This is a genomic window from Novosphingobium sp. MD-1, assembly GCF_001014975.1.
In the GTDB taxonomy this organism is placed as follows: domain Bacteria; phylum Pseudomonadota; class Alphaproteobacteria; order Sphingomonadales; family Sphingomonadaceae; genus Novosphingobium.
In genome coordinates this window covers 75,172-188,945 of record NZ_BBXA01000030.1, presented here as the reverse complement: position 1 = coordinate 188,945, position 113,774 = coordinate 75,172, and the positions used below count along the sequence as shown (strand labels likewise).

Here is a 113,774-nt window from a genome sequence, read left to right as displayed (position 1 = left end):
GTCATGCCCCGACCGACGATCGCGACCGGCCGCCCGGCCGGCACCAGCCCCGTGCTGTCGACATTGAAGGCGGCCACCACCTTGTCGAGCGGCAGCGGCGGGTTCTCGGCAAACGCCATCGCACCCAGCAGACCCAGCTCCTCGCCCGTGGTAGCGACGAAATAGACATCGCGGTCCATCGGCTTGGCGCCGCGCGCCTGCCCGCGCACCAGGCTGCGCGCGACTTCGGTGATCACCGCAACGCCCGACGCATTGTCGACCGCGCCGGGGCAAAGCCTGGGCGGCGTGCCGCACTGGCCGAAGTGATCCCAGTGCGCCATCACCAGTACCGCGCCGGCGGCGGGATTGCGCCCCTCGATCTTGCCGATCAGGTTGTGCGTCCGCACGCGCGTTTCCGTGCTGGTCGCTTCCAGCGATCCTTCCACGCCCAGCAGGCGCGGAACAAAGCCAGCCGCGGCCGCCTCGTGCCGCAGGGCGACCACATCGCGCGCGGCGCCACCCGCCAGCATCTGCCCGGCAAAGGCCGGAGTCACGAAAGCCTCGATGTCCCCGCCCAATTGCCCGCCCGCCAGCGCATAGCCCGCGCGCCGACGGCGGGCCGTCACTTCGTCGATGCGCCGATCGCCGTCCAGCACCACGATCACCGCCGATGCGCCGGCATCGAGCAGACGCCCCGGCCGGTCCTCGGTCGCGGCGGAGGCTGTCCCCGGCGGCAGGCTGTCGAGCATCAGCGCGATCCGACCCGCCAGTTCCGCGCGCGGCGGCACCGGCCCGGTGCCGTGCCCCACGAACAGCACCGGCGCATTCTCCACCAGGCTGCGCAGGCCGGACGTGACGACGAAAGCCCCGTCCTGCGAAACCGCCAGCCGCTGTTTCCCGCGGCGGAACGCCACGCGCGAGGCAGCCGGCACGCGCTCCACCAGTTCCACGGGGGCGAACCACGCACTGCCGGGATTGTTCGTGCCCGATTCCAGCCCGATGTCGAACCATTGCCGGGCAAGATAGCGCAACGTCTTCGTCTCGCCGTCGGTGCCCGGCTCGCGGCCGCCGAATTCCTCGCTGGATAGCGTGACCACATGACTGCGCAGCGCGGCTTCCAGCGGCGTGTCCCGCCGCGACACGGGCGAAGCGGCGTTGAGCAGCGACAGCCCGGCCACGGCCACCGCCGTCGCCCGAACCAGCCGAAGCCTGCCAACACGACTCATCGACGCCCCCAAACGCTTCAACGCAGACCCGTGCTGGCAAATGCCCGAAGCCGGCGCAAGTTCCTCCTTTGGGTTCAAAAGATGAACCACAGCTGGGCAGGTTCGTTCGCGGTATTGGCCAGATCAGGCCTTTCTGTGCCATAGCGGCAGCCGGGACCGGAAAGGACAGGCAGACAAGACGATGCGGCTCGACGACTTCGACGATTCGATCAACGTGGAGGATCAGCGCGGCGGCGGAGGTCGCGGCTTTCCCGTCATCGGCGGCGCGGGCGGGCGGCTCGGCTGCGGCACTATCGTGATCGCGCTGATCGCGGTCTTCGTGTTCGGTGCCGATCCGGCCCAGATGCTCGGCTCGCTCCAGCAGCAGACCCAGGAGCAGCAGAGCCTTCCCGCCGGCCCGGCGCAGGCGGGCGGCGGTTCCAGCGTGCAGGAAATCTGCTCCGTGAACCCCTTCAGCCGCGAAAGCTGCAACGCGCTATCCTCGCTCAACAAGACGTGGAAGCCGCGCTTCGACAAGGCCGGGATCGCGTTTCGCGCACCGAAGCTGGTGTTCTATTCGCAGCAGGGCCAATCAGGCTGCGGCGCGGCGCAAAGCGCGATGGGGCCGTTCTACTGCCCGCCGGACCAGGGCATCTACATCGACACCGATTTCTACACCGAGATGGACAAGCAGATGGACGCGGGCGGCGATTTCGCGCGCGATTACGTGATGGCGCACGAATATGGCCATCACATCCAGAACCTGCTGGGCCTGTCGGATCAGGTCCACAGCCTGCAACAGCGCAATCCTTCCCGCGCCAACGAACTCTCGGTACGGCTGGAATTGCAGGCCGATTGCTATGCCGGCGTCTGGGCCGGGCTCAACAAGGACCGGATCGAGCCGGGCGACATCGAGGAAGGGCTGAAGGCCGCGCACCAGATCGGCGACGATACGCTGATGAAGGCGGCCGGGCGTCGTCCGGTGGAAGCCGCCTTCACCCATGGCAGCGCCGCACAGCGCATGACCTGGCTGCGCAAGGGCATCGAAACCGCCGACGAGGACCAGTGCGACACCTTCTCCGACCTTCGGCAATGAGGCCCTAAGGAACCCGAAGCGGCAATGGGCGTATTCTCTCCAAACCGGGGAGTTTACCGATGACGAAACAAAGCCTCGTTTCCCTCGCGGCCCTTTGCGCCACGCTCACCGTCGGCCTGATCCCGGCCGGCGGTTCGGCACAGACGGCGGTCGCCCCCAAGGACGTGACCGCCGGCGACGTGGTGACCAAGCCACTGTCGGACATGAACCTCAAGAAGGAGGATATTCCGCCCATCCTTCTGAACGCCCGCGACAAGCCCTATGATCTGACCGGCCTGCGCCGGTGCAGCGATCTGCAGGGCGAAGTGCGCCGGCTCGACGCCGTGCTGGGCGACGACATCGACGTGGTCGAGGAAAAGACTGCGGGCGAAAAACGCGGTAACACCGTGGGATCGCTAGCCAAGTCGGTGGTGGGATCGCTAATCCCGTTCGGCGGCATCATCCGCGAGATTTCGGGCGCCAACGAGAACCAGCGCCAATGGCAGGTCGCGCTCTATGCCGGTTCCGTCCGTCGCGCCTTCATCAAGGGCGTGGGGCAGCAGCGCGGCTGCCGCTATCCGGCCCATGCCGCCAGCGCCGCCGATGTCGCCCGGCTGACCGCCACGCGCGAGGCCGAGGACCGCAACAGCAAGGCGGAAAGCCGCGACACGAAGGAGAGCAAGGACGGCACCCGCTACGAATCGCGCGCGGTCGTCCAGCCCACGCCGCGGCGGCGATAGAAATGAAAGACGATCATGTCACTTGCAAACTCTTGCCTTAAGCGATCGTCATTGCGAGCGTAGCGAAGCAATCCAGAGCGGCTTGAGCGTGACTCTGGATTGCTTCGTCGACTGCGTCTCCTCGCAATGACGATGGTGCGTGTCCAAAAATCATAAACGCCAAATGAAAAGACCCCCGGATCGCTCCGGGGGTCTTTTGCTGTTCGCGTGTCCGCGAAGATCGATCAGTACACGCGGGCCTTGGGCTTGATGTACTCGACATCGTCGGTCAGCGTGTATTCGTGGACCGGGCGGTAATCCAGCTTCACGCCGCCGCCCTGGCCGCCCCAGCCGTCGAACCAGGCGACAGTGTGCTTCATCCAGTTCTTGTCGTCGCGGTTCGGGAAGTCCTCGTGCGCGTGGGCGCCGCGGCTTTCCTTGCGGTTGTAGGCGCCGTGCATGGTGACCGACGCCTGCGCGATCAGGTTGTCGAGTTCCAGCGTCTCGATCAGGTCCGAGTTCCAGATCAGCGAACGGTCGGACACGTTAACGTCCTGCATACGCTGGTAGGTTTCGCCCAGCTTCACCTTGCCTTCGGCCATCAGTTCGTCGGTGCGGAACACCGCTGCGTGGCCCGACATCGTGCGCTGCATCTCCACGCGGATTTCCGCGGTCGGCGAACCACCCTTGGCGTTGCGGAAGTGGTCGAGGCGGCCGAGCGCGAGGTCCGCGCTGTCCTTGGGCAGCGAGTTGTGCGCGGTACCGGGCTTGACCAGTTCCTTCAGGCGCAGGCCGGTGGCGCGGCCGAACACCACGAGGTCGATCAGCGAGTTCGAGCCGAGGCGGTTAGCGCCATGGACCGAAACGCAGGCCGCCTCACCCACCGCGAACAGGCCGGGGACGACCGTTTCGGGGTTGCCGTCGGCGCCGATCGTCACGACTTCGCCGTGGTAGTTCGTCGGGATGCCGCCCATGTTGTAGTGGACCGTGGGAACGACCGGCAGCGGCTGGCGCGTCAGGTCCACGCCGGCGAAGATCTTGCCGCTTTCGGTAATGCCCGGCAGGCGTTCCGCCAGCACCTTCTGATCGATGTGATCGAGGTGCAGGTAGATGTGGTCCTTGTGCGGGCCAACGCCACGGCCTTCGCGGATTTCCATGGCCATCGAGCGCGAAACGACGTCGCGGCTGGCGAGGTCCTTCGCCGAAGGGGCATAGCGCTCCATGAAGCGCTCGCCTTCGGAATTGGTGAGGTAGCCGCCCTCGCCGCGCGCGCCTTCGGTGATGAGCACGCCCGCGCCGTAAATGCCGGTGGGGTGGAACTGCACGAATTCCATGTCCTGCAGCGGCAGGCCGGCGCGCAGCACCATGCCACCGCCGTCGCCGGTGCAGGTATGGGCCGAGGTGGCGGTGAAGTAGCAACGGCCGTAGCCGCCCGTCGCCAGCACGACCGCGTGGCTGCGGAAGCGGTGGATCGAGCCGTCATCGAGGCACATCGCGATCACGCCACGGCATTCGCCGTTTTCCATGATCAGGTCGATCGCGAAGTATTCGATGAAGAAGTCCGCGTCGTACTTCAGCGATTGCTGGTACAGCGCGTGGAGCATGGCGTGGCCGGTGCGGTCCGCCGCCGCGCAGGTGCGCTGCACCGGCGGGCCTTCGCCCATGTTCTGCATGTGGCCGCCGAACGGACGCTGGTAGATCGTGCCGTCCTTGTTGCGGCTGAACGGCACGCCCGCGTGCTCCAGCTCGTACACCGCCGCTGGCGCCTCGCGCACCATGTATTCGATCGCGTCCTGGTCGCCCAGCCAGTCCGATCCCTTGACGGTATCGTACATATGCCAGGTCCAGTGATCCGGCGTGTTGTTCTGGAGCGAGGCGGCGATGCCGCCCTGCGCCGCCACGGTGTGCGAGCGCGTGGGGAAGACCTTGGTGATGCAGGCCGTGCGCAGGCCCGCCTGGGCGCTGCCCATCGTGGCGCGCAGGCCGGAACCGCCCGCGCCGACCACGACCGTGTCATAGGTATGGTCGATGATCTTGTAGGCGGGCTGGGTGGAAGCAGAAGAAGCCATGGATCAGGCGCCCCCGAGAGCGATGCGGAGAACCGAAAGGATGCCGAAAGCGGCACCGGCGAAAGGCACGAGGTTGACGAGCAGCCAGGCGGTGAACTTGCCGGCATCCTCGTGCAGGTAGTCCTCGAGCATCACCTGCACGCCAAGGCGCGCGTGATAGAACGTGTTGATCATGATAAGGATCAGCGCCGTGGACGAGAGCGGACGCGCCGCCCAGGCATGGACCGTCGCATAATCGTAGGCCGGCAGCAGCGCCAGGCTGGCCAGCAGGAACGGTATGAGAACGATGTTGCCGACCGCGGTCAGACGCGAGAGCAGCCAGTGATGCGCGCCCTGGTGGCTGGAGCCCAGCCCGCGGACGCGTCCGATTGAGGTTCCGTTACCCATGGTATCCCCGACGTTTGAATGGACCCTGCCGGCGCTTAGCGCAGCAGCAGGAAAGCCCAGAAAAGGATGGTGGAAGCGATCGAGAAGATCAGCGTGACAACCGACCAGCGCGCATTGGCGTGCAGTTCGTAACCGGCGCCGATATCGAGGATCAGGTGGCGCACGCCGCTGGCGAGGTGCTGGAAGAACGCCCAGGTCAGGCCCACGAACACGATCTTGCCCAGAATGGCGGTGACGAACTGGAGCGCGCCGCCGGTGCCGGTCCAGACCCAGCCCAGGAAGCTTGCATAGGCTTCGGGACCGCTGGCGATCGCGCCGACCCACCACAGGAGCAGGCCAAGACCGGCAAAAGCCAGGCCATTGCCGGTAACGCGGTGAAGGATCGAAACCAGCATGGCCGGCCCCCAACGCCAGATCTGGAGATGCGGCGAAATCGGCCGGTTGCTGCGCGCCTGCGCCATGTGAACCCCCTAAAATGGTTGGCGATCGCGTTTTGGGCCGCGATCGGGAAGCGATTCGGTATTAGTCGAAATGCCGACCTGTGCAAGCGGACCAAAGTACAATTCGCCCCGCTCGGCGCCGACGCGGTTGCACCGCAACGAAACCGACTGCAAGAGGAACTTCATGACCTTCCCCCACGTCCTCGTCACCGGATCGTCGCGCGGCATCGGCGCAGCCATCGCCAAGAGCCTGGATGCGCGCGGAGCCCACGCCATCCGGCATGGCAACACACCCCGCGCCGGAACGCTGGCCGCCGACTTGTCCGCCCCTTCCGCGCCGCAACAGCTGTGGCAGGCCGCCCTGGCCCAGGCGGGCGGCACGATCGATGTGCTGGTCAACAATGCCGGCCTGTTCGAGGCGAACCCGCTCGACCGGTCCGACATCGCCTGGCTCGACGGGTGGGAGGACACGCTGCGGATCAACCTGACCTCCGCCGCGCAGCTATCGCGCTTCGCCGTGCGGCACTGGCTGGAGCGCGGCGTGGCAGGGCGCATCGTTCATATCGCCAGCCGCGCCGGCTATCGGGGAGACTCGCCGGAGCACTGGCACTATGCCGCCGCAAAGGGCGGGATGCTGGCGCTGCACAAGACCATCGCGCGCGGCTATGCGGCGAAGGGCATCCTCAGTTACGCGATCACGCCGGGCTTCACCGATACGGCCATGGCGGGCGATTATCTCGCAACCCGGGGCGGCCCCGGCCTGCTGGCGGACATTCCGCTGGGCCGCGTCGCCACGCCCGACGAAATCGCCGCCATCGCGGTATTCTGCGCGCTCGACGCGCCTCCCAGCATGACCGGCGCGGTGATCGACGCCAACGGAGCCAGCTATGTCCGCTAAAGCGCTTGCCCTTGCCGCCCTTTTGCTGGCCGGCGCTCCCCCCGCCCATGCCGCCACCGCGCCGGCGCCCGCCGATCCCGTGGCGGCGCGGGCGATCCTGTCCGCCTGCGAGGGCAAGGACAGCTTTTCCGATCCCGCGCCCGCCGCGCGCATCTATGGCAACGTGTGGTACGTCGGCACCTGCACTGTCAGCGCGATCCTGCTCACATCGCCACAGGGCAATGTGCTGATCGATGCCGTGACCGAACAGGCCGCGCCTTCGATCCTTGCCAACATCCGCGCCGCCGGCGTCGATCCGCGCACGATCCGCTGGATCGTGACCAGCCACGAGCATTTCGACCATGTCGGCGGCCTGGCCACGCTGCAACGCGCCACCGGCGCGAAGATCGCGGCGCTGCGCGCGGGGCTGCCGGCGTTGACCAGCGGCAAGACCAGCCCCGCCGATCCGCAGGCCGGCCACATCGATCCCTTCGCGCCGGTCCGCGTCGATCGCGTGCTGCGCGATGGCGAAGTGTTGCGCGTGGGGCCGCTGGCGCTGACCGCGCTGGCAACGCCCGGCCATACCGAAGGTTCGACCAGCTGGCGGTGGACCAGTTGCGGCGGCAACGCCGGCTGCCAGCGCTTCACCTATGTCGACAGCCTGACCGCTCTGCCGCTGGGCAGCTACCGCTTCGCGGATCACCCTGACCGCGTGGCCATGTTCCGCCGCACTTTCGCCCGCGTGCGTGCGTGGGATTGCGGCATCCTGCTCACCCCGCACCCGTCGGCCAGCGATTTGATCGAACGGATGGCCGGGCAAGCGCCACTGCGCGATCCCGGCGCCTGCCGTGTGCTCGTCGATGGGGCGCAGGATCGGTTGAACAAGGCCCTGAAGGACACGACGCCACGACCATGAGCTGGAAAATCACCGTTTACGCGCCGCGTCCCGTCATCCAGGCCGCGCTCACCGCGCACGAGGACGTGTTCGACTGGGATGCCGACATTGTCATCGCCGGCAGCGAGATCGCCGAGGACAAGCCGGAGGACTGGCAGCTCGAAGCGTGGCTTCCGCGCAAGCCGGGGCGCGCGGACAAGGCGGCGATCACCGCGCTGTTCGCGGATGCCGAACCCGATCTGCTGATCGAGAAACTGCCGGACGAGGACTGGGTCACGCTGAGCCAGGCCGGGGTCGAGCCGATCGACGAAGGCCCGTTCCACGTCCATACGCCCGAATATCCGCCGCGCGCGGAGCCGGGCATCCGCAACTTCGTGATTCCCGCCAGCCAGGCCTTCGGCACCGGCCAGCACGCCACCACCGCCGGCTGCCTCGCCATGCTGGCGCACATGAAGGCGCAAGGGACGATCGTGCGCAATCTGGCCGACATCGGCACCGGCACTGGCCTGCTCGCTTTCGCCGCGATGCACCTTTGGCCGTCCGCACGCGCCATCGCCAGCGACATCGATGCGGTCTGCGCGCCGGTGGTGCTCGAGAACGCGCAAGGCAACGGCGTGGCGATTGGCGATGGTTCCGGCGCGCTGACCATGGTCGTCGCCGCCGGGATGGATCACCCGCTGCTCGCCGCCAGCGCGCCTTATGACCTGCTCATCGCCAATATCCTGGCGGGGCCATTGACCGAACTTGCCCCCGCCTTCGCCGGCGCGGTCGCCCCCGGCGGCTCGGTGCTGCTGGCCGGTCTGCTCGAAACGCAGGAACCAGCGGTGCGCGCCGCCTATCGCCGTGCCGGTCTGCGCCTTGCCGCGCGCCTGGTGCGGGGCGACTGGTCGATCCTGTGGCTGCGCCGCCGGCAGGGTGGCGCGGTGCGCAAAAGTCGCGTAGGCGCGCTGCCCGAATGGTCGAAGCGCTGGTAGCTCAGCGCGCCGCCAGCGTATCGTGCAGCAGCATCAGTCCCGCGCGGGCGAAAGCAGTCATGTTGGCCAGCCGCTCCTCGCTGCCGGTCGAAACCATCGCGGACGCCGAAACGCCCGGCCCGACCACCGCCACGGCGCTGGTGCCGGAAGGCACGCCCAGCGGGTGCGTGCCCGGCCCCGCCGCACCGGTTTCGGCCAGCCCCCAGTCCGCGCCATAGCGCTTGCGGATCAGGTCCGCCTGCGCCAGCGCGTAGCTTTCCGTGGCCGAGGTCAGCCCGCGCAGCGATCCCGGCTCGTGCCCCAGCACGATCCGCCGGCCCTTCAGCGTATAGACCACGCCGCTGCCCAGGAAGAACGCCGACGCGCCCGGCATGGCCAGTAGCCCGGCCGACATCAAGCCACCCGTCGCGCCATCGACCACGGCCAGTGTCTCGCCCCGCGCCTTCAGCAGGGCCCCTGCTTCGGCGCCGATCGCGGCAAGTTCCTCGATCGTCACGCGCGCGATCCCACCAGCGCCAACCCGAAGGCCACGAAGATGCTGCCCGTCAGGCGGTTGAACGCCTTCTTCAGTCCCGGCCGCGTCAGGAACCCGGCAATGCCCCGGCCGCCCAGCGCATAGACGAAGTACCACGAAATCTCGATCACCGAGAACGTCAGCACCATCACGCCGAACTGCGGCAACTTGGGCTGCGTGGCATCGATGAACTGCGGCAGGAAGGCCGCCGCAAACAGCAGCGCTTTGGGATTGCTGATCCCGATGACGAAAGCGGTGCGGAACACGCGCCAGGTCGAGAGGCCGCGATCGACCTCGCCCTCGCCGATATCGATGGCGGCATCATCGGCCGTCCACGACCGGTAGCCGAGGTACACGAGATAGGCCGCGCCGGCATAGCGCAGCACGGTGAACAGGCCGGGAATCGCCAGCAGCAACGCGCTCAACCCCAATGCCGACGCCGTCAGCAGGCCGAACACCGCGATGAAGCACCCCGCCATCGCCGCGAACGACCGCGCCAGCCCCAGTTCGACGCTGCGCGCCATGACGTGCAGCATGTTCGGCCCCGGCGTGGCCGACACGAAGAAAACGGTGACCGCATAGAGCCACCAGGTATGCCAGGCCATGATCCTTATCCCGCGTTCCGGACGATGTCGGCCCAGGCCGCCTCGTCGATGACTTCTATGCCGAGTTCGGCCGCCTTCTTCAGCTTGCTGCCCGCGCCCGGCCCGGCCACGATCAGGTCGGTCTTGGCAGACACAGACCCCGCCGCCCGCGCGCCCAGCGCCTCGGCCTGCGCCTTGGCCTCGTCGCGGCTCATCGTTTCCAGCTTGCCGGTGAAGACCACGGTTTTGCCGGCGACCGCGCTGTCCTTCGTTTCCACGACATAGTCCGGCGGCGAGACTTCGGACAGGAGATCGTCCCACACCGCCACGTTATGCGGCTCATGGAAAAAGTCCCCCAGCGCCTCGACCACCACCGGCCCCACGCCGTCGATCGACAGCAACTCGGCCCTCGCTTCGAGCACGTCCGGCGAAAGGGCATCGGGTGCTTCCGCGTCCGGCTGCGCCGGCGCGAAGGGCGAATGTGCCCGCTCCACCACCGCCCGCAGCTTCGGCAGCGTCACGAACCGCTTCAGCAGGTCGCGCGCGGTCACCGCGCCCACGTGGCGGATACCCAGGCCGAACAGCAGGCGCGCGGCGTCGGGCTGGCGCGTGGCCTCGATCGCCATCAACAGGTTATCGACAGACTTGTCCTTCCAGCCCTCGCGCCCCACGATCTCGTCACGCCGCTGGCGCAGGCGATAGATATCGGCCGGGCTTTCCAGCCAGCCGAGCGCGAAGAACTCCGCGATCGTCTTCTCGCCCAGCCCCTCGATATCCAGCGCGGCGCGGCTGACGAAGTGCCGGAGCCGTTCGGTGCGCTGCGCCGGGCAGATCAGCCCCCCGGTGCAGCGGACATCGACCTCGCCTTCCTCCGCAACCGCTTCCGAACCGCATTCGGGGCAGTGATCGGGAAAGTGATAGGGATCGCGCGGTTCGTCGCGCGTCAGGTTCTCGACCACTTGCGGAATCACGTCGCCCGCGCGCTGCAGCACCACGCGATCGCCCACGCGCACGCCCAGCCGGCCGATCTCGTCGCGGTTATGCAGGGTGACGTTGGTGACGGTGACGCCGCCGACCAGCACGGGCTTCAGCCGCCCCACCGGAGTCAGCTTGCCGGTGCGGCCTACCTGGATGTCGATCGCTTCCAGCGTGGTCTCGGCGCGTTCGGCCGGGAACTTGTGCGCCATGCCCCAGCGCGGGGCCTTGGCGACGAAGCCCAGCCGCTGCTGCCAGTCCAGCCGGTCGACCTTGTAGACCACGCCATCGATGTCATAGGACAGATCCGCGCGGGCCTGCTGGATAGCGCGATAATGCGCCAGCATCTCCGCCGTGCTGCCGCAACGGACCAGTAGCGGCGAAACCGGCACGCCCCAGCGCTCGATCCGCTTCATCATCGCGAACTGCGTCTGTTCCGGCACCGCGCTCGCCGCGCCCCAGCCGTGGGCCAGGAAACGCAGGGGCCGGCTGGCGGTGACGCTCGCATCCTTCTGGCGCAGCGAGCCGGCGGCAGCGTTGCGCGGATTGGCGAAGATCTTCTCGTCCTTTTCCGCCTGTGCGGCATTGAGCGCGAGGAAATCGGCCTTGGCCATATAGACCTCGCCCCGGATCTCGAACACGGCGGGGATGTCGAACAGGCCATCGCCCTTCAGGTCCTGCGGAATGTCGCGGATATGCGCGACGTTGGCGGTCACGTCCTCGCCCACCTGCCCGTCGCCGCGCGTGGCGGCGCGGACGAGATGCCCGTTCTCGTAGCGCAGCGAACACGATAGCCCGTCGATCTTGTCCTCGGCGGTCATCACGACTTCCGCGTCCTCCGGCAGCGCCAGGAAGCGCCGCACGCGCGCGACGAATTCCCCGACTTCCTCGTCGGAGAACGCGTTGTCGAGGCTCATCATGCGAACCTCGTGCGCCACCTTGGACAGGGGCGAGGCGCTGACCTCGTGCCCAACCGCGTTGGTGGGGCTGTCGGCGCGGACCAGGTGCGGGAACGCCGCTTCCAGTTCGGCATTGCGGCGCACCAGTGCATCGTATTCCGCATCGGGAATCTCGGGCGCGTCCTCCGCGTGATACAGCTTGTTGGCGCGATTGATGGCGCGCGCCAGCCGCATCAGTTCGTTGGCGACATCGGCCTCGCTCATGCCTTCCACGCTCATGCGGCCTTCCCCAGCACCGTCACCACCAGTTCACGCCGCGCCCGATAACCAAGCGTTTCATAGAGCGCGATCGCTCCCGCATTGACCGCATAAGTGTGCAGGAACGGCGTTTCGCCCCGCGCCGCAAAGCCCGCCATGACGCGCAGGATCAGCCGGCGCGCCAGTCCCTGTCCGCGAAATTCGGGATACGTGCAGACCCCGCTCAGTTCGGCGAAGCCATCGGCGGGCTTCAAGCGTTCGCCGGCCATGGCGATCAGCCGCCCTTCCCGCCGGATTCCGTAAAAGGTGCCATAGCGGTGCGTCAGCGTGCCCCATGGCCCCGGCGCGGTGGCGGTAGCGATGGCCGCCATGTCAGCAGCATCGTTCTCCCCCAGCACCGTGATCCCGTCATCGTGCCCGGCCTCAGGCAGGGGACTATCGGCCACCATCTGGAGCAGGGGCGCGGTGCGCACGACCACCATTCCCGCTGGGGGTTCGACCAGTTCAGGTTCCACCAGCCAGATTTCCTCTCCGGCCTCCCCCAGCACCCCGGCAAGCGCATCGTTCCGCCCCGGAGCGCAAGCCGCGAACGGACCATATCGCGGATCGATCCGGACCACGGCGTCATCCCCGGACGCAAGCGCGGACAGACGGCCGCGCAGCGAGTTCCACACCGGCCGGTCAAGCGGATGCGCCGTCATTCCGGCGCCGCTCCGCCAACGGGCGACACTTCGGCACGCGCGCCAAAACCAGCAATGATCGGCCGCGCCTTGCGGATGGCTTCCTGCACTTGCGGCAGTTGCAGGCTCGCCTTGTGCGAAGCTTCGTCCTTCCACACTTCGGTTATCCAGATCGCGTCCGCGTCCGCGCGGTCCTTCCACACCCGATAGCCGAGATTGCCCGGCATGGCCGCGCTTCCCTCGACCAGATAGCCGATCAGTTCGTCACGGCGGCCGGGCGCGGCCTTCATCTGCCCGATCAGGCCATAGACCTGCGATTCATCGATTTCTTCCATGGTATGCGCTTCCATTCCCCACGCCCGGCCAGCCAGCAACATGGCGGCGGCGGCACCGCCGATCATCGTGCGCCGGCTGACGAACATCACGCCTGCTCCAGCAACCGGTCGGCCTGCGCCCGCGCTTCGGCGGTGATCTCCGCGCCGGACAGCATCCGCGCGATTTCCTCCTGCCGGCCGGCGGCGTCCAGCAGCACCACGGACGTTCGCGTCACGACGCCCTGGCTGGACTTGGCGATCAGGTAATGCGCGTTGCCGCGCGCGGCGACCTGCGGGCTGTGCGTGACCGCCAGAAGCTGTCCGCCGCCCCGGCCGTTATTGTGCGCCAGCCGTGCCAGACGTTCGCCGATCGCGCTGGCAACCGCGCCGCCCACGCCCCGGTCGATCTCGTCGAAGATCACCGTCGCCGCGCCGCCTTCCTCCGCCAGCGCCACCTTGAGCGCCAGGATAAAGCGCGAAAGCTCGCCGCCGCTGGCGATCTTGCCCAGCGGCGCGAAATCCGCGCCGGGGTTGGTCGCGATCAGGAATTCCACCGCGTCAATACCACCCGGCCCCCAGCGGTCCTCGGGCAGGCGGAGAACGGCGGTATGGAACCGGGCGGCGTCCAGCTTCAGCGGCACCAGTTCGGCGGCCACCGCCTTGTCCAGCCGGCGCGCGGCATCGGCGCGGGTGACGGACAACGCTTCGGCCTTGGCGCGATAGTCCAGCCCCGCCTCCTGCGCCGCGCGCTGCAACGCGCCGATCTGCGCTTCGCCGCCTTCGATGGCATCGAGCGCCAGACGCATCTCGTGCATCCGGTGGGGCAGTTCATCGGGCGTGCAGCCATGCTTGCGCGCCGCGCCGCGCAGGTCGAACAGCCGCGTCTCGATCCGGTCGAGCGCCTGCGGATCATGCGCCAGCGCTTCCGCCGCCGCCGAGAGCTTGTCCTCCGCCTCGCTCGCCTCGATCACCGCGCGGTCCAGCGCCTCGAGCGCTTCAGCCAGCAGCGGATGCTCCGCCGCGATGCGATCGAGCCGCCGCGCCGCCGCGCGCAACGAAGCCAGCGCGGAATCGGACCCGGCCCACAAATGCTGTAATTCGGCGAGATCGCCGGACAGCCGCTCGCCCTTCTGCATCGCCGCACGCTGCAGCGCGAGGTCTTCCTCCTCGCCGATCACCGGCGCCAGCGTGGTCAGTTCCGCAAGATGGGCGAGCAACAGATCCTGCTCCGCCATCGCCGCTTCCACCCGCGCCCTGGCGGTCGCTAGCGCGGTTTCGGCAGCGCGCCACTTGTCCCAGGCGGCTGCCACGGCGCCGGTATCGGCGCGGGCATAGCGATCGAGCAACATGCGGTGCCCGCGCGCGTTCACCAACCCCCGGTCGTCATGCTGCCCATGCAGTTCGACCAGCGCCGGCGCGATTTCGCGCAGCAGCGCCACGCCCACCGGCTGGTCGTTGATAAAGGCCTTGCTGCCCCCGCCAGTTCCGGTCCCGGCATCGCCGCTCGCCGCGCGCAGCCGCCGGCGCACGATCAGCGGTTCGCCCGGTTCGATCTCCACGTCCGCTTCGGCCAGCGCATGGCGGATCGGATCGGGCAGGCGATCGAACTCGAACGTGGCGGTCACGCTTGCCTGATCCTCGCCCGCGCGCACAAGGCCGGCATCGGCCCGATCGCCCAGCACAAGCCCCAGCGCATCGAGCAGGATCGACTTGCCCGCGCCGGTCTCGCCGGTGAGCACACCGAGTCCGCCTGGAAACGCAAGGTCCAGTGCCTCGATCAGCACGATGTTGCGGATGGATAGTCCGGTCAGCATGGGCGAGTGTTCTTAGCCGTTCGGAAACGCGCCGTCACCATCCGTTCACGGCTTGTTTCAGCCCTGTGACACCGCGCCACACACCCGCAACCTGATTGGGGCAAGGGATTCGCTGAAAACAACCGCAAAGGAGGCACGGCCATGCCCAAGCAACGCCAAGCCAAGCCAGCGTTCCGGTCCACGTTCCAGACGGTCACCGAACTAGCCACTTCCGTTCCGGCGTGGCTCGACCTGCCCGAACCACGCGGCTTCCGGCCCAAGCGCAAGGTCCGGACGGTATGGATTTCCGACATCCACCTGGGCACGCGCGGCTGCAACGCGGCGATGCTGCTGGATTTCCTGGCCTCCATCGAATGCGAAACGCTCTACCTGGTCGGCGACATTGTCGATGGCTGGCGGCTGAAAAAGGGTTGGTACTGGCCGGATGCCCACAACGAGGTGATCCGCCGCGTGCTCAAGATGGCGCACCGGGGCACGCGCGTGGTGCTGATCGCGGGCAACCATGACGAGATGCTGCGCCCTTACGCCGGTATGAGCTTCGGCGGCGTGGAACTGGCGCTGGAGGCGATCCACACCACCGCCGACGGGCGTCGCCTGCTCGTTACCCATGGCGACGGCTTTGACGGCGTGGTGCTCTATGCCCGCTGGCTCGCGTTCCTGGGCGACAAGGCCTACGAGTTCCTGCTGCGCGCGAACCGCTGGTTCAACCTGCTGCGCCGCCAGTTCAAGCTGCCTTACTGGTCGCTTTCGGCCTACCTCAAGAAGCGCGTGAAGAACGCGGTCCAGTTCGTTTGCGACTTCGAGGAAGCCGTGGCCCACGCGGCGCGCGAACAGGGCGTGGACGGCGTGGTCTGCGGCCACATCCACTGCGCCGAGATCCGCCAGATCGGCGATGTGACCTACTACAACGATGGCGACTGGGTCGAAAGCTGCACCGCGCTGGTCGAGGATCATCAGGGCGCGATCGCTATCGTCGACTGGGCAGCGGAAACGCGCGAGGCGGAGATGAAGCACGGCAAGCACTCCGCCCCGTCCACCGCGCGCGAGGAGGAACCGGCATGAGAATCGCGATCTGCACCGATGCCTGGCACCCGCAGGTCAACGGCGTCGTCCGCACCCTGTCCACCACGGTGGATCGCCTGAATGCGCGCGGGCACGAGGTCGAGCTTATAACGCCCAGCCAGTTCCGCACGCTGCCCCTGCCCGGCTACAGCGAGATCCGGCTGGCGATGGCCCCGCGCTTCGGCACGCGGCGCACGTTGAAGGACTTCGCGCCCGATGTTGTCCACATCGCCACCGAAGGCCCGATCGGCTGGAGCGCGCGGGGCTGGTGCAAGAGCACCGGCACGCCCTTCACCACCGCGTTCCACACCCGCTTCCCGGACTATGCGGCGGTGCGTACCGGGCTGGACGCCTCGCACTTCTGGCCGGTGATGCGCCGGTTCCACAACCATTCGCGCGCCGTGCTGGTGTCCACGCCCACGCTGGCGGGCGAACTGGCGGCGCAGGGCATCGGCCGTGCGCGCCTGTGGTCGCGCGGAATCGACCGTTCGCTGTTCCATCCGCAGCACGATCCGCTGCCCGAAATGGCCGCGCTTCCCGGCCCGGTGATGCTCTACGTCGGGCGCGTGGCAATCGAGAAGAACCTGGAAGCCTTCCTCACCAGCACGGTTCCCGGCAGCAAGGTCGTGGTCGGCGACGGACCCGATCTCGTCCGCCTGCGCGAAGCCTTCCCCGAAACGACCTTCCTGGGCGCGCTGGCGGGCGAGCAGCTGGCGCGGGCCTATTGCTCGGCGCACGTCTTCGTGTTCCCCAGCCGTACCGATACCTTCGGCCTCGTCATGATCGAAGCGCTGGCATGCGGCCTGCCGGTGGCGGCCTTCCCCGTGCCGGGTCCGCTCGACATCGTGGGAGTGGACGGCCACGGCCCCGGCGGCGACCTTCCCATGCGAGTGGGCGCTCTGCGCGACAATCTGGACCACGCCATCGCCGACGCCCTGCGCTGTGACCGGCTGGGTGCCGCTGTCCATGGCGCAAGCTACAGCTGGGACCGGGCCACCGACCAGTTCCAGACGGCACTGACCGAGGCGCACCAGCAACAGGTTCCCGCCTTCGCCTGACGCATCCCCAGGAAGGGGGGGCGCTCTAAAGACGCGCTCCCCCCTCTTCCATGATGCCCGCCCCTTCCTCTACGCTTCACCGCAGAGAGGATTCGAATTCATGGCGGAACACTACAACACCATCACTGTCGAAAGCCGTGGGCCGGTCGACTGGCTCACGCTGAACCGGCCCGAGGCCATGAACGCCATCTCGCTGGAGATGGTGCGCGAACTCAACGCCTATTTCGGAGGGCTGTACAACAATGGCTCCGTGCGGATCGTGGTGATGCGCGGAGCTGGCCGGGCGTTCTGCGCCGGGCTGGACATCAAGGAGCGCAGCGAGGACGAACGCGCCGCCATTCCCTTTGGCGGCGGCTTCGGCTTCCAGGGCTATCTGGCGGATGTCTACGTCAAGATGCGGCGCTGTCCGCAGCCGATCATCGCGCTGGTCCAGGGCGCGGCCTGTGGCGGCGGTTTCGCCTTCGCGCTGGCGTCCGACATCCGCATTGCCGGCGAAAGCGCCCGCATGAACGCCGCCTTCATCCGGCTGGGCCTCTCCTCGTGCGACATGGGCGTCAGCTATTTCCTGCCGCGCCTCGTCGGCGTTTCCGTGGCGTCCGAACTCATGCTGACCGGCCGCTTCATCCACGCGCCACGCGCGCTGGCGACCGGGCTGGTTTCGGAAGTGGTGCCGGACGAACGGCTGGCCGATGCGGCACAGAGCTATGTCGATGAAATGCTGATGGCTTCGCCGAAGGGCCTGCGCATGACCAAGGAAGGGCTCAACCTCGCGGTCGATGCCCCCAGCCTCGAAGCGGCGATGGCGATCGAGAATCGCAACCAGATCATGACATCGAGCAGCCCGAACTTCGCAGAAGGGATGCGCGCCTTCCTCGAAAAGCGCAAACCGGTCTACGTTCCGGATTGAGCAAGGCTCCGGGGCGGGCTCACCCGCTCCGGATCGCGATCAGGCCGCGTTAGCGCCGGGGGCCTTGCTGTTCATCAGGCGATAGGCCTTCTGATACCATTCGCTGCCGGGATAGTTGTTGCCCAGCACCGCCGCCGCCTTCTGCGCTTCTTCCGGCACGCCGAGGGCCAGATAGCTTTCGACCAGGCGATAGAGCGCTTCGGGCGTGTGGCTGGTCTGCTGATACTTGTCGACCACCACGCGGAACCGCAGGGTGCCCGCCAGCCACTTGCCGCTGCGCTGGTAGAAGCGGCCGATCTCCATTTCCTTGCCGGCAAGGTGATCGTTCACCAGGTCCATCTTCAGCCGCGCATCGGTGGCATAATCGGTATTCGGGAAACGGCGCATCACTTCGTTGAGCGCGGTCTGCGCCTGCAAGGTGATCTTCTGATCGCGCGTCACGTCGCTGATCTGTTCGTAATAGCACAGCGCGATCAGGTAATAGGCGTAGGGCGCGTCCTTGTTGCCGGGGTGAATCGACAGGAAGCGCTGAGCCGATTGCGTCGCCTTGGCGTAATCGCGCGCGGCGTAGTAGCTGAACGCGCTCATCAGCTGCGCGCGGCGCGCCCAGGGCGAATAGGGATGCTGGCGCTCCACTTCGTCGAACAGCGCCGCCGCCTGCTTGGCGTTGCCCTGATCCAGCCGTTCCTTCGCCGCCATGTAGAGCGTATCGACGTCCCGCGCGACATAGGCCACGTCCTTCTTGGAACGCGCGCCGCCGGCGCAACCGGCGGTCAGCCCAAGGGCGGCGGTGGCGGCGGCGAGAACGGCAATCCGCAGCGGGGTGCGGCCATGGGCGATAAACGTCATGGCAGCCCTATAGCCAGCGCCCCCATGAACGCCAAGTGAAGTTGTGCATGCATCGATTTCAGGATGTGACGGCGCACGCGAAGATCACGCGTCCTCGAACGGCGGGATCACCGGAATCGGATCGGCCAGCGTGATCCGGTCCAGCATCGCCGCCATTTCATCGCGCAACTGAAGCATCAGGCCGCGCAGCCGGCATTCCGCCTCCGGCAGGCAGTTCGTGCAGGTTTCGTGCGCGTTGCGGCTGGCGCAGGGCACCAGCGCAAGACTGCCGCGCGTCAGGCGGATGATGTCGCCATAGCGGATATCCACCGGCGGCAGGGCCAGTTCGTATCCCCCTTCGCGCCCGCGCTGCGAAACGACGATTCCCTCGCGCGCCATTTCCGACAGAATCACGGTCAGGAACTTGCGCGGAATGTTCTGCGCATCGGCAATCGCATCCAGCCGCACCGGCCCCTGTCCGAAGGTATCGGCAAGATGCTGCAAGGCCCTGATGGTGTAACGCGTCTTCTGCGAGAGCATGGAGACACAAAACCGTCTCGCACGCGAAAGTCAATCGCAGCGGTAGAAAACCTTGCCTAATCCACGACAACTTCGTCCGGCGGACTGTAACCGCCACCACCCGGCGTTTCGATCACGAACACGTCGCCTCGTTCCATCGCGGCAGACGCGGTGGCGGGCAGGTGTTCGACACGCCCATCCGCCCGCTCGATCCGGTTGCCCCCGGGTTGCCCGTCCGCGCCGCCATGCAGGCCGAATGGCGGCACGATCCGGCGGTTGGACAGGATGCCCGCCTCCATCGCTTCGAGAAACCGGACTCTCCGCACCGCGCCATCGCCACCGCGATGATGGCCGGCCCCGCCCGAGCCGCGTCGGATGGAAAACTCCTCCAGCAGCACCGGGAAGCGGGTTTCCAGCACTTCGGGATCGGTCAGGCGGCTGTTGGTCATGTGCGTCTGCACCACCGCCGTTCCGTCGAAATCCGGCCCGGCGCCCGATCCGCCGGCGATCGTCTCGTAATATTGGTGGCGCGCATTGCCGAAGGTGAAGTTGTTCATCGTTCCCTGCGCCCCCGCCATCGCCCCCAGCGCGCCGAACAGCGCGTCGGTCACCACCTGGCTGGTCTCGACATTCCCGGCCACCACGGCGGCGGGCGCTTGCGGGCGGAGCATCGACCCTTCGGGCACCACCACGGTCAGCGGGCGCAGGCATCCCTCGTTCATCGGCACCGCATCGTCGATCAGCGTGCGCACCACATAAAGCACGGCGGCGCGCACGACCGGCAGCGGCGCGTTGAAATTGTCGCCCAGTTGCGGGCTGGAGCCGGTGAAATCGATCGTGGCATGGCGGGCCGCGCGATCGATCGCCACGCTGACAGAGACCTGCGCGCCGTTGTCCATCGCATAGGTGAAGCGCCCGTCGGCCAGCCGGTCGAGCAGCGCGCGCACGGCGGCCTCGGCGTGATCCTGCACGTGGCCCATATAGGCATCGACCACCGCCCTGCCCTGCTCCGCGGCGATTCGCCGCAGCTCCGAGGCTCCCCGCGCGCAGGACGCGACCTGCGCCTTCAGGTCCGCGATGTTCTGGTCCACGTTGCGCGAAGGCCAGCGCCCGGACGATAGGCGCGCGCGCAGATCCGCCTCGCGCAACTGCCCTTCGTCCACCAGCAGCACGTTGTCGAGCAGCACGCCCTCCTCGTCCAGCGTGCGGCTGCCCGGTGGCATCGATCCGGGCGCGATCCCGCCGATGTCCGCGTGATGGCCGCGCGCGGCAACGAACCAGGCCGGCGCCGCATCGCTCTCTTCGGCAAACACCGGCATCACCACCGTCACGTCGGGCAGATGGGTGCCGCCATCATACGGCGCGTTGAGGACATAGGCATCGCCGGAGCGCAGCCCGCGCCCGTCCCGCCCCTGCCCGCGCCGGGCCAGCACGGTGCGCACGCTTTCGCCCATCGATCCCAGATGCACCGGCATGTGCGGCGCGTTGGCGATCAGGCTGCCGTCCCGGTCGAACAGCGCGCAGGAGAAATCGAGCCGCTCGCGAATGTTGACGGACGAAGCGCTGTGCTGGAGCGCCGCGCCCATTTCCTCGGCCACGGCCATGAACAGCCCGCTCATGATCTCCAGCCGCACCGGATCGAGCGCGGTATCCGCCGCGCGGTCCACGGTGCGCGGTTGTGCCCGACGCAGGATGAGGTTGCCGATGGCATCGACGTCCACGCGCCAGCCCGGCTCGACCACCGTGGTCGATACCGGATCGACGATCAGCGCCGGCCCGTCTGCCGCGAAACCGAAGGCCAGATCCTCGCGCCGGTAGAGCGGCGTGGCATGGCGTTCGCCGGCGGTGAACATCGAGACGGTGCCCGCTGGCGGCCCGGATCGTTCGGGCAGAACGGCCACCGGTACGTCGGCATGGCGCGAGACCGCCACCGCCTCGACCCGTGCGGCCTCGGCCACGATCGCCCCTTCGGGCGCGAAGCCGAAGCGGTGCTGCCAATCCGCCGCGAAAGCGGTTCGCATCGCCTCGAGCGGGGCATAGGCCACCTCGATCGTGTTCTCTGTCCCCTGCGGCCGCAGATGCAGCGTCACCTCGCGGCGCAAGGTGGCCCGCCTGCCATCGCCGGCGACCAGTTCGGCCTCCGCCGCGTGCCCCAGCAGACCGACCGTATGGGCGATAGCGTCCGCACCCTCCGCATCCATCAGGCACCCCAGCGTGGCCTCACGCACCGCGCGCCGGTCGGCCAAGCCCATGCCATAAGCGGAAAGCACGCTCGCCAGCGGATGGCACTGCACGGTATCGATCCCCAGCGCATCCGCTACCAGGCAGGCATGCTGCCCGCCCGCGCCGCCGAAGCAGGCCAGGGTGGCGCGCGTGACGTCATGGCCCCGCCGCACGGAAATCGCCTTGATCGCGTTGGCCATATTGGCAACGGCAATGCGCAGGAACCCTTCGGCCGCCTCCTCGGGCGAAACCGCGCGCCCGGTAGCCGCGTGGACGTGCGCGGTCAGTTCGGCGAAGCGGCGTTCCACCGCGTCGCGATCGAGCGGTTCGTTGCCATCCGGCCCGAACACATGCGGGAAATGATCGGGCTGCAACTTGCCCAGCAACAGGTTGCAGTCGGTTACCGCGAGCGGACCGCCGCGCCGGTAACACGCCGGCCCCGGCACCGCGCCGGCCGATTCCGGACCGACCAGGAATCGGGTGCCGTCGAACCGGCAGATCGAGCCGCCTCCCGCCGCCACGGTATGAATGCGCATCATCGGGGCGCGGATGCGCGATCCCGCCACCCGCGCCTCGACCTCGCGCTCGTAGCTGCCGGCGTAGTACGAAACGTCGGTCGAGGTGCCGCCCATGTCGAAACCCACGACTTGCGCGAAACCCGCCGCTTTCGCCGTGGCCGCCATGCCGACGATGCCCCCGGCCGGGCCGGAGAGCACGGCGTCTTTCCCATGGAACGCCTCACCCGCCGCAAGGCCCCCGCTCGACTGCATGTATAGCGCCGCGACCGCCGGCCCCAGCCCCGCTTCGAGGCCAGCGACATAGCGGCGCAGGACAGGCGAGAGATAGGCATCAACCACGGTCGTATCGCCCCGCGCGATCAGCTTGATCAGCGGGGCCACGCGATGGCTGACCGAAATCTGCCCGAACCCCACCTCCGCCGCGATACGGGCGAGCGCGGCCTCGTGCGCGGGATACTTCCAGCCATGCATCAGCACGATCGCGATGGAACGCAGCCCGTGATCGAACGCGGATTGCAGCGCGGCGCGGGCGCGATCTTCATCCAGCGCGGCCAGCACCGTGCCATCGGCCATGACCCGCTCGTCGATTTCCACGGCTTGCGCGAACAGGGGCAGCGGAAGATCGATTTTTCGCGCGAAGATGTCGGGCCGTTCCTGCGTACCGATGCGCAGGGCATCGCCAAACCCGCGCGTGATCGCCAGCAGCGTCGGCTCCCCCTTGCGTTCGAGCAGGGCGTTGGTGGCCACGGTCGTGCCCAGCCGCAGTTCGGCTGGCGGCAGTGCCGTTCCCGCGCGCGCGCCAGTCAACCGACGCATCGCCTCGACGGCCGCATCGTCATAGCGGCCGGGATCTTCGGACAGGAGTTTTGCGCGGTGCAACGCACCATCGGGCGCTATCGCCACGACATCGGTGAAGGTGCCGCCGCGATCGACCCAGAATCGCCAAGTGTCTTCAGTCACGCGCCCGCCTTAGCCGCTTGAAATCCGGCTGGCACTATCCCCGTCCGATCGTTCGCTGTCGGGACACGCGCCCAAACCAGCCAAACCGGGTACAAAAGCAAGCGGCCCGGCGCTGACGCACCGGGCCGCTCAGGCATTCCTCGATGGATCAGCGCGCGGCCTGTTGCAGATAGGCAATCAGGTCCGCGCGATCCTGCGGATTGGGGAGGCCGGCAAAGGCCATGCGCGTGCCCGGCACGTAACGGGTGGGCGAGGTGAGGAAGGCATCGAGCGTGGTCTTGTTCCACGTCACGTTCTTGGCCTTCATCTGCGCCGAATAGTTGAAATTCGCCATTGCGGCGGACTTGCGGCCGACGATGCCTTTCAGCGACGGTCCCAGGCGCGTGGCGCCGGTATTGAGATCGTGGCAGGCAGCGCAACGGGCGAACACGGTACGACCGCGCGCCGCGTCACCAGCAGGCCCGGAAGGAGCAGCCGATGCAGCCGACGCGGCGATACCAACGGCGGCCAGACCGGCCATCACGGCAACAAACTTCATCAACGCACTCCCCAAAAATGCCTTTTGGCTAACAAGCTTCGTGGCCAAACTGCCCCGGCGGGGCTGACCCGCACATGAACGGATACAGCGGCTTGGCTGCGTTGCCTAAACCCTATTCAGCGATCTTCGCAAGCGGGCAGTCCGCCCTCAGTCCTTGGCGGGCGCCGACGCGCAGACCTTGATGATCAGACGGAACAGTTCCGCGCGTTCGTCTTCCGAAAGGCAGGCAGTCAGTTCCCGTTCGTGCGCGGCAATGATCTCGCGCGCTTGTTCCAGCACCCGCTCACCATCCTCGGTGATCCACAGCCCGCCGGCGCGACGATCCAGCTTCGATGGCTCGTTCACCACGTAGCCGTTCTTGGTCAATTGCCGCACGAACTGGTGAACCGTGGGCCGTTCGATCTGGAAGAAGCGCGAAAGGTCCGATTGCTTCACGCCGGGATTGGCGTTTGTCAGCCACAGGATGGCAACCTGCTTGGGCGTAACCTTCAGGACATCCAGCTGCCGTTCCAGCCGCGAGATGAACAGAGAATTGGCGGTTCCGATATGGACGCCCAGAATGGCGTCCATCCCGTCAACCAGCAGCCCCGCCGCTGTTCCCGACGCCATGGTCACTTCCGAAGCCAACGATCCGATACCTTTCCAGCCGCGCCATCCTTAACGAACGATACGGAACAAAACCGCCGTTTCATTAGGGTCACGAAGTGTTTTACGCAAAGCCTTTTGCGCCGCACACAGGTCCACAGGACGAAATCCGCATCATTTCAGCACGATCCGGATGCATTTGCGAATGCCGAAAACACCGTCGTCCCATCTACCGTGCGATAGCGAAGGGTCAGGCTGCCATCGGCGCGGTAGTCAAGCCCAGTTCCGGAATGCCGATGGAACGACGCCCACCGTAATCGGTGCGAACCACGATCAGGCCGCTGCGTTCGAGATGTTCCAGCAGACGGCGGATGCGCCCCGGCGAACGGGTGCCATAGACTTCGGCCAGCTTGTCGTCGTCGGGGCATGGCGTGCCCTCCGCCGCCGCGCGCGCCAGCACCAGGAACGGGGCGAGCAGGTCGTCGGGCACGTCGCGCCCGATGCGCAACACGTCCTGCCAGCGCGGCTCGCTATCGTCGGCAATGCCGGCCACCGCCATCGCGAAACGCCGCCGGAACGCCGCCAGATCGATGCCCGTGTCGCCCAGCCGCTGCATCCGGCAGCGCACGGTGAAATCCTGGAAAAGCTGCGCCGCGGGCTGAAACGTGCAGTCCGGCTCCAGCGCCATGTCAGCCAGGATCGCGGCGACGTCGGCGGCGGTTTCCTCTTGCGCGAACAGGCTGGGTTCGGCGGGCGGATCGACCTGATCCGCGGCCGGCACATAGCCCTCGATCCGTTCGAGCAGTTCGCCGCTTTCGACCGGCTCGGCCTCCGGTTCGGGCGCGCGCGGCAGGGCTTCCATCGCCAGCGGTTCGGCCAGCAGCAGCGATTCCATGTCCTGCCCCGAAGCCGAAGGCAGCGGCATCAGCCCCTGCACCACGTTGCGCGCGCGGGTCTGCACCTCACCGATCCGCACCCCCACCGGGCGGCGGCAGATGGCGGGGCCAAGCCCCAGGAAATGCCCCCGCTCCAGATCGCGGATCTGTTCGGCCTGGCGCCGCTCCATGCCCAGCAGATCGGCCGCGCGCGCCATGTCGATGTCGAGAAAGGTGCGCCCCATCAGGAAGTTGGAAGCCTCGGCGGCGACGTTCTTGGCCAGCTTGGCCAGCCGCTGCGTAGCGATCACCCCGGCCAGGCCGCGCTTGCGCCCCCGGCACATCAGGTTGGTCATCGCCGCCAGCGACAGGCGACGCACTTCATCGGTCACGTCGCCCGCGGCCGCGGGGGCGAACATCTGCGCCTCGTCCACCACCACCAGCGCGGGATACCATTCGTCGCGCGGCGCATCGAACAGCGTGTTGAGGAACACCGCCGCACACCGCATCTGCGCTTCCAGTTCCAGCCCGTCGAGCGCCAGGATCACCGAGGCGCGATGCTTGCGGATGCGTGCGGCGAGCTTGGCGATCTCGGCCTGATCGTAAGCCGATCCATCGACCACGACATGCCCGAACGGCTCAGCCAGCGTGACGAAATCGCCTTCCGGATCGATCACCACCTGCTGGACCAGCGCGGCGCTTTCCTCCAGCATCCGGCGTAGCAGGTGCGACTTGCCGGACCCGGAATTGCCCTGCACGAGCAGGCGGGTCGCCAGCAGTTCCTCGACATCGATCCGGACAGGGGCGCCGGACCGGTCGGTGCCGATGATGATGGATGCGCTCACGCCGTGGCTGTGGCCGGGCGGACCTGAGTCGGCAAGGCCGATGGGGCGATTTGCTGTAGAAAGGTGGGTGCCTTGCTTGCCCAGCCCCTTCCCTCACACGTCGCTCCAGCGAACGCTGGGACCTCAGGCCTTTGCAGGAAAACCGTCGTTAGGTGGAACCCAGCCGCCCGTCGCCCCAGCGTTCGCTGGGACGACGGTTTGCATGCACCATAACGACGGCTTCCATCAATGCCGGATCAGGTAATCGAACGCGGAAAGCGCCGCCTTCGAACCTTCGCCCATGGCGATAACGATCTGCTTGTAAGGCACGGTCGTCGCGTCGCCCGCCGCGAACACGCCCGCCGCGCTGGTCTCGCCACGCGCGTCGATCTCGATCTCGCCGCGGTTGGTCAGCGCTACCGAATGGTCGAGCCATTCGGTGTTGGGGACAAGGCCTATCTGCACGAAGATGCCTTCCAGCACGATTTCGTGAACTTCCTCGGTCTTGCGATCGCGATACTTGAGGCCAGTCACCTTGTCGCCGTTGCCCAGCACTTCGGTAGTCAGGGCCGAGGTAATCACGGTCACGTTGGGCAGGCTGTTCAGCTTGGCCTGCAGCACCGCGTCGGCGCGCAACTGGCTGTCGAACTCGATCAGCGTGACGTGGGCGACGATCCCCGCCAGGTCGATCGCCGCCTCGACGCCCGAATTGCCGCCGCCGATCACCGCCGTGCGCTTGCCCTTGAACAGCGGGCCATCGCAGTGCGGGCAATAGGCGACGCCCTTGTTGCGGTATTCGTCTTCGCCGGGCACGCCCATCTGCCGCCAGCGCGCGCCGGTCGACAGGATGACCGTCTTCGCCTTCAGGCTGGCGCCGCTTTCAAGCTGCACCTCGGCCAGCCCGCCATTGAGCGGGGGCACCAGCTTCACCGCCTTTTGCACGTTCATCACGTCCACGTCGTATTCCTTGACGTGTTGTTCGAGATGCGCGGCCAGCTTCGGCCCTTCGGTGTGCGGCACCGAGATGAAGTTCTCGATCGCCATGGTATCGAGCACCTGCCCGCCGAAGCGTTCGGCGACGACACCCGTGCGGATGCCCTTGCGCGCGGCATAGATCGCCGCCGCCGCGCCGGCGGGACCGCCGCCGACGACCAGCACGTCGAACGGCTCCTTGGCGGCGATCTTTTCCGCTGCCCGCGCCGCCGAACCGGTATCGAGCTTCGCCACGATCTGCGCCAGGTCCATGCGCCCCGATCCGAACGGTTCGCCGTTGAGGAACACCGTCGGCACGGCCATGATCTTGCGGCGTTCCACCTCATCCTGGAACACGGCGCCGTCGATCGCGACGTGCGTCACGTTCGGGTTGAGCGCGGCCATGATGTTCAGCGCCTGCACCACGTCGGGGCAGTTCTGGCAGGTCAGCGAGAAGAACGTCTCGAAGTGCAGCGGCCCTTCGAGCGCGCGCACCTGATCGAGCAGTTCGGCATCTTCCTTGGGCGGATGGCCGCCCACGTGCAGCAGCGCCAGGATCAGCGAGGTGAACTCGTGCCCCATCGGCAGGCCGGCGAAGACCGCTTCCGCCCTACCTTCGTCGGCGCGGATCGCGAACGAGGGCTTGCGCGCATCCGTGCCGTCGAAGCGGGCGGACACCTTGTCGGACTGCGCAGCGATTTCCTCGACGAGGCTGCGCGTTTCGGCCGACTTGGCACTGTCGTCCAGGCTGGCGACCAACTCGATCGGGCGGCGCAGGTTGCCGAGATAGGCTTTCAACTGGCCAGTGGTAGCGGCATCGAGAATAGGCATGGCGGTTCTCTTCAGACAGGTGGATGCATCGCCGGGATCGCGCGGATGCCGGGAGGCGGAAATGAACGGCGGGAGGCGCTCGGGGGAAACGCTGGGTTCCCGTAGCCCTGGGCTTGCCGAAGAACTGCCTTGGAACGGCAATTCTCGGGAAAGCTCAGGACGGGCGGATCATGCAGGGCACGCCGATCTCCGGTAGAAAGGTCTCGATGAAGAGGGTGGCCGGACGGGAAACCCGCCCGGCCCAACCCATCAGATCTTGCCGACGAGGTCGATCGAAGGAGCCAGCGTTTCGGCGCCTTCTTCCCACTTGGCCGGGCAGACCTGGCCGGGGTTTTCACGCCAGTACTTGGCGGCCTTGATCTTGCGCACCAGTTCGCTCGCATTGCGGCCCACGCCCTCGGGCGTGATTTCGACGAGCTGGATCACGCCATCCGGATCGACGACGAAGGTGCCGCGATCGGCCAGGCCCACGCCAACGCGCAGGATGTCGAAGTTGTTCGACAGGTCGTGGTTCTGGTCGCCCAGCATGTAGTACTGGATCTTGCCGATGGCCGGCGAGGTGTCTGCCCAGGCCTTGTGCGAAAAATGCGTGTCGGTCGAAACCGAGTACACTTCGACGCCCAGACCCTGAAGCTCGGCATACTTGTCGGCAAGGTCTTCCAGCTCGGTCGGGCAGACGAACGTGAAATCGGCCGGATAGAAGAAGAACACGCCCCACTTGCCCTTCACGTCGGCGTCGGTAACGGTTTCGAACTTGCCCTGGCGATAGGCCTCGGCTTTGAACGGCTTAAGCGTGGTTCCGATCAGAGACATGACAGACGATTTCCTTCTGATTCGTCGTTGGTAAACTGGATACGAGGGTGAGCTAGCGACTCCCCTTCGCAATTTCCAATGATCAATTCCGGCCACTTTGATTGATTGCGTCGATCAATGGCTCGCCTGATCGGAACCTGTCGATCACATTCCTGTGGCACGGCAGAGACAGATGCTCCGTCGCTGTCGCCCTTACGATAGCGCCCCCGCCACGGCGTGCCCCCGAAGCGACATTTCCTCCAGCGGCAACAGCCTGGCATCCTCGAGCGCCGCCACGCGATGGCCGATGCCGGCGAGGTAAGTCTCGTTTTCGGCAAAGGCGAGGAACGCGGCAACGCTGCTCTGGCGCACCAGCATCGCCATGTCCCATCGTTCAGACTCCGGCCCGATCAGGAACGGGCCGCCCTGCCCCAGGAACAGGATATCCCCACCGCTCGCGCGCAGGTGCGGAAGGGTATGCGCGATGTACCGCCCGAATGCCTCGCTTCCGCCGATCGGCGATGCCGGCGCAAGTTCCGGATGCGCCGCGTAGTCCGCAACGGCGCGAAACCGCAGCAGGTTCAGCATGACGACGCTACCCGCAATCCCGCGCCGGACGAACAGCATGCCGGCCGCCGGCGACACATCGAAATGAGGGGTGGACGTATCCGTCATCCTTCCGCACCGCCATCAGCGCGCACCAACAGCAGAACATGCATCCTGACGTCCTCTGGCCATTCCGCGATATGCCGCTCCAATGCCCCCAGGTCTCCCGCAAACAGCGCCCGTGTCGCATCCTCGTAACCGGGCAGGTCGCCGGCCATCGCCAGCATGAAGTGATAGGCCGCCTCCTGCGCGCGGCGCCGTTGCTGGCGGGTATCGGGTTTCTTCCGCTCGCTGTCGATCAGACGGCGCAGGGTGGGCGAAGCGCCTCCGGGCTGGGCAGCCAGCCATTCCCATTGCCTGGGTAGCAGGGTTACCTCGCGCGCCACCACGCCCAGCCGGGGCCGGCCCCGTCCACGCGGTTCCCCCGCCTGCCCTTCCCCTGCCGGAAGCGCGTCGGACAAAGCCGTTGGGGCACGGTAACGCCCGCGATAGACCGGCGCAGGTTGAGAAAGACGTGCCACGATCTCCTCGTCGCTGCCGCGCAGGTCCAGATCGACAATCCGTCCGCTGCTGTCGTCGAAAACCTGGATGGCATCGGCAGCGCCTCCTTCCAGAGCCCGCTTCACGTGCAAGGCGACTTCGCCCAGCGGGCCGGAGAACAGTTTCCGCGCGCCGCAAAATGCGGTGCAAATCGTGATGTCGGACATAGTGGATTCCTTCTGCGTCGGAGGATTTTTATCCGGGTAAATGTTCTCGGTCAATATTACCCGGATAAAATAAGTCACGAAGGAGCACGATGCCTCGCGCGCCCGTCCCACGCGCGCTCGAACGCTTGTTGCAAGCGCATAAAAATATGAAATAAATACGCTTTACCGTTTGAACGTACGGTTTTTTGCAATCGACTTGCAGAACTTGCACTTGAAAATCGACGCGTTCCGATCCAATTGCGCTCACGAAACAAAACCGTTTCGTTCCATTATACCTTGTTGTCAGGACTCACGATGACCGCTCCCAGCGAAAGCGATTCCAGCCCGGTTGCTCCCGAGACGCCCGGCGAGAATGGCGTCGATCCGAGCGGCGCTGCGCCAAGCGGTAACGGTCAACGCAGCAAGCGCATTCGCCGCATCGGCCTGATCGCGCTGATCCTGGGCGCAGCTTATGGAATCTATGCCTACACGGACTATCGCCTCTACGGCCGCTTCATCCAGGAAACCGATGATGCCTACGTGAAAGCGGACGGGGTAACCGTGAGCTCCAAGCTGTCCGGCTATGTCCGGGCGGTGAACTTCAAGGATAACCAGTCGGTCGCGGCGGGAACGCTGCTCGTGCAGATCGATCCGACCGACTACCAGACGCGCCTTGCCCAGTCCGACGCGCAAGTGCAGGTGGCGCGCGCCACGCAGGCGGCGTCGGTCGCCAGCATCGCGGAAGCGCGTTCGGCGGTGGGGCAAGCCTCGGCGGCAGTAGACGCCGCCAGGCGCCAGCTTGCCTATCTCAATGGCGAAGTTGCCCGTTTCCGTCCGCTTGCCGCCAGCGGCGCGGAACCGAAGCAGACGCTGGATCAGTTCGTCTCGAACCGCGATCAGGCAGCGTCCGATCTTGCCTCCAAGCAGGCCGCGCTTGCCGCGGCGCGTGACAAGGTTCGTACCATCGAGGCGCAGGCGAACCAGTCCGCCGCCCAGATCGAAGCCGCCCTCGCCCAGCGCCAGGCCGCCAACAACGACATGGCCACGACGCGCATCATCGCCCCTGTTGCCGGCCGCATCGGCAATTCATCGGTCCGGCTTGGCCAGTACGTCCAGCCCGGTCAGCGCCTGCTGACGGTGGTACCGGTCGACGCAATCTATGTGGAAGCGAACTTCAAGGAAACCCAGATCGGGTTGATGCGGCCAGGCCAGCCGGTGACCGTGAAAGTCGATGCCCTGCCCGATGTGGCGTTCCATGGCGTGGTGGACAGCATCACGCCGGGCACCGGCGCCAACTTCTCGCTGATCCCGCCGCAGAACGCGACCGGCAACTTCACCAAGATCGTTCAGCGCGTGCCGGTGCGCATCCGCATCAATTCCGGGCCGGAATCGAAGCGGGTCCTGGTTCCCGGGCTGTCGCTGACGGTCCAGGTCGATACGACCGCCGCGAAGGGAGCCATCGAATCCATCCGCCGCGAGCAGGAACAGGCTCCGAAGCGGCCATGAGCGCAGCCACCCTTCCCGCGGAACAGGCTGGGCAGCCGCCCGCGCCGCCGCCGGCCCGCGAACGCGCGGACCTTACCGCCTGGCTGGGCGTAGCCGCCGGCGCGCTCGGCTCGCTGATGGCCACGCTCGACATCTCGATCGTCAACGCCTCGCTTCCCACCATCCAGGGCGAGATCGGTGCCTCCGCCAGCGAAGGCACCTGGATTTCGACGGCCTATCTCGTCGCCGAAATCGTCATCATTCCGCTGACGGCCTGGCTGGAGCGCGTGTTCGGCCTGCGCCGGTTCCTGCTGATCGCCTCGGTCCTGTTCACCGGCTTCTCGATCATGTGCGGCACGTCGACGACGCTGACCGGCATGATCATCGGCCGCATCGGGCAAGGCTTTACCGGCGGCGCGATGATTCCCACGGCCATGACCATCATCGCCACACGTCTGCCTCCGTCACAGCAACCCATCGGCACGTCGCTGTTCGGCTCCACGGTCATCCTCGGCCCTGTTCTCGGGCCACTGGCGGGTGGCTGGCTGACCGAGAACTTCAGCTGGCACTATGCCTTTTTCATCAACGTTCCGGTCTGCCTGGCGCTGATGGTGCTGCTGCTCGTCGGCCTTGCCGACCAGAAGCCCAAGCTGGACGAACTGATCGAGGCGGACTGGCTGGGGATCGCGGGCCTGGCGCTCGGCCTCGGCGGGCTGACCGTGGTGCTGGAGGAAGGCAATCGCGAACAGTGGTTCGAATCCACGCTGATCTGGCAGTTGACCGCCGTCACCGTGCTGGGGTTCGTGCTGATCGGACTGGGACAGCTGTACGCGCGCCGCCCCGTGATCAAACTGGCCCTGCTGCGCAACCGCACGTTCGCGGCAGTCTTCGTCCTCGCGCTGATCCTGGGCGTGGTGCTGTACGGCACCGCTTACGTGATCCCGCAGTTCCTGGCCGCCATCGCCGGCTACAACGCGATGCAGGCCGGGCAAGTCGTGTTCATCTCGGGCATTCCCGCCATGATGATGATGCCGCTGTTCCCGATCCTGCTCAGCCGGTTCGACCTGCGGTTGATCGTCGCCACCGGCCTGGTGCTGATGATGGCATCGTGCTACATCGACACATCGCTGACCGCGGACTCCACGGGTTCGGACTTCGTCGATTCCCAGCTCCTTCGCGGACTGGGTCAGGTCCTCAGCATGATGTTCCTCAACCAGGCGGCGATCGCGGCGGTGCGCCCCGACGAAGCCGGCGATGCCTCGGGCCTGTTCAACGCCGCGCGCAATCTGGGCGGTTCGATCGGGCTTGCCTTGCTGGCGACCGTCCAGGAGCGCCGGCTCGACTATCATCACTGGACGCTGAATTCCGCTCTCGGCAACAACGATCTTGCCGTGCAGGACTGGGTTTCCAGCACCTCCGCCACGTTCGGCGGCGGTCCGGACGGACTTGCAGCCGCAATACGCCAGATCGACAACACGGTGCTGCGCGAAGCCATGGTGATGGCGTTCAACGACGATTTCATGTTCCTTGTGGCGGGCATTCTCGTGGTGACCCCGCTCGTCCTTTTCCTGCGCCCTCTTCCCAAGGGACGCAACATGGCGGCCATGCACTGATGCGACCGATCCCCCGAACTCTCCTCGCTCCCCTGCTCGCTTCCGGCGTCCTGCTCGTCAGCGGCTGCGCCACGGTCGGGCCAGACTACCATGGCGCGCCGAACGTGGCGGATACCGCTGCCACGCGCGGCAGTTTCCTGCGCGCGGACGCCGGAACCAGCACCGCCGCGCCCACCGCCCGCTGGTGGCAGGCGCTGGGAGATCCCGTGCTCGACCAGGTTATCGAAACCGCGCTGACGAGCGCGCCCGACGTGCAGGCCGCGAACGCCCGCATCGCGCAGGCACGCGCGGGGCTTGAGGCCAACAAGACGGCGCTGCTGCCCACCGCCAGCGTTTCGTTCGCCGTGCCCTACGTGAACCTTCCCGGCAGCATTCTGGGCAATTCGGGACGCGAGGAGTTCCACGCCTATGCACCAGGCTTCGACACCTCGTGGGAAATCGACCTGTTCGGCGGCACGCGACGCAAGATCGAGGCGGCTTCCGCCCGCGCCGAGGCCGCCCAAGCGGGCCTTGCCGACGCCCGCGTGACTCTTTCGGCGGAAATCGCGCGCGCCTACGTTTCGCTGCGCGCCAAGCAGGCCGTGCTGGCGCTGACCGATCGGCAGGCGGCAATCGACAGCGACCTCGTCTCCCTGGCCCGGCAACGGCTGGCGGGCGGCACCGCACCGGAACAGCCGCTGGCGCAGGCTCGGGCCCAACTCGCGCAAACCGAGGCGGATCGCGCGAAGACGCGGGCCGACATCGTCGTGCTGATCGATCAGATCGCCGTTCTTGCCGGGCGCGAGCCGGGAGCCTTGGACGCGCTACTGTCCGCTCCGAACGCGGTGCCGCTACCGCCGGCCGACGTCGCCGTGGGCGATCCGGCGCTCTTGCTGCGCAACCGCCCGGACATCCGCATGGCCGAACGCCAGCTTGCCGCCGCCAATGCCGACGTCGGCGCCAGGGTGGCGGACAAATATCCGAAGATCAGCTTCACCGGCCTGCTTGGCACTGGCGGGCAGAACTTTGCCGACGTGTTCAAGACGTCGAGCCTCATCGGCCTCGCGCTGCCGCAGATCAAATGGTCGCTGTTCGACGGCGGCCGCGTTAACGCGCAGATCCGTTCGGCCAAAGGGGCTTATGCCGAAGCGGAGGCGCAGTTCCGCGGTACGGTCCTGAAAGCCCTGCAGGACGCGGAAAATTCGCTGACGCGCTTCGGCGGTCAGCGCATCGCCTATGGCAAGGCCCTCGACAGCCAGGCGCAGGCCGCACGGGCGCACGCGCTCCAGGTACAGCGCGTGCAGGGAGGCACCGCTTCCCGCAGCGATGCGCTGACCGCCGAGCGTCAGGCCGTCCAGGCTGAAATGGCGGCGATCTCGGCACGCGCCGAGCTGACCACCGATTTTGTCGCCGTGGAAAAGGCACTGGGCCTTGGCTGGGCTGCGCAGGCGATGGAGGAAGCGCCGAAATGAGCCGTTTTCGTTCCGTTTATACCGTCTTGACTCGCCGCAAATCTAAGGCACTCTCCGTACCCATAACGCCATCAAGGCGAGGACTTGGGACGGATGGACTGGATTTCGGATTTTGGCCGCCGATTCTGGCAGGCCTATCAAGAGGGGCTGGTAATGTCCTGCCCCGTTCACCGCGCAGCGGCAGACCGAGCGGCGGAAAAAACCCCGTGCGACATCGGTATGCACCAGTATGACGTCGCCGAAGCGCTCGCAAGGCAGCAAGCCGTCCGCCACTGAACAGACAGATGGGCCGACTGACCTGATCGTCTCTTGTGCGGATGAAGGCATCGAAAGCCGCGCCGTGCGCCGCGGTCGTCCATCCGCGGCGGAAGCAGAGCAGATCGTCGGCCGGATTCTGGAGGCAAGCTGGGACGTCCTGCTGGCCGAGGGCTTTGAAGGCTTCACCTTCGATCGCGTTGCCCGCCATGCTCATATCGGCAAGGCCACGATCTATTCCCGCTTTGCCAACAAGCGGGAGCTGATGGGCGCACTCTTGCGCCATCGCATCGAAGCCCAGCACGCCCATATCACGGCTATGGGTGCGGGTCTTCCGCCGATGGAGGCGTTCATCGCGCGCAGCACCGAAGTGTTATCGCTGCTGCTTTCCCCCGATGGCATTCTTCAAGAACGCCTGATCGACTGGATGGATCAGGAAGGTGACGGCGAATGCGGCGAAATCCGCAACGCGATCTACCGCCATTCGCTGGTCGCCATCGAAGCGTTGATCCACCAAGCGAATGCCACCGGCCTGATCCATATTCCCGATCCGGCAGCGGCCGCCGAATTCTGGCTGGAAGGACTCGTCGGCCATGCGCGCGTCACGCGCGCCGAAGAGAACGGGGATAGGGTCGCGCATGAACGCTGGTCGCGCAGATATGTCCATTTCTTCTTTTCCGGGACCGCAACCGTCGCCCCGAACACCAGCGCTTCCAGCGCCTAGGTTAGCGTTCAGCGGGATAGGTTCAGCGCATCGCGGGCGAAGCAGCGGAACCGTTCCAGCCGCTCGCCATCCCCGTCATCGCCATAGGCAGAGCGTCTTTCCCCTTGCGGGGAGCGGTCGCCAGCGCGCGGCGGAATATCGAGCGCGGCAGCGGTGACGAAGCGGATACGCCAGGCGAGAGCCACCGCATCGACCTCGGGCTGGCACGCGGACAGCATCCTTGTGACGCGATCGACACCTTCGGCGAACAGGCTCCATATCTGCTCGTGAATGCTGCCCGCCGCGCGCGAGAACATCTCGTCCAGCACCACGATCGCGCGGAAACCGGGAGTCATCGCGGCAGAGGCGAACAGGGGCACGACCAGCGCATCGACGACGGCGGGGAAAGCGGCCTTCCGTTCCCGCTCCAGCGCATCCAGCATGCCGGTTCGGGCATCGGCGATCCGCGCCGCGTTGCGCAGCGCCAGATCGCGCAACAGCCCGTCCACATCGCCGAAATGATAGCGCACCAGCGCGGAGTTGACTCCCGCCGCATCGGCAATGCCACGCACCGTCAGGGCATGGACACCCTCTTGCACGACGATCCGCTCCGCCGCGGCCAGCAAGCGTTGGGGCGTCGATAACGGGGAGGAAGCGGTTGTCGCCATGCGCGCGCCATAACAGCAGCCGTTCGATCCGCGCCAGCGAAGAACACCGCTGCCGCAAGGTTAACGGCCTGTACGGGACCGCCCGTCCCTTGCGTTTCACCGGATCGATGGCTTTGCCTGCCAGACATCGGAGACACCTGTTCAGCCCGCGAGGCCTTCATGACCGTTCTCCTTCCCACCTCATTGCCGGATCTGGCGATCGTGGCCGAGCCTGTCCGGATATGCCCGGCGTCATGAAACACATGGTCTTTCCCGTGCCGGAAACGGGCGCAGCAGGCGAAAGGGCGGACGAGCGGATCGATAGCCTGCGCCACCTGCTCGAACGCGAGCGCAAGGCGCGGATCGAAGCCGAGGCGGTAGCCGAACGGAGCTGGCGCGATCTCTACGAAAACCAGGTTCGCCTGGCGCTGCTCCAGCGGATTACCGACGCTTCCAACCAGTCGAGCGACTTCAAGGCCGCGCTGGGCATCGCGCTGGCGGAAATCTGCGCCCACATGAACTGGGACGTGGGCCACGCCTATCGCATCGATCTTGAAGGCAAGGCGCGCCGGCAGGCCCGCATCACCTATGCCGCCGAACCCGACCGGTTCCGCCCGATCATGGATGCTTCGCGGCGCCAAATCCTGCAAGACGGTGAAGACCTGCCCGGAAGGGTGTTGCGCGACCGGCATCCGCACTGGATCGACCAGATGGTAGAGGACAAGTGGTTTCCGCGCCGCGATCTGGCGCTTGAATCCGGCCTGCAATCGGCCTGCGCCTTTCCCGTGCTGGTCGGCGAAGAACTGGTGGCCGTGATGGAGTTCTTTTCGCGCCGCCCGCTGGTGGACAAGGACAACATCCTGCTGACCGTGACCCAGGCCAGCACGCAGCTGGCGCGCGTGGTGGAACGCGAGCGTGCGCGGACGGCGTTGCTGCACGAGGCACGGCACGACGCGATGACGGGCCTTCCCAACCGCGTGCTGCTGGACGAGCGCGCGCGCGCCGCCTTCGCCCGGCTCCAGCGGTCGGGGAAGGATCTGGCGATGATGGTCATCGATCTGGATGGCTTCAAGGCGGTGAACGACAAGCACGGCCACCACGCCGGCGATGCGCTGCTGATCGAGGTAGCCCGGCGTTTCAACCGGGTCGTCGCCGGATTGCGCGGCAAGACCGGATGGCCTGGTCCCTCCCCCCGCATCACTCTGGCGCGGGTGGGCGGCGACGAGTTCGTCATGCTCCTCGACATGCTGACGGACCGGCGCCTGCCCGAATTTCTCGCGAATCGTCTGCTGGTCGCGCTGCGCGAACCGATGCCGATCGATGGCGAGTTGGTAGCGGTGGGAGCATCGATCGGCATCGCCCACGGCGGCGGCGACTATACCTCGATCGAGCAGATCCGCCGCGACGCCGATCTCGCGATGTACGAAGCCAAGGGCGCCGGACGGGACCGGATCGTCACGTTCACCGATGCGCTCGGCAGCGATGTCCGCCGCCGCATGGCGCTGGAGCGTGAGTTGCGGGAAGCAATCCGCGAGAACCAGTTCCTGCTGTTCTACCAGCCGATCTTCTGCCTTGGCGATACCCCGTATCTGCTCGGCTTCGAAGCCTTGATCCGCTGGGCACACCCCACCCGGGGCACCCTGTCGCCCGATGCCTTCATCCCGGCGGCGGAAGCCAGCGGCCTGATCGTGTTCATCGGCGACTGGGTGATGCGGCAGGCCTGCACCGCGCTCGCCCGGCTGCACCGGCTGTTGCCCGCGCACAATCGCCCGTTCGTCAGCGTCAACATCGCCCCGCAGCAGTTCCTCCAGCCCGATTTCACGCAGAGCGTGCGCCGCGCGATCGCGGACAGCGGATTGCCACCACGCTGCCTCAAGCTGGAAGTGACCGAAGGCGTGGCCATCATCGATGCCGCGCGCACGCGCGCCGTGCTGGAGGAAATCCGCGCCTGGGGCGTGCAGACCAGTCTGGACGATTTCGGCACCGGCTATTCCTCGCTCAGCTACCTCAAGAACCTGCCGTTCGATTCGCTCAAGATCGACCGTTCCTTCACCGCGTCGATCGACGATCCCAAGAGCCGCGACATCATCCAGACCATTCTCGATCTGGCCGGCAAGCTGGGCCTGACCGTGGTGGCCGAAGGCATCGAATCCTCGGAACAGGACCGGATGCTGCAAAGCATGGGCTGCACGTTCGGCCAGGGCTTCCATCTTGCGCCGCCGCTGGAGGAAACGGCGGCCTTTGCGCTGGCCGCGGCCGAAGCGCCAACGCCACCGGCCTGATCGCCGACAGGGCAATTCGTCACTGTACCATCACGGCATAGGGATTATCTTCGCCCCTTCATTGCAAGGAGGCTCCCATGGCAAACAGCCCGTGGCACCACGCCCGCAACTCCAGCGTGGCCGACGACATCGATTTCGAGATCAAGGGGCAGGAACTGCAGTTCCTGGAAATCGAGCTGGACCCCGGCGAAAGTGCCGTCGCCGAAGCCGGCGCCTTCGTGTGGAAGGACGCCGCGATCGGCATGACCACGGTGTTCGGCGATGGCAGCGGCGACGGTGACGGCGGCTTCATGGGCAAGCTGCTGGGCGCGGGCAAGCGGCTGGTCACCGGCGAGAGCCTGTTCACCACCGTGTTCACGCACAACGGCCAGGGCAAGGCGCGCGTTGCCTTCGCGTCCCCCACGCCGGGTTCGATCCTGCCGATCAAGCTGTCCGACGTGGGCGGCACGCTGATCTGCCAGAAGGACAGCTTTCTCGCCGCCGCGCGCGGCGTGTCGATCGGCGTGGCCTTTCAACGCCGGGTCATGACCGGCCTGTTCGGTGGCGAAGGCTTCATCATGCAGAAGCTGGACGGCGATGGCTGGGTCTTCGTGCAGATGGGCGGCACGCTGGTCGAGCGCGAACTCGGCCCCGGCGAACAGCTCCATGTCGATACCGGCTGCCTTGCCGCCTACACGCAGGGCGTCGATTTCGATCTGGTGACGGCGGGCGGCGTGCGCAGCGTGCTGTTCGGCGGCGAAGGCCTGTTCTTCGCGCGGCTGACCGGGCCGGGAAAGGTCTGGATCCAGTCCCTGCCCTTCGCCCGACTAGCCGGGCGGATGCTGGCGGCTTCGGGCAGCCGTGGCGGCCAGAACCGGGGCGAAGGCTCGGTCCTGGGCGCGCTCGGCGATTTTATCGACGGCAATAACTGAGACGCTCGGGGCAAGCCGGCGGACCTGGATGGAAACGCCGGCCTGCCCCGCGCAAAGGATCAGAACTTCAGACGGATGGTTCCGCCAAACGTGCGCGGATCGCCGACCTGCGCAGCGATCAGCCCGGTGTTGCCGCCCGTTCCGGCCAGCAGCAGGTCGATGTAGTTCCGATCGAACGCGTTGCGTACCCACAGGAAGGCATCGAGCGTTTCGGTGCGGAAGCCACCCCGGAAGTTCTGGATCGAATAGCCGTTGACCCAGGTGTAGATCGACGGCGTGGGATTGGACGACCAGCGCGAACGATAGCTGGCATCGTAGCCGATGTAGAACTGCCCTTCTTCGCCGAACACCTTGGCCGGCTGGTTCACTTCCGCACCCCAGGCGAAGGCCCACTTCGACACGCCGGGCAAGACCTGACCAGAGGCATCGACGAACGGCGGGCTGTTGCCCACCTGACCCGGTGCGGCGATCGTGCCGGTGTAGCTGCACTTGCCTGTCGCGACGATCCCGGTGCTGGTGCCCCCGGAAAGTTCCGGCGGAGGCGGCGCGTCGCAGAACTTCACGTATTTGGCATCGGTAAAGGCGCCGTTGACATAGGCCGAGAAGCGATCGCTCGGGCGGATCGAGAAATCGGCCTCCACGCCGCGCGTGCGCACCTTGTCCGCGTTCGCCAGATAGCCGCGCACGGTGCCGAACTGCCCGTTGCTGACGTTGGCCTGGAAGTTCTTGATGTTGGTCCAGAAGCCAGTGACGTTGAACGTCGCGCGGCGATCCCAGAACTGGCTCTTGAAGCCGATTTCGAAGTGATCGACCTTTTCCGGCTTGATCGTGGCCGCCGCCTGGATCGGTGCGCCGTTGGCATCCGCCGGCACGCCGTTCAGGTTGATGCCGCCGGTCTTGAACGAACGCGCGTAGGTTGCGTAGACGTTGATGTCCCGGGCCACCTTGTAGCGCAGGTTCACGTCGTAAGAGACGTTCCAGGCGCTAAACTTGGGCTCGAAGAACTGCGACGCCTGGATGCCGCGCTGCGCCGCCGTCCACGGATCGTTGTAGTACGGCGATCCGGGGACCGCCGAGACCACCTGCCGCGTTCCGTCCGATGCCGTGCCCGTGACGACGGAATTATAGAGCCCGTCCTTGTTGTCGTAGTTGACGCGGAAGCCCGGCGACACGGTGAAACTGTCGGTGATGTCCCAGTTCAGCTTGGCATAGGCGGCAAGGCTGGTGTTGTTCAGCCGGATGTCATTGATGGCGACAAGGTTGTTCAGCACCGCCGGGTTGTTCGACAGCGCGCTGGTGGGGTTGAGCAGCCACTTGCTGGCGGCCGGACCGGTCTGCTGGATGCCGCTGGTGCGGATATCCTGGTGGAAGCCGAACAGGCCGACCACGAAATCGTAGCCCTTGCCCTTGTGGTTGAAGCGGAACTCCTGCGTGTACTGGTTCTGCTTGGTGGGGTTGTTGACCTTGGTATAGACCGCAAGGCCGGTGTAATCGCGGTCATTGGCCGGGCTCCAGTCCCAATAGCGCCACGCCGTGATCGAGGTCAGCGTGTTGTTGGGATCGATGTCCCACACCGCCTTGGCCGAAACGCCGCCGTGCTCGTTGCGCGCGGACAGCGCGGCATCGGCGTCGGTCAGGCGGTCATAGGGATTGGTGCTGGGCACCCGGTATCCGGGGAAATACGAAATCAGCGCGGGATACTGGCGGTTCGTCGCCCGCTGCGTGGGACCATAGCCGCCATAGGCGAACGCGCAGCAGATCGGGTCCTGCAGGTTCCAGTCGCCCGACAGGGTGACATTCAGGCTCGACGTCGGCTTCCACAGCAGCGATCCGCGCAGGCCGATATTGTCCTGCGACTGGATCCAGGTGTTGCTGTAGGTATCGAACAGTGTGCCGCGGCGGCTGGTCGTGGTAACGCTGATGCGCGCGGCCAGCTTGTCGGACAGCGGGCCGGAGATCGAGGCCTTGCCCTGCTTGAAGTTCAGGTTGCCGAGCGAGATTTCGGCCTTGCCTTCAAAGTCGAAGCTGGGCGGCCGCGTGGCGATGTTGATCGCGCCGGCGGTGGTGTTCTTGCCATAGAGCGTGCCCTGCGGCCCGCGCAGCGTTTCGATCTGTTCCACATCGACGAAGTCCAGCGTAGCCGAGGCAATACGGTTGTAATAGACATCGTCGATGTAGATGCCCACGCCCTGTTCGAAGCCGTCGTTGGTCAGGCCGAACGGGGCGCCAATGCCGCGAATGTTGATGAAGGTGTTGCGCGGGTTCTGCGAATAGAATTGCAGCGTGGGCTGTATCTGGGTCAGGCGCGCAATGTTGTAGGTGCCCTGCGCGTCGAGCTTGGCGGCTTCGACCACAGAGATTGCCAATGGCACGGTCTGGACGTTTTCCTGGCGGCGGCGGGCCGTGACGATGATGGCGTTGCCGCCCGCGCTTTCGCTATCGGATGCGGAAACGCTTTCGGCCTCAGCCGTCGCAGGGGCTGGCGCTTCTTGCGCGAGTACGGGAGCGGCGAGCAGCGCAAAGGGCGCGGCTCCCGCCAGCAGGAGAGCACGGGACATCTTAGGATCCTTGTTGCAGGATCACGATGCCTCCAGTCGTCCGGTTGGCGGTGTGATCAGATTATTGGCGTGACGAAACGAACGGTATTCGGATTGAACGGCAGAACGGTGGGAACGCGCCTCAGTTGGGCTTGAGGCGCTTCTTCTCGGTCACGTCGATCTGAACGACGCGACCCTCATGCACGGTCAACGAAACGTTGCCGTACTTCAGCCCGGCAAGGGCTTCGCGAACGCTGGCGATGCTTTCTTCCAGCAGGCGCTCGGCCTCGGTGCGGGGCGCAGCGGGAGAGGTATTCATGGCTGTGCTCCTTCGGGGTTGGCATTGAAAACACGGGATCGAACGGGACGGATCAGAACGGTTTCGCCGGGGTTCGGGCGCGGTTGCGCGACATCGATGTCGATTTCGACGATCAGGCCGCCTTCCGCCAGCGCACCTTCGACGCGCCAGGCCCCGCCCTTGCGGAACACGTTGTCCACCAGCAGCGCCTCGCCGCCTTCGCGCACCACTTCGACGTCATGCGGGCGGAAGTGGACTTCATCGCGCGCGCCGCCGGATGCGGGGCCAGCCGGGATGCGGTTCGTCTCGCCCACGAAGTGCGAGACGAACGGCGTCGCCGGATGCATGTAGATTTCCTCTGGCGTGCCGACCTGCTCGATCACGCCATTGTTCATCACCACCACGCGGTCGGCCAGTTCCAGCGCCTCTTCCTGGTCGTGCGTGACGAAGACCGATGTCAGCCCCATCTGCTTGTGCAGTTCGCGCAGCCACCGGCGCAGGTCCTTGCGGACCTTTGCGTCCAAGGCGCCGAAGGGCTCGTCCAGCAGCAGCAGCCTGGGCTCGATCGCCAGCGCGCGCGCCAGCGCCACACGCTGGCGCTGGCCACCGGAAAGCTGCGCCGGATAGCGATCGCCCAGCCCATCGAGTTGGACCAGCCGCAGCAGTTCCTCGGCCCGCGCCGCGATGGCCGCGCGCGAAGGACGGTCACGCCGCTTGCGCACGGTCAGGCCAAAGGCAACGTTGTCGGCCACGGTCATGTGGCGGAACAGCGCATAGTGCTGGAACACGAAACCGACGTGGCGATCAGCCACCTTGCGGTCGGAAACGTCCTCTCCGCTGAACAGCACCTGTCCGCTGTCCTGGAACTCCAGCCCGGCGATGATCCGCAGCAGCGTGGTCTTGCCCGATCCCGAAGGCCCGAGCAGCGCGATGAACTCGCCCGGTCGGACTTCGAGATCGATGCCGTGCAGCGCGGCGAAATCGCCAAAGCGCTTGGTAACGTTCTGGACCCTGATCAATGCCCTGCTCCCGTATGGTGGAGGTCGAAGCGCCATTCGAGAATGGTCTTGGCGACCAGCGTGACCAGCGCGAGCAGCGCCAGCAGCGAGGCGACCGCGAAGGCGCCGACGAAATCGTACTCGTTGTAGAGAATCTCGACATGCAGCGGCATCGTGTTGGTCAGGCCGCGAATGTGGCCCGAAACCACCGAGACCGCGCCGAATTCGCCCATCGCCCGGGCGTTGCACAACAACACGCCATAAAGCAGGCCCCAGCGGATGTTCGGCAGCGTAACATGGCGGAACACCTGCCAGCCGTTTGCGCCGAGCGAGACGGCGGCTTCCTCGTCATCCTTGCCCTGCTCCATCATCAGCGGGATCAGTTCGCGCGCCACGAACGGGAACGTGATGAACACCGTGGCCAGCACGATGCCTGGCACCGCGAAGATGATCTTGAGGTCGTGCGCCGCCAACCACGGACCGAACCAGCCCTGCGCGCCGAACAGCAACACGAAGATCAGGCCGGACACGACCGGAGACACCGAGAACGGCAGGTCGATCAGCGTGATGAGCAGGCTCTTGCCCGGAAAGTGGAACTTGGTGATCGCCCAGCTTGCCGCCACGCCGAACACCATGTTCAGCGGCACGCTGATGGCCGCGATCAGCAGCGTCAGCTTGATCGCCGCCAGGGCATCGGGCGTATGGACGGCGTCAAGGAACGGCCCCAGCCCCTGCTTCAGCGCTTCGCTGAACACCACGATCAGCGGCAGCAGCAGGAACACGCCCAGGAACGCCAGCGCCAGCACGATCAGCACGATCTGCGTCAGGCGGCCTTCGGTGGTGGAACGCGGCCGGCTCATGCGCCCATCCTCCTGCGGCTGGCCGCCTGGATGAGGTTGATCACCAGCAGGATCAGGAACGAGGCCAGCATCATCACCGTGGCGATCGCGGTCGCGCCGGCATAGGCATACTGTTCCAGTTGCGTCACGATCAGCAGCGGGGCGATCTCGGTCTTGCCCGGCATGTTGCCGGCGATGAAGATCACCGAGCCATATTCGCCCACCCCCCGCGCGAACGCGAGCGCGAAGCCGGTGAGCAGCGCCGGAGCGATCGCGGGCACGATCACGCGGCGGAAGGTCTGCAACCGCGTTGCCCCCAGCGTGGCGGCGGCTTCCTCCACATCGCGGCCCAGGTCGGCGAGCACCGGCTCGACCGAGCGCACCACGAAAGGCAAGCCGATGAACACCAGCGCCACCACGATGCCCACAGGCGTAAAGGCCACCTTGAGGCCCAGCGGCTCAAGGAACTGCCCGAGCCAGCCGGTCGGCGCGTAAAGCGCGGTCAGCGCGATGCCGGCCACGGCCGTCGGCAGCGCGAACGGCAGGTCGACCAGCGCGCTGATCACGCGCTTGCCCGGAAAGGCATAGCGCACCAGCACCCAGGCGACGAGCAGACCCGACACCGCGTTTACCAGCCCGGCGGCGGCGGCCGTGCCGAAGCTGACGCGATAGGCTGCCAGCGCCCGGTCCGAAAAGCCCACAGCCACGAATTCGCTCCAGCCCATGCCAGCCGAGCGGATGAAGATCGATGCCAGCGGCACCAGCACGATCAGCGTAAGCCAGGCAAGCGTCACCCCGAACGTCAAGCCGAAGCCTGGCAGGACGGATGGCTGGCGCCAGCTTTTCGCGCGGGAAAGGGTTCGGGACATCTGCAGTGGCCTGCTCGATTGCGGAAGGGAAAGGGAGGCTTACTTCTTAGCCGTGATGCGGTCGAAAACACCGCCATCGTCGAAGAACCGCTTCTGCGCGGCACCCCATCCACCGAAGTCCTTGTCGATGGTGACCATCGGGATCGCGGGGAACTGCGACCGGAACTGTTCGGCCACTTTCGCATCACGCGGACGGTAGAAGGCGTGCGCGATCGCGGTCTGCGCTTCGGGCGTGTAGAGATAGCGCAAATAGGCGTCGGCCGCATCCTGCGTACCGTGCTTCTTCGCGTTCTCCGTCACTACCGCGACGGCCGGTTCGGCAAGGATCGACAGCGACGGCGTGACGATCTGGAACTTGCCCTTGCCCATTTCCTTTTCGGCCAGCAGCGCCTCGTTTTCCCAGGTCAGCAGGACATCACCGATGCCGCGTTCGACGAAGGTCGTCGTCGCGCCCCGCGCGCCGCTATCCAGCACCGGCACATTGGCGAACAGCTTGCGGACATAATCCTCGGCCGCCGCGTCGGAGCCGCCCGCCTTGCGGCCATAGGCCCAGGCGGCCAGGAAGTTCCAGCGCGCGCCGCCGCCGGTCTTGGGGTTTGGCGTGATCACCTGCACGCCGGGGCGGACAAGATCGTTCCAGTCCTTGATGCCCTTGGGGTTGCCCTTGCGGACAAGGAAAACGATCGTGGAGGTATAGGGTGACGAATTGTCAGGCAGCGCCTTCTGCCAGTCCGCCGGCAGCAGCTTGGCGCGCGCCGCAATCTGGTCGATGTCATAGGCGAGCGCCAGGGTGGCCACATCGGCTTCCAGACCGTCGATGATCGCGCGGCCTTGCTTGCCCGAACCGCCATGGCTCATCCGGAAGGTCACATCCTTGCCGGTCTTCTGCTTCCAGTAGGTGGCGAAGGCCGGATTGATGGCCTGATAAAGTTCGCGCGTGGGATCATAGGATACGTTCGTCAGTACGATGCCATTGCCATTCCCGCCGGCTCCGCCCGAACAGGCAGACACGGTCATGGCCATTGCCGCGGCAGCGGACAGGAACAGGCGGCGATTGATCATGATTGTCTCCCTGTTGATGTGCGCTGCATATACTCAACTAATTCAATAGACATTAAAGACTCTCTGTGTGCTCCTAAAGTCAAACTATCGACGCCCCCGTCGGCTCCCTTGGAAAGAGGCGGCCCATGCGCAAAGACCGCCTCCTCCCCACCGTGGCGGTCCGCGGCGGAATCATCGCTGCGGACCGACATTGGACACTTAACTCAACTTTATGAGTAGAGAATAGACTGGCGACAGGACGCGCGTATTTGGCGACAAACCGAGCGCGGGCCGGCGGATTGGACAATGTCCGGAAAAACGAAACCGCCCTTGCCGGCAGCGGTTGCGAAAATCGCGGGATTAAGAAAGAATTTCGTCATGGAGGCGTAACACGGCACCACCATGGCGCAGGCTGGGGTCCATCCGGGCAGCAACACGGAGCACAGGGTGAGCGACGAAAAACGTGTCGTAAGCGGCACGGAAGCCCATGTCGGCGATCGCTATTTCAATCGCGAGCTAAGCTGGCTCGCCTTTAACCGGCGGGTTCTGGCGGAAGCCCGGAACATGGACTATCCGCTGCTGGAACGGCTGCGCTTCCTGTCGATTTCCGGCAGCAACCTCGATGAGTTCATGATGGTGCGCGTGGCCGGCCTTGCCGGACAGGTACGCCGGCAGATCGGCGAAGTCTCGATCGACGGACAGACTCCGGCGCAGCAGTTGCAGGCAGCCTATGCCGCCGTCACCGAACTCGTTTCCAGCCAGCAGGACGTGCTGACAGAACTCACCGGCAAACTGGGTGAGGCGGGCATCCGCCTCGTGGGCGAAGGGCCGGTCGAACGCGCAGAGGCCGAATGGCTGTCGCACTATTTCCGCGAACACGTCGTCCCGGTGCTGACACCGCAGGCGATCGATCCGGCACACCCCTTTCCGTTCATCGCCAACCAGGGCACTGGCATTCTCTTCACGATGACGCGCATCGCCGACGGCGCCGACGTCAACGAGATGATCCTGATTCCACCCGCCCTGCCCCGCTTCGTGCGCCTGCCCGGCGAAGAAGCCGCGTGGATCGCGATCGAGGAACTGGTGCGCCGCCACGCCATGCACCTGTTCCCGGGCTTCCGCATCCAGGGTCATGGCGTGTTCCGCGTGCTGCGCGATAGCGACATCGAAGTGGAGGAAGACGCCGAGGATCTGGTCCGCTACTTCCGCACCGCGATCCAGCGGCGCCGGCGCGGCAAGGTGATCATGCTGCACCTGCAGGACGATTTCGATCCGGCGGCGGAGCAGCTGCTGCGCCAGCAATTGCGGCTGGACCACGCGCTCGTTCTCAAGTCGCGCGGGGTGATCGGCATCAACGGCCTTTCCGCCGTGGTCGACGAAGCCCGGCCGGACCTGAAATTCGAACCCTACAGCCCGCGCTATCCCGAACGCATTCTCGAACACGATGGCGATTGCTTTGCCGCGATCCGCGAGAAGGACATCGTGATCCACCACCCTTACGAAAGTTTCGAGGTGGTGATCGATTTCCTTCACCAGGCGGCGTCCGACCCTGACGTGGTGGCGATCAAGCAGACGCTCTATCGCGCGGGCAAGCAATCGGCCGTGATCGCGGCGCTGATCGCGGCAGCCGAAGCGGGCAAGTCGGTCACCGCCGTCGTCGAACTGAAGGCGCGTTTCGACGAGGAACAGAACCTGATGTGGGCCTCGCAGCTCGAGCGCGCGGGCGTGCAGGTTATCTACGGCTTCGTCGACTGGAAAACCCACGCCAAGGTCTCGCTGGTCGTGCGCCGCGAAGGGGATGGCTACCGCACCTACTGCCACTTCGGGACGGGCAATTATCACCCCGTCACCGCGCGGATCTACACCGATCTTTCGTTCTTCACCGCCGACCCCAAGTTCGGGCGCGACGCGGGCCGGCTGTTCAACTTCATCACCGGCTATGTCGAGCCCAAGGGCACCGAAATGCTCGCGATAGCCCCGATCGGGCTGCGCAACACGCTGTACGATCACATCGATCGCGAAATCGCCTTCGCGCGCGCGGGCAAGCACGCGACGATCTGGGCAAAGCTCAATTCCCTCACCGACGAAAAGCTGATCGACCGCCTCTACGCAGCCAGCCAGGCCGGCGTGGAGATCAGCCTGGTCGTGCGCGGCATCTGCTGCCTGCGCCCCGGCGTGCCCGGCCTATCGGAGCGGATCTACGTCAAGTCCATCATCGGCCGCTTCCTCGAACACAGCCGGATCTGGGCCTTCGGCAACGCCGCGCGCCTGCCCAACAAGCGCGCACGCGTATTCATCTCCTCGGCCGACGGGATGAGCCGCAACCTTGATCGGCGCGTGGAAGTGCTGGTGCCGATCCGCAACAGCACGGTGCACGATCAGGTGCTCGATCAGGTCATGCTTGCCAACCTGCTGGATACGGAGCAGAGCTGGAAACTGGAACCGGATGGAAGCTACCACCGGATGGATCGTGGCCCCTCTCCCTTTAACCTGCATCGCTATTTCATGACCAACCCCTCCCTCTCCGGTCGCGGTGCGGCGCTGACCAAGGGCCGCAAGGTGCCCAAGCTCGCGTTGCGGCGCGGCGGCGCCAGCCGGGGCTGACGCATTTCACGATGGCCAGCAGGGACGGGTCCGGACAGAGCCAGCGGGCAGGACCGCGCAGCCCGTCGCGCGCGATCATCGACATCGGATCGAACACCGTCCGGCTGGTGATCTACGGCGGCCCGCAACGCGCGCCGGAAATCCTGCACAACGAAAAGGTGGCCGCTCGCCTGGGCAAGGGCGTGGCTGAAAACGGGCTGCTCTCCGAAAAGGCCTCCACCGCCGCGCTCGTCTCGCTGCGGCGCTATCGCGCGCTGCTGGACCTGATCGGCGTCCGCACGGTCGACGTGGTCGCCACGGCCGCGGTGCGGGACGCCCGCAACGGCGCGGCTTTTCTGGATGAAGTCCGCGCGATCGGCTTTGCTCCCCGCCTGCTTTCGGGCGAAGAAGAAGCGGTGACCAGCGCGCATGGCGTTACCGGCGCGTTCCCCGACGCGCACGGCGTGGTCGGCGATCTCGGCGGCGGCAGTCTTGAACTGGTCGATGTCGATGGCGGTAGCTGCACGCACGGCGTCAGCATGCCGCTTGGCACGCTGCGTCTGCCCGCCTTGCGCGCCGACGGTGACCGGGCGTTCGCCAAGCGCATCGGCAACGCGCTCGACAGGGCGGAATGGCGCGCCACGCCCGGCACCACGCTTTACCTCGTCGGGGGATCGCTCCGCGCGTTCGCGCGCTATGCCATGGTCCGCAGCGAATGGCCGATCGACGACCCCCACGGGTTCGAGCTTCCCGCCGCAGCCGCGCTGAAATTCGCGCGCACCCTCGCCCGGCGCAAAGGGTTGAGCCCGGTTCCCATCGCGGGCGTTTCCGGATCACGGCTTACCGGCCTGCCCGATACCGCGGCGCTGCTGGCCGTGCTGGTGCGAAAGCTGGAACCCGCGCGACTGGTGTTTTCATCGTGGGGCCTGCGCGAAGGCGTGCTGTGGGAAGCCATGCCGACAGCGGTACGAACCCAGGACCCGCTCGTGGCTGGCGTCTCGGCCTTCATCAACGATCAGGGCATATCGCCCAGCACGGGCACGATGGTCGCCGGATGGACGGCCAGCGCTCGCCCGGCCGGCAGCGGCGGTCGGCACGAGCAGCTCCGCCTTGCCGCCACCATGCTGAGTCTCGCCTCGGCCCGGATCGAACCCAATCTGCGCGCGGACCATGCGCGCGACTGGGCGTTGCGCAAGCGCTGGATCGGTATCACGGCGCGGGAACGCGCGATGCTGGCCGCGGCGATCATCGCCAATGCCGGCAAGATGGAACTGCCCCCCACGCTTACCGCGCTGCTGTCACCGGCAGCGCTGCGCGAGGCGCAGGCCTGGGGCCTTGCCACGCGCCTGTGTCGCCGCTTCACGTACGCCATGCCGCAGGGCCTAAGCGCCAGCACGCTGACCGTGGAGGGAGATACCCTGGTACTCGCCGTCGCCCCGGGCCTTGCCGAACTCGTCAACGAAGGTGTGTCGCGCGATCTCAAGGCGCTGGCTGCGCATCTTGGCCTCAAACAGGACGTGCGTTGATACGCTCCGCCCGATCGCGATGAATGGAACGCCGATAAGGACTCGTTCACCTTTCGCGTTCGTATGAACAAAACCTTTTTGGATCAAATGGGTAAGCCGACAATATGCTTTGCCGGCTTTGGGATATGCCCATGAGTAACCCCCTATCGCTCCATCGGCGCCGCGAGATGCGCCTGGCGAACCGCCTGGAAACGCGGCTGTCGGTGCAATACCGCCGATTCACGCAGCGCTTGCCCGGCATCGTCCTTGACCTGTCTTGCGATGGCGCGCGGCTTTCCTCGGTGGAACGGCTGCGCCCGGGCGACAAGCTGTGGCTGACCTTGCCCGGTCTGGCGCCGTGCATGGCCCGGGTCGTCTGGGTCAACGATTCGCTTGCGGGATGCAGGCTTGCCGCCCCGCTTCATCCGGCTGTGCTGAAAGCTCTGGTTGAAAGCAGCATCGCCTAGAGCCGAACCACATTGCCAGCCAGCCGGTCTATTTCGGTACGGTCGTGGCTGACATAGAGGATCGGCAGCCGCAATTCGTCGCGCAGCCGTTCGATCACCTGCATGATCTCGTCCCGGCGCTCGGCATCGAGCGAAGCCAGCGGCTCGTCCAGCAACAGGAAGCGCGGACCGGCCAACAGCGCCCGTCCGATGGCCACGCGCTGCGCCTCGCCCCCGGACAGCGTGCGCGGCCAGCGATCGAGCAGATGGCCGATACCCAGAAAGGCGCTCGCCTCCTGCAGCGTCATGAACCGCCGGTCGGCCGGCGCCAGCCGTTCGCCGTAGAGCAGATTATCGCGCACGCGCCGATGCGGAAACAGGCGCGCTTGCTGGAAAACGTACCCGCAAGCGCGCTGTTCGGGCGGAAGATCGATGCCGCGCCCGGCATCGAACACCGTAACACCCGCGATCGCGATGTGCCCGCGCTCCGGCCGCAGCAATCCGGCAATGGCATCCAGCACGCTCGTCTTGCCGGCGCCGGATGGCCCGAACAAGGCCGTCAATCCGGCTGTGCTGGTGAAGCGCGCCTCGATCAGCCGGTTCCCGCGCCGGATCGCCACGTCCACATCGAACGCGGGGGCATCACCGGGAGGCCCGTTAAAGGACATGCCCGCCTCCGCGCGTCCCGAAACGCCGCGCCAGCAGTTCGGACACGACCAGCGCCATCAGCGAGAGCGCCACGGATATGCCCGCCAGCCGTGCCACCATGGCATCGCCATCGGGCATCTGCAGCGCCGAATAGATCGCTAGCGGCAGCGTGCGCGTTTCGCCGGGGATGTTGGACACGAACGTGATCGTCGCGCCGAACTCGCCGATCGACCGCGCGAAGCCAAGCACAGCGCCGGCCAGAATACCCGGCAACGATAGCGGAAAAGTGATCGTCAGGAACGCGCGCCACGGCCCCGCGCCCAGCGTGCGCGCGGCATCTTCCAGCCGCGTGTCCACCGCCTCCAGCGACAGCCGCATCGCCCGCACCATCAGCGGCAGCGCCATGATCGCGGCCGCCAGCGCCGCACCGGTCCAGCGGAACATCAACGTGATGCCAAACGCGCGATCCAGCCAGCTTCCGACCGGACCGTTCCCGCCGAAGGCAATCAGCAGCAGCCAGCCCGTCACCACCGGCGGTACCACCAGCGGCAGGTGGATCAACGCGTCGACCAGCACCTTGCCCGGAAACCGCACCCGGGCCAGCAGCCAGGCAAGCGCGAACGCCAGCGGCAGCATGAGCCCGACACCCGCAACGCTGACTTTCAGCGAAAGCAGCACGATCTCCCATTCTTCCGCCGACAGCATGAAGTGCCTTACCGCGTGCCGAAACCGAACCGCGCGAAGATCGCCTTGCCTTCGCGCGAGAGCAGGAAGCGTTCGAACCCGGCAGCATCGGGCGCGCGCGAGCCGCTCAGTTGCGCGATCGGGTAGGTGATCGGCGTATGGCTGTTCGCGGGGAACCAGCCGGCAATGCGCACCCCGGTGCTGGCGCGCGCATCGGTGGCATAGACCACGCCGAGCGGTGCCGCGCCGCGTTCGACCAACGCCATGGCGGCGCGCACGTTTTCGGCCCTGGCCACGCGCGCCTGCACACTTGGCCACACACCCAGCCGGGTCAGCGCTTCGCGGCCATAGCGCCCCGCCGGCACGGCATCGGGATCAGCCATGGCCAGCCGCCCGGCGCTGCCCAGCGCGCGGGCCAGCGGAAAGCGCGGTCCGATCACCAACGCGGCGCGGCTTGCGGCTGACGAGACCAGCACCAGCCGGTTGGTAAGGAACGCCGCCCGCGTGCCCTTGCGCACCAGTCCGCGCGCGGAAACATGGTCCATCCATTCCTCGTCGGCGGAAATGAACAGGTCGGCCGGCGCGCCCGCCTCGATCTGCCGGGCAAGCGCTGACGATCCCGCAAACGAGATCACCGGGCGCTCATGCCCCTTGCGCGCCCAGGCATCGGCGGCGGCGTTCAGCGATTCCTGCAAGCTCGCCGCCGCCAGCACGACCGGAGGCCCGGCAAATGCCGGAACGCCGGTCAACGCCAAAAGAAGGACAAGGAACGCGGAAAGCTGTCTCGGCATCAACCACCCATTTCTATATTCTTCCGGATATAGCCTCGGCACCGCCCGGTCACGCGAAAAAGTTTGCCGGCTTTCCCTGCGCCACGCGGACGACTAGGGACGGAGCCATGCTGCGCATTACCGAACTCAAGCTGCCGCTCGACCACACGCCCGAAGCGCTGGAAGCCGCGATCGTCGAACGGCTGGGCATCACGCCCTCCGACCTCGTGCGCTACACCATTGCCCGGCGTGGCAATGACGCGCGGCGCAAGAGCGCGATCAAGCTGGTCTATGCGATCGACGTGACACTGGCCGACGAAGCCGCCGTACTCGCGCGCCTCGCCGGCGACCCGCACGTCCGCCCCACGCCCGATACCGCGTACCGCTTCGTCACATCAGCGCCCCCGCCTGCCGACGCCCCCCGCCCCGTGGTCATCGGCGCCGGCCCCTGCGGGCTGCTGGCGGCGCTGATCCTGGCGCAGATGGGGTTCCGCCCGATCATCATCGAGCGCGGCAAGGCGGTGCGCGAACGGACCAAGGATACCTGGGGCCTGTGGCGCCGCAGCGTGCTTACGCCGGAATCGAACGTCCAGTTCGGCGAAGGCGGCGCGGGCACGTTCTCCGATGGCAAGCTCTACAGCCGGATCAAGGACCCGCGCCACCTGGGCCGCAAGGTGCTGGTCGAATTCGTCAAGGCGGGCGCGCCGGACGACATCCTGACCGAGGCGCACCCGCATATCGGCACGTTCCGGCTCGTCACCATGGTCATGAGCATCCGCGAAACGATCGAGGCGCTGGGCGGCGAATACCGCTTCCAGACCCGCGTCGAGGATTTCGAGATCGAGACCGCCGCCGACGGCACCCGCTCCTTGAGGGGCCTGCACCTCAGCAATGGCGAGTTCCTGCCGGCCAGCCACGTCGTGCTCGCGGTTGGCCACAGCGCGCGCGATACGTTCCATGTCCTGCACGATTGCGGCGTGTATGTGGAAGCCAAGCCTTTCGCGATCGGCGTGCGGATCGAACATCCGCAAAGCTGGATCGACAAGGCCCGCTATGGTCCCGGCGCCGGTAACCCGATCCTGGGCGCGGCCGCCTATTCGATCTCGCACCAGTGTTCCAACGGCCGCACGGTCTACAGCTTCTGCATGTGCCCCGGCGGACGCGTCGTCGCCGCGACGAGCGAGGAAGGGCGGGTCGTCACCAACGGCATGAGCCAGTATTCGCGCGCCGAATTCAACGCCAATTCGGGCATCGTTGTCGATATCAGCCCGGATCGCGATTATCCCGGCGGCCCGCTGGCGGGCATCGCCTATCAACGCCACTGGGAATCGCTGGCCTATGTCGCCGGCGGTTCGAACTACAAGGCGCCGGGGCAGAAGCTGGGCGATTTCCTGGCCGGCCGGCCCTCCACCACGTTCGGGGAGGTCACGCCGTCCTATCAGCCCGGCGTTCACCTGACCGATCTTTCGCAATGCCTGCCCGATTTCGTGATCGAATCGATCCGCGAGGCGCTGCCCGCGTTTGGCCGGCAGGTTCCCGGATACGATCACCCCGACGTGGTGCTGACCGGGGTGGAAACGCGCACCTCCTCCCCCATCCGCATCCGGCGCGGGGCCGACTTCCAGAGCGTGAACACGCGCGGCCTCTATCCCGCAGGTGAAGGCGCTGGCTACGCGGGCGGCATTCTCTCGGCGGCGGTGGACGGTATCCGCGTGGCCGAAGCGCTGGCGCTCGACATGACGGGGCAAAGCGCGGCGGCGGCCTGAGCATCGTTCGCTTTCGCAAAATCCGTCTCGCTAGCGAGACACTTCAGGCAGGATTTTGCGGTCCGGGATTAGGCTCGGCGGCGGCCAAAAGTTCGCCATTTCAAAACAAAATATTGATTTTTATGCACATTATGCACGGGGACGCATTTTACAGTTGCAAAAAATGCATTAAGGTATTTTTATTTCGCACTTGCACACAATTCGTAACCGACCCATATGGAGCGGGCCTTTCAGGCATCCTCTCCCAAACTTTCAAGGGCCGACCGGGCAACTGGTCGGCCCCTTTTTTGTCTGCGGCTCGCCGATACGGACATTGCGCAAATTTTGTATGCAACACATACAATTTATGCTAGCCGCCAGCTCCGGTCCGGACGAAATTCCGGCACGCAGTTCCGGTACGCAGGGGGAGACGACAGATGGCCCAGATCATCGATGGCAAAGCCATGGCGCGCGCGCTGACCGAGCGCACAGCGGACGAAGTCCGGCAGATCGTGGCGGAAACCGGTACGCCGCCCGGCCTTGCCGTGGTGCTGGTCGGTAACGATCCCGCCAGCGAGGTCTATGTCGGCCGCAAGATCGCCCAGTGCCGCAAGGCCGGGATCGTCTCGTTCGAACACCGCATGCCGGCAACGACGGCGGAAGGCGAACTCCACGCGCTGATCGACCAGCTCAACGCGGATCCGGCCGTGCATGGCATTCTCGTCCAGCTGCCGCTGCCCGCGGGCATCGATGCCGCGCGCGTGCTCGACCGGATCAGCCCGCTCAAGGATGTCGATGGCTTCCACCCCGTCAACGTCGGGCGCCTTTCGACCGGCACCGGCGGGCTGGTGCCCTGCACCCCGCTCGGCATCATGATGCTGCTCGACAGCGTGATCGACGATTACCGTGGCCTCAACGCCGTGGTGATCGGCAAGTCGAACATCGTCGGCAAGCCGGTATCGATGCTGCTGCTCGAACGTGAGGCGACCGTTACCGTCACCCACATCGAAACGCGCGACCTGCCCGACGTGGCGCGCAAGGCCGATATCATCGTCGCCGCCGCGGGCGCGCCGCAACTGGTGCGCGGCTATTGGGTGAAGCCCGGTGCGGTGGTGATCGACGTGGGCATCACCCGGGTCACCGATCATGACGGCTCCTCGAAGATCGTCGGCGATTGCGCCACGCACGAACTGGAACATGCGCGCGCGGTAACGCCGGTGCCCGGCGGCGTCGGCCCGATGACCATCGCTTGCCTCCTGGCCAACACCGTGCGCGCCGCGCGGATCGCCAGCGGATCGAGCAACGCCTGACACGAAGGAAAGCGCCCTGAAAAGGGTGGGAGAACGGATACGGTTTGCGACAAATCCCCTGTCGCAAGCCCCGGTTTTTGCGCTATGCCCGGATGGAATTTCCAAGGAGCCTTCACGGATGAAAAAGCACATCGTTCTCGCCCTCGCCGCGCTGGCCGCTTCGGGAACCGTGGTTTCCGCGATCGCCGCGACGCCAGCCGAAACGGTCGCCGCGCGCCAGGCGAACTTCAAGCAGTTGGGCCGCGCGATGAAGGCTATCGGGGAGGAGCTGAAGAAGCCCGCGCCCGACCTTGGCGTGATCCGCGCCAGCGCGCAGTCGCTGAACCAGGCGGCCGGCCACGTCGGCCACGGGTTCCCGCGCGGCTCCGGCCCGGAATCGGGCGTGAAGACCGAAGCGCTCGCCGCCATCTGGCAGCGCCCGGCCGATTTCCAGGGCGCTACGCGTAATCTCGTGACGAAGGCCGGCGATCTTCGGGCGGCGGCTACCAGCGGCGATCTTAACCGCATCCGTACCGCCTTCCCGGCGGTCGGCGGCGCGTGCAAGGGCTGCCACGACAACTTCCGCGAACGCCACTGATGGGCAAGGTCCGGCTCTGGGACGCGCCGGTTCGCCTGTTCCACTGGAGTGTCGTCGCGCTGTTCGGCGCGCTCTGGTGGACCGGTGAAAACGGCAAGATCGATCTGCACAAGACCATCGGCCTCGTCATGCTGGGGCTGGTGGTGTTCCGCGTGCTGTGGGGCTTCCTCGGCGGATCGACCGCTCGCTTCGGCAGCTTTGTGAAGGGGCCGGGCGCCGTCCTCGCCTATCTCAGGGCATCGCGCGAAGGCAAGGCGCCGACCATCGTCGGACACAATCCGCTGGGCGGCTGGAGCGTGCTGGTCCTGCTGGGCCTGCTGGCGCTGCAAGTGGGCCTGGGCCTGATCGCGCAGGATAGCGATGCGGTCGCTTCTGGCCCGCTCAACCATTTCGTTTCCTACGATACGGGCGATGCGGCAGGCGAAGCGCACGAGGTCGTGTTCAATATCCTGCTGCTGTTCGTGGCCCTTCACGTCGCCGCTGTCCTGTTCTACCTGTTCGTGAAGCGCGACAATCTGGTCCACCCGATGCTGTCCGGGCACAAGGCTTTCACGCAAGCCGTCGAACACCCCACGTTCGCTCCGGCGTGGCGTTTGATCTTCAGCGTGATACTCGCGGCCGCGTTCGCCGGCTGGGTCGCGCTGGGCGCGCCGTTCTCGCTCGAGCAGGCGAAGCAGGCGTGGCAAGCACCGCCGCCCTCGGCGGACGAATCCTACATGTAAGGCGAGAAGGGGCGGGTCGTTTCCCGCCCTTTTTTTGGCAATTGTCGCTTCGCTTGCAAAGGCAGCGCCCACCCCGCAGCGGCTAAGGCTGCCTGCGGCGACGCAAGTCTCGCTCCCCTCCCGCCTGCGGGAGGGGTTGGGGGTGGGATTTCCAGCGTCGCCGAATGTCCCTCAGCGCTATTGCTTGGCCGCATCCTCCGCATCGCCGATCCACAGTTCGTGGCTGTCGATACGGATGCGCGTGAGCATCCGCATTGCCTCGGTGCGTGCGGCGGCCTCGGCACGGAACGCGTCCTGCACCTGTCGCTCGCCGAACAGCACATCGGACAGATCGATCTCGCCCGCTGCCTGGCCACGCCGCAGCTTCACCAGCGCCGCCACCTGCGCATCCAGCGCTTCGCGCGCGCGTTGCCAGCTTTCGTACCGGAAGCGCACCTCGGCGATATCGCCGCTGGCCGTCTCCTGTACCGCCATGCGCGCGGCCAGCGCATCGGCGCGCGCCGCGTTCGCCTGCGCATCGGCCTGCTCGGCCAGCGCGGTGCGGTGTCCGCCGCCGATCGGCATGGAGAAGATCACGCCGGCGCCCTTTTCCATGCCGCCGCGTTCGGAGAACAGGCGCACGCCCACGCTGGGATCGGCCAACCGGTCCTGCCGGACGCGCTCGGCCATGGCTTCGCGCTTGTGCAGTTCCGCTTCCGCCGCCGCGATCTCGTGGCTGCGCACGAACATCCGCGCGCCGTAGCTTTCCAGGCTCTCGCCCGGCATGACCGGCCGTGGCACTTCGGGCGCCTCCACCGGCAAGGGCAACGAGGCGAAATGGGTTGCCAGCCGCACACGGGCGAGTTGCGCCCGCCCCGCCGACTGCGCGGCGGCGACTTTCGCCGTTCCCAGCGCGGCGGCGGCCTGATCGGCGTCCAGCTGCGCGGCATCGCGCAACGCCACGCGCCGCTGCACGGCCTTGAGCGTGGCTTCCAGATTGCTGACCGCCTGCCGGTCGACTTTGGCTTCCTCCGCCGCGCCCAGCCAGTCCCACCATTCCTGCGCCAGCACCAGCGCCGCCTGATGGCGCGCGTCCTCGGCCATGTTGTGCGCGGCCTCTATCCCCAGATCCCCGATCTGCCGGTCGAGCCGCCCCTTGCCGGGCAGGCGCACCGGCCGGGTCAATTGCGCGTCGAACTCGTTGTAGCGCCCTTCCCGGTCGACCGTGCGGCTCATGTAGCTGGTATAGAGATTGAACTCCTGCGTGCCCCGCCGCAATGCTCCGGCTTCGGCGCGCGCGGCATCGACCCGCGCGTCCGCCGCCTGTACGCTGGGATGCGCGTCGAGCGCGGCCCGCACGGCCTCGGTATCGGGCAGGCCCGGGTCCGCCGCCAGCGCCGGCAGGGCCGCCAGAAGCGCGGGAAGCGCCAGCAGCGCATGCTTACGCATGGGACGCCTCCCCTTCTTCCACGGCCCCGGGTCCGGGATCGACAACGCGATCTCCAGCCTCCCGTTCGGCCTGCGATTCCCCGAAGCGTTCATAGAGGATCGGCAGCAGCACCAGCGTGAGCAGCGTGGACGAGATCAGCCCGCCGATCACCACAATCGCCAGCGGCTTCTGGATTTCCGATCCCGGCCCCGTCGCGAACAGCAGCGGGACAAGGCCGAAGGCGGCGATCGTGGCGGTCATCAGCACCGGTCGCAGCCGCCGCTCCGCGCCGCGCCGCACCGCTTCGGCCAGGGGCATACCGCCTTCGCGCAACTGGCGGAAATAGCTCACCATGACGAGCCCGTTCAGCACAGCGATGCCCAGCAGCGCGATGAAGCCAACCGAGGCGGGCACGGAGAGATACTGCCCCGACATCGCCAGCGAGATCATCCCGCCGACCATCGCGAAGGGAATGTTGACGAGGATCAGCAGCGAGGCCCGCACTGAGCGCAGCGTGGCGTAAAGCACCACGAAGATCATCGCCAGCGAGATCGGCAGCACCAGCGCCAGGCGGGCCGAGGCGCGTTGCTGGTTCTCGAATTGCCCGCCCCAGACGATCCGGTATCCTGCCGGCAGCTTCACGTTGCGCGCGATGTCGGCCTTGGCCTCGTCCACGTAGCCCACAAGGTCGCGGCCGGAAACGAAGGCCTGGATCATCGCGAAGCGCGATCCGTTCTCGTGCTCCAGCTTGACCGGCCCTTCCACGCGCGAAACTTTCGCCACGTCGCTCGCGCGCACCAGCTGGCCCGACGGCGAACGGTAAAGCTGGTCGGCGAAGGACTGCACGCCCGCGTCCTGCGCGCCGCTATCGCCGCGCACCACGATCGGCACGCGCCGCACGCCTTCGGCCACCACGCCCGCGCGCACGCCTTCCACCTGCGCGCGCATCGCGTCCTGCAGGTCGTTGACCGGCATGCCGACGCGCCCGGCCGCCGCGCGGTCGATGTCGAACTGGAGGTAGTCCACCTTGTCGTTCGCCACGGTCACCGCCTCGCTCGTGCCGGGGATGGTCTGGAGGCGTTGCTGGATCTGCCCGGCCAGGCGCGAAAGCTCGGCGATGTCAGGCCCGAACAGCTTGATCGCCAGATCCCCGCGCGCGCCGGTCAGCATTTCGGAGATGCGCATCTCGATCGGCTGGGTGAACGTCGGCTGGATACCCGGCAGGTCTTCCATGACCTTGCGAATTTCCTCGACCAGCCAGTCCTTGTCGTTGACGCGCCATTCGCTGCGCGGCTTGAGCTTGAGAAAACTGTCGGTCTCGTTGAGGCCCATCGGATCGAGGCCCAGTTCGTCGGAACCGGTGCGGGCGATCACTTCGGTCACTTCCGGCACTTTCGCCCGGATGGCCCGTTGCACCTTCATGTCGTCGTCAAGGCTGTGCGGCAGCGAGATGCTCGGCACCTTGGTAAGCTGCACGATCACCGAGCCTTCATCCATCGTCGGCAGGAAAGTCTTTCCTGTCGCCGAATAGGCCACGCCCGTCAGCAGCAGCGAGACGCCCGCGATCGAGAACACCAGCCGCTTGCGCGCAAACGCGCCCTTGAGCAGCGCGGCATAGCGCGGCCCCAGCTGGCGCATCAGCCATGGTTCGTGATGGCCCAGCCGCACTTTCAGCACGTAATAGGCCAGCACCGGCACGAGCGTCAGCGACAGCACAAGCGCCGACAGCAGCGCCAGCACGATCGTGAGCGCCACGGGGGCGAACAGCTTGCCCTCCAGCCCTTCCAGCGTCAGCAGCGGCAGGAACACCAGCGCGATGATCGCCATGCCCGAAGCGACCGGAGTCGCCACTTCGGCCGAGGCCACCAGCACGTTGTAGAGCTTGCCCGATTTCGCATGTCTCTCGTCCGAAAGGCGCTCGACCACATTCTCCACCACCACCACCGCGCCGTCGATCAGCATCCCCACGGCGATGGCGAGGCCGCCCAGGCTCATCAGGTTGGCGGTGAGGCCGATCGCCCGCATGCAGATGAACGTGAGCAGCGCCGCCATCGGCAGCGCCAGCGCAACGATGACCGAGGCGCGCGCATCCCCCAGGAACAGCAGCAAAAGCACGATCACCAGCACGGTGGCTTCGAGCAACGCTTCCTCGACCGTGCCAACGGCGTGCCCGATCAGTTCGGACCGGTCATAGAATACCGAGACGGACATGCCCTTGGGCAGGCTGGGCGCAATCTCGGTCAGGCGTGCCTTGACCCCCTGCACCACTTTCGAAGCATCCGCGCCCTTCAGGCCTATGACGAGGCCTTCCACCGCTTCGCCCTTGCCGTCGCGCGTCACCGCGCCGTAACGGGTCAGGCTGCCGATCCGCACCGTGGCGAGATCGCCCACGCGCACGATGCCGGCGGGCGAGGAGCGCACGACCACGGAGGAAAGGTCGTCCAGCGTGCGGATCGCACCGGTGGAGCGCACGATCAGTGCTTCCTCGCCAGTGACCAGACGCCCCGCGCCATCGTTGCGGTTGCCGCCCTCGATCGCGGTAGTGAGGTCGGAAACGGTCAGCCCCGCCGCCGCCATCGCTGCCGGATTGGGCGAAACCTCGAACGTTTCGGCATGGCCGCCCAGCGAATTGACATCGGCCACGCCGGGCACCGTGCGCAGCGCGGGACGGATGATCCAGTCGAGTGCCCGCCGCTTTTCGGCAAGGCTTTGCGGCCCTTCCAGCGTGAACATGTACATGTCGGATAACGGGGTGGAAATCGGCGCGAGGCCGCCAGTCACCGTATTGGGCAGGTCGCCCATCGCCCCGTTCAGGCGCTCCGCCACCTGGTTCCGCGCCCAGTAGATATCGGTGCCGTCCTTGAAGTCGATCGTGATGTCCGCAATCGCGTACTTGGCGACCGAGCGCAGCACGTTCTGGTCGGGGATGCCCAGCATCTCCATCTCGATCGGCGCGATCACCCGGCTTTCGACTTCCTCGGGCGTCATGCCTGGCGCCTTCAGGATGATCTTGACCTGCGTGGAACTGATGTCCGGAAACGCATCGATCGGCAGGTTGACGAACGACCACGCCCCCGCGCCGGCCAGCACCAGCGCCAGCCCGATCATCACGAGGCGCAGCGACAGCGCTTTTTCGACCAGCCTCCGCAGCATCGCCTTACTGCCCCGCCAGCGACTTGAGTTCGGTCACGCCCGTCGTCGCCACCTGTTCCCCGACCCGGATTCCGCCGGACAGCACCGCCCGCCCGCCGGTTTCGATGGCGACGGCCACCTTGCGCCGCTCGAAGGCATTGCCCTTGCGCACGAAGACGTAATCCTGTCCGTCGATCCGGGTGACTGCGCTGACCGGCACCGCCACGCCGCTGGCGCCGGATGCGCCGCCAATCACCGCGGTGACGCCTTTGCCGGGCACCAGCCCATCGGAGGCCGAAAGGCTGGCCTTCGCCGCAATCGAGCGCGTGACCGGATCGAGCGAGGCGCCGACCGAAAGTATCTTGCCGGTGACGGTGGCGCCGCCCTCCAGCGGCACCTGCACTGCCATGCCCGGCTGCACCTGTCCCGCCATCCGTTCGGGCAATTGCAGGTCCAGCCGCAGCGCCGAGGTGTTTTCGATCACGAAAGGCGCCGCGCCGCCGCCGACGGCTGCGCCGGTTTCGACCGTCGCCGTCGCCACGCGTCCCGCAATGGGCGCGCGCAACGTGACCGTGCCATCGCGCCCCGCGCCGGCCAGCGCCAGCAGGCGCCGGTTCTCGCGCACGCTCGCCTCGCTGCGCTGAAGCCAGGCGCTGGCCTCGTCGGCGCGGACGCCGGCAACGACGCCCTCGCGCGCGAGTTGCGAAAGCCGGCTGGCATTGGCCCGTGTCAGCGCCAGATCGGCTTCGGATCGCGCAAGTTCGGCGCCGAACTGCACCGGCTCCGCCGCGCGCACCACGGCCAGCGCCTGCCCCTTCGCAACCGCCTGTCCCTGGATCACCAGAACCTGTACCGCGGTTCCGGCGAAAGGCGTGGTCACTGCCACGCGCGCTTCGGGCGGCAGATTGACTTGCGCGGGCACCGAACCGATCGGCAGCGCGCCGGCGTCTTCCGCCGGCTTCACCTGGATGCCAAGGCGCTCGATCTGCGCCGCTGTCAGCGCCTGCGCGCCGGCTTTTTCCGTCGCGCTGTCCGTTGCTTCGGGAGCCGGCGCACGACTGGCACTCCACCAGAAAGCACCGCCGGCGAGAACGACGGCAGCCACGCCGCCTGCAAGAATCCGCTTGTCCATATCAGGGGCAATAGCCACGAACCTGACAGGAGCTTGTCAGTTTGGGAGAATACTGACAGCTTTTTCGCGATTGCTCACCGATCGGCGGAGGAGAAGGACAACAACGATGCGGCTGCTGCTGGTCGAGGATGACGAACAACTGGCGCGCCGCCTGTCCGACCGCCTGCGCGGCGCAGGCTTTGCCGTCGATCTCGCGCGCAACCGCGCAGAAGGCGAAGACTGGCCCGACATGGACAAGATGGCGGCGGTGATCCTCGATCTTGGCCTGCCAGACGGCACCGGCATGGACCTGCTGCGCTTCTGGCGTGCGCGCCGCGTCGAATGCCCGATCCTGATCCTGACCGCGCGCGGAAGCTGGCAGGACAAGGTGGAAGGGCTGAACGCCGGCGCCGACGATTTCGTGGTCAAGCCGGTCCGTTTCGAGGAACTGCTAGCCCGGCTGAACGCGCTGTTCCGCCGCCACGCGGGCAAGCACGATCCCTGGCTGGAGGAAGCCGGCATCCGGCTCGATCCGGTCAGCCGCACCGTGCTGCGCGATGGCGAGCCGCTGGTGCTGAGCAAGCAGGAGTTCCGCCTGCTGCAACTGTTCCTGCGCCGCGCCGGGCAGGTGCTGTCGCAGGGCGATATCATCGAGCACCTCTACGATCTCGACAGCCAGCGGGAACTGAACGCGGTGGAAGTGCTGGTTTCGCGCCTGCGCCGCAAGATCGGACGCGACCGCATCACCACGCTGCGCGGGCTGGGCTACAGGTTCGAACGATGACGCATCACGCCCCCCTCCCCGGCCCGCGCGGGCTGCTGAACAGCCTGCGTGCGCGTGTGTTGCTGGCCATCCTCGTGTGGGTCGGCCTCGGTATCGGCGGCATCTGGTTCTCGGCCACGCGCGTCTTCACCAAGCACATCGAGGAACAGTACCACGAGGAACTGGACGTCCACGTCCGGGAGCTGGCCGGCTTGGTGAAGATCGGCCCCGGCGAACACATCGAACTCACCCGCCCGCTGTCCGATCCGCGCTATCTGGTGCCGCTTTCGGGCTTCTACTGGCAAGTCAGCGTGGACCGGGGCATGATCCTGCGCTCCGCCTCGATGACGCGCGGCGCGCTGGACGAGGACGTCGCCCATGGCCCGGTCATCGTCCACCGGCTCGACAACGGGCCGACCGGCCCCGCCATCACCTATGGTCTGATCCGCAAAAGCCCCAGCGGGCGAGACATCCACTTCGTGATCGCCACCGACCAGCGCCTGCTCGACGAAACCATCGCCCGTTTCGCGCGCGAACTGACGCTGTGGCTGCTGGCGCTGGCCGTAGCGCTGGTGGCGACGGGCGTGTTCATCGTGGTGTTCGGCTTCCGCCCGCTCGACCGGCTGGCGCAGGCCACCTCGCGCCTGCGCGCCGGCACCACCGCGCGGCTGGACGGACACTACCCGGTGGAGATCGCGCCGCTGGTGGACGACCTCAACGCCTATATCGCCCACAACACCGCAATCGTCGATCGCGCGCGGGTGCAGGCCGGCAACCTCGCCCACGCGCTGCGCACGCCGCTGGCCGTCATCACCGACGAGGCCGAACGGCTGGCGCAGGATCGCGGCACCTCCGCCCCCGCCGCGGTACTGCTGGAACAGACCCGGCTGATGGCGCAGCAGATCGAATACCAGCTCGCCCGCGCCCGCTCCGCCGCCGGATCGGGCGCGCCCGGCGCGATCAGCCGCTTGTCCGACGTGCTGACGCCGATCCTCTCCGCCATGCGCCGGCTGCACCCGGACAAGCGCTTCGATCTCGTCAACCACGCCGGACCGGAGGCGGCGTGGCCGGTCGATCCGGTGGACCTTTCCGAACTGCTTTCCAACCTCATCGACAACGCGGGCAAGTGGTCCGAAAGCCGGGTGCAACTGGTGATTGGCGAGGACGGCAGCGTCCGCGTGATCGACGATGGCCCCGGCCTTGCCGTCGGCGACATCGCCCGCGCTTTCGAAATTGGCAGCCGCTTCGATCCCGGCAAGCCCGGATCGGGCCTGGGCCTTGCCATCGCGCACGACATCGCGACCGCCTATGGCCTGTCGCTGACGCTGGAAAACCGGCCATCGCCCGCGCACGGCCTTATCGTTCAGCTCAGGGCGCGCGGCCCGACAGATCCTTGACCGCTTCCATCACCACGAACGTGGACGTGTGCGAAACATGCGGCAGGCGGGAAATCTTCTCGCCCAGCACGGCGCGGAACCGGGCGATGTTGGCGGTGCGGACTTTCAGCAGGTAGTCGAAATTGCCCGCGATCATGTGGCATTCCTCCACTTCCGCGATCGCCTTCACCCCGCGGTTAAACTCGGCCAGCGCCTGCTCGCGCGTGTCCGACAGCTTCACTTCGGTAAAGGCGATGTGATCCAGCCCCAGCCGCGCAGGGTCGATCACCGCGCGAAAGCCGGTGATGACGCCGTCATCAACCAGCCGTTTCAGGCGGACCTGGCACGGCGTCTTCGAAAGCCCGACGCGTTCGGCCAGTTCGGTCACCGGCAAGCGCCCCTCGCGCCCGAGCACATCGAGGATGCGCCGATCGAATGGGTCAAGTTGCCTTTCAATATCGCTCCCTTGAGGCATATTGCCCTTTTCCAACCCCATTTTTCTCAATCTTCCTATCTCAAACGCGCCAAATAAGCCAGATTACTTTTACCGCTTCTGATAGGATCGTGGCATCCCGTTCCAGAGGTTCACCCCATGACCACGCGCCCGCCCTTCGCCGATTTCGCTCCCCCCATCCGCGAACAGGATGCGCTGCGCCAGGCGATCACCGCCGCCTATCGGCGGCCCGAGCAGGACTGCATCGCCGCGCTGCTGCCGCAGGCGACGCTGCCAGACGCGGCCCGCGCCGAAGCGTCCGCGCTTGCCCGCCGCCTGGTCGAAGCCTTGCGCGCGCGGCCCAAGGGCAGCGGCGTGGACCAGCTGGTGCAGGAATTCGCGCTCTCCACGCAGGAAGGGGTGGCGCTGATGTGCCTTGCCGAAGCCCTGCTGCGCATTCCCGACGACGCCACGCGTGACGCCCTGATCCGCGACAAGATCGCCGGTGGCCACTGGCGCGCCCACATCGGCGGCAACCGGTCGCTGTTCGTCAACGCCGCCACCTGGGGGCTGGTGGTTACGGGCAAGCTCACCGCCAGCGTCGACGACCGCAACCTCGGCAACGCGCTGACCCGCCTCATCGCCCGCGCCGGCGAACCGATCATCCGGCGCGGCGTCGATCTGGCCATGCGGATGATGGGCGAACAGTTCGTCACCGGTCGCACCATCGAGGAAGCGCTGGAGCGCGCGCGCGAACTGGAGGCGAAAGGCTTCCGCTACAGCTACGACATGCTGGGCGAGGCCGCGATGACGGCGGACGACGCGGCGCGCTATCTGGCCGATTACGAGAACGCGATCCGCGCCATCGGCCGGGCATCGGCCGGGCGCGGCATCGTGGATGGCCCCGGCATCTCGATCAAGCTCTCCGCGCTCCATCCGCGCTATGCCCGCGCGCAGGCGGATCGCGTGATGGCCGAACTCCTGCCCCGGGTAAAAGGCCTGTGCGAACTCGCCAAGCGTTTCGACATCGGCCTCAACATCGACGCCGAGGAAGCCGATCGGCTCGAACTATCGCTCGACCTGCTCGAAAGCCTGGCGCTCGATCCCGATCTTGCCGGCTGGAATGGCCTGGGCTTCGTCGTGCAGGGCTATGGCAAGCGCTGCCCCCATGTGATCGACTGGATCATCGCGCTAGCGCGCCGGTCCGGCCGGCGAATCATGGTGCGGCTGGTCAAGGGCGCCTACTGGGACGCCGAGATCAAACGGGCGCAAGTGGACGGGTTGGCCGATTTCCCGGTCTATACCCGCAAGGTCCAAACCGATGTCGCCTATATCGCCTGCGCGCGCCGCCTGCTGGACGCCCCGGACGCGGTGTTCCCGCAGTTCGCCACGCACAACGCGCATACGCTGGCGACGATCTACGCCATGGCCGGGCCGGACTTCGCCTCCGGGGCTTACGAGTTCCAGTGCCTGCACGGCATGGGCGAACCGCTGTACGAGGAAGTCGTCGGCGCGGACAAGCTGGACCGCCCCTGCCGCATCTATGCCCCGGTGGGCACGCATGAGACGCTGCTGGCCTACCTTGTCCGGCGCCTGCTCGAAAACGGCGCAAACTCCTCGTTCGTCAACCGCATCGCCAACGAGGCCGTGCCGGTGGAGGAGATCATCGCCGATCCGGTGGAGCAGGTCCGCGCCATGCCGATTCCCGGCGCGCCGCACCCGAACATCGCGCTGCCCGGCGCGCTCTATCCCGGCCGGCGCAACAGCCGGGGCGTGGATCTGTCCAGCGAGGCCGTGCTGGCCGATCTAGCCGAACGTTTCGCCGCCGCCAGCCGCGAGCCGGTCCGCGCCGCACCCTCCCCGCGTCTCGCCGCACTTCCGGCGCGGCCGGTACGCAATCCCGCCGAGCACGATGACACCGTCGGCACCGTGGCGGATGTGACCGCCGAAGCCGCGCGCGAAGCGGTCCGCATCGCCGCCGGCGCGGCCGCCACCTGGGCTTCCACGCCGATCAACGCGCGCGCGACGTGTCTGGAGCGTGGGGCCGATGCGCTGGAAGCGGCGATGCCCGATCTGCTCGCCCTGATCGTGCGCGAAGCGGGCAAGTCCGTGCCCAACGCCGTGGCCGAAGTACGCGAGGCTGTCGATTTCCTGCGCTACTACGCGGTCCGCGCGCGCAGCGACCTTGCCGGCAGCACGCCGCTGGGGCCGGTCGTGTGCATCAGCCCGTGGAACTTCCCCCTGGCGATCTTCACCGGGCAGGTCGCCGCCGCGCTCGTCGCCGGCAATCCCGTGCTGGCCAAACCCGCCGAGGAAACCCCGCTGATCGCGGCCGAAGCCGTGCGCCTGCTGCACGCCGCGGGCGTGCCGGCCGACGTGCTCCAGTTCGTGCCCGGCGATGGCGCGATCGGTGCGGCGCTGGTCGGCGCGCCGGAGACGGCGGGGGTGATGTTCACCGGCTCCACCGACGTCGGCCGCCTGATCCAGAAGCAGCTTTCCACCCGCCTTTCCGCCACTGGCCGCCCTATCCCGCTGATCGCGGAGACCGGCGGACAGAATGCGATGATCGTCGATTCCTCGGCGCTGGCCGAACAGGTCGTGGCCGATGTCATCGCCTCGGCCTTCGACAGCGCGGGGCAGCGCTGCTCCGCGCTGCGCGTGCTGTGCCTGCAGGAAGACGTGGCCGACCGGGTGCTCACCATGCTCAAGGGCGCGCTGGCGGAACTGCGCATCGGCCGCACCGACCGGCTGGCGGCGGACATCGGCCCGGTCATCACCGCCGAGGCGCAGGCGCGGATCGAGGCGCACGTCGACGCGATGCGCGCGCGGGGGCGCAAGATCGAGCGCCTGCCGCTGCCCGACGGAACCGGGGCCGGCACGTTCGTCGCGCCGACGATCATCGAACTCGAGGCCCTGTCCGATCTGGAACAGGAAGTCTTCGGCCCGGTGCTGCACGTGATCCGTTATCGCCGGCAGGACATCGACGCGCTGGTCGATGCGATCAACGCCTGGGGCTTTGGACTGACCTTCGGCCTCCACACCCGGCTCGACGATACGATCGCGCGCGTCACCAGCCGCATCCATGTCGGCAATATCTACGTCAACCGCAACGTGATCGGCGCGGTGGTGGGGGTGCAGCCCTTCGGCGGACACGGGCTTTCGGGCACCGGACCGAAGGCGGGCGGACCGCTCTATCTCCAGCGCCTTGTCCAGCCGCGCCCCGCGCTGCCGTTCCCGGTGGATGCGGAGGTCGTGCTGCCCGGCCCGGTGGGCGAACACAACCTCTACCGCACCGGCCCCGCCGGGCGCGTGATCCTGTTCGCGCAGGACGGCGCCGCACTGGCCGCACAGATCGAGGACGCGACCACGCACGGCAACGCCGCCGTCATTGCCGATCCTGCCCTGCTGCCGTCCCTGCCCGCCGCGCTGGCAGAGCGGGTGCTGGCACCGACGGACTGGCGGCAGGCAGGGCCGTTCGCCCGCGCGCTGGTCCACGGAGACGGCGCCTTCATCGCAGCCGTGCAAAAGGCGCTTGCCACGCTGCCCGGCCCGATCGTCACCGCCGAAGCGCCGTGCGCCGCCGGCGGCTATGCACCGGCGATGCTGGTGGGCGAACAGTCCGTGTCGATCAACACCACCGCGGCCGGAGGAAACGCCAGTTTGATGACGCTGGCCTGATGGCGCTGGCCTGACCGGAATCCACGCTTGGCGTATGGCCCGGCGCGTGCGACGAAGCCATCCGGCTTCACGGCACCAAAGGGACAAGACAAGATGCGGCACTCCATCGGCCGGGCGTATTTCGGTTCTGCGGCGGCACTGGCCCTGTTCGGCGCATGGTCACCGCAGGCCCGCGCCGCCGATGCGCCGCGCAACGTGGTGATCCAACGCGACGACTGGGGCATCGCCCACATCACCGGCCAGACCGACCCCGATGCCGTCTATGGCATGATCTATGCGCAGGCCGAGGACGACTTCAACCGGATCGAGGTCAACTACCTCACCAACCTGGGCCGGCTGGCCGAGGCCGAGGGCGAAGGCGCGCTGTGGTCGGACCTGCGCCAGCGCCTGTTCATCGACCCCGAGGTGCTCAAGGCCGATTACGCCGCCAGTTCGCCATGGCTGAAGGCGCTGATGGACGCCTGGGCCGCCGGGCTCAATGCCTTCCTGGCCGATCACCCGGACGTGAAGCCGCGCGTGCTCAGTCGGTTCGAACCGTGGATGGCGCTCAGTTTCACCGAAGGCAGCATCGGCGGCGATATCGAAAGCGTACCGCTGAGCCAGTTGCAGGCGTTCTACGAAAAGCGCGCCATCGCCATGACCGCGCTGGAACGCGGCACGCAGTTCCGCGAGCCGCAGGGTTCCAACGGCATGGTGATCGCGCCGTCGCACACGCAGGACGGGCACGCGCTGCTGCTGATCAATCCGCACACCAGCTTCTTCTTCCGCTCCGAACAGCAGGTGACGAGCGGCGAAGGCCTGAACGTCTATGGCGCGTCCACCTGGGGGCAGTTCTTCATCTACCAGGGGTTCAACCAGCACGCCGGATGGATGCATACCTCCAGCGGTATCGACAACGTGGACGAGTTCGCCGAAACGATCGCTCCTTCGCCCGATGGCGATCTCTATTACCGCTACGGCGGCGCCTTGCGCAAAGTGACGGTGAAGCCGGTCACGCTCGCCTACCGCAAACCCGATGGCGCCATGGCCACGCGCACCTTCACCACTTATGCCACGCACCATGGCCCGATCGTGCGCGAGGCGGACGGCAAGTGGATCGCCTTCGCGCTGATGAACAAGCCCGTGCCTGCGCTGGAACAGAGCTTCCTGCGCACCAAGGCGCGCGATCTGGCGGGCTTCCTGCAAGTGGCCGAGCGCAAGGCCAATTCCTCCAACAACACGCTGTTCGCCGACGACAAGGGCGAGATCGCCTATCTCCACCCGCAGTTCGTGCCGGTGCGCGACGACCGCTTCGATTACCGCAAGCCGGTCGACGGCAGCGATCCGGCCACCGACTGGAAGGGGCTGCACGCGCTGTCCGATCTGCCGCAAGTGGTGAACCCGAAGAACGGCTGGGCGTTCAACGTCAACAACTGGCCGTGGACCGCTGCCGGGGCGGACAGCCCGAAGGCGAAGGCCTTTCCCCGCTACATGGATCAGGTGGGCGAGAACCCGCGCGGCGCCCATGCCGAAAAGGTGCTGTCGGCCCGCACCGATTTCACGCCCGATCGCCTGATCGCCGCCGCCTACGATCCGTGGCTGCCCGCCTTCACGCGCCTGCTGCCCGGCCTGATCGCCGCGCACGACAAGGCTCCCGATCCGGCGCGCGCGGAACCGGTGGCGCTGCTGCGCGGCTGGGACCAGCGCTGGGCGCTCGATTCCACGGCGACCAGCCTTGCCGTGTTCTGGGGCGAAGCGCTCTGGGCCAAGGGCGCGGACGAGGCCAAGCGTTCGGGCATCACGGTGTGGGACTGGATGGCCGATCACGCCACCGATGCGCAGCGCCTTGCCGCGCTGGACGAAGCGACCGCCCGGCTCAAGGCCGATTTCGGCGACTGGCGCGTGCCCTGGGGCCAAATCAACCGCTACCAGCGCAACGACGGCGCGATCCGCCAGACGTTCGATGACGCGAAGCCCAGCACGCCCGTGCCTTTCACGTCGGCGCAATGGGGCTCGCTCGCCGCGTTCGGCGCGCAGCGCTATCCCGGCACGAAGCGCTATTACGGCACACGCGGCAACAGCTTCGTCGCCGTGGTGGAATTCGGCACGCGCGTAAAGGCCAGGGCCGTCAGCACCGGGGGCGAAAGCGGCCACCCCGCCTCCCCTCACTTCGCCGATCAGGTGAGCCGCTACGTTTCGGGCGAGTTGCGGCCGGTGTACTTCTATCCGGAAGACCTGGCCGGCCACGTTACGTCAAAGGAGGAACTGGTGCGGCGTTAAACCGTCCGCGCCAGACCCAGCCAGCGCGCGGCGGGCGCGATCCGCACCAGCACCAGCCGCTCGATCACCAGCATGGCCGCCATCGACAGCGCCAGCAGCGGCAGGAAGGCGGCCAGCATCAGCGCGATCGCGGCCATGCCCCGCTTGCGCGCGGGCACCGCCGGCAGAGGCGGGGCGCCCAGCACGCCACCGGGCTTGCGCCGCCACCACAGCACGAAGCCGCTGACCGCAAGCGTCACCAGCATCAGCGCGGTCATCACCCCGATCAACTGGTTTACCCAGCCGAACAGCGCGCCTTCGTGCCAGGAAATGCCATAGCCCACGACGCGATCGATCGGGTGCTTGTCGGCAAAGGTCTCGTGCGAACGCTGCGCGCCGGTGCGCGCATCGAACGTGTAGGTTTCACCGAGCAAACGGTTCTGCGTGTCCGCCTTCACGATCCACGCCGATGAGGGCTTGGCGCCGAACGCCCCCGGCGCGCCCGGTGGCATCACGATCACCGGCCAGGCCATGTGACGCGATCGGGCTTCCGCCACGATCTCGGTCAGCGAAACCGGCGTCGGCCCGCCGGCATGATCGTGCGCCATGCCCGGCATGGCGTGCATGGACCCGGCCGCCGCCATCATCGCGGCATGATCGTGCCCGGCGTGATCATCGGCATCGGCGGCGCGCCCGCCGATCGTCCAGTCCTGCTTGCCCTTGACCCAGCCCATCTCGGCGCGCACCGCCTTGAACGCGCTGCCCCAGACCGAAGCCCACGGCAGCCCGGTTACCAGCAGCACCAGCGCCAGACCCGAAACCCAGAACCCCGTCACCGCATGAAGATCGCGCCAGAAGGCTTGCGGCCCGCGTGTAAGGCGCGGGTAGATCACGCCCGCCGCCCCCCGTCCACGCGGCCACCACAGGTAAAGCCCGGTCAGGATCATCACGATGCCCCAGCTCGCCGCCAGCTCGACGATCCAGCTTCCACGCTTGCCCAGCAGCAGCTGCCCGTGCACCGCGCGATCGATCGCGATGATCCGCTTGTCCGGGTCAAGGCTGCCCAGCACCTTGCCTTGCGGGGAAACGAACACGTCGCGCATCCCTTTCCCTCCCGGCAGGGCGATATGGACCAGCGCGGCATCGCCTTCGCGTTCGGGCAGGCGATAGGAATGAAGCCGCGCGCCCGGGAAGGCGGACAGCGCGGCTTCACCCTGCGCGTCGGGCGAAACGGTTTCCGCAACAGGCAGGGAGCGGAAAGCCCGTTCTTCCCACCGCTCGATCTGCGGCTTGAACAGATAGAGCGATCCCGACAGCGCAAGCACCAGGACCATCGGCACCACGAACAGGCCGGCATAGAAATGCCAGCGCCAGATCGTGCGGTAGAGAGCGAAACTCTGAATCATGGGAGAAATCCGTGGAGGTTGGCGGTCCGGATCAGCTTCGTTCTACCAGCCGCTTGAGCTTGGCCAGCGATTCCGCTTCGGGTTCCTGGAAGTTGATCGTGTCGGCAAACCGGCCTGCGGCATCCATCAGGTAGATCGCGGCGGTATGGTCGATCGTGTAATCGCCACCCGGCTGCGGCACCTTCTGGACATAGACGCCATAGGCCTTCTCGATCGCGGCCAGTTGCGCGTCGGTTCCGGTCAGGCCGTGGATCGGCGTGCCGAACATCGCGGCATAGCGGCCCACGTCCGCCGGCGTGTCATGCCCGGGATCGACTGAAACGAACACGATCTCGAACCGGCCGCCGTCCGCGCCCAGTTGCTTGCGCAACCGGGCCATCCGCGCCAGGCTGGTCGGGCAGACATCCGGGCAGCGGGTGAACCCGAAAAAGATGGCAAAGGGTTTGCCCGCCAGCTTGGTGCTGGGAAAGGGCGATCCGTCAGGCGCGATCAGCGTGAACGGGCCGCCGATGTCCGCCCCCTGTCCGCCAACATCCTGTCCTCCCGCGTTCTCCGGCTGTCCTCCCTTGCCGCCGCCGAACGCCACCAGCGCCAGACCCAGCAGGCCGATTGACACCAGCAGGACCACCAGCCAGCGCAGGCTTCGGTCGCCGGCTGGCGGAGCGGCATCGTCAGGATCAGGAACGGTCATGCGCTGTTTTCCGGCTGCAATCGGACGAAACGCAGACAGCGCCCGCGTCGTCCAGCGCCGATGCCATGCCCGGCAGCAGCAGCCCCGGCACAGCGGCCAGCCCACGCGCCGCGAAGCACAGGGCCACGGCGGCCCATGTCCGGCGGCGAATCCGACGCAGGTGCGCGGCGCGCGCGGGCGAGAGCGTGAAAAGGCCGCTCACGGCCTGCTCTGCGTTGCCGCGCCCAGCGCAGCCGCGATGACAGGCGCCACCGCGCGCCGTTCGTCGAGGCTCAGGCAGCGGCCGATCTCGACCACATCGGCCGCGGTCCGCACCAGCAGGCGCAGGGCCGACGGCGTTGGCGCTTCGACCCGGAACGAAAGCCACGGGCCTTCGCATTCCGTCACCCGGCCATGGCTGTCGGCATGGCGCAGGCGACCGGGGCCGACTTCCAGCGTTTCCGCCGGCGCCGCCTGCTTCTGGTGCCGCTCCAGCGCGAACGTCAGCGCGGTGACAGCGGCCAGCGAGAAGGCCGGAACCAGCCAATACCCATGGACAACGGGCACGATCGACAGGATCAGCAACAGGAACGCCAGCGCGGCAAAGGCGGAGCGCGCCTCATGGGAGAGCGCCGAGCGATTTTCGCGCATGCGGACGACGATTGCGCCGTTATCGCACACGCCAGACCGTCCACGCGGACGGTCGAGTATTTCATACATCAGGGGTACTCCGGCATGCCGGGGGCGCATCATCCGCGCCGCCCGGCCGATCCGACAGGATGATCAGGCTGTCAGGCGCGGACCGGAGGGCCGCAGGGCGGCGGCAAGACGTGGCGCGCACGCGCAAGGCGCGCCAACGGCGCGGGGGCGAACCCCAGCGCGAGCACGAACAGGATCGCCAGCGCGATCTGGATAGGGTCCGCCCCGCCCAGCGCCGCGAAGGCATGTCCGGCGAACGGGCAGACATCGTGCGATGGCGAATTGCCATCCTTCTGGCCGGAAGCCGGCAGGGAAACCTGACGAGCGAGATGATCGCCCGAAGCATCGGCACAGACGAGGAGAGTCAGGATTTTCTGCCCCTGCGCCGGCCCCACCATGTAGCCAGCGGGCAACAGCGCCTTCATCAGCAGCGCGAACGCGACAATGACCGCCGCCACACGGCGATGTTCGATCAAGAAGGCGCGCAGTTCCCCCATCACCCGCTCGCTTACCGCGCCCCGCCCGTCCTGTCACGCCCCAAGCCGACGGGCAGGAGCCAGGACAAATTGTCCCACCCAAAGGAAAAGGCGCCGGGAGCATGCCTCCCGACGCCTTCCACCTTTCCGCTTTCCTCCCCGATCAGAAGCGGAAACCGGCCGCCACGCCATAACGGCGCGGTTCAAGCGTGAAGATGTTGGTGAAGTTCCCCGAGGACTGGTCCGTCACGTACAGACCCGTGATCGGGTTCGAGTTGCCCAGATTCTGGACGAAGCCGCGAATGAACCAGCGGCGATCCGGACCATCGATCTGCACCTGCGCGTTGATCTGGGTGTAGCTCGGGATCCGGTTGACGGCACCGTTGAAGATGTTGCCGGTCGAGGTGCCCGTCAGCACGATGTCGAAACGCGGCGTAATCGAAAGACGGCCGGCCGGAATCTCGTACTGCACGCCCGCCGCAACCTTGTAGTCCGGCGCACCGGGCAGCTTGTTGCCCTTGATGTTGACCGGAATACCCGAGGTATAGACGGTGATGCCCTTCGGATCGAACGCGGCACCGTTGGTTGCAGCAACCGCCTGCAACGCCGCGCAGATGCTGTAGGCACCGGTCGAGGCGATGCCGCTGCCCGCGCCGAACGAGGTCGTTGGCCGCAAGCCGGCACCCGCTGCAACGCCGGGAATGCTGCCCGCGTTGATAAGGGTGTTGACCGTGTTGACGAAGGCGTTGACCCCGGCGGTATTCCCGGCGGTGTTGGCCCCGACGGCGCAGTTCGCCGCGTTGGTGATGTCCTTGATGATGACCGCATCGGAACGGCCGCCGCCAAAGTCACGCGGGTTGGCAAGGTATTTGTCTTCCGAAACCTTCGTATTGAGATAGCTGGCGGAGATGTTCACCGACAGCCCCGGCGTCGGCCGCAGGATCGCTTCGGCTTCCAGGCCCCAGATATTCGCGCTCACGTTATCGTTGACCGACGTGCGGGCGACGATGCGCGAAAGCTGCAGATCCTTGTACTTGTAGTAGAAGCCGGTGAGGTTCAGCGTCAGCTTGCCGAACTGGTTCTTCGATCCGATTTCGAAGGCGTTGACGAATTCCGGAGAAAACGTTTCCGGCACCGCGAAGATCGGCGACAGCGGCGGATTGATGCCGCCCGACTTGTAGCCGCGCGAATAGGACAGATAGATCAGGTTGTCCGGCGTGATCTGGAAGTCCAGAACCGCGCGCCCGGTCAGTTCGTTGAACTTGGCATTGCGAACCTGGAAGGGCTGGTTGCCCGGCAGATTGGCGTCCGCGTCATACGACCCGAAATAGGGCGACGTGTAAGCGTTGGTCGAACCGTTCGGCACGAGCCAGTTGAACACCGTCGTGCGGGCGATGATGTCCTTCTGATCGTGGTTGTAGCGCAGGCCGAGCGTCAGTTTGATGCGGTCATCGAACTTGTAGTACGCTTCGCCGAAGATGCCGTAGCTCGAAACCTTCAGGTAGTCCGAATTGTTCCGGTAGAACGGCGTCGCCAGATAGGCGGGTGGCAGGGCCGAACCCAGCGCCGTGAACGCACCGCCCACGCCGGCGAAATAGTCAAGCCCGAACGAGTTCACGTAATAGCTGTTTTCGGACATCGTCAGCTTGCTGTAGATGCCGCCCAGCAGGAAGTTGAACTTGCCGTCCCACTTCGAGCTGAGGATCGCTTCCGCCGACCAGCTCTTGTTGTACTGGACCGAACGGTCGAAGTCCTGCGGCGACATGGCGCAGGATTTGTGCCCGCCATAAACGCCCGTGCCCGTCTCTTCCGGCAAAGAGGTGCAGATGACTCCGGTCGGGCCATTCGGCATCAGCGCATCGGCCACCGGCTTGAGATAGGTGGCAAGGCCCGCTCCCAGCGCGCCCGAAGCAGCCGCCGCCAACGTGTTCAGCGTCGGCTGGATCAGCGCGCGGCTCTGGATCGAGTTCGTGTAGTCCTGGCTCGAGTCAACCCGGACGCTTTCGAAGTTCCCGGTCAGTTTCAGGCTCAGACCCTTGCCAAGATCCTGATCCAGAGAGCCCACGACGATCCATTCGTCGGTAAAGTAGTTCGGCTCGGTATCCGTGTTGATTACGCGCGGATCGGCCGGATTGACCACGCCCGAATAGCTATCGGGGCCATAGAGATCGCCCAGCGCGAAATTCGGCATCCCTGGTTGGCCTGCGGGCAGTCCACGAATTGCAAAGAACTGCTTTGATGTCAGGATCGAAGCCAGCGTGCTGTTCCCGTTGGTGACGCCATAGCCCTGCGTGCCGTTAAGGCAGCCGATGATTCCGGTCGGATCGCGCTGGCAAAGCTGCTTCTGGATGCGCATGCGATGGTCTTTTTCGCGGAAATACTGCGCCATCAGGTCAATCGTCGTGCCGGACGTCGGTTCCCAGCGCACCGATGCGCGCAGGCCATACATATTGCGGTCGTCGTAATGCTTGCCGTTGGCGAGATTCAGCGTGTAGCCGTCGCGGTTGAGGTAGAACCCGGCAAGGCGGACGCCGAGCGTATCCGTCAGGGGCGCATTCAGCATCCCCTTCACCTTGATCGAGTTGTAGTTGCCGTATTCCGCTTCGCCCGACGCGCCGAACTTGCTGAGATCGGGCTTGGCTGTGATCAGATCGACCACGCCCGAGGTGGCGTTGCGACCGAACAGCGTGCCTTGCGGGCCGCGCAGAACCTGGATCTGCGCAAGATCGTAGAATTCGCCTTCGAAGAGACGGGTCTGGAAAAGCGGCGAGTCATTGAGGTGGATGGCGGTGGCCTGGTCGCACGTCACGCCCACGCAAAGGTCGCCGATGCCGCGGATCGTAAAGCTGGACGACGTGAAGTTCGTCTTGGTGAAGGTGATGTTGGGCAGCGACAATTGCAGATCGCTGGTGTTCTTGATCTGCTGCTTGTCCAGCGCCTCTGGCGTAAACGCGCTCACCGCGATCGGAACGTCCTGCAGGCGTTCCGACTGACGCTGCGCTGTGACGATGATTTCTTCGGTATCTGCCGATCCACCAGCAGACTGTGCGAAGGCGGGAGTTGCAACTGCCGACGCGCATACGCCAACAAGCAGGGAAAGCTTGCCCCTCATAGCTCAGACCTCTCTCTCCAGCGGTGCCCCTCGTTGATGTGGGCTACCCCGGAACACAGGACATAACGAGCGGGATTCCTTGTCAATGGCCAATTCGCATTCGCGCCTTGCCGTAGCGGCAACCCATTCAGCGCGTGATTTTAATGACACAGTTAACTGAAATTTTCGCGATATTACGATGTCACATTCCCCGCTTGCACTACACACTGCAATGTGAAATACCCGAATCATGTCTACTGACCTCATCGAACGCATCCGCCGACTCATCGTCGATGGCGGCATGTCCCGCTCCGGCCTCGCGCGTGCCGCTGGCCTCCACGCCAACACCCTGCGCGACGTGACTCAGCCGAACTGGAACCCCACGGCAGACACGCTTGCGAAGCTTGAGCGCGTCCTCAGCGAGAGCGACGATGCGCCTGCGCTCGTTCCCATCGAGGAGATCATCGAGGAAGCGCGCAATGGCCGGATGTTCATCCTGGTCGATGACGAGGATCGCGAGAACGAGGGCGATCTGGTCATCCCCGCGCAGATGGCTACGCCGGATGCCATCAATTTCATGGCCACGCACGGACGCGGCCTGATCTGCCTCACGCTCACCCGCGCGCGCTGCGAACAGCTCGGCCTGGAACTGATGAGCCGCAACAACGGCACGCGCCATGAAACCGCCTTCACCGTCTCGATCGAAGCGCGCGAAGGCGTGACCACCGGCATTTCCGCCGGCGACCGCGCCCGCACCGTCGCGGTGGCCATCGATGCCGGCAAGACCCGCGACGACATCGTCACCCCCGGTCACGTTTTCCCGCTGATCGCGCGCGACGGCGGCGTGCTGGTGCGCGCCGGCCATACCGAAGCGGCGGTCGACATCTCGCGCCTTGCCGGTCTCAATCCCTCGGGCGTGATCTGCGAGATCATGCGCGATGATGGCACCATGGCGCGCATGGACGATCTCGTGCCTTTCGCCCGCCGCCACGGCCTCAAGATCGGCACGATCCGCGACCTGATCGAATACCGCCGCCGGCACGATCACCTTGTCACCAAGGTGGCCGAGGTGCCCTTCACGTCGGACTATGGCGGTGACTGGCGCCTGCTCACCTATCGTAACAAGGTCGATGGCACCGAAAGCCTCGTGCTCCAGAAGGGCCAGGTCATCCCCGGCGAACCGACGCTGACCCGCGTCCACACCTTCTCCGCCTTCCACGACCTGCTGGGCCAGCCCGGCCCGCGCAAGCGCACGCTCCAGCGCGCGATGGTGGAAATGGGCAAGGCCGGCGGCGGCGTGATCGTGCTGCTGTTCAATCCGCCCGAAGCCGATCCGGCGCGCGGCGGCGGCGGCGGACCGGACATGGACCTGCGCAGCTACGGCATCGGGGCGCAGATCCTGGCCGATCTTGGCGTACACGACATGACGCTGCTATCGAACGCCCACCGCAACGTCGTGGCCATCGAAGGCTATGGCCTCAATATCGTCGGCGAACGGCCGATCCCCGAGGAGTAATCGGCCATGGCCAAGTTTCTGATTGTCGAAGCCCGTTTCTACGACCACCTCAACGACATGCTGATCGCGGGCGCCAAGGCGGCGCTCAAGGCGGCCGGCCACAAGGCGGAAGTCATTACCGTTCCCGGCGCGCTGGAAATCCCCGGCGCGATCGCGCTGGCCGACCAGAGCGGGGACTATGACGGCTTCGTCGCCATCGGCGTGGTGATCCGGGGCGAAACCTACCACTTCGAGATCGTCGCCGGCGAAAGCGCGCGCGGCATCATGGCGCTGACCATGGACGGCATCGCCATTGGCAACGGCATTCTCACCGTCGAGAACGAAGCGCAGGCGATCGTCCGCGCCGATCCCGCGCAGAAGGACAAGGGTGGCGAAGCCGCCAAGGCCGCGCTTGCCCTGCTCGCGCTGAAGGAGCGCTTCGCATGAGCGGCAAACACCCCTCGCTGTCCGGCATCCCGCTGGTCCTGGGCGGAAACGTCTTCGGCTGGACGATCGATCGGGACCGCAGCTTCGAAGTGCTGGACGCCTTCTACGAAAACGGCGGCCGGATGATCGATACGGCCGAAGGCTATTCAGTCTGGGTTCCCGGCCACAAGGGCGGGGAAAGCGAGACCGTCATCGGCGAATGGCTGGAATCGCGCGGCGTGCGCAAGCACATGCGCATCGCCACCAAAACCAACATGGCCGGCGAGGCCGGCGGGCTTGCCCCGGCGCGCCTGCTCGAACGCTGCCAGGCCTCGCTCGAACGCCTGCGTACCGACTATATCGATCTCTATTACGCGCACCGCGACGAGGAGCAGACCCCGCAGGCCGAAGTGGCCGAAGGGTTCAAGGCGCTGTTCGACCGGAAGCTGATCCGCGAAGCGGGTGCTTCCAACTTCTCGCTCGACCGGCTGGCTTCGGCGCAGAAGGCGGCGGAAGCGGCCGGCGCGCCGGCCTATGGCGTGCTGCAGAACCAGTACAACCTGCTCGAACGCGATGCCTATCCGCCCGAACTGCAGGCGTTCTGCGTCCAGAATGATGTGGCGATGCTGCCGTTCTTCGGACTCGCCAGTGGCTTCCTGACAGGCAAGTACCGCAAGGACGCCGATTTCGCGCGCTATCCGCGTGGCGAAGGCCTGCGCAAGTATGCCGAGCCGGGCAAGCGGCTGTTGCCGGTGATGGACCGCATCGCCACCGAGACCGAAGCCACGCTGGGCCAGGTCGCGCTGGCCTGGCTGCTGAGCCAGCCCGGCATTGCCGCGCCGATCGCCAGCGCCACCACCGCCGATCAGGTCGACGATCTGGTCGAGGCGATGGAACTGGAACTGAGCGCGGCGCAGGTTGCCGCGCTGACCAAAGCGCTCGACTGAGAAGCCGTGCCCGGGGCCTCACAAGGCCCCGGATCGGTCTTCAGGCCACGTCCATGCCTTGCAGCCCCATCGGGGCGTATGGACCAAGCACAAGCTGTTCGAACACGCCCACGCCTTCCTCGCCGGCGCTGGTCGTCACTCTGGACACGATCTGGACGTGGAAGTTGTCCGGCCGGGCGGGATCGCAGGCATCAAGATCGATGTCCTCGCGCTCGACCTCCAGTGGCCCGTGATACAGCCCGTGGCCCCACTTGGGCGAAGTGTAGCCGATCCCGCGCATCTGGAAGCGCACGAGCGGTTCGAACGACACCGTCAACGGCCCGTCCGGCGTCGCGATCGCCAGCTTGCCCGAAGCCGGCCAGCGCGAGCCCGCCGCCAGCGGGGATACCAGGGTTGCCGAAGGCGTTTCGTAGTGATCGTGCGCGCCAGCACCATCCGGCGCGATCACCGCCCGCGTGTTCCACGGCGCGCCGTGCATATCCGCGTTGATATGGTAGAACAGGCTGCGATCGGGCAGGTTGATCGGCGTCCATTGCCAGAAGAACGACGGAACCACGCCGTGCCCAAACGGCTGCGTATCGCTGCTGCCCACCGGACGCACGCCCCAGCTGCGGTCGCGCGTGCCGGCCGTCTGCGGGTGCAGCGCCTCACGCACGCCGTCCACTTCCACCCAGCCCCCGTAATGCCCGTTCTGCGTCAGCCGCGTGTAATCCATGAACGCGCGCGGCCCGATGCGGAACGTGAAGCGCGGCTCCTCGATGGGAAAGGCACGGCCGGTGAAGGCCAGTTCGGCGGCGATCCCCTCACCGTTGACGCGCACCACCAGCTTGCGCAGCGGCTCGACCACCTCGATCGAGATCGGCCCCACCGTCAGGTCGAACCGTTCCATATTCAGTTCGCGCGATGCATGAAGGCAATGCTGGATGCCGTTGCGGATATAGGAAAAATGGGCATCCGCCACGTTCAGGTGCGGATAGATGCCAAAGGCCACCGCAAAGAAGCCTGAACCGTCCGGCGCATAACCGTTGAAGAAATAGCGATCGTAGAAATTCCGGTCCGTGCCGGCATAGGCGACGGGCTCGGGCGTCTGGTGCAGCGGAAAGTCATCGCCCTTGGTCAGCATGTTCCGGTCTCCAGGAAGTGGCGCAGCGCGCCGATGCTGTCGTGGTCGAGCGCCAGTTCGCAGGCGCCGGTTGCCATCGACAGGAAATTCTCGTCGCCGCGCGGGGTCCGCACCACGAACGCGGCGCTGAACACCGCCGTGGACACGCCGTGGAGCGCGCCCAGACGATAGCGCGTCCAGATCGCATCGCGCGCGGTGGGCACGCCACGCCGGCTCATCTCGGCGCAATAGAGGTCGAGCAGTTCGTCCTCGTGCGGGCGGCGCAAGGCGCTGCCAATGCCGCACCCCATGAAATAGCCCACGTCGGTCAGTCCGCAGCCGATCCCGGTCGTCTGCCAGTCCACGATCGCAATCGGTTCGGCGCCGTTCCCCACGCCGAACAGCATGTTGTCGAGCCGGAAATCGCCGTGGACGAGCCCCGGATCGGGCAGCAAGCGGCCGAACCAGCCGCCGATCAGGGCATTGAGTTCATCGCACACCCGCATCAGTTCAGGTGCCAGTTGCCCATCGTAGCGTTCCCGGAACACGGCATGGGCCTGCGGATAGAGCGCGGCCATCTGCCCGGTCAGCGCCGGTTGGGGCTGGAAGCAGGGCTGGCCCAGAATGGCGGCGTGGTTGCGGCTGGGAGCGTGGATCGCCGCCGCTTGGCGAATGGCGGCGCGCGCGTCGTCGATACTACAGCCGAGCAACTGGTTGCCGCCACGCTCGGGCGCCAGATCCTCGAACAGAAGGACAAATTCCTGCCCGTTCTCATCTACTTCCGCCGCGAACGTGCGAGGCACTCTTGCATCCAGCAGCGCCGCCACCTCGCGGTAGAATGTCACTTCCTTGGTATAGAGCTGCAACGTTGCAGCCGTGCCACGGCTGGTTTCGTCAGCGGAGGCAAACTTGCCCGCCACCGTGGCCGGCCCCGCGCCTTCCCGGTCATAGGTCAAGGTGAAACGCGCGGTATCGCCGACCTGGCCGGTGCCGATCGGCACCCACGCCATGCCGGTGACGCGCGCATCGCCCAGCGCGCCGCTTTCCCGCAGGCGCGCCTCCAGCCATCCCGCATCGACTTCGGCGGGCTTCCTCGGAAAATCGACCATGCTCTTCTCTCCCACCGCCAAGCTGGCAGAGAGAAGAGCGGTTGTGAAGCGGAATTTAAGCGATCGATTAACAGGCGATGGCCCGCCAGCAAAATGGCCCACCGGCAAAAGCAAAAGGCCGGAGCGCGCCTGCGCCCCGGCCTTTTGCCTGAACCGTCAGCCGGTTCGCGCCGGAAGGACCGGATCAGGCCGAGAGCCGGCCGAACGCGCCCTTGCCCGCGTACTTCGCCGAAGCGCCCAGTTCTTCCTCGATGCGGATGAGCTGGTTGTACTTGGCCAGCCGGTCCGACCGGGCCAGCGACCCCGTCTTGATCTGGCCGCAGTTGGTGGCAACCGCCAGGTCCGCGATCGTGGCGTCCTCGGTTTCACCCGAACGGTGCGACATCACGGCGGTGTAGCCGTTGCGCTGCGCGATCGAGACGGCCTCCAGCGTTTCGGTCAGCGTGCCGATCTGGTTGACCTTGACCAGCAGCGAATTGGCCAGCCCCTTGCCGATGCCCATTTCAAGGCGCTTCGGGTTGGTCACGAACAGATCGTCGCCAACCAGTTGGACGCGCTTGCCGACTTTCGCCGTGAGCGCGGCCCAGCCCTCGAAATCGTCCTCGCTCATGCCATCCTCGATCGAGCGGATCGGATAGGCATCGCAAAGTGCCGCGAGATAATCCGAAAAGGCTTCAGGCGAGAGCGAGAGGCCTTCGCCGCTGATCTCGTACTTGCCGTTGCGGAAGAACTCGGTGGAAGCGCAGTCGAGCGCCAGCGCCATGTCCTCGCCGGGCTTGAACCCCGCCTTTTCGATCGAGGCCATCACGAAATCGAGCGCGTCGCGGGTGCTGGCCAGGTTGGGCGCGAAACCGCCTTCGTCGCCCACCGCCGTCGCCAGGCCCTTTTCGTGCAGACCCTTCTTCAGCGTGTGGAACACTTCCGCGCCCCAGCGCACGGCTTCGGCCAGCGTCGGCGCGCCAACCGGCATGATCATGAATTCCTGGAAGTCGATCGGATTGTCGGCATGTTCACCGCCGTTGATGATGTTCATCATCGGCACGGGCAGGACATGCGCCGAAACGCCGCCGACGTAGGAATATAGCGGCAGGCCGCGCGCGTCGGCAGCGGCCTTGGCCACGGCCAGGCTGGTGCCGAGGATGGCGTTGGCGCCGATCCGCGCCTTGTTCTCGGTGCCATCGAGCGCGATCATCGCCAGGTCGATGTCGCGCTGGTCTTCGGCGTCAAGCCCGATCAGCGCTTCGGAAATCTCGCTGTTGACGGCGGTCACCGCCTTGGTCACGCCCTTGCCGAGATAGCGCCCCTTGTCGCCATCGCGCAGTTCGACCGCTTCGTGCGCGCCGGTCGAAGCGCCCGAGGGAACCGCCGCGCGGCCGAAGCTGCCGTCTTCAAGCAGCACATCGACCTCTACGGTGGGATTACCGCGGCTGTCGAGAATCTCGCGGGCGTGGATGTCAATGATCGCGGTCATGGCAGACTCCCTGAAAATGGGCGAAAAGAGGCTGGACATCGCCTTTGGCGCCGGCTCCTATCGGCTGGAACCGGCGGGCGCAACCCGCGTTGGTGCATTGCAGCGGGACACCCCGTCGTGAATTCGCAGGCGCTTTGCCCAATGGTCCAGGATGCGCTAGTCGTTGTCACCGGGCCGGCCGGGCCTCACAGTTCGAAGGAAGACAGGAAAATGGCCAAATCCACCGCCAAGGGCACCACCGCCGCCGCCGACGTCGCGGAAACCGTGACCGAAGCCGTTGAAGAAGCGGCCGCCGCTGCGGAAACCGGCAAGTCACGCTTCAGCAAGGCGGTTGAAGACGCCAAGGCCAGCGCTGAAAAGCTGAAAGGCGAGGCGATGGAGCGCGGAGCCGCCTACAAGGCGACCGTGACCGAAAAGGCCGGCGACTGGAGCGAGGACGCGAAGCTCTATGCCGGTCAAGCCAAGGAAAAGGCGATCTCGCTCGCGACCGATGGCAAGAGCAAGGCAAGCGACGCCTTGACGGTGCTGGGCAAGACCATTTCCGACACCGCCGGCACGATCGACGAAAAGCTGGGCGTGCAGTATGGCGATTATGCCCGTTCCGCCGCGCGCAGCATCCAGGAAACGGCGGCCAAGCTCGAATCGAAGGACGTTTCCGAACTCGGCAACGATGTGAAGGAATTCGTTCGCAAAAGCCCTGCCACCGCGATCGGCATCGCTGCCGTCGCCGGCTTCCTGCTGGCGCGGCTGGTGCGCGGGTCTGGCGACGGGGACGCGTAAGGGCAGAGACGCGCACCGCCTGAACGACGTATGTCGCCCCCATCCCCGCCCGAATCCGGCACCGAGGTTCCGGCTGGCGAGGCCGATGCCTCGCTGACCGGAACCCTGCGCGCCCTGATTGATGATGGCCAGACGCTGTTCGAGGCGGAACTGGCCTATGCCCGCGCGCGCGCCACCTATGGCTGGGGCCGCGCGAAAGGCATTGTCGCGCTGTTGCTGCTGGCACTGGCCTTCGCCTTCTTCACGTTGGTGGCGCTGGTGGTCGGGCTGCTGCTGGCGCTTACCCCGCTTCTGACGCCGTGGGGGGCGCTCGCGTTTGTCGGGCTGGGGCTCGGCGGACTTGCTGCGGCGTGCTTCGCCACGGCCGTGGGGCGTTTCCGCAAGGCGCGCGCGGCCTTGCTGGGCAAGGGCACGGAAACATGAGCGAGCGCCGGGATTCCGCCATTCTCGAAGAGGCGCGCCAGTTGCGCGAGGACGCCTGGCAATTGGTGCGAGAGGACATTTCCGCCCTGCGCGAGGGGCTGGCGGAGAAACCGATCGGCCGCCGCATCCGGGAACATGCCGCCGGCGAAATCGTTGAAACCATCGACATGGCCCGCGATATCGCCAGCGAAAACAAGGCCGTGCTGGGCCTGACGGTCGCGGCCGTTGCGGGTTGGCTGTTGCGCGCGCCCCTGTCCCGGATCGCCGGGCGCTGGCTGGCCATTGCCCAAGGAGAATGATGTGAGCGACGAAACCAAGACCGGTGAACACGATCCCAATGCGGCCGTTCGCGAAAAAGTGGAAGCGGCCAAGGCGCGGGTGGCCGCTTCCGGCCCGGCGAAGACCGTGAAGACGCTCGTCGACGAACATCCTGTTGCCATGCTGGCGGGCGGCATTCTTCTTGGTGCGCTGGTCGCCCGCGCTTGGCCCAAGCGCCGTTCGGCGGCGCGGGAAGTCGTGGATTCGCGCCTGGGCAAGCGCGCCGCGGCGCTCGCCGCGCTGGGCGCCGAAATCGCGTCGGCCTATGCCTCGCGCGCGGCCGACGCGGGGCGCGACGGCGTGGCCAAGCTGGAAGACATCGGCGGCACCGTGGGCGGCAAGATCGCCGAAGGTGGCGAGGAAGCCCGCAAGCGCGCGGTCGACCTGACCGAGGTCGCGGTATCGTCCGCGCGCGAGGTGGGGGAAACCGCGCTGCGCCGCCTTATCGAAATTGCGACCAGATTGCGCAAATAACCCAACAAGGGCGCGAATAAGCCATTTGTCGCACTTGCCATTCGCGCATCATTTTGTCAGTGGCACGCACGTTTCCTCCCCAATGGAAAAGGCTGCCATGCAGAAGCTGCACCTCGTTATGGGCGGGCGGGTCAAGGACCCCCAGGGCCTCGAATTCGTCGACCTCAACAAGATCGACGTCGTGGGGGTGTTCCCCGACTATCACAGCGCCGAAGAAGCCTGGCGCGCTGCCGCGCAACGCACCGTGGATGATGCGGAAATGCGCTATGTGATCGTTCACTTGCACCGGCTACTCGAACCAGAACTGCCCAAGGCCTGACCTCAGGCAAACAAAAAAGCCCCGGAGCGATCCGGGGCTTTTTGTATGGTCCGCCCGACATCCCAGCGAAAGCTGGGATGTCGGGTTTCAAACAGGCTGTTACACTTCGAAGCTCAGATGAATTCGATCTTTTCGACGACGTAGAACTTGTCGCCCGACGGCACCGTCACCTCGACCTCGTCCTCTACCTTGCGGCCGATCAACGCGCGGCCCAGCGGCGAATTGTAGCTGATGCGGCCCACCTTGGCGTCCGCTTCGGCCTGCCCCACGATCTGATAACGCACGGGCTTGTCGGCATCATCGAGCAGCGTCACCGTAGCGCCGAACACGATGCGATCGCCCGAAAGGCTGGTCGGATCGATGATCTGCGCGCGGCTGATCTTGTCTTCCAGATCGGCGATGGAGGCTTCGACCTGGCCCTGCCGCTCCTTGGCGGCATGATATTCGGCGTTTTCGGAAAGATCGCCGTGGGCGCGCGCTTCCTCGATCGCGTCAACGATCTTCGGCCGCTCCTCGCGCAGCGCTTTCAGCTCGGCAGTCAGCTTTTCATAGCCTTCGGCCAGCATCGGCAGCTTTTCCACACTTGCCATCCGTCTTCTCTTTCCTTTCGCTCCCCGCCCGCCGCGGCGCGAACGCTACGGCAACCAGGGATAACCGTCCCCAACCGGAAGCCGTATCAATCGACCGTCCGGGCTTTCACCGCCGCGATGCTGGGGAACACGTGGAAGCTCAGCTATAATAATCCTGCAACGGACGAACCGCAAGGTCGGCGCTTTGCAGCGCCTCGATTGCCGCGGCGGCGGCGACCGATGCGGCGGCCGTGGTGAAATAGGGCACCTTGCCCGACAGCGCCGAGCCACGGATCGATTGCGAATCCTTGTGGCTCTGCCAGCCCTCGGTCGTGTTGAAAATCAACGCGATGTCGCCATCGATGATCCGGTCCACGATGTGCGGGCGGCCTTCGGCAACCTTGTTGATCCGTTCGACCGAGACACCGGCATCGGCGAGGTAACGCGCCGTGCCGCCGGTAGCGACGATGTGGAAGCCCAGCCCCGACAGCTTCTTTACCGCCGGCAGGACGATGGCCTTGTCGCTATCCTTGACCGAGACGAACAGCGTGCCGCTGCGCGGGAGGCTGACGCCTGCGCCCAATTGCGCCTTGGCGAAAGCGACCGGGAAATTCGCATCGATTCCCATCACTTCGCCCGTGGACTTCATCTCGGGCGACAGCACCGGATCGACGCCGGGGAAGCGGGCGAAGGGGAACACCGCTTCCTTCACCGCCATGTGATCGACCTCGCGCCGGATCGCCGGCAAGTCGGCCAGCGTTTCGCCCGCCATGATCCGCGCCGCGAACTTGGCGATGGGCTGGCCAATCGCCTTGGCCACGAACGGTACCGTGCGGCTGGCGCGCGGGTTCACCTCGATCAGGTAAACCTCGCCGTCCTTCACCGCGAACTGGATGTTCATCAGCCCGCGCACGCCCAGCGCCTTGGCCAGCAGCACTGCCTGGCGCTCCATTTCCTGCACCACGTCATCGGGCAGGCTGTAGGGCGGCAGCGTACAGGCGCTGTCGCCCGAATGGATGCCAGCTTCCTCGATGTGCTGCATGACGCCGGCCACGGTCACTTCGTCGCCATCGGCCAGCGCATCGACGTCGCATTCGATCGCATCGCGCAGGTACTGGTCGATCAGCACCGGGCTGTCGCCCGAAACCTGCACGGCGGTGGCGATGTAGTCATCAAGCTGTGCCTGGCTGTCCACGATCTCCATCGCGCGCCCACCCAGCACGTAGGACGGACGCATCAACACCGGATAACCGATGCGCGCCGCCACCGCGACCGCCTCGTCGCGGCTGCGCGCCAGGCCGTTGGCGGGCTGCTTGAGGCCCAGCTTCTCGACCAGCGCGGCAAAGCGCTCGCGATCTTCGGCAAGGTCGATCGCATCGGGCGACGTGCCGAGGATGGGGATCCCGGCGTCTTCCAGCGCCTGCGCCAGCTTCAGCGGCGTCTGCCCGCCAAACTGCACGATCACGCCGACAAGCTCGCCGTTCGCCTTTTCGACTTCGAGAATCTCCAGCACGTCCTCAGCCGTCAGCGGCTCGAAATAGAGGCGGTCGGAGGTATCGTAGTCGGTGGAGACGGTTTCCGGGTTGCAGTTGACCATGATGGTCTCGAACCCGGCATCTTCCAGCGCGAAGCAGGCGTGGCAGCAGCAATAGTCGAACTCGATGCCCTGCCCGATGCGGTTCGGGCCGCCGCCGAGGATCACGATCTTCCGCCGGTCCGAAGGCGCGGCCTCGTTCTCCGGCTCGCCGAACAACCCGCCTTCGTAGGTCGAATACATGTAGGGCGTCACCGCCTCGAATTCGGCCGCGCAGCTATCGATGCGCTTGAATACCGGACGCACGCCGAGCCGGTGGCGCAGCTTGCGCACCTCGTCCTCGCTGGTGGCCCCCGCCATGGCGCGCAGCGCATCGTGCAGCAGGCCCGAACGCTTGGCCTGGGTTTCCGCCATGCCGCCCGCGACATGGACCGACCGCACCGCCAGGGTGGCCAGGCGCTTGTCCGAAAAGCCCATGGCCTTCAGCCGCCGCAGCCCCGCCGCGTCGACCGGCAGGCCATTTTCCAGGATCGCCTTTTCCTCGGCGATGATTTCCTCGATGTGGCGCAGGAACCACGGCTCGTACTTGGTGACGGCATGGATATCCTCCACTGAGAAGCCTTCGCGGAAGGCCTGGCCGACCGCGAGCAGGCGTTCGGGCGTGGCGCGCGAAAGGACCGCGTTGATCTCGTCGCGGTCCGCGCCCTCCAGCGCGACCACGCGGTTGAAGCCGTCCAGCCCGGTTTCCAGCCCGCGCAGCGCCTTTTGCAGCGATTCCTTGAAGTTGCGGCCAATCGCCATCACTTCGCCCACGGACTTCATCGCGGTGCCAAGCAGCGGTTCGGCGCCCTTGAACTTCTCGAACGCGAAGCGCGGGATCTTGGTGACGACGTAGTCGATCGTCGGTTCGAACGAGGCCGGCGTCGCGCCGGTGATGTCGTTGACGATCTCGTCCAGCGTATAGCCCACCGCCAGCTTGGCCGCGACCTTGGCGATGGGGAAGCCGGTAGCCTTGGACGCCAGCGCCGAGGACCGCGACACGCGCGGGTTCATCTCGATCACGATCAGGCGGCCATCCTTCGGGTTGACCGCGAACTGAACGTTCGAACCACCTGTTTCCACGCCGATTTCACGGAGCACCGCGATCGATGCGTTGCGCATGATCTGGTATTCCTTGTCGGTCAGCGTCAGCGCCGGGGCGACGGTGATCGAATCCCCGGTGTGGACGCCCATCGGATCGACGTTCTCGATCGAGCAGATGATGATGGCGTTGTCGTTCCGGTCGCGGACGACTTCCATCTCGTACTCTTTCCAGCCGAGCAGCGATTCCTCGATCAGCACCTCGGTAGTCGGGCTGGCCTCAAGGCCTCCGCGCACGATCTTGACGAACTCTTCCCGGTTGTAGGCAATCCCGCCGCCGGTGCCGCCCAGCGTGAAGCTGGGGCGGATGATCGAGGGCAGCCCGGTCGTCTCCAGCACCGCCAGCGCCTCGTCCACCGTGTGCGCCACGCCGGAACGCGCGGATTCGAGGCCGATCTTGTCCATCGCATCGCGGAACTTCTGGCGATCCTCGGCCTTGTCGATCGCTTCGGCATTGGCGCCGATCATGGTCACGCCGAACTTTTCGAGCGTGCCGTCCTGCGCCAGCGCCAGCGCGGTGTTCAGCGCGGTCTGCCCGCCCATCGTCGGCAGGATCGCGTCGGGGCGCTCCTTCTCGATGATCTTGGCGACGATCGCCGGCGTGATCGGCTCGACATAAGTCGCGTCCGCCATCTCGGGATCGGTCATGATCGTGGCCGGGTTCGAGTTGACCAGGACGATGCGATAGCCCTCTTCCTTGAGCGCCTTCACCGCCTGCGTGCCCGAATAATCGAACTCGCAAGCCTGGCCGATGATGATCGGCCCGGCGCCGATGATCAGGATCGAGGAGATGTCAGTGCGTTTGGGCATGCGAGGGCCTTACAGTATTGAAGCCCTCTCACCCTTCAGGGGGAGAGGGTTGGGAGAGGGGGCTGCGACACGATGAAGCGACACGAGGGCACGCGAACCCGGGCGCGGGAGCTGCGGCGCGAAATGACCGAGCCGGAACGCCGGCTGTGGCAGATCGTTCGCGCCGGCCGTCTTGGTTTCAAGTTTCAGCGGCAAGTCGTGCTTGCGCCGTACATCGCCGACTTCGCCGCGCGCTCGGAACGGCTGGTCATCGAGATCGACGGGGAAACCCACGGTTCGGATATCGCTTACGACGCGCGGCGAACGGCCGACCTCGAAGCGCGCGGCTACCGGGTGCTCCGGTTCACTAACGCGGACGTCATGACCAATCCCGAAGGCGTCGCGCGGACGATCCTGATGGCCTTGGGGCGGGATCCGGAAAGCCCCCTCTCCCCAACCCTCTCCCCCTGAAGGGTGAGAGGGGGTGAAGGCGTTGGCGTTCATCCCAGCATCCCCACGAACTTCTCGAACAGATAGAAACTGTCCTGAGGCCCCGGCGAGGCTTCCGGGTGGTATTGCACGCCGAACGCCTTCTTGCCCGCAATCGCGATGCCGCAGTTCGACCCGTCGAACAGCGAAACGTGGGTTTCGATCACGTTCGCCGGCAGGCTGGCGTTGTCCACCGCGAAGCCGTGGTTCATGCTGGTGATCTCCACCACGCCCTGTTCCAGCCGCTTGACCGGGTGGTTGGCGCCGCGGTGGCCCTGGTGCATCTTCACCGTCTTCGCGCCGGCGGCCAGGCCCAGCATCTGGTGACCAAGGCAGATGCCGAAGATCGGCACGTCGCGCTCCAGCAGCGCCTGGATTACGGGCACGGCATAGGCGCCGGTCGCCGCCGGATCGCCCGGGCCGTTCGAGAGGAACACGCCATCGGGGTTGAGCGACAGGATCGTTTCCAGCGAGGTTTCCGCCGGCACCACCGTCACCCCCGCCCCGGCCTTCACCAGATTGCGGAAGATGTTGTCCTTCGCGCCGAAGTCCATGGCGACGACGTGCGGGCGCTTGTCGTGCGGGGAGCGGCCATAGCCCTGCCCCAGCCGCCAGACCGAACCCTGCCATTCCTCCTGCCCGTCGCGCGTGACGATGCGGGCAAGGTCCATGCCTTCAAGGCCCGGCCAGTTGCGCGCCTTTTCCAGCAGCGCGTCGATATCGAACTGCCCCTTGGGATCGTGCGCGATCACCGCGTTGGGCGCGCCGGACAGGCGGATGCGGCGGGTCAGCGCGCGGGTGTCGACCCCGGCAAGGCCGATCTTGCCGTGCTTTTCCATCCATGCGGGGAACGTGCCCTGCGCGCGGAAGCTGGCGGGCGCGGTCACGTCCTCGCGCACCACGCAGCCCACCGCGCCGGGCACGTCATGGCTTTCCATGTCCTCGGCATTGGTGCCGACATTGCCGATGTGCGGGAACGTGAAGGTGACGATCTGCGCCGCATAGGACGGATCGGTCATCACTTCCTGATAGCCGGTCATCGCGGTGTTGAAGCACACCTCTCCCACGGCCGAGCCGACCGCGCCAAAGCCTCGTCCCCACGCGACCGATCCATCCGCAAGCACGAGGACTCCCGTCGCACCTTCTGGTTGAGGCGCGTGCGAAAGTGCGGGGTCGGCCATGATGTGGGGCGCTCCGTTGGTAAGGGTTCTGACGATGTCGCTAAGGCTCGCCCGCTAGACCTGCCACGCCGCACCGTCAACCTAGCGGATTGAGAAAGTTTATCCTACATGCGTTTCTTCCGCCGGCTTGCGGCGACCATCCACAGGAAACGTACAGACATCATGATCCGCGACTCGATCAAGGCCGCGCAGGTTTCTGCCATGAAGGCGGGCGACAAGGCCCGCCTGGCCGCCGTCCGCCTCATCCTTGCCAAGCTGAAGGACAAGGACATCGAACTGCGCACCGCCGCCACCGTTCCCGACGACGACGTGATCGTGGTCGACGTGCTGCAGAAGATGGCCAAGCAGCGCCGCGAATCGATCACGCTCTACGAACAGGGCGGCCGGCAGGAACTGGCCGAGGTCGAGAAAGCCGAACTCGTGGTGATCGAGGAATTCCTCCCCGCGCAGTTGAGCGACGATGACGCGAAGGCCGCGATCGCCGCGATCATCGCCGAAACCGGCGCGGCCGGCATGAAGGACATGGGCAAGGTGGTGGCCGCGCTCAAGGCGAAGCACGGCAGCCAGCTCGACATGGGCAAGGCCAGCGGACTGGTGAAGGCGGCGCTGGCGGGGTGACACAAAACTGCCCTCCCGCCCCCTCCCGAAGGCGGGAGGGGAGTTTGTGGACTCGCCCCCGTCGGGGCGGAGGCGCTGCATGAGCCTGTCCCCGCAATGGCTGGACGAACTGCGCTCCCGCATTTCGCTTTCGGGCGTGATCGGGCGGACGGTGCGCGTGCAGAAGGCGGGGCGGGAGTTCAAGGCGTGCTGTCCGTTCCATAACGAAAAGACGCCCAGCTTCACGATCAACGACGAAAAGGGCTTCTACCACTGCTTCGGCTGCGGCGCGCACGGGGACGTGATCCGCTGGATGACCGACCATCAGGGCCTGCCCTTCATGGATGCGGTGAAGGAACTGGCGGTCGAGGCCGGCATGGAAGTGCCCGCGCCCGATCCGCGCATGGCGCAGCGCGCGGAGCAGCAGAAATCGCTGCACGACGTGATGGCCGCGGCGCAGGATTTCTTCGCGCGCAGCCTGCACGAGGAGCGCGGCGCGGACGCGCGGCGCTATCTGGCCTCGCGCGGATTCCCCGAACGGATCGTGCGCGATTTCGGCTTCGGCTTCGCGCCCGACAGCCGCACCGCGCTGAAGGAGGCGCTTTCCGCCTTCCCCGATGCCATGCTGATCGAGGCCGGCCTGCGCATCGTGGTGGAAGGCCGCGATCCCTATGACCGGTTCCGGGGCCGGCTGATGCTGCCGATCCTCGATCCCCGCGGGCGGGTGATCGCGTTCGGCGGGCGCATCCTCAGCGCCGAAAAAACGGATGCGCCAAAGTACCTGAATTCGCCCGACACGCCGGTGTTCGACAAGGGACGCACGGTTTACAACCTGCACCGCGCCGCGCCGGCCGCGCGCAATGCCGGGCGGATCGTCGTCGTCGAAGGCTACATGGACGTGGTGGCGCTGGCGGCGGCGGGGATCGCCGAGGCGGTCGCGCCGCTGGGTACCGCGCTGACGGAACACCAGATAGAACGGCTGTGGCGCGTGGTCGAATGCCCGACGCTGTGCTTCGATGGCGACGCTGCGGGACAACGCGCGGCGATGCGCGCGATCACCCGCGCCCTGCCCCTGCTCCGCCCCGGCCACAGCCTGCGCATCGTCACCCTGCCCGGCGGCATGGACCCGGACGATGTGGTGAAGCGCGATGGACCGCAGGCGATGGAGGCCCTGCTGAGCGAGGCGCGCAGCCTGATCGACGTGCTGTGGGCCGCCGAGCGCGATGCCCTGCCGCTGGCGACACCGGAGGACAAGGCCGGGTTGAAGGCGCGGCTGATGGCGCATTGCGACACCATCCAGCACCCCGACATCAAGGCGCTCTACCGCCGCGATCTCAACGAGCGGTTCGGCGAACTCGCCTTCGCTCGCAAGGAACGCGCGCCGTTCCAGCCCCGCCAGGGCGGCGGAGCCGCGCCGCGCGGCAAAGGCCAGCCGTGGAAACCCGCGCCGCCGCCCTTGCCCGCCGAACAGGCGAACCGCCTGCAACAGCGGGTGGGCACGCGCGACCGGCTGATCGCGGCGGTGATCGCGGGGCTGGTCGAACAGCCGGACCTGATCGCGCCCCATGCCGAAAGCCTCGCCCGGCTGCATCCGGCGGAAGCGGACATGGCGGCCACGCTCGATGCCTTGCTGGTGCTGGCCGATTCGGCCGGCCCATCGGGCGCCGCTCTTGAAAGCGAACATATCCGGACCATATTGCAGGAGCGGCGTCTGCGCACGCCGACCGCAACGGATTTTGGTGAGATTCGATTCGGCTTTCTCGCGAAGCGGGAAGGCAGCGCCGGGGAATTGGCCGACGCGATTGCGCTTCTGGTGGAGCTTCCGGAGGTGGAATCGGCGCTGGAAGAGGCCAATCGGCGCTATCAAGCCGAACTTACCCCCGAAACCGAAGCGGAAAAAGAACGTTTGCGCGAACGAAGGCTGGCCTTGTTTGCCCGGTTGGGGCAAATGGGTCGCGTTCGTGCTTCGTTATAATTGTAAGACGCAACGGCAGCTCGAACAAAGTGGTATCGGGGTTCAATGGCATCCAACGACAAGACCGATAGCGGCGATGCGCCGCTGATCGACCTGAATGACGCTTCCATCAAGAAGCTCATCGCGCGCGCCAAGCGCCGTGGCATCATCACTTACGACGAGCTGAACGAGGCGCTGCCTCAGGACCAGATGTCTTCCGAGCAGATCGAGGACATCATGGCCGCGATTTCGGAAATGGGCGTCAATATCGTCGAAAGCGACGAGGACGCGGTCGATCCGGAAGACAACCAGCAGGAAGACGTGGAAGACGTCGATCCCGTCGAGGACCGGCCCGACATCATCAAGCGCAAGGAAACCGTCGAGCGTACCGACGATCCGGTGCGCATGTACCTGCGCGAAATGGGCGCGGTGGAACTGCTCAGCCGCGAAGGCGAAATCGCCATCGCCAAGCGCATCGAGGCCGGCCGCGACACCATGATCATGGGCCTGTGCGAAAGCCCGATCACCTTCCACGCGATCATCCAGTGGTCCGAAGCGCTGAACGCGGGCGAAATGCAGCTGCGCGAGATTCTCGATCTCGACGCGATGCTGTCCAAGGAACCGCAGCCCGAAAACCTCTCCGAGGACGGCGAGGAAGCCGACGGCGAAATCAGCGAAGCCACGGCCGGCCCCTCGTTCAAGGACGAGGACGAAGTCGAGGAAGAAGAACCGGCCGACGGCGACGAGGACGACGAACTGCGCGAACGCCGCGCGCGCCCGGTGGAGGAAGAGGAAGAGGACAACACCCTCAGCCTCGCCCAGATGGAAGCGCAGCTGAAGCCGGCCGCGCTTGAGCGCTTCGCCGAGATCACCGACCTGTTCCGCCGCTTCGAGAAGATCCAGGCCGAACGGCTCGACGTGCTGGCGATCGGCAACGATTTTCCGGCGGCGAAGGAATCGCAGTACCAGAAGCTGCGCGAGGATCTGACCGCGCAGGTCGAAAGCGTGCAGTTCCACGCCAGCAAGATCGAATACCTGGTCGACAACCTCTATGCGTTCAACCGCCGCCTGACGGCGCTGGGCGGGCAAATGCTGCGCCTGGCCGAACGCCACAAGGTTTCGCGCAAGGATTTCCTCGATAACTACGTCGGCCGCGAACTCGACGACGGCTGGCTGCAATCGCTGGCCGGCCGCGACAAGAAGTGGGCCGCGTTTGCCGCCAACGAAGGTTCGGCGGTGGAGCGCATCCGCGCCGAGATCGCCGACATCGCGGCCGCCACCGGCATGTCGCTGGGCGAATTCCGCCGTATCGTGAACATGGTCCAGAAGGGCGAACGCGAAGCGCGCATCGCCAAGAAGGAAATGGTGGAAGCCAACCTCCGCCTCGTGATCTCGATCGCCAAGAAGTACACCAACCGTGGGCTGCAGTTCCTCGACCTGATCCAGGAAGGGAACATCGGCCTGATGAAGGCGGTCGACAAGTTCGAATACCGGCGCGGCTACAAGTTCTCGACTTACGCGACCTGGTGGATCCGGCAGGCGATCACGCGCTCGATCGCGGATCAGGCGCGCACCATCCGTATCCCGGTCCACATGATCGAGACGATCAACAAGCTGGTGCGCACCAGCCGCCAGTTCCTGCACGAGCAGGGCCGCGAGCCCACGCCCGAGGAAATGGCCGAACGCCTCTCCATGCCGCTGGAGAAGGTGCGCAAGGTGATGAAGATCGCCAAGGAGCCGATCTCCCTCGAAACGCCGATCGGCGACGAGGAAGACAGCCACCTGGGCGATTTCATCGAGGACAAGAACGCGATCATCCCGGTGGACGCCGCGATCCAGTCCAACCTCAAGGAAACCGTCACCCGCGTGCTGGCCAGCCTGACCCCGCGCGAGGAACGCGTGCTGCGCATGCGCTTCGGCATCGGCATGAACACCGATCACACGCTGGAGGAAGTGGGCCAGCAGTTCTCGGTGACGCGCGAACGCATCCGCCAGATCGAGGCAAAGGCGCTGAGGAAGCTGAAGCACCCGAGCCGTTCGAGGAAGATGCGCTCGTTCCTGGATCAGTAACGGCCGGCATCCCGGCAAAGCCGAAAAGGGCGTCCCGATCCGTCGGGGCGCCCTTTCGCATTTTGGGGGATGGGGTTCTCGGGGGTTGTTGCCCCCATGCGACACCCCGGCCCGATTCGTTTCAGGCGATACCGGCCCCGCCGAAACAAGGTTGAAATATGACGGGTTTAACCGCAGCAGCCGTCGGCAAGGGACCGTCATCCCACCTCATGAGGGAATCAATCAATGCGTATCGCATCTTTAGCCTCCGCGCTTCTCGCGGGAACCGCCCTGCTGCCCGTGGCTCCCGCCATGGCACAGGCCCAGGCGGCTGACGCCGAAGCGGCGGAATCGTCCGACACGATCGTCGTCACGGCACAACGCCGCCAGGAGAACATCCTGAGCGTGCCGGTCTCCGTTGCCGTCATGAAGCCCGAAACGTTGCACGACATCCAGGCCGGCGGTGCCGACACCCTGCTTTCGCTGGCGGGCCGCGTCCCCAGCCTCAACGTTGAATCGACCACGGGCCGCATCTTTCCGCGGTTCTACATCCGTGGCCTTGGCAACATCGACTTCTATCTGGGTGCGTCGCAGCCGGTGTCGATCATCCAGGACGACGTGGTGGCCGAGCATGTCGTGCTCAAGTCCACGCCGGCCTTCGACATCGATCAGGTGGAAGTGCTGCGCGGTCCGCAAGGATCGCTGTTCGGCCGCAACACCACCGCCGGCATCGTCAAGTTCGATACGGTGCAGCCGTCCGCTACCTGGCGCGGCCAGGGGTCCGCAAGCTGGGGCAGCCGCAACAGCGTCAACATCGATGCCGGCGTCGGTGGCCCGCTCAACAGCAGCGGCACGCTGAGCTTCCGCCTGTCCGGCCTTTACCAGCATCGCGACAACTGGATCAGCAACACCTACACCGGCCCCAGCGACGATGGCACCGTCCCCGGCAAGAATGTGATGGGCGGCTTCAACGAGCGCGACGTGCGCCTGCAGATCGAGGCAAAGCCTTCGGACGCGCTGACCCTGCGCCTGTCCGGTCACTATCGCGACTACGATGGCACCGCGTCGATCTTCTATCGCGGCTCCATCAAGCAGGGCGTGCGCGCTGTGCCGGATACGCTGGACCTGACGAAGGTTTCCTATGACGAAGCGCAGAACAACCCGCAGGCCTACAAGACCAAGGGCGCATCGCTGAAGGCGATCTACGATTTCGGCGGCATCACGCTGACGTCGATCACCGCCTATGAAAACGCCCATGGCTATAGCCGTGGCGACACCGACGGCGGCGCAGCGGCCGATTTCGGCGGCACCGCCCCGAACTATTGCGCGGCCGGTTGCGGCCAGTCGCGCGGTGTGCTGCGCGGGCTGGACCAGTGGTCGCAGGAACTGCGCCTCGCCAGCCCGGATAGCGGCCGGTTCAAGTGGCAGATCGGGGGCATCTACTTCGATTCGCGCGATATGACCGAGTTCGATCAGCGCGCGTACTTCCTGACCAGCAATGCGCTGGGCACCACGCCCAACCCGAACAACTGGGTTCTTCTGCACAACGTCAACACCAGCTGGGGCCTGTTCGGCCAGGCCAGCTACGACCTGACCGAGAAGCTGCGCGTGACCGGCGGCGTGCGCGTGACGAACGACACCAAGACCACCGAACTGCTCAAGACCGCCGATACCGTGGCTGGCGTGGTGACGTTCCCGGCAACCGCGGCGCGCAAGGTGCGCCTTTCCGACACGCAGCCCAGCTTCGACCTGAGCCTGCTCTATCGCGCCACGCCGGATCTCAGCCTGTTCGCCCGTGTCGCGCGCGGCTTCCGTGGTCCGACCATTCAGGGCCGTTCTGCCGTGTTCAACTCGCCCTTCTCCACGGCGCAATCGGAAAAGAACACGTCCTGGGAAGCGGGCGTGAAAAGCGCTTGGCTCGATAACGCCCTGACGTTCAATCTGACCGGCTTCTACTACACGGTCTCGGACATCCAGTTGAACGGCAACGACAGCAACGGCAACGGCGTGCTGTTCAATGCCGACAAGGCTGTCGGCTATGGCATGGAAGCGGAACTGGGGCTGCGGCCGGCCCGCAACCTGAAGTTCAACATCGGCTTCAGCCTGCTGCACACCGAGATCAAGGACAAGTCGGTCTATGCGCAGGCCGGCGCGGCCGGTGGCGTGCTTTCGGAAACGGTGCTCAACCCGACCGTACGCGTGGGCAACAACTACTTCGCCCAGATCAACGGCAACCCGCTGCCCAACGCGCCTGACTTCAACCTCAACGTGAGCGGCCGCTACGACCTGCCGCTGAACGAGAAGCTGCGCGCGTTCGTGGGCGCGGACTTCAACCTGCAGGGCTATACGATGTACGTGCCCTACAAGACGGTGGAGTACACCTCGAACGGCAACTTCGAACTCGGCCTCAAGGCGGGTCTGGCTTTCGAGCGCTATGAGCTGGCCTTCTTCGCCCGCAACCTCACCGACAAGCGCAACCTTGTCGGCGTTATCGACACCTCGAACTACCGTGCCGGCATCTACAACGATCCGCGCGTGTTCGGCGTGACGCTGAGCGGGTCGTTCAACTGATCCGCTCCCGATACGATGCAATGCAAGGCGGGGCGCCCCAAGGGCGCCCCGCAAATACGGACAATAGGGCATTGCACGGCGTTTGATCTGGCATCGTTGGCGCAATGCGCCTAAGGGGGCGCAGAATCCCCTCCAAGGACAGCCGGAAACGCAAAATCCCATGCGCATAGCCATTGCTTCCGATCACGCCGCGTTCGACCTCAAGGCGGAACTGCGCGAATATCTGATCGGTCTGGGCCACGAAGTCGCCGATCTTGGCCCGGAAACGGCCGATCGCGTCGATTACCCCGACTATGGCTACAAGCTGGCCTCGGTGGTCGCCGATGGCACCGCCGCATTCGGCGTGGCGCTGTGCGGTTCGGGCATCGGCATCTCGATCGCGGTGAACCGCAATCCCGCCTGCCGCTGCGCGCTGGTTTCCGAGCCGCTGTCCGCCGCGCTGGCACGCGAACACAACGATGCCAACTGCATCGCCATGGGCGCGCGCCTGACCGGGGTCGACATGGCCAAGGCCTGCCTCGATGCGTTTCTGTCCACCGAATTCGGCGGCGGCCGCCATGCCGGCCGCGTCGACAAGCTTTCCCATCCCCAGGTCTGAAGAGGAGACGACCAGATGACCAATGCCGCCACCGCGACTTCGGAAATCCGCTCCTCGGGTTTCTTCACCGAACACCTTGAGAGCGCCGATGCCGAAGTCTACGCCGCGATCCGGGGCGAACTGAAGCGCCAGCAGACCAAGATCGAACTGATCGCCAGCGAGAACATCACCTCGCTTGCGGTGCTCGAAGCCACGGGTTCGGTGTTCACCAACAAGTACGCCGAAGGCTATCCGGGCAAGCGCTATTATGGCGGCTGCGAATATGCCGACGTGGTCGAAACACTGGCCATCGAACGCGCGAAGAAGTTGTTCGGCTGCCAGTTCGCCAACGTGCAGCCCAATTCGGGCAGCCAGATGAACCAGGCCGTGTTCCTCGCCCTGCTGGAACCGGGTGACAGCTTCATGGGACTGGACCTCAATTCGGGCGGCCACCTGACCCACGGATCGCCCGTCAACATGAGCGGCAAGTGGTTCAAGCCGATCCCCTATGGCGTGCGCGAGGACGATCACCTGATCGACATGGACGAGGTTGCCCGCCTTGCCCGCGAACACAAGCCGAAGCTGATCATCGCGGGCGGCACCGCCTATTCGCGCGTGTGGGATTTCCCGCGCTTTCGCGAGATCGCGGACGAAGTGGGCGCGTGGCTGCTGGTCGACATGTCGCACTTCTCCGGCCTTGTTGCCGGCGGCGCGCACCCCTCGCCCTTCCCGCACGCGCACGTCGTCACCACCACCACGCACAAGTCGCTGCGCGGCCCGCGTTCGGGCGTGGTCCTCACCAATGACGAGGACATCGCCAAGAAGATCAACATGGCGGTCTTCCCCGGCATGCAGGGTGGCCCGCTGGTCCATGTGATCGCGGCCAAGGCGGTTGCCTTCGGCGAGGCGCTGCGCCCCGAATTCCGGGCCTATGCCGCCCAGATCGTGGCGAACGCGCGCGCGCTCGCCTCGTCGTTGCAGGAACAGGGCCTCGCCATCGTTTCGGGCGGCACCGACAACCACCTTATGCTGGTCGATCTGACGGCGAAGGACGTGACCGGCAAGGCGGCGGAAAAGGGCCTCGATCGCGCCTGGTTGACCTGCAACAAGAACGGTATCCCGTTCGATAAGCGCTCACCCTTCGTCACCTCGGGCATCCGTCTTGGCACGCCGGCCGGCACCACGCGCGGCTTCGGCGTGGCCGAATTCCGCACGATCGGGCAGCTCATCGCCGAAGTGGTCGATGGCATGGCGCGCAACGGCGATGAAGGCGACGGGCAGATCGAACAGCGCGTGCGCGATCGCGTGGCCGAGTTGTGCGATCGCTTCCCGATCTATCCGGAATTGTAAGGCCATGAGCGACCGCGACGAAGATCTCGTCGGCCGAGCCCGGGACGAGATCACCGCCATGGCGAAACAGGGGATGGGCCATCCTTCGACCAAGCCCGTGCTGATCGGCGCCGGGATCGGCGCCGTCGCGGGCGCGCTGCTGCCGGTGATCACCCTGCCCGCCGGCCTCGCCATCGGCGCGGGCATCGCGTTCTGGCAACGGATCAAGCGCTGACCGATGCGTTGCCCGTTCTGCGCGCATGACAACAGCCAGGTGAAGGACAGCCGGCCGAGCGAGGACAACACCTCGATCCGCCGGCGGCGCCAGTGCGAAAGCTGCGGCGCCCGCTTCACCACGTTCGAGCGCGTGCAGTTGCGCGAGATCATGGTGGTAAAATCGGGCGATCGGCGCGAACCGTTCGACCGCGCCAAGATCGAGCAGTCCGTTTCCCTCGCCTGCCGCAAGCGGGGCGTGCCGCAGGAACGGCTCGATCGGCTGGTTTCGAGCATCCAGCGCCAGATCGAGACGATGGGCGACACCGAAGTGCCCTCCAAGGCGATCGGGGAAATGGTGATGGACGGGCTGCGCCAGATCGACAGCGTCTCCTACATCCGCTTCGCCAGCGTCTATCGCGACTTCACCGAGGCCCGCGATTTCGAGGAATTCGCCAGCACCGTGCGCGAAGTGGGCGCGCATTGACGCAGCCCGCCGCCCTTCCCCCGGTCATCGTTCTGGTCCGTCCGCAGCTTGGCGAGAATATCGGCAAGGCAGCGCGCGCCATGCTCAATTTCGGGCTGACCGAGATGCGGCTGGTCTCGCCGCGCGATGGCTGGCCCAATCCGTCGGCCGGCCCGGCGGCCTCGGGCGCGGATATCGTGCTGGAACAGGCGCGGGTGTTCGAGACACTGGCCGACGCCGTGGCCGACTGTGCCCACGTCTATGCCACCACGGTGCGCAAGCGCGGCGTGACCAAGCCCGTGGTGACGCCGGAGCAAGCCGCCCGCGCGATCACGACCGCGCCGGGCCGCAGTGCCATCGTGTTCGGGCCGGAGCGCTCCGGGCTGGAAACCGACGACGTGGCGCTGGCCCGCGCGATCCTGACCGTACCGATCAACCCGGAGTTCGGCTCGCTCAATCTGGCCCAGGCTGTGATCCTGTGCGCCTACGAATGGTCCAGGCATGTCCAGGCGAGCGATGCGGCGCTGATCCAGCCGACGGTCGAGGAACTGCTCCCACCCGCCCCGCAGGACGAATTCGAGGGCATGTTCGCGCAACTGACCGAGATGCTGGAGCCGCGCGGCTATTTCGAGCCGCCGAGCCGGGCGGCGGCCACGCGGCGCACGCTGCGCACCATGCTGACCAAGCCCGGCTGGAACCATCTCGAAATCCGCACCCTGCGCGGCGTGCTTTCAGCGCTGCGGCGCACGCCGGAGCCAAAGGACTGAGCGGTATTGGACCCGGATCTATTCGTTGCCGGCGCGCAACCGTTCGCGCGCCTGGCGCTCGAACGCGACCGAAGCGTCAAACAGCCGATCCCAGAAATCGCCGACCAGCCCCACCGGCACGCCCTGCTCGAACGCGCGGCGGCGAATCGCCGAAAGGACCGCCCTGCGCCGTTCTTCGTCATCCAGATTGAAACGCCCGTCGTTGAGTTTCGCCGCGGCGCGCACCAGGGCAAAGCGCCGGGACAGAAGGTCGATGAGTTGGCGATCGACAAGATCAATGCCGCTGAACACGTCGTCCAGCGTCACAAAGTCCTCAGGATTGGGCGGCCCCTCGCTCATCTATTCCAATTGAACCCAAAATTCCGGTTCTGTCTATGGCACCTGCCCTTGACAAACCACTAAAGCCCTGTTCTTAGCGCCCGTTCACATGGACTCCGCTGAAGCTCGCTTCCGGCGGTCCAGTCCGATTGGCCCCGCACCCCGGTGAAGCGGTGGCCGCGTTCCGTAACTGACGGAATGGTGCGTACCGGGTCTGAAGCACGGGTGATGGTCATCCGCGCAAGCAAGTTGGAGGCACCTGCGCCATGTCGAAGCGCAAGGCATCGAAGTACAAAATTGATCGCCGTCTTGGCGAGAACATCTGGGGCCGTCCCAAGAGCTCGGTCAACCGCCGCAGCTATGGCCCCGGACAGCACGGCCAGCGCCGCAAGAGCAAGGTGTCGGACTTCGGCATCCAGCTCCGCGCCAAGCAGAAGCTCAAGGGCTACTACGGCGACGTGACCGAGAAGCAGTTCAAGCGCACCTACCAGGAAGCCGCCAAGATGAAGGGCGATACCGGTCAGAACCTGATCGGCCTGCTCGAACAGCGCCTCGACATGGTCGTCTATCGCGCCAAGTTCGCGCCGACGATCTTCTCGGCCCGCCAGGTCGTTTCGCACGGCCACATCTACGTCAACGGCGTGAAGTGCAACATCGCCTCGCGCCGCGTGCGCCCCGGTGACGTCGTCAGCCTTGGCAAGAAGGCCAAGGAAATGGCGCTGATCGCCGAAGCGCAGGCGCTGCCCGAACGCGAAGTGCCCGACTACGTCGCTGCCGAAGGCGACAAGGTGACCTTCACCCGCGTTCCGACGCTTGATGAAGTGCCCTATCCGGTGAAGATGGAACCGAACCTGGTCGTCGAGTTCTACTCGCGCTGATCGGTCCGGCTTCGGCACGAAAAAGCACGAAAGGCGGGGCTCAACCCCGCCTTTTTTGTTTCTAAATCATATCGTTACATTTCATCAGCGCTATTCGTCGCCCCGCAAGATCGGCCGGTCGCAAGATCGCGCCGGATTGATCTCGATCACGGAACTGAAACGCGCTTCGGCCATTGGCCGGGCATGCCGATGTTTCGTTTCGTCACCCCGCACCGATGCGGAAAATGGTACCCCGACCTGCTGACCGCGCAGCAACAGGCCTGCGCGATCGGTGCCGGATTTTTCGAGGATCGCAGCGGCGAATTCTACCAGTACCCCGGCACCCGTCTCGAAACGCGTCCGTTCGACACGCCGGATGAAACGGCCGACATCGCGGCGTGACGAGACCGGGCGACTAGCGGTTAAGCATCTTGCGGATGAAGGCGTCGCTCATGGACAATATTTTCGTGCGCGCCGCGGCATCGTCCAGCTGGTGATCAAGATCCGGAAACTCGATATATTCGACAGTCTTCCCGGCATCTCGAAGCTTGTCGGCCATTAGTCGGGAATGGCCGACATTGACGTTGATATCCCACGATCCGTGAAACAGCAGAACAGGGGCGGAAATGGTTGCGGCATTCTGCGCTGGGGAACCAGAAGCCACATGCTCGCCATGGCCAATGAACCTGTCCACGATCTTGTAGTCCGTATAATCGACGTGATCCCGCCGCAGCCGCTCAAGATCCGTCACCGGCGCTATGGCGACAATCGCCTTGTACAGCCCCGGTTCGGCAACGCCGGACTGAAGCGCCGCGTATCCTCCATAAGACCATCCCACAATCGCCAGTTTGCCCGGCGCCGCCACCCCCTGGCTGACCAGCCACTTGCCCGCATCGTCTATGTCACCGATCGCGGTGCGCCAGGACTGGAATCCGTTTTTCTGGTACCAGTCTGCACCATAGCCGCTGGAGCCCCTGTAATTGGGTTGCAGCACTGCAAATCCGCGCACGGCGAAAAACTGCACCAGCCAGTCAAATCCCCATTCGTCTCGCGAACTGGGGCCGCCATGCGGCATGACGATGGCCGGAAGATTTCTGCCGTCACTGCCCGGAGGTATCGTCAAGTACCCCGGGATCATCGTTCCGTCCGATGCCGGAAAAGTGACTGGCTTCATTTCCGCCAGCTTCATGCCTTCAAGCTGGCCGCGAGCCGGAAGCAATGATTCCAGCTTGTGCGTACCCTTGTCGAACAAATAGTACTGCCCCGGATCGACATCGCTGCCGGCAAACAGAAGCAGCTTGCTTTCATCTTCGCTGGCACTCACGAAATCGACCTGCGGCTTGCCTGGCAGCGCTTTGCCCAAAGCCGCCGCCAGCGTTTTCAGGGCCGGATCGAAATACTCAGCCCGCCGCTTGTCCGTTGCGTAACCCACCCCCACAACGCGCCTTTGACGACCGATCACAATCAGTTCGTCCACATCCACGTCATCGCGACCGAGCACTAGCTCCTTCTTGCCGCTTCCATCGAGCTTGATGCGATACAGCGCCTGACGTCCGGAAGGGCCGGCGTCAAAACCATAGACCACATCCTGAACCGGATCGACAGTCAGGGGATTGAACCCCTTGCCCAGACCCGCGTCCCCCTGATCGACCCGCCCCAAAGGATACCATGTCCTATCGCCGGCCTTGCGGTAGGAATAATCGATAGTCCCGGAGGAGTAAGGGCCAGAAGCACTGACCTCTGTCCCCAAGATGCGCACATGCCCGATCCCGTCGGTAATATATTCGACGGAGCCAGACTTTGGCACTTCGACAATCCGCCGCACCAGCGAATTCACGTCCACGGATTCTACGCCAAGGCCCTCATACCGCTGGGCAATACGAGTGCCTATATCGGTTTCCGGCACGAACTGGCGCGTCATCATCACCCAGCCCGGTTTGTCTCCGGTCCAATCGATGATCGATCCGCCATTCCAGGTTATGCCAAGAGCACGGCTGCTTGTCCGCTCGGTCACCACCTTCAAATTGCTGCCGTCACTATCGACTGCGATGGTGCGGGAGTATCGTGCAAGCGCGTCTGTGAGCTTCGTTGTGATGGAAACGTAACAGACCAGCCTGCTTGCCGTTGGCCACACGCACCTGCTGAACTGCTCGCTCGCTTGACTGCTGCGCAAAATCGGCTTCGGCGCACCGCCTGCTATAAGATCTATGACCATGACCAACTGGCCCGAAGGGCCGGGCGTAATGATCGCCGCATGGGCGCCATCAGGCGCGAGCGACATCGACATGACACCTTCGCGGGCCCCGAACCTTGCCGCCAGTTCTTCCAGGGACTGCGCATGAGGGGCGGACAGAGGCACTAAAGTGGCAAACAAAGCCTGCGCCCATCCCGCCAGTCGACTATTCATGCCCCTCTCCCCATGTTGACGGGATCAGGATGGCAAACACCAACTGAAACTTCAAATGGTTCAGGCTCTTACTGCGAAATTGGATGTTTAATTTCGAAGATAGTTCCGCCGGAAGTCCGCTGCGAACGTGGCAAAAGTCCCTTCCGCGATAGCCGCCCGCATCCCCGCCATCAGCTGCTGGTAGAACGAGAGGTTGTGCTCCGTCACCAGCATCGCGCCCAGCATTTCGCCGGACTTGTGCAGGTGATGGAGATAGGCGCGGCTGTACTTCGCGCAGACGGGGCAGGTGCAGCGTTCGTCCAGCGGGCCGGTGTCTTCGGCGAAGCGGGCATTGCGCAGGTTGAGCGGGCCGTTCCAGGTGAACGCCTGCCCGTTGCGGCCCGATCGCGTCGGCAGCACGCAATCGAACATGTCCACGCCGCGTTCGACGGCGCCGACGAGGTCATCGGGCTTGCCCACCCCCATCAGGTAGCGAGGGCGATCCTGCGGCAACTGGTCGGGCGCGAAATCGAGCGTGGCGAACATCGCCTCCTGCCCCTCGCCCACGGCCAGCCCGCCGATCGCGTAACCGTCGAAGCCGATGTCGCGCAAGGCGTCGGCGCTTTCCCGGCGCAGGCCTTCATCAAGCGCACCCTGCTGGATACCGAACAGGGCGGCGTTTTCGGCATGTTCACCGCCGCTGTCGAAGCCTTCGCGGCTACGCCTGGCCCAGCGCATCGACATCGCCATCGAACGCGCGATCACCTCGCGCGGCTGATCGGCGCGCGGGCATTCGTCGAAGGCCATGACGATGTCGGACCCCAGCAGGCGCTGGATCTCCATCGAGCGTTCGGGCGAGAGCATGTGCCGCGATCCGTCGAGATGGCTGGCGAACGTGACGCCTTCCTCGGTGATCTTGCGCAGGTCCGACAGGCTCATGACCTGATAGCCGCCGCTGTCGGTCAGGATCGGGCGGTCCCAGCCCATGAATTTGTGCAGCCCCCCCAGCCGCGCCATGCGCTCCGCGCCGGGGCGCAGCATCAGATGATAGGTATTGCCCAGGATGATGTCCGCACCCGTGGCGCGCACGTCTTCCACCTTCATCGCCTTGACGGTTGCCGCCGTGCCCACGGGCATGAACGCCGGGGTGCGGATTTCCCCGCGCTTCATGGTGATGACGCCGGTGCGCGCCTTGCCGCTGGTGGCGTGGATCGAGAACGAAAAACGGGTCATTGCAAAGCGATCGGCCTGAATGCGGGCAATGCCCGGCACGGTGATGGATGAAAGAGGATTGCGGCCCTTACGGCGAAACGCCATGGCGCGCAAATGATCGAACCCTGGCTCTATCCCGCGCTGACCGCCGTTGCCGTGCTGACGGGCTTCGTCGATGCCATCGCCGGTGGCGGGGGGCTGATCATGATGCCGGCGCTGATCTACACCGGCCTGCCGCCGCACGTGGTGCTGGGCACCAACAAGGTGCAATCCGCCTGCGGCACCGCGATGGCGACGCTGCGCTATCACCGCGCCGGGCTGTTCGCGATACGCCCCAACCTTCCCGCGGTGGCGGCGATCTTCGCGGGCGCGCTGGCCGGAGCGCTGGTGATCCAGCGGTTCGATGCCGATGTACTGCGACTGGTGGTGCCGTTGCTGCTGATGGGGATCGCGCTCTATACCGTGTTTTCGCCGCGCATGGACGATCACGACAGCACGGCGCGGCTTTCGGAGCGCGGCTATCTGCCGGCGGCAGGCGCGGTAGGCTTCTACGACGGCTTTTTCGGCCCCGGTGCGGGCCAGTTCTACACGACCACGCTGGTCGGCCTGCGCGGGCTTGGCCTGACGCGGGCGACAGGGCTGACCAAGCTGTTCAACCTCACCAGCAACGTCGCCAGCATCGTGGTCTTCGCGTCTGGCGGGCAAGTGCTGTGGCTGCTGGGCCTCTGCATGGGCGCGGGCGCGATGACCGGGGCCTGGCTGGGCTCGCACTGGGCGACGCGGCTGGGTGCACGGCTGATCCGGCCGCTGCTGGTGACAGTAAGCCTGGCGCTGACAGCGCGGCTGGTGTGGGGCTGGTTCGCGCGGTAGGCGGGCCGGCTATTCGGACGGCGCCTCGCCGCCCTGCCCGGCACCGTCGGCGAAATCCCGCCACAGCATCACCAGCACCGCCATCGTTGCCGGCCCCACGAACAGGCCGAGGATGCCGAAGGTGGCCGCGCCGCCCAGAATGCCGATCAGCACCCACAGGAACGGCAGGCGGGTGGCTCCCCCGATGATCGCGGGGCGGATGAGGTGGTCTGCCACCGCCAGCACGATCAGCCCGCTGACCACGATGATGCCGGCATTGACCGGCGATCCCATCGCGATCTGCAAGGCGGCAGCCACGGCGAACATCACCGCCGCACCGAACGGGATCGTGGCCGCAACCGCCGTCAGGGTGCCGAGCATGATCGGGTGGGGCGTTCCGAGCACGGAATAGACGATCGTCATGACCGCGCCTTCGCCGATCCCCACAAGGACCAGCCCGTCGATCGTGGCCCGCACCGAATTGATCGCCTGCCGCCCGATCCGTTCCCCGGCCGGGCCGAATACGCGATCGCTGGCGCGAAGGCACTGTTCGACGATCGTATCCCGGTCGCGCAACAGGAAGAACAGCGTCATCAGCGTGAAGGCGAACACCACCGCGCGGTGCATCAGGTTGCTGCCGATGAGCCGGCCATGCATGACCACATCGACGTCCAGCATCCGGCCGAGCACGAATCCCGGCGCATGGGGATCGGCGAGGTGGGCTTGCCACCACGACCGCGCGAACGGCGCCGTGCCGTCCAGCCAGGCCGGCGGGGCGATGCCGTTGTTCCTCGCCCATTCAAAACCCTGCGCGATCTGCCGCGCCTCCGCCAGCGCCTGCCCGATCGCGAACAGCAGCGGCACCAGCACGACCAGCGCCACGGCCAGCGTGATCGCCGCCGGCAGCAGCACGCGCGCGATCCGGCCATTCCAGCGCCCGCGCAAACGCAGATAGAGCGGATCGATCGCCACCGCGATGATCACCGCCCAGGCCAGCGCCGGCAGGAATTCGCGCACGATCCACAGCGCCAGCGCCACCAGCAGCGCCACCAGCACGAGCCGCGCACGGCGCGCTTCGGTTCCCCGGCGCGTCATGCCTGCTCCTCCATCACCGCGCCGACATGGCGGTATCCGCGCCGTGCCGCCAGTTGTTCCTGCCGATGGCGTTCACGGTAGCTTTCGCGCTGCGCTTCGGTCCGTTCGCCGTGGCACGCGGCGCAGCTCACGCCCTCCTCGAACAGCGGCGAAGCCCGGTCCGCCGCGCCAATCGGGCGGCGGCACGCGCGGCACAGTTCGTAGGAGCCCTGAACCAGACCGTGGCCCACCGTCACCCGTTCATCGAACACGAAGCATTCGCCGCGCCACAGGCTTTCCGCTTCGGCCACGGTTTCCAGATACTTCAGGATGCCACCCTTGAGGTGATAGACCTCGTCCACGCCTTCCGCCTTGAGGAAAGCGGTCGATTTTTCGCAGCGGATGCCGCCGGTGCAGAACATCGCTACTTTCGGGGGCTTGCCCTGGCCCAGCAGGCGCGCGCGTTCGGCGCGGAACCACGCGGGAAATTCGCGGAACGATTGCGTGCGTGGATCGATCGCCCGCTCGAACGTGCCGACGGCAACCTCGTAATCGTTGCGGGTATCGATCACGATCGTATCCGGGTCGGAAATCAGCGCGTTCCAGTCTTCGGGCGACACATAATGGCCGACGCTCGCCAGCGGATCGATGTCCGGCTCGCCCATCGTCACGATCTCGCGCTTGAGGCGCACCTTCATGCGGTAGAACGGCATGTCCGAGGCTTCGGAGAATTTCACGTCCAGCGCGGCACACCCCGGCAGCGCGCGTATGTGCGTCAGCACGGCATCGATCGCCTGCCCCGTTCCGGCGATGGTGCCGTTGATCCCCTCGCGCGCGACCAGCAGCGTGCCCTTCACCCCCAGCCCGCAGCACAACCGCGCCAGCGGCGCGCGGATCGCTTCCGGATCGAGGAACGGTGCGAACTGATAGAGCGCGGCGACACGCCAAGTGGATGATGCGTTGGTCACAGGAATGATCCGTCCGTCCGCCGGTTCGGCGGGTTTCCAGCGGCGCATATAGCCTGCGCGGCATGGCCGGAACAGAAAACTTGGCCGGCCCCACTCACCACCTCTTGACCGCGCCGCTTCGCTCCGGTCCGGTACCGCAAAGCCACCGCCCGGATGGCACGAGGAGAGGACATGAGCACCATACCCGACAGAACACCGGTGATCGTTGGCGTAGGCCAGGTCGTCGACCGGATCGAGGCAGGCGATTATCGTGCGTTGTCCGCCGCCGATCTCGCTGCGGCGGCGGCCGAAGCGGCGCTGGCGGACAGCGGCGCGGCGGCGCTGGTGCGTCCGCAATTGCGTGTGGTGGGCGCGGTGCGAACGTTCGAGGATTCGGGCGCAGCGCCCTCCCCGTTCGGAAAGCCCGACAAGTTCCCGCTTGCCGTCGCCCGCCGTCTTGGCGTCACGCCAGACCATGCGATCCTTGGCAAGGTGGGCGGTGACACGCCAGTGTCGATGGTCATGGAACTGGGCGATCGCATTCTCGCCGGAGAAACCGAAGCCGCCATCGCCTTCGGCGCGGAAGCGATCTCGACCACGCGCCACCTCAGTGGACGGGGCGAAACGCGCGACTGGACGGAACACGACGAAGGCACGATCGACGACCGGGACCTCGGCTATGAAGGGATGCTCTCGGCCATCGCGGCGCGCCACGGCGTGCGCGGAGCGCCGATCGCCTATGCGCTGCTCGAAAACGCGCGGCGCGCGCGGCTGGGCCTGTCGCGGGAGGACTATGCGCGGGAAATGGGGCGGCTGTTCGCGCCGTTCACGCAGGTCGCCGCCGCCAACCCGTGGAGTTGCTCCGCATCCGCGCCGATGACGGCGGAACAGATCGCCACGCCCGGCGAACGCAACCGTATCGTCGCCGATCCCTATACCTTGAAGCTGGTCGCGCGCGATCAGGTCAACCAGGGAGCGGCTGTGCTGCTGATGGCGGCCGGCGCGGCACGCGCGGCGGGTATCCCGGAAGACCGCTGGATCTTCGTCCATGGCGCGGCGCTAGCGGTGGAACGCGAGCTTCTCGACCGGCCGGCCCTCGACCGCTATCCCGCCGCCGATGCCGCCATCGCTTCGGCCTTCGCCAGCGCGGGCAAGACCGCCGCCGACATGGCCGCCTTCGATTTCTACAGCTGCTTCCCGATCCCGGTCTTCACCGCCGCGACGGAGGGACTGGGCCTGTCGGGAGACGATCCGCGTGGCCTGACGGTGACGGGCGGCCTTCCCTATTTCGGCGGCGCCGGAAACAACTATTCGATGCACGCCATCGCCAGCATGGCCGAACGGCTGCGACGGGAAGCCGGGAGCTTCGGCTTCGTGGGCGCGAACGGCGGCTTCCAGTCGAAATACGGCGCCATGGTGCTCTCGGGCGAACCGCACGTGTGGCCCGGCTGCGAAAAGGACAGCATCCAGGCACAGCTCGATGCCGCGCCCAAACCCGTGATCACCGCGCAGGCGCAGGGAACGGGCACGATCGGAACCTACACGGTGGCCCACACCAAGGGTGTGCCCACGCAGGGCATCGCCATCGGCGCCTTGGCGGACGGCACGCGCTTCATCGCCAACCCGGCCGACGCCGCCACGCTGGCGCGCATGGCGGAAACCGATCCGCTGGGGGCCAGGGTCACACTTACGGCTGGCGAAAAGACCAACACGTTCGTTTTTGCGGAATAGGAAAAAGGCCGGCGCGCTTCACAAGGAGCGGGCCGGCCTTCCGGAATTGCCGATATTGGCTCAGGAAACGAACGCAGCCTTCTTGCGGCGCACCAGCGTTTGCGTGGCGGTGTATTCCAGCAGCCCTTCCAGCCCGCCTTCCACGCCCACGCCCGATTGCTTCATGCCGCCGAACGCCGCCAGCGGCGAAAGGTGCTGCGTTTCGTTGACCCAGACCGTGCCCGACTGGATACGCTGGGCCAGTTCGAATGCCTTGTCCTCGTCGCTGCCCCAGACCGATCCGCCAAGGCCGTAGTCCGATGCGTTGGCGCGCGCGATCACATCGTCGTAATCGTCGAACCGGATCAGCGGCAGGACCGGGCCGAACTGCTCCTCCTGCACGATGCGGCTGTCTTCGGGCGGATTGTCGAGGATCGTGATCGGCACGAAATAGCCCGGAACCTCGGCCTTCTCTCCGCCCGTCAGGAAGGTATAGCCTTTGTCCCTGGCATCCTGGATCAGTTCCAGCACGCGCGCGTATTGCAGGCTGTTGTTGATCGGGCCGATCTGCGTGCCCTGCTCCGACCCATCGCCCACTTTCACCGTCTTGGCATAGGCCACGATGGCATCGCGCAGCGGTTCGTAGATGTCCGTGTGGATATACATCCGCTTGGTGGCGATGCATATCTGGCCGTTGTTGGTGAAAGCCGCCCAGAACAGTTGTTCGGCGATCTTCTCTACGTCCACATCGGGCATGACGATGGCGGCATCGTTTCCGCCGAGTTCCAGCGTCACGCGCTTCAGCGTGGGCGCAGCGGAGGCCATCACGCGGCGGCCCGTCTGGGTCGATCCGGTGAAGCTGATCTTGTCGAAGCCCGGATGCGCGGTCATCCACGGGCCGAGGCTATCGCCGCCGGTAATCACGTTGAGCACGCCCGCCGGCAGGATTTCCGCCGCCAGCTCGGCAAACTTCAGCGTGCTCAGCGGCGTGAACGGTGATGGCTTCAGCACCATCGTATTGCCCGCGAGCAGCGCCGGCGCGACCTTGAACATCGCCAGGATCATAGGGAAGTTCCACGGCGCGATTGCGCCGACAACGCCCAGCGGCACGTGCCGCGTGATGCTGATCCGCTCGTCCGAATCCTCGTTCACCGTTTCGGGCAGGTCGAGCGCGGTAAAGGCCTTGAGCCAGTACCCCGCGCCCATGCATTCGCCCTGCGCCTCGTGGTGCGGCTTGCCCTGTTCGCTGGTCAGCAGGCGCGTGAAGCCATCGAGGTTGGCGAAGATCGCATCGCCCAGCGCATTGAGCTTCGCCTTGCGCTCCTCGATCGGGGTTGCGGCCCAGCCCGGAAATGCCTTGCGCGCCGCCGCCACGGCCGCGTCGAGATCGGCCTGCGTGGCATCCGGCGCGCTGGCAATCGCTTCCTCGGTCGCGGGATTGATCACATCGAACGTGGCGCCGCCAGCAACGAATTCGCCGCCGATCAGCATCCTGTAAGTACCGTTGAATTCCATGGCTGTGCCTTTCACTGGGGTCTGTGCGGGAGCGGCCCGGCAATCAGGGAACGAGAACCACCTTGATGCATTCCCCTCGCGCCTGCGCCGCAATGGCTTCGTTGATTTCCGCGAGTGGGAACGTGCGGATCAGGCGATCGAACGGGAAATTGCCGGCAGCGTGATGCGCCAGCAGTTCCGGAATGAAGTCCTGCGGCGTGCTGTCGCCTTCGATGATGCCGATGATGCGCAGGCCTGGCGTCATCAGCGCGGCGATGTTCACGCTGATCGCGGCGGTCATGTCCTTGGGCACGCCGACCAGGCCGATCATCCCGTGCGGGGCAAGGTTGGCAAGTCCCGTCTCGATCACGCCGACATTGCCCGACGTATCGAGCGCATAGTCCACGCCCAGCGGCAGGATCGCGCGGATGGCTGCCGCCAGATCGCCGGCGGCGGGATCGATCACATGCGTCGCGCCGAATTCCAGCCCGATGGCGCGCCGCGCGGCGATCGGTTCGACCAGGATGATCGCGGAGCAGCCCTGTATCCGCCCGGCCATCACGGCGGCCAGCCCCACGGGTCCGCCACCGAACACGATCAGCGACGAACCGGCGGGGCAGGCCATCGACCGCATCACCGCGCCCGCGCCGGTCTGGAAGCCGCAGCCCAGCGGCCCCAGCAGTTCCAGCGGCAGGGCAGTATCGCCGACTTTCACCACGTTGCGCGCGCGCGTGACCGCCAGCGTCGCGAACGAGGACTGGCCGAAGAAGTGCGACGACACACGCGCGCCATCCGCGCCGGCATAGGCGGTGGAACCATCGTCCAGCCGCATCCCGGCATAGTTCATCGGCACGAATTGCACGCAATAGCTGGGCAGGTCCTCGGCGCAGCGGGCGCAGTTGCCGCAGCTCGAAAAGCCAAGCACCACGCGGTCGCCCACGGCCAGGCCGTCGACGCCCTCGCCCACGGATTCGATCACGCCGGCGCCTTCGTGAC

100 protein-coding genes (2 of these 100 only partly in view) are annotated in these 113,774 nt (G+C 66.1%); 47 read left to right on the top strand and 53 right to left on the bottom strand.

Features of this window, described 5'->3' with window-relative positions:
• Positions 1 to 1,205, bottom strand: partial view of a M28 family metallopeptidase gene (locus NMD1_RS14000; RefSeq protein ID WP_125955215.1) — the 5' portion only. 343 nt of this gene lie to the left of the window's left edge; only the first 1,205 of its 1,548 coding nucleotides appear in the window; it begins with the start codon at positions 1,203 to 1,205; its stop codon lies off the left edge, out of view.
• A gap of 181 nt (positions 1,206 to 1,386) precedes the next feature.
• Between NMD1_RS14000 and NMD1_RS13995 the strand changes: the two genes are divergently transcribed.
• On the top strand, positions 1,387 to 2,280 hold the full coding sequence (locus NMD1_RS13995) for a neutral zinc metallopeptidase (protein ID WP_125955214.1): 894 nt from the start codon (positions 1,387 to 1,389) through the stop codon (positions 2,278 to 2,280).
• 59 nt (positions 2,281 to 2,339) lie between these two features.
• Positions 2,340 to 2,999, top strand: a complete 660-nt coding sequence (locus NMD1_RS13990; RefSeq protein ID WP_190287264.1) for a hypothetical protein — start codon at positions 2,340 to 2,342, stop codon at positions 2,997 to 2,999.
• A gap of 224 nt (positions 3,000 to 3,223) precedes the next feature.
• Here the strand turns inward: NMD1_RS13990 and sdhA are convergent, their stop codons facing one another.
• Genes sdhA through sdhC form a run of 3 tightly spaced genes read right to left on the bottom strand, consistent with a single transcriptional unit; the run spans position 3,224 to position 5,895 of the window.
• Complete coding sequence (gene sdhA, locus NMD1_RS13985; RefSeq protein ID WP_124809772.1) at positions 3,224 to 5,047, bottom strand: succinate dehydrogenase flavoprotein subunit; 1,824 nt, start codon at positions 5,045 to 5,047, stop codon at positions 3,224 to 3,226.
• A 3-nt stretch (positions 5,048 to 5,050) separates the two neighbouring features.
• A complete protein-coding gene (gene sdhD / locus NMD1_RS13980; protein WP_124809771.1) occupies positions 5,051 to 5,434 on the bottom strand; it encodes a succinate dehydrogenase, hydrophobic membrane anchor protein in 384 nt (127 codons plus the stop codon).
• A 35-nt stretch (positions 5,435 to 5,469) separates the two neighbouring features.
• Entirely contained in the window at positions 5,470 to 5,895 is a 426-nt protein-coding gene (sdhC, locus tag NMD1_RS13975) for a succinate dehydrogenase, cytochrome b556 subunit (RefSeq protein WP_124809770.1), read from the bottom strand.
• 163 nt (positions 5,896 to 6,058) lie between these two features.
• Between sdhC and NMD1_RS13970 the strand changes: the two genes are divergently transcribed.
• From NMD1_RS13970 to NMD1_RS13960, 3 genes are read left to right on the top strand one after another with little or no spacing between them, the layout of a single operon-like run.
• Entirely contained in the window at positions 6,059 to 6,772 is a 714-nt protein-coding gene (locus NMD1_RS13970) for an SDR family NAD(P)-dependent oxidoreductase (RefSeq protein WP_125955213.1), read from the top strand.
• Positions 6,762 to 7,667, top strand: a complete 906-nt coding sequence (gene bla / locus NMD1_RS13965) for a subclass B3 metallo-beta-lactamase (RefSeq protein ID WP_125955212.1) — start codon at positions 6,762 to 6,764, stop codon at positions 7,665 to 7,667. The genes NMD1_RS13970 and bla overlap by 11 nt, the downstream gene beginning before the upstream one ends.
• The gene (locus NMD1_RS13960) at positions 7,664 to 8,620 is read left to right on the top strand and encodes a 50S ribosomal protein L11 methyltransferase (protein WP_125955211.1); all 957 of its coding nucleotides are present in this window, start codon (positions 7,664 to 7,666) and stop codon (positions 8,618 to 8,620) included. The genes bla and NMD1_RS13960 overlap by 4 nt, the downstream gene beginning before the upstream one ends.
• A gap of 1 nt (position 8,621) precedes the next feature.
• Here the strand turns inward: NMD1_RS13960 and NMD1_RS13955 are convergent, their stop codons facing one another.
• From NMD1_RS13955 to recN, 6 genes are read right to left on the bottom strand one after another with little or no spacing between them, the layout of a single operon-like run.
• Positions 8,622 to 9,116: a CinA family protein gene (locus NMD1_RS13955; protein ID WP_125955210.1), complete on the bottom strand. Its 495-nt coding sequence runs from the start codon at positions 9,114 to 9,116 to the stop codon at positions 8,622 to 8,624.
• Positions 9,113 to 9,739, bottom strand: coding sequence for a LysE family translocator (locus tag NMD1_RS13950; protein WP_124809766.1), 627 nt, complete (start codon positions 9,737 to 9,739; stop codon positions 9,113 to 9,115). Before NMD1_RS13950 ends, NMD1_RS13955 begins: the two co-directional genes overlap by 4 nt.
• A gap of 5 nt (positions 9,740 to 9,744) precedes the next feature.
• Complete coding sequence (gene ligA / locus NMD1_RS13945) at positions 9,745 to 11,871, bottom strand: NAD-dependent DNA ligase LigA (protein WP_125955209.1); 2,127 nt, start codon at positions 11,869 to 11,871, stop codon at positions 9,745 to 9,747.
• The gene (locus NMD1_RS13940) at positions 11,868 to 12,551 is read right to left on the bottom strand and encodes a GNAT family N-acetyltransferase (protein ID WP_125955208.1); all 684 of its coding nucleotides are present in this window, start codon (positions 12,549 to 12,551) and stop codon (positions 11,868 to 11,870) included. Before NMD1_RS13940 ends, ligA begins: the two co-directional genes overlap by 4 nt.
• Entirely contained in the window at positions 12,548 to 12,952 is a 405-nt protein-coding gene (locus NMD1_RS13935; protein ID WP_125955207.1) for a putative quinol monooxygenase, read from the bottom strand. Before NMD1_RS13935 ends, NMD1_RS13940 begins: the two co-directional genes overlap by 4 nt.
• Entirely contained in the window at positions 12,952 to 14,658 is a 1,707-nt protein-coding gene (recN, locus tag NMD1_RS13930; protein WP_125955206.1) for a DNA repair protein RecN, read from the bottom strand. Before recN ends, NMD1_RS13935 begins: the two co-directional genes overlap by 1 nt.
• Before the next feature lie 141 nt (positions 14,659 to 14,799).
• On the opposite strand from recN, the gene NMD1_RS13925 reads away from it, so the two are divergent.
• From NMD1_RS13925 to NMD1_RS13915, 3 genes are all read left to right on the top strand, one after another.
• Entirely contained in the window at positions 14,800 to 15,720 is a 921-nt protein-coding gene (locus tag NMD1_RS13925) for a UDP-2,3-diacylglucosamine diphosphatase (RefSeq protein WP_223806655.1), read from the top strand.
• Positions 15,717 to 16,778, top strand: a complete 1,062-nt coding sequence (locus NMD1_RS13920; RefSeq protein WP_125955205.1) for a glycosyltransferase family 1 protein — start codon at positions 15,717 to 15,719, stop codon at positions 16,776 to 16,778. The genes NMD1_RS13925 and NMD1_RS13920 overlap by 4 nt, the downstream gene beginning before the upstream one ends.
• 100 nt (positions 16,779 to 16,878) lie before the next feature.
• Complete coding sequence (locus NMD1_RS13915) at positions 16,879 to 17,685, top strand: enoyl-CoA hydratase/isomerase family protein (protein WP_124809760.1); 807 nt, start codon at positions 16,879 to 16,881, stop codon at positions 17,683 to 17,685.
• Positions 17,686 to 17,724: 39 nt separating this feature from the next.
• Here the strand turns inward: NMD1_RS13915 and NMD1_RS13910 are convergent, their stop codons facing one another.
• From NMD1_RS13910 to NMD1_RS13865, 10 genes are all read right to left on the bottom strand, one after another.
• Entirely contained in the window at positions 17,725 to 18,534 is an 810-nt protein-coding gene (locus NMD1_RS13910; RefSeq protein WP_124809759.1) for an outer membrane protein assembly factor BamD, read from the bottom strand.
• Between the two features lie 84 nt (positions 18,535 to 18,618).
• Complete coding sequence (locus NMD1_RS13905; RefSeq protein ID WP_124809758.1) at positions 18,619 to 19,053, bottom strand: Rrf2 family transcriptional regulator; 435 nt, start codon at positions 19,051 to 19,053, stop codon at positions 18,619 to 18,621.
• 56 nt (positions 19,054 to 19,109) lie between these two features.
• Positions 19,110 to 22,733, bottom strand: coding sequence for a hydantoinase B/oxoprolinase family protein (locus tag NMD1_RS13900; protein ID WP_125955204.1), 3,624 nt, complete (start codon positions 22,731 to 22,733; stop codon positions 19,110 to 19,112).
• Between the two features lie 148 nt (positions 22,734 to 22,881).
• Complete coding sequence (locus tag NMD1_RS13895) at positions 22,882 to 23,271, bottom strand: cytochrome c family protein (protein ID WP_124809756.1); 390 nt, start codon at positions 23,269 to 23,271, stop codon at positions 22,882 to 22,884.
• Positions 23,272 to 23,418: 147 nt separating this feature from the next.
• A complete protein-coding gene (locus NMD1_RS13890) occupies positions 23,419 to 23,880 on the bottom strand; it encodes a MarR family winged helix-turn-helix transcriptional regulator (protein ID WP_124809755.1) in 462 nt (153 codons plus the stop codon).
• A 226-nt stretch (positions 23,881 to 24,106) separates the two neighbouring features.
• Entirely contained in the window at positions 24,107 to 25,576 is a 1,470-nt protein-coding gene (locus NMD1_RS13885; protein WP_125955203.1) for an ATP-binding protein, read from the bottom strand.
• 225 nt (positions 25,577 to 25,801) lie between these two features.
• Positions 25,802 to 27,352 (bottom strand): alkyl hydroperoxide reductase subunit F, encoded by a 1,551-nt coding sequence (gene ahpF, locus NMD1_RS13880; protein ID WP_199558142.1) that lies wholly within the window; start codon positions 27,350 to 27,352, stop codon positions 25,802 to 25,804.
• A 255-nt stretch (positions 27,353 to 27,607) separates the two neighbouring features.
• The gene (gene ahpC, locus NMD1_RS13875; RefSeq protein ID WP_124808859.1) at positions 27,608 to 28,171 is read right to left on the bottom strand and encodes an alkyl hydroperoxide reductase subunit C; all 564 of its coding nucleotides are present in this window, start codon (positions 28,169 to 28,171) and stop codon (positions 27,608 to 27,610) included.
• Positions 28,172 to 28,363: 192 nt separating this feature from the next.
• Entirely contained in the window at positions 28,364 to 28,825 is a 462-nt protein-coding gene (locus NMD1_RS13870; protein ID WP_125955201.1) for a DUF1330 domain-containing protein, read from the bottom strand.
• The gene (locus tag NMD1_RS13865) at positions 28,822 to 29,463 is read right to left on the bottom strand and encodes a DUF2239 family protein (protein ID WP_125955200.1); all 642 of its coding nucleotides are present in this window, start codon (positions 29,461 to 29,463) and stop codon (positions 28,822 to 28,824) included. Before NMD1_RS13865 ends, NMD1_RS13870 begins: the two co-directional genes overlap by 4 nt.
• Before the next feature lie 294 nt (positions 29,464 to 29,757).
• Here NMD1_RS13865 and NMD1_RS13860 point away from each other — a divergent pair, with 294 nt between their 5' ends.
• From NMD1_RS13860 to NMD1_RS13845, 4 genes are all read left to right on the top strand, one after another.
• On the top strand, positions 29,758 to 30,948 hold the full coding sequence (locus NMD1_RS13860; protein ID WP_125955199.1) for an HlyD family secretion protein: 1,191 nt from the start codon (positions 29,758 to 29,760) through the stop codon (positions 30,946 to 30,948).
• Complete coding sequence (locus tag NMD1_RS13855) at positions 30,945 to 32,540, top strand: MDR family MFS transporter (RefSeq protein WP_125955198.1); 1,596 nt, start codon at positions 30,945 to 30,947, stop codon at positions 32,538 to 32,540. Before NMD1_RS13860 ends, NMD1_RS13855 begins: the two co-directional genes overlap by 4 nt.
• Positions 32,540 to 33,991: an efflux transporter outer membrane subunit gene (locus NMD1_RS13850; RefSeq protein ID WP_125955197.1), complete on the top strand. Its 1,452-nt coding sequence runs from the start codon at positions 32,540 to 32,542 to the stop codon at positions 33,989 to 33,991. The genes NMD1_RS13855 and NMD1_RS13850 overlap by 1 nt, the downstream gene beginning before the upstream one ends.
• A gap of 229 nt (positions 33,992 to 34,220) precedes the next feature.
• Positions 34,221 to 34,970, top strand: coding sequence for a TetR/AcrR family transcriptional regulator (locus NMD1_RS13845; protein ID WP_233497641.1), 750 nt, complete (start codon positions 34,221 to 34,223; stop codon positions 34,968 to 34,970).
• An 8-nt stretch (positions 34,971 to 34,978) separates the two neighbouring features.
• On the opposite strand, the gene NMD1_RS13840 is transcribed toward NMD1_RS13845, so the two are convergent.
• Complete coding sequence (locus NMD1_RS13840; RefSeq protein WP_125955196.1) at positions 34,979 to 35,617, bottom strand: TetR/AcrR family transcriptional regulator; 639 nt, start codon at positions 35,615 to 35,617, stop codon at positions 34,979 to 34,981.
• A 233-nt stretch (positions 35,618 to 35,850) separates the two neighbouring features.
• On the opposite strand from NMD1_RS13840, the gene NMD1_RS13835 reads away from it, so the two are divergent.
• Together NMD1_RS13835 and NMD1_RS13830 are read left to right on the top strand one after the other, a co-directional pair.
• The gene (locus NMD1_RS13835; RefSeq protein WP_124808852.1) at positions 35,851 to 37,878 is read left to right on the top strand and encodes a bifunctional diguanylate cyclase/phosphodiesterase; all 2,028 of its coding nucleotides are present in this window, start codon (positions 35,851 to 35,853) and stop codon (positions 37,876 to 37,878) included.
• Between the two features lie 77 nt (positions 37,879 to 37,955).
• The gene (locus tag NMD1_RS13830; RefSeq protein ID WP_125955195.1) at positions 37,956 to 38,789 is read left to right on the top strand and encodes a TIGR00266 family protein; all 834 of its coding nucleotides are present in this window, start codon (positions 37,956 to 37,958) and stop codon (positions 38,787 to 38,789) included.
• 59 nt (positions 38,790 to 38,848) lie between these two features.
• On the opposite strand, the gene NMD1_RS13825 is transcribed toward NMD1_RS13830, so the two are convergent.
• The 6 genes from NMD1_RS13825 to NMD1_RS13800 all read right to left on the bottom strand — a co-directional run bounded on the left by NMD1_RS13825 (position 38,849) and on the right by NMD1_RS13800 (position 45,392).
• A complete protein-coding gene (locus tag NMD1_RS13825; RefSeq protein WP_125955194.1) occupies positions 38,849 to 41,347 on the bottom strand; it encodes a TonB-dependent receptor in 2,499 nt (832 codons plus the stop codon).
• Between the two features lie 121 nt (positions 41,348 to 41,468).
• On the bottom strand, positions 41,469 to 41,645 hold the full coding sequence (locus NMD1_RS13820; RefSeq protein ID WP_124808849.1) for a YezD family protein: 177 nt from the start codon (positions 41,643 to 41,645) through the stop codon (positions 41,469 to 41,471).
• Positions 41,642 to 42,643 carry a sulfate/molybdate ABC transporter ATP-binding protein gene (locus tag NMD1_RS13815; protein ID WP_223806553.1) on the bottom strand — a complete coding sequence of 334 codons (1,002 nt, stop codon included), beginning with the start codon at positions 42,641 to 42,643 and terminating at the stop codon, positions 41,642 to 41,644. Before NMD1_RS13815 ends, NMD1_RS13820 begins: the two co-directional genes overlap by 4 nt.
• A complete protein-coding gene (cysW, locus tag NMD1_RS13810; protein ID WP_124808847.1) occupies positions 42,640 to 43,482 on the bottom strand; it encodes a sulfate ABC transporter permease subunit CysW in 843 nt (280 codons plus the stop codon). Before cysW ends, NMD1_RS13815 begins: the two co-directional genes overlap by 4 nt.
• Positions 43,479 to 44,330, bottom strand: a complete 852-nt coding sequence (gene cysT / locus NMD1_RS13805) for a sulfate ABC transporter permease subunit CysT (RefSeq protein ID WP_124808846.1) — start codon at positions 44,328 to 44,330, stop codon at positions 43,479 to 43,481. Before cysT ends, cysW begins: the two co-directional genes overlap by 4 nt.
• 39 nt (positions 44,331 to 44,369) lie before the next feature.
• Entirely contained in the window at positions 44,370 to 45,392 is a 1,023-nt protein-coding gene (locus NMD1_RS13800) for a sulfate ABC transporter substrate-binding protein (RefSeq protein WP_304413633.1), read from the bottom strand.
• Positions 45,393 to 45,773: 381 nt separating this feature from the next.
• Here NMD1_RS13800 and NMD1_RS13795 point away from each other — a divergent pair, with 381 nt between their 5' ends.
• The 3 genes from NMD1_RS13795 to NMD1_RS13785 all read left to right on the top strand — a co-directional run bounded on the left by NMD1_RS13795 (position 45,774) and on the right by NMD1_RS13785 (position 49,926).
• Positions 45,774 to 47,975: an RNA degradosome polyphosphate kinase gene (locus tag NMD1_RS13795; protein ID WP_125955193.1), complete on the top strand. Its 2,202-nt coding sequence runs from the start codon at positions 45,774 to 45,776 to the stop codon at positions 47,973 to 47,975.
• Between the two features lie 11 nt (positions 47,976 to 47,986).
• Positions 47,987 to 49,480, top strand: coding sequence for a Ppx/GppA family phosphatase (locus tag NMD1_RS13790; protein WP_125955192.1), 1,494 nt, complete (start codon positions 47,987 to 47,989; stop codon positions 49,478 to 49,480).
• A 131-nt stretch (positions 49,481 to 49,611) separates the two neighbouring features.
• Complete coding sequence (locus NMD1_RS13785; RefSeq protein WP_223806551.1) at positions 49,612 to 49,926, top strand: PilZ domain-containing protein; 315 nt, start codon at positions 49,612 to 49,614, stop codon at positions 49,924 to 49,926.
• Here the strand turns inward: NMD1_RS13785 and NMD1_RS13780 are convergent.
• Genes NMD1_RS13780 through modA form a run of 3 tightly spaced genes read right to left on the bottom strand, consistent with a single transcriptional unit; the run spans position 49,923 to position 52,028 of the window.
• Positions 49,923 to 50,573 (bottom strand): ATP-binding cassette domain-containing protein, encoded by a 651-nt coding sequence (locus tag NMD1_RS13780; protein WP_125955191.1) that lies wholly within the window; start codon positions 50,571 to 50,573, stop codon positions 49,923 to 49,925. The genes NMD1_RS13785 and NMD1_RS13780 overlap by 4 nt on opposite strands.
• On the bottom strand, positions 50,563 to 51,258 hold the full coding sequence (gene modB / locus NMD1_RS13775; RefSeq protein ID WP_125955190.1) for a molybdate ABC transporter permease subunit: 696 nt from the start codon (positions 51,256 to 51,258) through the stop codon (positions 50,563 to 50,565). The genes NMD1_RS13780 and modB overlap by 11 nt, the downstream gene beginning before the upstream one ends.
• A gap of 8 nt (positions 51,259 to 51,266) precedes the next feature.
• Positions 51,267 to 52,028, bottom strand: a complete 762-nt coding sequence (gene modA, locus NMD1_RS13770) for a molybdate ABC transporter substrate-binding protein (protein ID WP_125955189.1) — start codon at positions 52,026 to 52,028, stop codon at positions 51,267 to 51,269.
• Between the two features lie 107 nt (positions 52,029 to 52,135).
• Between modA and NMD1_RS13765 the strand changes: the two genes are divergently transcribed.
• From NMD1_RS13765 to NMD1_RS13750, 4 genes are all read left to right on the top strand, one after another.
• The gene (locus NMD1_RS13765) at positions 52,136 to 53,773 is read left to right on the top strand and encodes an NAD(P)/FAD-dependent oxidoreductase (protein ID WP_125955188.1); all 1,638 of its coding nucleotides are present in this window, start codon (positions 52,136 to 52,138) and stop codon (positions 53,771 to 53,773) included.
• A 416-nt stretch (positions 53,774 to 54,189) separates the two neighbouring features.
• Positions 54,190 to 55,062 (top strand): bifunctional methylenetetrahydrofolate dehydrogenase/methenyltetrahydrofolate cyclohydrolase FolD, encoded by an 873-nt coding sequence (gene folD / locus NMD1_RS13760; protein WP_124808838.1) that lies wholly within the window; start codon positions 54,190 to 54,192, stop codon positions 55,060 to 55,062.
• A gap of 118 nt (positions 55,063 to 55,180) precedes the next feature.
• Positions 55,181 to 55,639, top strand: coding sequence for a cytochrome c (locus tag NMD1_RS13755; RefSeq protein ID WP_124808837.1), 459 nt, complete (start codon positions 55,181 to 55,183; stop codon positions 55,637 to 55,639).
• On the top strand, positions 55,639 to 56,361 hold the full coding sequence (locus NMD1_RS13750) for a cytochrome b/b6 domain-containing protein (protein ID WP_124808836.1): 723 nt from the start codon (positions 55,639 to 55,641) through the stop codon (positions 56,359 to 56,361). The genes NMD1_RS13755 and NMD1_RS13750 overlap by 1 nt, the downstream gene beginning before the upstream one ends.
• Positions 56,362 to 56,538: 177 nt before the next feature.
• Here NMD1_RS13750 and NMD1_RS13745 read toward each other — a convergent pair whose 3' ends face one another.
• Genes NMD1_RS13745 through NMD1_RS13735 form a run of 3 tightly spaced genes read right to left on the bottom strand, consistent with a single transcriptional unit; the run spans position 56,539 to position 62,006 of the window.
• On the bottom strand, positions 56,539 to 57,789 hold the full coding sequence (locus NMD1_RS13745; protein WP_124808835.1) for a TolC family protein: 1,251 nt from the start codon (positions 57,787 to 57,789) through the stop codon (positions 56,539 to 56,541).
• Complete coding sequence (locus NMD1_RS13740; RefSeq protein ID WP_125955187.1) at positions 57,782 to 60,922, bottom strand: efflux RND transporter permease subunit; 3,141 nt, start codon at positions 60,920 to 60,922, stop codon at positions 57,782 to 57,784. The genes NMD1_RS13745 and NMD1_RS13740 overlap by 8 nt, the downstream gene beginning before the upstream one ends.
• A 4-nt stretch (positions 60,923 to 60,926) precedes the next feature.
• The gene (locus tag NMD1_RS13735; RefSeq protein WP_158453961.1) at positions 60,927 to 62,006 is read right to left on the bottom strand and encodes an efflux RND transporter periplasmic adaptor subunit; all 1,080 of its coding nucleotides are present in this window, start codon (positions 62,004 to 62,006) and stop codon (positions 60,927 to 60,929) included.
• A 133-nt stretch (positions 62,007 to 62,139) separates the two neighbouring features.
• Between NMD1_RS13735 and NMD1_RS13730 the strand changes: the two genes are divergently transcribed.
• Both NMD1_RS13730 and NMD1_RS13725 read left to right on the top strand, forming a co-directional pair.
• The gene (locus tag NMD1_RS13730) at positions 62,140 to 62,796 is read left to right on the top strand and encodes a response regulator transcription factor (protein ID WP_125955185.1); all 657 of its coding nucleotides are present in this window, start codon (positions 62,140 to 62,142) and stop codon (positions 62,794 to 62,796) included.
• Positions 62,793 to 64,172, top strand: coding sequence for a sensor histidine kinase (locus NMD1_RS13725; protein ID WP_125955184.1), 1,380 nt, complete (start codon positions 62,793 to 62,795; stop codon positions 64,170 to 64,172). The genes NMD1_RS13730 and NMD1_RS13725 overlap by 4 nt, the downstream gene beginning before the upstream one ends.
• On the opposite strand, the gene NMD1_RS13720 is transcribed toward NMD1_RS13725, so the two are convergent.
• The gene (locus tag NMD1_RS13720) at positions 64,144 to 64,626 is read right to left on the bottom strand and encodes an Lrp/AsnC family transcriptional regulator (protein WP_125955183.1); all 483 of its coding nucleotides are present in this window, start codon (positions 64,624 to 64,626) and stop codon (positions 64,144 to 64,146) included. The genes NMD1_RS13725 and NMD1_RS13720 overlap by 29 nt on opposite strands.
• Positions 64,627 to 64,743: 117 nt before the next feature.
• Between NMD1_RS13720 and putA the strand changes: the two genes are divergently transcribed.
• Both putA and NMD1_RS13710 read left to right on the top strand, forming a co-directional pair.
• The gene (putA, locus tag NMD1_RS13715; RefSeq protein WP_125955182.1) at positions 64,744 to 68,262 is read left to right on the top strand and encodes a bifunctional proline dehydrogenase/L-glutamate gamma-semialdehyde dehydrogenase PutA; all 3,519 of its coding nucleotides are present in this window, start codon (positions 64,744 to 64,746) and stop codon (positions 68,260 to 68,262) included.
• A gap of 93 nt (positions 68,263 to 68,355) precedes the next feature.
• Positions 68,356 to 70,521, top strand: coding sequence for a penicillin acylase family protein (locus tag NMD1_RS13710; RefSeq protein ID WP_125955181.1), 2,166 nt, complete (start codon positions 68,356 to 68,358; stop codon positions 70,519 to 70,521).
• Here NMD1_RS13710 and NMD1_RS13705 read toward each other — a convergent pair.
• The 6 genes from NMD1_RS13705 to NMD1_RS13680 form a co-directional block, all read right to left on the bottom strand.
• Complete coding sequence (locus tag NMD1_RS13705) at positions 70,518 to 71,906, bottom strand: PepSY domain-containing protein (RefSeq protein ID WP_125955180.1); 1,389 nt, start codon at positions 71,904 to 71,906, stop codon at positions 70,518 to 70,520. The genes NMD1_RS13710 and NMD1_RS13705 overlap by 4 nt on opposite strands.
• A gap of 31 nt (positions 71,907 to 71,937) precedes the next feature.
• Positions 71,938 to 72,597: an SCO family protein gene (locus NMD1_RS13700; RefSeq protein WP_125955179.1), complete on the bottom strand. Its 660-nt coding sequence runs from the start codon at positions 72,595 to 72,597 to the stop codon at positions 71,938 to 71,940.
• Positions 72,584 to 72,799: a hypothetical protein gene (locus tag NMD1_RS13695; protein ID WP_124808825.1), complete on the bottom strand. Its 216-nt coding sequence runs from the start codon at positions 72,797 to 72,799 to the stop codon at positions 72,584 to 72,586. The genes NMD1_RS13700 and NMD1_RS13695 overlap by 14 nt, the downstream gene beginning before the upstream one ends.
• A complete protein-coding gene (locus NMD1_RS13690; protein WP_158453960.1) occupies positions 72,796 to 73,296 on the bottom strand; it encodes a DUF2244 domain-containing protein in 501 nt (166 codons plus the stop codon). The genes NMD1_RS13695 and NMD1_RS13690 overlap by 4 nt, the downstream gene beginning before the upstream one ends.
• Before the next feature lie 71 nt (positions 73,297 to 73,367).
• Positions 73,368 to 73,772 carry a hypothetical protein gene (locus NMD1_RS13685; RefSeq protein ID WP_125955177.1) on the bottom strand — a complete coding sequence of 135 codons (405 nt, stop codon included), beginning with the start codon at positions 73,770 to 73,772 and terminating at the stop codon, positions 73,368 to 73,370.
• Between the two features lie 142 nt (positions 73,773 to 73,914).
• The gene (locus tag NMD1_RS13680) at positions 73,915 to 76,863 is read right to left on the bottom strand and encodes a TonB-dependent receptor (protein WP_125955176.1); all 2,949 of its coding nucleotides are present in this window, start codon (positions 76,861 to 76,863) and stop codon (positions 73,915 to 73,917) included.
• A gap of 229 nt (positions 76,864 to 77,092) precedes the next feature.
• Here NMD1_RS13680 and ribB point away from each other — a divergent pair, with 229 nt between their 5' ends.
• The 3 genes from ribB to NMD1_RS13665 are packed head-to-tail and all read left to right on the top strand — an operon-like array spanning position 77,093 to position 79,710.
• Complete coding sequence (gene ribB, locus NMD1_RS13675; protein ID WP_125955175.1) at positions 77,093 to 78,358, top strand: 3,4-dihydroxy-2-butanone-4-phosphate synthase; 1,266 nt, start codon at positions 77,093 to 77,095, stop codon at positions 78,356 to 78,358.
• A gap of 6 nt (positions 78,359 to 78,364) precedes the next feature.
• A complete protein-coding gene (gene ribH, locus NMD1_RS13670; RefSeq protein WP_124808820.1) occupies positions 78,365 to 78,784 on the top strand; it encodes a 6,7-dimethyl-8-ribityllumazine synthase in 420 nt (139 codons plus the stop codon).
• Positions 78,781 to 79,710 (top strand): aldo/keto reductase, encoded by a 930-nt coding sequence (locus NMD1_RS13665; protein ID WP_124808819.1) that lies wholly within the window; start codon positions 78,781 to 78,783, stop codon positions 79,708 to 79,710. Before ribH ends, NMD1_RS13665 begins: the two co-directional genes overlap by 4 nt.
• A gap of 40 nt (positions 79,711 to 79,750) precedes the next feature.
• On the opposite strand, the gene NMD1_RS13660 is transcribed toward NMD1_RS13665, so the two are convergent.
• The 3 genes from NMD1_RS13660 to eno form a co-directional block, all read right to left on the bottom strand.
• On the bottom strand, positions 79,751 to 80,833 hold the full coding sequence (locus NMD1_RS13660; RefSeq protein ID WP_125955174.1) for a hypothetical protein: 1,083 nt from the start codon (positions 80,831 to 80,833) through the stop codon (positions 79,751 to 79,753).
• On the bottom strand, positions 80,827 to 81,921 hold the full coding sequence (locus NMD1_RS13655) for a phosphotransferase (protein WP_125955173.1): 1,095 nt from the start codon (positions 81,919 to 81,921) through the stop codon (positions 80,827 to 80,829). The genes NMD1_RS13660 and NMD1_RS13655 overlap by 7 nt, the downstream gene beginning before the upstream one ends.
• A 184-nt stretch (positions 81,922 to 82,105) precedes the next feature.
• Positions 82,106 to 83,392, bottom strand: coding sequence for a phosphopyruvate hydratase (gene eno, locus NMD1_RS13650; RefSeq protein WP_124808816.1), 1,287 nt, complete (start codon positions 83,390 to 83,392; stop codon positions 82,106 to 82,108).
• A 210-nt stretch (positions 83,393 to 83,602) separates the two neighbouring features.
• On the opposite strand from eno, the gene NMD1_RS13645 reads away from it, so the two are divergent.
• The 5 genes from NMD1_RS13645 (at position 83,603) to NMD1_RS13625 (ending at position 85,706) form a co-directional block, all read left to right on the top strand.
• On the top strand, positions 83,603 to 84,172 hold the full coding sequence (locus NMD1_RS13645) for a hypothetical protein (RefSeq protein ID WP_233497636.1): 570 nt from the start codon (positions 83,603 to 83,605) through the stop codon (positions 84,170 to 84,172).
• Positions 84,173 to 84,202: 30 nt separating this feature from the next.
• Positions 84,203 to 84,595 (top strand): phage holin family protein, encoded by a 393-nt coding sequence (locus NMD1_RS13640; RefSeq protein ID WP_125955171.1) that lies wholly within the window; start codon positions 84,203 to 84,205, stop codon positions 84,593 to 84,595.
• Entirely contained in the window at positions 84,592 to 84,894 is a 303-nt protein-coding gene (locus NMD1_RS13635; RefSeq protein WP_124808813.1) for a hypothetical protein, read from the top strand. Before NMD1_RS13640 ends, NMD1_RS13635 begins: the two co-directional genes overlap by 4 nt.
• A gap of 1 nt (position 84,895) precedes the next feature.
• Entirely contained in the window at positions 84,896 to 85,387 is a 492-nt protein-coding gene (locus NMD1_RS13630) for a hypothetical protein (RefSeq protein ID WP_125955170.1), read from the top strand.
• A gap of 97 nt (positions 85,388 to 85,484) precedes the next feature.
• Positions 85,485 to 85,706 (top strand): DUF4170 domain-containing protein, encoded by a 222-nt coding sequence (locus tag NMD1_RS13625; protein ID WP_124808811.1) that lies wholly within the window; start codon positions 85,485 to 85,487, stop codon positions 85,704 to 85,706.
• 113 nt (positions 85,707 to 85,819) lie between these two features.
• On the opposite strand, the gene greA is transcribed toward NMD1_RS13625, so the two are convergent.
• Both greA and carB read right to left on the bottom strand, forming a co-directional pair.
• Positions 85,820 to 86,296, bottom strand: a complete 477-nt coding sequence (gene greA / locus NMD1_RS13620) for a transcription elongation factor GreA (protein ID WP_124808810.1) — start codon at positions 86,294 to 86,296, stop codon at positions 85,820 to 85,822.
• Positions 86,297 to 86,435: 139 nt separating this feature from the next.
• A complete protein-coding gene (gene carB / locus NMD1_RS13615) occupies positions 86,436 to 89,759 on the bottom strand; it encodes a carbamoyl-phosphate synthase large subunit (protein WP_124808809.1) in 3,324 nt (1,107 codons plus the stop codon).
• A 72-nt stretch (positions 89,760 to 89,831) separates the two neighbouring features.
• On the opposite strand from carB, the gene NMD1_RS13610 reads away from it, so the two are divergent.
• Positions 89,832 to 90,209, top strand: a complete 378-nt coding sequence (locus NMD1_RS13610) for an endonuclease domain-containing protein (RefSeq protein WP_125955169.1) — start codon at positions 89,832 to 89,834, stop codon at positions 90,207 to 90,209.
• A 29-nt stretch (positions 90,210 to 90,238) separates the two neighbouring features.
• Here the strand turns inward: NMD1_RS13610 and carA are convergent, their stop codons facing one another.
• The gene (gene carA / locus NMD1_RS13605) at positions 90,239 to 91,408 is read right to left on the bottom strand and encodes a glutamine-hydrolyzing carbamoyl-phosphate synthase small subunit (protein WP_125955168.1); all 1,170 of its coding nucleotides are present in this window, start codon (positions 91,406 to 91,408) and stop codon (positions 90,239 to 90,241) included.
• Between the two features lie 162 nt (positions 91,409 to 91,570).
• Here carA and NMD1_RS13600 point away from each other — a divergent pair, with 162 nt between their 5' ends.
• The 9 genes from NMD1_RS13600 (at position 91,571) to NMD1_RS13560 (ending at position 101,931) form a co-directional block, all read left to right on the top strand.
• Entirely contained in the window at positions 91,571 to 92,026 is a 456-nt protein-coding gene (locus NMD1_RS13600) for a GatB/YqeY domain-containing protein (RefSeq protein ID WP_124808806.1), read from the top strand.
• A 79-nt stretch (positions 92,027 to 92,105) separates the two neighbouring features.
• Positions 92,106 to 93,980 (top strand): DNA primase, encoded by a 1,875-nt coding sequence (dnaG, locus tag NMD1_RS13595; protein WP_125955167.1) that lies wholly within the window; start codon positions 92,106 to 92,108, stop codon positions 93,978 to 93,980.
• Between the two features lie 45 nt (positions 93,981 to 94,025).
• A complete protein-coding gene (gene rpoD, locus NMD1_RS13590) occupies positions 94,026 to 96,029 on the top strand; it encodes an RNA polymerase sigma factor RpoD (RefSeq protein ID WP_124808804.1) in 2,004 nt (667 codons plus the stop codon).
• Positions 96,030 to 96,254: 225 nt separating this feature from the next.
• Positions 96,255 to 98,579: a TonB-dependent receptor gene (locus NMD1_RS13585; protein ID WP_124808803.1), complete on the top strand. Its 2,325-nt coding sequence runs from the start codon at positions 96,255 to 96,257 to the stop codon at positions 98,577 to 98,579.
• Between the two features lie 160 nt (positions 98,580 to 98,739).
• On the top strand, positions 98,740 to 99,177 hold the full coding sequence (gene rpiB / locus NMD1_RS13580; protein ID WP_124808802.1) for a ribose 5-phosphate isomerase B: 438 nt from the start codon (positions 98,740 to 98,742) through the stop codon (positions 99,175 to 99,177).
• 15 nt (positions 99,178 to 99,192) lie between these two features.
• The gene (gene glyA / locus NMD1_RS13575) at positions 99,193 to 100,506 is read left to right on the top strand and encodes a serine hydroxymethyltransferase (protein WP_125955166.1); all 1,314 of its coding nucleotides are present in this window, start codon (positions 99,193 to 99,195) and stop codon (positions 100,504 to 100,506) included.
• Between the two features lie 4 nt (positions 100,507 to 100,510).
• Positions 100,511 to 100,720 (top strand): hypothetical protein, encoded by a 210-nt coding sequence (locus tag NMD1_RS13570; protein WP_125955165.1) that lies wholly within the window; start codon positions 100,511 to 100,513, stop codon positions 100,718 to 100,720.
• Between the two features lie 3 nt (positions 100,721 to 100,723).
• The gene (gene nrdR / locus NMD1_RS13565) at positions 100,724 to 101,185 is read left to right on the top strand and encodes a transcriptional regulator NrdR (protein WP_124808799.1); all 462 of its coding nucleotides are present in this window, start codon (positions 100,724 to 100,726) and stop codon (positions 101,183 to 101,185) included.
• On the top strand, positions 101,182 to 101,931 hold the full coding sequence (locus NMD1_RS13560; protein ID WP_124808798.1) for an RNA methyltransferase: 750 nt from the start codon (positions 101,182 to 101,184) through the stop codon (positions 101,929 to 101,931). Before nrdR ends, NMD1_RS13560 begins: the two co-directional genes overlap by 4 nt.
• Before the next feature lie 18 nt (positions 101,932 to 101,949).
• Here the strand turns inward: NMD1_RS13560 and NMD1_RS13555 are convergent, their stop codons facing one another.
• Positions 101,950 to 102,270 (bottom strand): chorismate mutase, encoded by a 321-nt coding sequence (locus NMD1_RS13555; RefSeq protein ID WP_124808797.1) that lies wholly within the window; start codon positions 102,268 to 102,270, stop codon positions 101,950 to 101,952.
• 245 nt (positions 102,271 to 102,515) lie between these two features.
• Here NMD1_RS13555 and rpsD point away from each other — a divergent pair, with 245 nt between their 5' ends.
• Together rpsD and NMD1_RS13545 are read left to right on the top strand one after the other, a co-directional pair.
• Complete coding sequence (gene rpsD, locus NMD1_RS13550; protein ID WP_124808796.1) at positions 102,516 to 103,127, top strand: 30S ribosomal protein S4; 612 nt, start codon at positions 102,516 to 102,518, stop codon at positions 103,125 to 103,127.
• A 189-nt stretch (positions 103,128 to 103,316) separates the two neighbouring features.
• Positions 103,317 to 103,508, top strand: a complete 192-nt coding sequence (locus NMD1_RS13545; protein ID WP_223806549.1) for a hypothetical protein — start codon at positions 103,317 to 103,319, stop codon at positions 103,506 to 103,508.
• Positions 103,509 to 103,521: 13 nt separating this feature from the next.
• On the opposite strand, the gene NMD1_RS13540 is transcribed toward NMD1_RS13545, so the two are convergent.
• Complete coding sequence (locus NMD1_RS13540) at positions 103,522 to 105,513, bottom strand: S9 family peptidase (protein ID WP_125955164.1); 1,992 nt, start codon at positions 105,511 to 105,513, stop codon at positions 103,522 to 103,524.
• 87 nt (positions 105,514 to 105,600) lie between these two features.
• Complete coding sequence (tgt, locus tag NMD1_RS13535; RefSeq protein WP_125955163.1) at positions 105,601 to 106,725, bottom strand: tRNA guanosine(34) transglycosylase Tgt; 1,125 nt, start codon at positions 106,723 to 106,725, stop codon at positions 105,601 to 105,603.
• 93 nt (positions 106,726 to 106,818) lie between these two features.
• Between tgt and NMD1_RS13530 the strand changes: the two genes are divergently transcribed.
• Positions 106,819 to 107,574, top strand: a complete 756-nt coding sequence (locus NMD1_RS13530; protein WP_125955162.1) for a TSUP family transporter — start codon at positions 106,819 to 106,821, stop codon at positions 107,572 to 107,574.
• A gap of 9 nt (positions 107,575 to 107,583) precedes the next feature.
• On the opposite strand, the gene NMD1_RS13525 is transcribed toward NMD1_RS13530, so the two are convergent.
• The gene (locus tag NMD1_RS13525; protein ID WP_125955161.1) at positions 107,584 to 108,648 is read right to left on the bottom strand and encodes an AI-2E family transporter; all 1,065 of its coding nucleotides are present in this window, start codon (positions 108,646 to 108,648) and stop codon (positions 107,584 to 107,586) included.
• The gene (locus tag NMD1_RS13520) at positions 108,645 to 109,595 is read right to left on the bottom strand and encodes a rhodanese-related sulfurtransferase (protein ID WP_233497635.1); all 951 of its coding nucleotides are present in this window, start codon (positions 109,593 to 109,595) and stop codon (positions 108,645 to 108,647) included. Before NMD1_RS13520 ends, NMD1_RS13525 begins: the two co-directional genes overlap by 4 nt.
• A gap of 171 nt (positions 109,596 to 109,766) precedes the next feature.
• On the opposite strand from NMD1_RS13520, the gene NMD1_RS13515 reads away from it, so the two are divergent.
• Positions 109,767 to 111,305, top strand: coding sequence for an acetyl-CoA acetyltransferase (locus NMD1_RS13515; RefSeq protein ID WP_125955159.1), 1,539 nt, complete (start codon positions 109,767 to 109,769; stop codon positions 111,303 to 111,305).
• A gap of 60 nt (positions 111,306 to 111,365) precedes the next feature.
• On the opposite strand, the gene NMD1_RS13510 is transcribed toward NMD1_RS13515, so the two are convergent.
• Both NMD1_RS13510 and NMD1_RS13505 read right to left on the bottom strand, forming a co-directional pair.
• Complete coding sequence (locus NMD1_RS13510; RefSeq protein WP_125955158.1) at positions 111,366 to 112,799, bottom strand: aldehyde dehydrogenase family protein; 1,434 nt, start codon at positions 112,797 to 112,799, stop codon at positions 111,366 to 111,368.
• 43 nt (positions 112,800 to 112,842) lie between these two features.
• On the bottom strand, positions 112,843 to 113,774 hold the 3' portion of the coding sequence (locus tag NMD1_RS13505; RefSeq protein WP_199558132.1) for an NAD(P)-dependent alcohol dehydrogenase. It continues 181 nt past the right edge of the window; only the last 932 of its 1,113 coding nucleotides appear in the window; the start codon falls outside the window, past its right edge; it ends in the stop codon at positions 112,843 to 112,845.

Excerpts from the sequence above, each read along its gene's own strand:
- NMD1_RS13545 (WP_223806549.1), top strand. The coding sequence starts at position 103,317 with ATGTTTCGTTTCGTCACCCCGCACCGATGCGGAAAATGGTACCCCGAC.
- NMD1_RS13570 (WP_125955165.1), top strand. The coding sequence starts at position 100,511 with ATGAGCGACCGCGACGAAGATCTCGTCGGCCGAGCCCGGGACGAGATC.
- NMD1_RS13785 (WP_223806551.1), top strand. The coding sequence starts at position 49,612 with ATGAGTAACCCCCTATCGCTCCATCGGCGCCGCGAGATGCGCCTGGCG.
- sdhD (WP_124809771.1), bottom strand. The coding sequence starts at position 5,434 with ATGGGTAACGGAACCTCAATCGGACGCGTCCGCGGGCTGGGCTCCAGC.
- NMD1_RS13655 (WP_125955173.1), bottom strand. The coding sequence starts at position 81,921 with ATGGTCGATTTTCCGAGGAAGCCCGCCGAAGTCGATGCGGGATGGCTG.
- NMD1_RS13665 (WP_124808819.1), top strand. The coding sequence starts at position 78,781 with ATGAGCGGCAAACACCCCTCGCTGTCCGGCATCCCGCTGGTCCTGGGC.
- NMD1_RS13940 (WP_125955208.1), bottom strand. The coding sequence starts at position 12,551 with ATGACGGCGCATCCGCTTGACCGGCCGGTGTGGAACTCGCTGCGCGGC.
- rpsD (WP_124808796.1), top strand. The coding sequence starts at position 102,516 with ATGTCGAAGCGCAAGGCATCGAAGTACAAAATTGATCGCCGTCTTGGC.
- NMD1_RS13995 (WP_125955214.1), top strand. The coding sequence starts at position 1,387 with ATGCGGCTCGACGACTTCGACGATTCGATCAACGTGGAGGATCAGCGC.
- NMD1_RS13915 (WP_124809760.1), top strand. The coding sequence starts at position 16,879 with ATGGCGGAACACTACAACACCATCACTGTCGAAAGCCGTGGGCCGGTC.
- putA (WP_125955182.1), top strand. The coding sequence starts at position 64,744 with ATGACCACGCGCCCGCCCTTCGCCGATTTCGCTCCCCCCATCCGCGAA.
- NMD1_RS13990 (WP_190287264.1), top strand. The coding sequence starts at position 2,340 with ATGACGAAACAAAGCCTCGTTTCCCTCGCGGCCCTTTGCGCCACGCTC.
- NMD1_RS13765 (WP_125955188.1), top strand. The coding sequence starts at position 52,136 with ATGCTGCGCATTACCGAACTCAAGCTGCCGCTCGACCACACGCCCGAA.
- modB (WP_125955190.1), bottom strand. The coding sequence starts at position 51,258 with ATGCTGTCGGCGGAAGAATGGGAGATCGTGCTGCTTTCGCTGAAAGTC.
- NMD1_RS13925 (WP_223806655.1), top strand. The coding sequence starts at position 14,800 with ATGCCCAAGCAACGCCAAGCCAAGCCAGCGTTCCGGTCCACGTTCCAG.
- NMD1_RS13710 (WP_125955181.1), top strand. The coding sequence starts at position 68,356 with ATGCGGCACTCCATCGGCCGGGCGTATTTCGGTTCTGCGGCGGCACTG.
- NMD1_RS13585 (WP_124808803.1), top strand. The coding sequence starts at position 96,255 with ATGCGTATCGCATCTTTAGCCTCCGCGCTTCTCGCGGGAACCGCCCTG.
- sdhC (WP_124809770.1), bottom strand. The coding sequence starts at position 5,895 with ATGGCGCAGGCGCGCAGCAACCGGCCGATTTCGCCGCATCTCCAGATC.
- recN (WP_125955206.1), bottom strand. The coding sequence starts at position 14,658 with ATGCTGACCGGACTATCCATCCGCAACATCGTGCTGATCGAGGCACTG.
- NMD1_RS13610 (WP_125955169.1), top strand. The coding sequence starts at position 89,832 with ATGAAGCGACACGAGGGCACGCGAACCCGGGCGCGGGAGCTGCGGCGC.
- carA (WP_125955168.1), bottom strand. The coding sequence starts at position 91,408 with ATGGCCGACCCCGCACTTTCGCACGCGCCTCAACCAGAAGGTGCGACG.
- NMD1_RS13640 (WP_125955171.1), top strand. The coding sequence starts at position 84,203 with ATGTCGCCCCCATCCCCGCCCGAATCCGGCACCGAGGTTCCGGCTGGC.
- NMD1_RS13870 (WP_125955201.1), bottom strand. The coding sequence starts at position 28,825 with ATGACGGATACGTCCACCCCTCATTTCGATGTGTCGCCGGCGGCCGGC.
- NMD1_RS13755 (WP_124808837.1), top strand. The coding sequence starts at position 55,181 with ATGAAAAAGCACATCGTTCTCGCCCTCGCCGCGCTGGCCGCTTCGGGA.
- NMD1_RS13730 (WP_125955185.1), top strand. The coding sequence starts at position 62,140 with ATGCGGCTGCTGCTGGTCGAGGATGACGAACAACTGGCGCGCCGCCTG.
- folD (WP_124808838.1), top strand. The coding sequence starts at position 54,190 with ATGGCCCAGATCATCGATGGCAAAGCCATGGCGCGCGCGCTGACCGAG.
- dnaG (WP_125955167.1), top strand. The coding sequence starts at position 92,106 with ATGAGCCTGTCCCCGCAATGGCTGGACGAACTGCGCTCCCGCATTTCG.
- NMD1_RS13970 (WP_125955213.1), top strand. The coding sequence starts at position 6,059 with ATGACCTTCCCCCACGTCCTCGTCACCGGATCGTCGCGCGGCATCGGC.
- NMD1_RS13850 (WP_125955197.1), top strand. The coding sequence starts at position 32,540 with ATGCGACCGATCCCCCGAACTCTCCTCGCTCCCCTGCTCGCTTCCGGC.
- NMD1_RS13835 (WP_124808852.1), top strand. The coding sequence starts at position 35,851 with ATGAAACACATGGTCTTTCCCGTGCCGGAAACGGGCGCAGCAGGCGAA.
- NMD1_RS13700 (WP_125955179.1), bottom strand. The coding sequence starts at position 72,597 with ATGACCGTTCCTGATCCTGACGATGCCGCTCCGCCAGCCGGCGACCGA.
- NMD1_RS13825 (WP_125955194.1), bottom strand. The coding sequence starts at position 41,347 with ATGTCCCGTGCTCTCCTGCTGGCGGGAGCCGCGCCCTTTGCGCTGCTC.
- NMD1_RS13635 (WP_124808813.1), top strand. The coding sequence starts at position 84,592 with ATGAGCGAGCGCCGGGATTCCGCCATTCTCGAAGAGGCGCGCCAGTTG.
- NMD1_RS13645 (WP_233497636.1), top strand. The coding sequence starts at position 83,603 with ATGGCCAAATCCACCGCCAAGGGCACCACCGCCGCCGCCGACGTCGCG.
- NMD1_RS13705 (WP_125955180.1), bottom strand. The coding sequence starts at position 71,906 with ATGATTCAGAGTTTCGCTCTCTACCGCACGATCTGGCGCTGGCATTTC.
- NMD1_RS13600 (WP_124808806.1), top strand. The coding sequence starts at position 91,571 with ATGATCCGCGACTCGATCAAGGCCGCGCAGGTTTCTGCCATGAAGGCG.
- NMD1_RS13860 (WP_125955199.1), top strand. The coding sequence starts at position 29,758 with ATGACCGCTCCCAGCGAAAGCGATTCCAGCCCGGTTGCTCCCGAGACG.
- NMD1_RS13855 (WP_125955198.1), top strand. The coding sequence starts at position 30,945 with ATGAGCGCAGCCACCCTTCCCGCGGAACAGGCTGGGCAGCCGCCCGCG.
- NMD1_RS13935 (WP_125955207.1), bottom strand. The coding sequence starts at position 12,952 with ATGTTCGTCAGCCGGCGCACGATGATCGGCGGTGCCGCCGCCGCCATG.
- NMD1_RS13840 (WP_125955196.1), bottom strand. The coding sequence starts at position 35,617 with ATGGCGACAACCGCTTCCTCCCCGTTATCGACGCCCCAACGCTTGCTG.
- ribH (WP_124808820.1), top strand. The coding sequence starts at position 78,365 with ATGGCCAAGTTTCTGATTGTCGAAGCCCGTTTCTACGACCACCTCAAC.
- NMD1_RS13530 (WP_125955162.1), top strand. The coding sequence starts at position 106,819 with ATGATCGAACCCTGGCTCTATCCCGCGCTGACCGCCGTTGCCGTGCTG.
- NMD1_RS13845 (WP_233497641.1), top strand. The coding sequence starts at position 34,221 with ATGACGTCGCCGAAGCGCTCGCAAGGCAGCAAGCCGTCCGCCACTGAA.
- NMD1_RS13890 (WP_124809755.1), bottom strand. The coding sequence starts at position 23,880 with ATGGCGTCGGGAACAGCGGCGGGGCTGCTGGTTGACGGGATGGACGCC.
- NMD1_RS13895 (WP_124809756.1), bottom strand. The coding sequence starts at position 23,271 with ATGAAGTTTGTTGCCGTGATGGCCGGTCTGGCCGCCGTTGGTATCGCC.
- NMD1_RS13625 (WP_124808811.1), top strand. The coding sequence starts at position 85,485 with ATGCAGAAGCTGCACCTCGTTATGGGCGGGCGGGTCAAGGACCCCCAG.
- NMD1_RS13960 (WP_125955211.1), top strand. The coding sequence starts at position 7,664 with ATGAGCTGGAAAATCACCGTTTACGCGCCGCGTCCCGTCATCCAGGCC.
- carB (WP_124808809.1), bottom strand. The coding sequence starts at position 89,759 with ATGCCCAAACGCACTGACATCTCCTCGATCCTGATCATCGGCGCCGGG.
- NMD1_RS13740 (WP_125955187.1), bottom strand. The coding sequence starts at position 60,922 with ATGCTGCGGAGGCTGGTCGAAAAAGCGCTGTCGCTGCGCCTCGTGATG.
- NMD1_RS13795 (WP_125955193.1), top strand. The coding sequence starts at position 45,774 with ATGGCGCAGGCTGGGGTCCATCCGGGCAGCAACACGGAGCACAGGGTG.
- modA (WP_125955189.1), bottom strand. The coding sequence starts at position 52,028 with ATGCCGAGACAGCTTTCCGCGTTCCTTGTCCTTCTTTTGGCGTTGACC.
- NMD1_RS13515 (WP_125955159.1), top strand. The coding sequence starts at position 109,767 with ATGAGCACCATACCCGACAGAACACCGGTGATCGTTGGCGTAGGCCAG.
- NMD1_RS13800 (WP_304413633.1), bottom strand. The coding sequence starts at position 45,392 with ATGATCAATCGCCGCCTGTTCCTGTCCGCTGCCGCGGCAATGGCCATG.
- NMD1_RS13685 (WP_125955177.1), bottom strand. The coding sequence starts at position 73,772 with ATGGGGGAACTGCGCGCCTTCTTGATCGAACATCGCCGTGTGGCGGCG.
- sdhA (WP_124809772.1), bottom strand. The coding sequence starts at position 5,047 with ATGGCTTCTTCTGCTTCCACCCAGCCCGCCTACAAGATCATCGACCAT.
- glyA (WP_125955166.1), top strand. The coding sequence starts at position 99,193 with ATGACCAATGCCGCCACCGCGACTTCGGAAATCCGCTCCTCGGGTTTC.
- NMD1_RS13690 (WP_158453960.1), bottom strand. The coding sequence starts at position 73,296 with ATGTATGAAATACTCGACCGTCCGCGTGGACGGTCTGGCGTGTGCGAT.
- NMD1_RS13750 (WP_124808836.1), top strand. The coding sequence starts at position 55,639 with ATGGGCAAGGTCCGGCTCTGGGACGCGCCGGTTCGCCTGTTCCACTGG.
- rpiB (WP_124808802.1), top strand. The coding sequence starts at position 98,740 with ATGCGCATAGCCATTGCTTCCGATCACGCCGCGTTCGACCTCAAGGCG.
- NMD1_RS13790 (WP_125955192.1), top strand. The coding sequence starts at position 47,987 with ATGGCCAGCAGGGACGGGTCCGGACAGAGCCAGCGGGCAGGACCGCGC.
- rpoD (WP_124808804.1), top strand. The coding sequence starts at position 94,026 with ATGGCATCCAACGACAAGACCGATAGCGGCGATGCGCCGCTGATCGAC.
- NMD1_RS13525 (WP_125955161.1), bottom strand. The coding sequence starts at position 108,648 with ATGACGCGCCGGGGAACCGAAGCGCGCCGTGCGCGGCTCGTGCTGGTG.
- ligA (WP_125955209.1), bottom strand. The coding sequence starts at position 11,871 with ATGAGCGTGGAAGGCATGAGCGAGGCCGATGTCGCCAACGAACTGATG.
- NMD1_RS13725 (WP_125955184.1), top strand. The coding sequence starts at position 62,793 with ATGACGCATCACGCCCCCCTCCCCGGCCCGCGCGGGCTGCTGAACAGC.
- cysT (WP_124808846.1), bottom strand. The coding sequence starts at position 44,330 with ATGTCCCGAACCCTTTCCCGCGCGAAAAGCTGGCGCCAGCCATCCGTC.
- ahpC (WP_124808859.1), bottom strand. The coding sequence starts at position 28,171 with ATGTCTCTGATCGGAACCACGCTTAAGCCGTTCAAAGCCGAGGCCTAT.
- NMD1_RS13510 (WP_125955158.1), bottom strand. The coding sequence starts at position 112,799 with ATGGAATTCAACGGTACTTACAGGATGCTGATCGGCGGCGAATTCGTT.
- NMD1_RS13680 (WP_125955176.1), bottom strand. The coding sequence starts at position 76,863 with ATGAGGGGCAAGCTTTCCCTGCTTGTTGGCGTATGCGCGTCGGCAGTT.
- ribB (WP_125955175.1), top strand. The coding sequence starts at position 77,093 with ATGTCTACTGACCTCATCGAACGCATCCGCCGACTCATCGTCGATGGC.
- tgt (WP_125955163.1), bottom strand. The coding sequence starts at position 106,725 with ATGACCCGTTTTTCGTTCTCGATCCACGCCACCAGCGGCAAGGCGCGC.
- cysW (WP_124808847.1), bottom strand. The coding sequence starts at position 43,482 with ATGAGCCGGCCGCGTTCCACCACCGAAGGCCGCCTGACGCAGATCGTG.
- eno (WP_124808816.1), bottom strand. The coding sequence starts at position 83,392 with ATGACCGCGATCATTGACATCCACGCCCGCGAGATTCTCGACAGCCGC.
- NMD1_RS13865 (WP_125955200.1), bottom strand. The coding sequence starts at position 29,463 with ATGTCCGACATCACGATTTGCACCGCATTTTGCGGCGCGCGGAAACTG.
- NMD1_RS13820 (WP_124808849.1), bottom strand. The coding sequence starts at position 41,645 with ATGAATACCTCTCCCGCTGCGCCCCGCACCGAGGCCGAGCGCCTGCTG.
- bla (WP_125955212.1), top strand. The coding sequence starts at position 6,762 with ATGTCCGCTAAAGCGCTTGCCCTTGCCGCCCTTTTGCTGGCCGGCGCT.
- NMD1_RS13720 (WP_125955183.1), bottom strand. The coding sequence starts at position 64,626 with ATGCCTCAAGGGAGCGATATTGAAAGGCAACTTGACCCATTCGATCGG.
- NMD1_RS13555 (WP_124808797.1), bottom strand. The coding sequence starts at position 102,270 with ATGAGCGAGGGGCCGCCCAATCCTGAGGACTTTGTGACGCTGGACGAC.
- greA (WP_124808810.1), bottom strand. The coding sequence starts at position 86,296 with ATGGCAAGTGTGGAAAAGCTGCCGATGCTGGCCGAAGGCTATGAAAAG.
- NMD1_RS13780 (WP_125955191.1), bottom strand. The coding sequence starts at position 50,573 with ATGTCCTTTAACGGGCCTCCCGGTGATGCCCCCGCGTTCGATGTGGAC.
- NMD1_RS13540 (WP_125955164.1), bottom strand. The coding sequence starts at position 105,513 with ATGAATAGTCGACTGGCGGGATGGGCGCAGGCTTTGTTTGCCACTTTA.
- NMD1_RS13745 (WP_124808835.1), bottom strand. The coding sequence starts at position 57,789 with ATGCGTAAGCATGCGCTGCTGGCGCTTCCCGCGCTTCTGGCGGCCCTG.
- nrdR (WP_124808799.1), top strand. The coding sequence starts at position 100,724 with ATGCGTTGCCCGTTCTGCGCGCATGACAACAGCCAGGTGAAGGACAGC.
- NMD1_RS13830 (WP_125955195.1), top strand. The coding sequence starts at position 37,956 with ATGGCAAACAGCCCGTGGCACCACGCCCGCAACTCCAGCGTGGCCGAC.
- NMD1_RS13950 (WP_124809766.1), bottom strand. The coding sequence starts at position 9,739 with ATGGCCTGGCATACCTGGTGGCTCTATGCGGTCACCGTTTTCTTCGTG.
- NMD1_RS13660 (WP_125955174.1), bottom strand. The coding sequence starts at position 80,833 with ATGCTGACCAAGGGCGATGACTTTCCGCTGCACCAGACGCCCGAGCCC.
- NMD1_RS13920 (WP_125955205.1), top strand. The coding sequence starts at position 15,717 with ATGAGAATCGCGATCTGCACCGATGCCTGGCACCCGCAGGTCAACGGC.
- NMD1_RS13910 (WP_124809759.1), bottom strand. The coding sequence starts at position 18,534 with ATGACGTTTATCGCCCATGGCCGCACCCCGCTGCGGATTGCCGTTCTC.
- NMD1_RS13905 (WP_124809758.1), bottom strand. The coding sequence starts at position 19,053 with ATGCTCTCGCAGAAGACGCGTTACACCATCAGGGCCTTGCAGCATCTT.